The 115,343-nt window shown below is 70.2% G+C and carries 95 protein-coding genes and 3 pseudogenes (2 of these 98 cut by a window edge); 52 read left to right on the top strand and 46 right to left on the bottom strand.

The window, feature by feature from the left end; translation table 11 throughout:
• On the bottom strand, positions 1-148 hold the 5' portion of the coding sequence (locus ENC19_RS25960; protein ID WP_164449671.1) for a phosphatase PAP2 family protein. Its footprint begins 1,274 nt before the window's first position; 148 of the gene's 1,422 nt are visible here — the first part of the coding sequence; its start codon is at positions 146-148; its stop codon lies beyond the left edge, outside the window.
• Positions 149-869: 721 nt separating this feature from the next.
• Here ENC19_RS25960 and ENC19_RS25955 point away from each other — a divergent pair.
• Both ENC19_RS25955 and ENC19_RS25950 read left to right on the top strand, forming a co-directional pair.
• Positions 870-1,580, top strand: a complete 711-nt coding sequence (locus ENC19_RS25955; protein ID WP_164449670.1) for an ABC transporter ATP-binding protein — start codon at positions 870-872, stop codon at positions 1,578-1,580.
• Positions 1,581-1,633: 53 nt separating this feature from the next.
• Positions 1,634-4,111, top strand: coding sequence for an FtsX-like permease family protein (locus ENC19_RS25950; RefSeq protein ID WP_208021019.1), 2,478 nt, complete (start codon positions 1,634-1,636; stop codon positions 4,109-4,111).
• 175 nt (positions 4,112-4,286) lie between these two features.
• On the opposite strand, the gene ENC19_RS25945 is transcribed toward ENC19_RS25950, so the two are convergent.
• The 3 genes from ENC19_RS25945 to ENC19_RS25935 form a co-directional block, all read right to left on the bottom strand.
• Complete coding sequence (locus ENC19_RS25945) at positions 4,287-4,727, bottom strand: hypothetical protein (protein WP_164449668.1); 441 nt, start codon at positions 4,725-4,727, stop codon at positions 4,287-4,289.
• Between the two features lie 123 nt (positions 4,728-4,850).
• Positions 4,851-5,261 carry a MerR family transcriptional regulator gene (locus tag ENC19_RS25940; RefSeq protein WP_164449667.1) on the bottom strand — a complete coding sequence of 137 codons (411 nt, stop codon included), beginning with the start codon at positions 5,259-5,261 and terminating at the stop codon, positions 4,851-4,853.
• Positions 5,262-5,276: 15 nt separating this feature from the next.
• Positions 5,277-6,260 carry an MDR family NADP-dependent oxidoreductase gene (locus ENC19_RS25935; protein WP_208021018.1) on the bottom strand — a complete coding sequence of 328 codons (984 nt, stop codon included), beginning with the start codon at positions 6,258-6,260 and terminating at the stop codon, positions 5,277-5,279.
• 304 nt (positions 6,261-6,564) lie between these two features.
• Between ENC19_RS25935 and ENC19_RS25930 the strand changes: the two genes are divergently transcribed.
• The 7 genes from ENC19_RS25930 to ENC19_RS25900 all read left to right on the top strand — a co-directional run bounded on the left by ENC19_RS25930 (position 6,565) and on the right by ENC19_RS25900 (position 14,451).
• The gene (locus ENC19_RS25930; protein ID WP_235945116.1) at positions 6,565-7,764 is read left to right on the top strand and encodes a sensor histidine kinase; all 1,200 of its coding nucleotides are present in this window, start codon (positions 6,565-6,567) and stop codon (positions 7,762-7,764) included.
• Positions 7,752-8,414, top strand: coding sequence for a response regulator transcription factor (locus tag ENC19_RS25925; RefSeq protein ID WP_164449664.1), 663 nt, complete (start codon positions 7,752-7,754; stop codon positions 8,412-8,414). Before ENC19_RS25930 ends, ENC19_RS25925 begins: the two co-directional genes overlap by 13 nt.
• A 130-nt stretch (positions 8,415-8,544) precedes the next feature.
• Positions 8,545-9,318, top strand: a complete 774-nt coding sequence (locus ENC19_RS25920; RefSeq protein ID WP_164449663.1) for an ABC transporter ATP-binding protein — start codon at positions 8,545-8,547, stop codon at positions 9,316-9,318.
• A gap of 3 nt (positions 9,319-9,321) precedes the next feature.
• Positions 9,322-11,859, top strand: coding sequence for an ABC transporter permease (locus ENC19_RS25915; RefSeq protein WP_164449662.1), 2,538 nt, complete (start codon positions 9,322-9,324; stop codon positions 11,857-11,859).
• A 95-nt stretch (positions 11,860-11,954) separates the two neighbouring features.
• Entirely contained in the window at positions 11,955-12,602 is a 648-nt protein-coding gene (locus ENC19_RS25910) for a serine hydrolase domain-containing protein (RefSeq protein WP_164449661.1), read from the top strand.
• Positions 12,524-13,126, top strand: a complete 603-nt coding sequence (locus ENC19_RS25905; RefSeq protein ID WP_164449660.1) for a serine hydrolase domain-containing protein — start codon at positions 12,524-12,526, stop codon at positions 13,124-13,126. Before ENC19_RS25910 ends, ENC19_RS25905 begins: the two co-directional genes overlap by 79 nt.
• A 140-nt stretch (positions 13,127-13,266) precedes the next feature.
• Complete coding sequence (locus tag ENC19_RS25900) at positions 13,267-14,451, top strand: serine hydrolase domain-containing protein (protein ID WP_164449659.1); 1,185 nt, start codon at positions 13,267-13,269, stop codon at positions 14,449-14,451.
• Positions 14,452-14,504: 53 nt separating this feature from the next.
• Here ENC19_RS25900 and ENC19_RS25895 read toward each other — a convergent pair whose 3' ends face one another.
• From ENC19_RS25895 to ENC19_RS25865, 7 genes are all read right to left on the bottom strand, one after another.
• Complete coding sequence (locus tag ENC19_RS25895) at positions 14,505-15,113, bottom strand: GTP-binding protein (protein ID WP_164449658.1); 609 nt, start codon at positions 15,111-15,113, stop codon at positions 14,505-14,507.
• Positions 15,094-15,471 carry a DUF742 domain-containing protein gene (locus tag ENC19_RS25890; RefSeq protein WP_164449657.1) on the bottom strand — a complete coding sequence of 126 codons (378 nt, stop codon included), beginning with the start codon at positions 15,469-15,471 and terminating at the stop codon, positions 15,094-15,096. The genes ENC19_RS25895 and ENC19_RS25890 overlap by 20 nt, the downstream gene beginning before the upstream one ends.
• A gap of 8 nt (positions 15,472-15,479) precedes the next feature.
• Positions 15,480-15,890 (bottom strand): roadblock/LC7 domain-containing protein, encoded by a 411-nt coding sequence (locus ENC19_RS25885; protein WP_164449656.1) that lies wholly within the window; start codon positions 15,888-15,890, stop codon positions 15,480-15,482.
• 17 nt (positions 15,891-15,907) lie between these two features.
• Entirely contained in the window at positions 15,908-18,307 is a 2,400-nt protein-coding gene (locus ENC19_RS25880) for a sensor histidine kinase (protein ID WP_164449655.1), read from the bottom strand.
• A gap of 119 nt (positions 18,308-18,426) precedes the next feature.
• Positions 18,427-20,055 (bottom strand): prenyltransferase/squalene oxidase repeat-containing protein, encoded by a 1,629-nt coding sequence (locus ENC19_RS25875; RefSeq protein ID WP_166459123.1) that lies wholly within the window; start codon positions 20,053-20,055, stop codon positions 18,427-18,429.
• Positions 20,056-20,081: 26 nt separating this feature from the next.
• Entirely contained in the window at positions 20,082-20,972 is an 891-nt protein-coding gene (locus ENC19_RS25870) for a terpene synthase family protein (protein ID WP_164449654.1), read from the bottom strand.
• Between the two features lie 26 nt (positions 20,973-20,998).
• On the bottom strand, positions 20,999-22,333 hold the full coding sequence (locus ENC19_RS25865) for a cytochrome P450 (RefSeq protein WP_373688922.1): 1,335 nt from the start codon (positions 22,331-22,333) through the stop codon (positions 20,999-21,001).
• A 292-nt stretch (positions 22,334-22,625) separates the two neighbouring features.
• Between ENC19_RS25865 and ENC19_RS25860 the strand changes: the two genes are divergently transcribed.
• Positions 22,626-23,606, top strand: coding sequence for a helix-turn-helix domain-containing protein (locus ENC19_RS25860; protein ID WP_164449653.1), 981 nt, complete (start codon positions 22,626-22,628; stop codon positions 23,604-23,606).
• Between the two features lie 397 nt (positions 23,607-24,003).
• Here ENC19_RS25860 and ENC19_RS30665 read toward each other — a convergent pair.
• Positions 24,004-24,243, bottom strand: a pseudogene (locus ENC19_RS30665) (hypothetical protein); the annotation flags it as partial.
• A gap of 404 nt (positions 24,244-24,647) precedes the next feature.
• On the opposite strand from ENC19_RS30665, the gene ENC19_RS25855 reads away from it, so the two are divergent.
• The gene (locus ENC19_RS25855; RefSeq protein ID WP_164449652.1) at positions 24,648-25,067 is read left to right on the top strand and encodes a helix-turn-helix domain-containing protein; all 420 of its coding nucleotides are present in this window, start codon (positions 24,648-24,650) and stop codon (positions 25,065-25,067) included.
• A gap of 32 nt (positions 25,068-25,099) precedes the next feature.
• Here ENC19_RS25855 and ENC19_RS25850 read toward each other — a convergent pair whose 3' ends face one another.
• The gene (locus ENC19_RS25850) at positions 25,100-25,714 is read right to left on the bottom strand and encodes a phosphatase PAP2 family protein (protein ID WP_373688921.1); all 615 of its coding nucleotides are present in this window, start codon (positions 25,712-25,714) and stop codon (positions 25,100-25,102) included.
• Positions 25,715-25,941: 227 nt separating this feature from the next.
• On the opposite strand from ENC19_RS25850, the gene ENC19_RS25845 reads away from it, so the two are divergent.
• Complete coding sequence (locus tag ENC19_RS25845) at positions 25,942-26,460, top strand: hypothetical protein (protein WP_164449650.1); 519 nt, start codon at positions 25,942-25,944, stop codon at positions 26,458-26,460.
• 13 nt (positions 26,461-26,473) lie between these two features.
• Positions 26,474-27,625 (top strand): annotated as a pseudogene (locus tag ENC19_RS31600) (MAB_1171c family putative transporter); the annotation flags it as partial.
• Positions 27,626-27,712: 87 nt separating this feature from the next.
• Here ENC19_RS31600 and ENC19_RS25835 read toward each other — a convergent pair.
• The 6 genes from ENC19_RS25835 to ENC19_RS25810 form a co-directional block, all read right to left on the bottom strand.
• Positions 27,713-28,699, bottom strand: coding sequence for a S1C family serine protease (locus ENC19_RS25835; protein ID WP_164449728.1), 987 nt, complete (start codon positions 28,697-28,699; stop codon positions 27,713-27,715).
• A gap of 539 nt (positions 28,700-29,238) precedes the next feature.
• Entirely contained in the window at positions 29,239-30,657 is a 1,419-nt protein-coding gene (locus ENC19_RS25830) for a poly(ethylene terephthalate) hydrolase family protein (RefSeq protein WP_216592789.1), read from the bottom strand.
• Positions 30,658-30,756: 99 nt separating this feature from the next.
• Positions 30,757-33,222 (bottom strand): non-reducing end alpha-L-arabinofuranosidase family hydrolase, encoded by a 2,466-nt coding sequence (locus ENC19_RS25825; RefSeq protein ID WP_164449648.1) that lies wholly within the window; start codon positions 33,220-33,222, stop codon positions 30,757-30,759.
• 559 nt (positions 33,223-33,781) lie between these two features.
• A complete protein-coding gene (locus ENC19_RS25820; protein WP_164449647.1) occupies positions 33,782-34,327 on the bottom strand; it encodes a peroxiredoxin-like family protein in 546 nt (181 codons plus the stop codon).
• Between the two features lie 26 nt (positions 34,328-34,353).
• Entirely contained in the window at positions 34,354-35,388 is a 1,035-nt protein-coding gene (locus ENC19_RS25815; RefSeq protein WP_164449646.1) for an NAD-dependent epimerase/dehydratase family protein, read from the bottom strand.
• Positions 35,389-35,475: 87 nt separating this feature from the next.
• Positions 35,476-36,039 carry a TetR/AcrR family transcriptional regulator gene (locus tag ENC19_RS25810; protein WP_164449645.1) on the bottom strand — a complete coding sequence of 188 codons (564 nt, stop codon included), beginning with the start codon at positions 36,037-36,039 and terminating at the stop codon, positions 35,476-35,478.
• Between the two features lie 210 nt (positions 36,040-36,249).
• On the opposite strand from ENC19_RS25810, the gene ENC19_RS25805 reads away from it, so the two are divergent.
• The 6 genes from ENC19_RS25805 (at position 36,250) to ENC19_RS25780 (ending at position 42,790) form a co-directional block, all read left to right on the top strand.
• On the top strand, positions 36,250-36,960 hold the full coding sequence (locus ENC19_RS25805) for an alpha/beta fold hydrolase (RefSeq protein ID WP_164449644.1): 711 nt from the start codon (positions 36,250-36,252) through the stop codon (positions 36,958-36,960).
• An 81-nt stretch (positions 36,961-37,041) separates the two neighbouring features.
• A complete protein-coding gene (locus ENC19_RS25800) occupies positions 37,042-37,593 on the top strand; it encodes a hypothetical protein (protein WP_164449643.1) in 552 nt (183 codons plus the stop codon).
• A gap of 62 nt (positions 37,594-37,655) precedes the next feature.
• Positions 37,656-39,470 (top strand): glycoside hydrolase family 15 protein, encoded by a 1,815-nt coding sequence (locus tag ENC19_RS25795; protein ID WP_164449642.1) that lies wholly within the window; start codon positions 37,656-37,658, stop codon positions 39,468-39,470.
• 32 nt (positions 39,471-39,502) lie between these two features.
• A complete protein-coding gene (locus ENC19_RS25790) occupies positions 39,503-40,282 on the top strand; it encodes an SDR family oxidoreductase (RefSeq protein WP_164449641.1) in 780 nt (259 codons plus the stop codon).
• A 77-nt stretch (positions 40,283-40,359) separates the two neighbouring features.
• Entirely contained in the window at positions 40,360-41,349 is a 990-nt protein-coding gene (locus ENC19_RS25785) for a PaaX family transcriptional regulator (protein WP_164449640.1), read from the top strand.
• 202 nt (positions 41,350-41,551) lie between these two features.
• On the top strand, positions 41,552-42,790 hold the full coding sequence (locus ENC19_RS25780) for a cellulose binding domain-containing protein (RefSeq protein ID WP_164449639.1): 1,239 nt from the start codon (positions 41,552-41,554) through the stop codon (positions 42,788-42,790).
• Between the two features lie 106 nt (positions 42,791-42,896).
• Here ENC19_RS25780 and ENC19_RS25775 read toward each other — a convergent pair whose 3' ends face one another.
• The gene (locus tag ENC19_RS25775; protein WP_164449638.1) at positions 42,897-43,562 is read right to left on the bottom strand and encodes a response regulator transcription factor; all 666 of its coding nucleotides are present in this window, start codon (positions 43,560-43,562) and stop codon (positions 42,897-42,899) included.
• Positions 43,559-44,743, bottom strand: coding sequence for a sensor histidine kinase (locus tag ENC19_RS25770; RefSeq protein ID WP_164449637.1), 1,185 nt, complete (start codon positions 44,741-44,743; stop codon positions 43,559-43,561). Before ENC19_RS25770 ends, ENC19_RS25775 begins: the two co-directional genes overlap by 4 nt.
• A 201-nt stretch (positions 44,744-44,944) precedes the next feature.
• On the opposite strand from ENC19_RS25770, the gene ENC19_RS25765 reads away from it, so the two are divergent.
• The 5 genes from ENC19_RS25765 to ENC19_RS25745 all read left to right on the top strand — a co-directional run bounded on the left by ENC19_RS25765 (position 44,945) and on the right by ENC19_RS25745 (position 50,155).
• On the top strand, positions 44,945-45,955 hold the full coding sequence (locus tag ENC19_RS25765; protein WP_164449636.1) for an NAD(P)-dependent alcohol dehydrogenase: 1,011 nt from the start codon (positions 44,945-44,947) through the stop codon (positions 45,953-45,955).
• A 49-nt stretch (positions 45,956-46,004) separates the two neighbouring features.
• Positions 46,005-46,376 carry an ArsR/SmtB family transcription factor gene (locus ENC19_RS25760; protein WP_093411352.1) on the top strand — a complete coding sequence of 124 codons (372 nt, stop codon included), beginning with the start codon at positions 46,005-46,007 and terminating at the stop codon, positions 46,374-46,376.
• Positions 46,377-46,600: 224 nt separating this feature from the next.
• Positions 46,601-48,418, top strand: a complete 1,818-nt coding sequence (locus tag ENC19_RS31595) for a carbohydrate-binding domain-containing protein (RefSeq protein WP_164449635.1) — start codon at positions 46,601-46,603, stop codon at positions 48,416-48,418.
• 81 nt (positions 48,419-48,499) lie between these two features.
• A complete protein-coding gene (locus tag ENC19_RS25750; RefSeq protein WP_164449569.1) occupies positions 48,500-48,769 on the top strand; it encodes a hypothetical protein in 270 nt (89 codons plus the stop codon).
• Positions 48,770-48,877: 108 nt separating this feature from the next.
• The gene (locus tag ENC19_RS25745) at positions 48,878-50,155 is read left to right on the top strand and encodes a CehA/McbA family metallohydrolase (RefSeq protein WP_166459121.1); all 1,278 of its coding nucleotides are present in this window, start codon (positions 48,878-48,880) and stop codon (positions 50,153-50,155) included.
• Between the two features lie 86 nt (positions 50,156-50,241).
• On the opposite strand, the gene ENC19_RS25740 is transcribed toward ENC19_RS25745, so the two are convergent.
• On the bottom strand, positions 50,242-51,867 hold the full coding sequence (locus ENC19_RS25740; protein WP_164449634.1) for an alpha/beta hydrolase-fold protein: 1,626 nt from the start codon (positions 51,865-51,867) through the stop codon (positions 50,242-50,244).
• A 492-nt stretch (positions 51,868-52,359) separates the two neighbouring features.
• Here ENC19_RS25740 and ENC19_RS25735 point away from each other — a divergent pair, with 492 nt between their 5' ends.
• The 7 genes from ENC19_RS25735 to ENC19_RS25705 all read left to right on the top strand — a co-directional run bounded on the left by ENC19_RS25735 (position 52,360) and on the right by ENC19_RS25705 (position 60,676).
• Entirely contained in the window at positions 52,360-52,524 is a 165-nt protein-coding gene (locus tag ENC19_RS25735; RefSeq protein ID WP_164449568.1) for a hypothetical protein, read from the top strand.
• Positions 52,521-52,610 (top strand): K(+)-transporting ATPase subunit F, encoded by a 90-nt coding sequence (gene kdpF, locus ENC19_RS25730; protein WP_091080931.1) that lies wholly within the window; start codon positions 52,521-52,523, stop codon positions 52,608-52,610. Before ENC19_RS25735 ends, kdpF begins: the two co-directional genes overlap by 4 nt.
• A complete protein-coding gene (gene kdpA, locus ENC19_RS25725; RefSeq protein ID WP_164449633.1) occupies positions 52,610-54,265 on the top strand; it encodes a potassium-transporting ATPase subunit KdpA in 1,656 nt (551 codons plus the stop codon). Before kdpF ends, kdpA begins: the two co-directional genes overlap by 1 nt.
• Before the next feature lie 5 nt (positions 54,266-54,270).
• Positions 54,271-56,487 carry a potassium-transporting ATPase subunit KdpB gene (kdpB, locus tag ENC19_RS25720; RefSeq protein ID WP_373688923.1) on the top strand — a complete coding sequence of 739 codons (2,217 nt, stop codon included), beginning with the start codon at positions 54,271-54,273 and terminating at the stop codon, positions 56,485-56,487.
• Complete coding sequence (locus tag ENC19_RS25715; RefSeq protein WP_164449632.1) at positions 56,487-57,368, top strand: potassium-transporting ATPase subunit C; 882 nt, start codon at positions 56,487-56,489, stop codon at positions 57,366-57,368. Before kdpB ends, ENC19_RS25715 begins: the two co-directional genes overlap by 1 nt.
• 78 nt (positions 57,369-57,446) lie before the next feature.
• Positions 57,447-59,996: a DUF4118 domain-containing protein gene (locus tag ENC19_RS25710; protein WP_164449631.1), complete on the top strand. Its 2,550-nt coding sequence runs from the start codon at positions 57,447-57,449 to the stop codon at positions 59,994-59,996.
• On the top strand, positions 59,993-60,676 hold the full coding sequence (locus ENC19_RS25705) for a response regulator (protein WP_164449630.1): 684 nt from the start codon (positions 59,993-59,995) through the stop codon (positions 60,674-60,676). The genes ENC19_RS25710 and ENC19_RS25705 overlap by 4 nt, the downstream gene beginning before the upstream one ends.
• A 74-nt stretch (positions 60,677-60,750) precedes the next feature.
• Here ENC19_RS25705 and ENC19_RS25700 read toward each other — a convergent pair whose 3' ends face one another.
• Positions 60,751-62,046, bottom strand: coding sequence for a hemolysin family protein (locus ENC19_RS25700; protein ID WP_164449629.1), 1,296 nt, complete (start codon positions 62,044-62,046; stop codon positions 60,751-60,753).
• A gap of 240 nt (positions 62,047-62,286) precedes the next feature.
• Between ENC19_RS25700 and ENC19_RS25695 the strand changes: the two genes are divergently transcribed.
• Positions 62,287-62,958 (top strand): lytic polysaccharide monooxygenase auxiliary activity family 9 protein, encoded by a 672-nt coding sequence (locus ENC19_RS25695; protein ID WP_309246274.1) that lies wholly within the window; start codon positions 62,287-62,289, stop codon positions 62,956-62,958.
• A 150-nt stretch (positions 62,959-63,108) separates the two neighbouring features.
• Positions 63,109-63,441: a hypothetical protein gene (locus ENC19_RS25690; RefSeq protein WP_164449628.1), complete on the top strand. Its 333-nt coding sequence runs from the start codon at positions 63,109-63,111 to the stop codon at positions 63,439-63,441.
• A 41-nt stretch (positions 63,442-63,482) separates the two neighbouring features.
• Here ENC19_RS25690 and ENC19_RS25685 read toward each other — a convergent pair whose 3' ends face one another.
• Positions 63,483-63,998 carry a DUF421 domain-containing protein gene (locus tag ENC19_RS25685; protein ID WP_164449723.1) on the bottom strand — a complete coding sequence of 172 codons (516 nt, stop codon included), beginning with the start codon at positions 63,996-63,998 and terminating at the stop codon, positions 63,483-63,485.
• A 51-nt stretch (positions 63,999-64,049) separates the two neighbouring features.
• Positions 64,050-64,325, bottom strand: coding sequence for a BON domain-containing protein (locus ENC19_RS25680; protein ID WP_164449627.1), 276 nt, complete (start codon positions 64,323-64,325; stop codon positions 64,050-64,052).
• A 287-nt stretch (positions 64,326-64,612) separates the two neighbouring features.
• Here ENC19_RS25680 and ENC19_RS25675 point away from each other — a divergent pair, with 287 nt between their 5' ends.
• On the top strand, positions 64,613-65,284 hold the full coding sequence (locus tag ENC19_RS25675) for a hypothetical protein (protein ID WP_208021017.1): 672 nt from the start codon (positions 64,613-64,615) through the stop codon (positions 65,282-65,284).
• Positions 65,281-66,471, top strand: coding sequence for a DUF2254 domain-containing protein (locus ENC19_RS25670; protein ID WP_164449626.1), 1,191 nt, complete (start codon positions 65,281-65,283; stop codon positions 66,469-66,471). The genes ENC19_RS25675 and ENC19_RS25670 overlap by 4 nt, the downstream gene beginning before the upstream one ends.
• A 50-nt stretch (positions 66,472-66,521) precedes the next feature.
• Here ENC19_RS25670 and ENC19_RS25665 read toward each other — a convergent pair whose 3' ends face one another.
• Positions 66,522-67,352, bottom strand: coding sequence for an NAD(P)H-binding protein (locus ENC19_RS25665; RefSeq protein WP_166459120.1), 831 nt, complete (start codon positions 67,350-67,352; stop codon positions 66,522-66,524).
• Between the two features lie 123 nt (positions 67,353-67,475).
• On the opposite strand from ENC19_RS25665, the gene ENC19_RS25660 reads away from it, so the two are divergent.
• The 3 genes from ENC19_RS25660 to ENC19_RS25650 all read left to right on the top strand — a co-directional run bounded on the left by ENC19_RS25660 (position 67,476) and on the right by ENC19_RS25650 (position 71,263).
• Complete coding sequence (locus ENC19_RS25660) at positions 67,476-67,892, top strand: MarR family winged helix-turn-helix transcriptional regulator (RefSeq protein ID WP_164449624.1); 417 nt, start codon at positions 67,476-67,478, stop codon at positions 67,890-67,892.
• A 465-nt stretch (positions 67,893-68,357) separates the two neighbouring features.
• Positions 68,358-69,887, top strand: coding sequence for a non-reducing end alpha-L-arabinofuranosidase family hydrolase (locus tag ENC19_RS25655; RefSeq protein ID WP_164449623.1), 1,530 nt, complete (start codon positions 68,358-68,360; stop codon positions 69,885-69,887).
• A 230-nt stretch (positions 69,888-70,117) separates the two neighbouring features.
• On the top strand, positions 70,118-71,263 hold the full coding sequence (locus ENC19_RS25650; protein WP_164449622.1) for a carboxylate-amine ligase: 1,146 nt from the start codon (positions 70,118-70,120) through the stop codon (positions 71,261-71,263).
• Between the two features lie 17 nt (positions 71,264-71,280).
• Here the strand turns inward: ENC19_RS25650 and ENC19_RS25645 are convergent, their stop codons facing one another.
• The 4 genes from ENC19_RS25645 to ENC19_RS25630 all read right to left on the bottom strand — a co-directional run bounded on the left by ENC19_RS25645 (position 71,281) and on the right by ENC19_RS25630 (position 77,093).
• Positions 71,281-73,065, bottom strand: a complete 1,785-nt coding sequence (locus ENC19_RS25645; RefSeq protein ID WP_164449621.1) for an N-acetylglutaminylglutamine amidotransferase — start codon at positions 73,063-73,065, stop codon at positions 71,281-71,283.
• A gap of 71 nt (positions 73,066-73,136) precedes the next feature.
• Positions 73,137-74,804, bottom strand: coding sequence for a right-handed parallel beta-helix repeat-containing protein (locus tag ENC19_RS25640; RefSeq protein WP_164449620.1), 1,668 nt, complete (start codon positions 74,802-74,804; stop codon positions 73,137-73,139).
• A gap of 228 nt (positions 74,805-75,032) precedes the next feature.
• Positions 75,033-76,100: a lytic polysaccharide monooxygenase auxiliary activity family 9 protein gene (locus tag ENC19_RS25635; protein ID WP_164449619.1), complete on the bottom strand. Its 1,068-nt coding sequence runs from the start codon at positions 76,098-76,100 to the stop codon at positions 75,033-75,035.
• A gap of 210 nt (positions 76,101-76,310) precedes the next feature.
• Positions 76,311-77,093 (bottom strand): pyridoxamine 5'-phosphate oxidase family protein, encoded by a 783-nt coding sequence (locus ENC19_RS25630; protein ID WP_164449618.1) that lies wholly within the window; start codon positions 77,091-77,093, stop codon positions 76,311-76,313.
• Positions 77,094-77,204: 111 nt separating this feature from the next.
• Here ENC19_RS25630 and ENC19_RS25625 point away from each other — a divergent pair, with 111 nt between their 5' ends.
• Positions 77,205-79,025: a carbon starvation CstA family protein gene (locus ENC19_RS25625; protein WP_164449617.1), complete on the top strand. Its 1,821-nt coding sequence runs from the start codon at positions 77,205-77,207 to the stop codon at positions 79,023-79,025.
• Positions 79,025-79,477, top strand: coding sequence for a hypothetical protein (locus tag ENC19_RS25620; RefSeq protein ID WP_164449616.1), 453 nt, complete (start codon positions 79,025-79,027; stop codon positions 79,475-79,477). The genes ENC19_RS25625 and ENC19_RS25620 overlap by 1 nt, the downstream gene beginning before the upstream one ends.
• Here ENC19_RS25620 and ENC19_RS25615 read toward each other — a convergent pair.
• Complete coding sequence (locus ENC19_RS25615; protein ID WP_164449615.1) at positions 79,443-80,849, bottom strand: NAD(P)-binding domain-containing protein; 1,407 nt, start codon at positions 80,847-80,849, stop codon at positions 79,443-79,445. The two genes, ENC19_RS25620 and ENC19_RS25615, sit on opposite strands and share 35 nt — an antisense overlap.
• A 142-nt stretch (positions 80,850-80,991) precedes the next feature.
• On the opposite strand from ENC19_RS25615, the gene ENC19_RS25610 reads away from it, so the two are divergent.
• Together ENC19_RS25610 and ENC19_RS25605 are read left to right on the top strand one after the other, a co-directional pair.
• The gene (locus tag ENC19_RS25610) at positions 80,992-81,369 is read left to right on the top strand and encodes an ArsR/SmtB family transcription factor (protein WP_164449614.1); all 378 of its coding nucleotides are present in this window, start codon (positions 80,992-80,994) and stop codon (positions 81,367-81,369) included.
• 109 nt (positions 81,370-81,478) lie between these two features.
• The gene (locus ENC19_RS25605; RefSeq protein ID WP_164449613.1) at positions 81,479-81,601 is read left to right on the top strand and encodes a 50S ribosomal protein L36; all 123 of its coding nucleotides are present in this window, start codon (positions 81,479-81,481) and stop codon (positions 81,599-81,601) included.
• Here ENC19_RS25605 and ENC19_RS25600 read toward each other — a convergent pair.
• Positions 81,570-82,562, bottom strand: a complete 993-nt coding sequence (locus tag ENC19_RS25600) for a DUF817 domain-containing protein (RefSeq protein WP_164449612.1) — start codon at positions 82,560-82,562, stop codon at positions 81,570-81,572. The two genes, ENC19_RS25605 and ENC19_RS25600, sit on opposite strands and share 32 nt — an antisense overlap.
• A gap of 42 nt (positions 82,563-82,604) precedes the next feature.
• Positions 82,605-84,428 carry a hypothetical protein gene (locus tag ENC19_RS25595; protein WP_164449611.1) on the bottom strand — a complete coding sequence of 608 codons (1,824 nt, stop codon included), beginning with the start codon at positions 84,426-84,428 and terminating at the stop codon, positions 82,605-82,607.
• A 372-nt stretch (positions 84,429-84,800) separates the two neighbouring features.
• On the opposite strand from ENC19_RS25595, the gene ENC19_RS25590 reads away from it, so the two are divergent.
• The 5 genes and pseudogenes from ENC19_RS25590 (at position 84,801) to ENC19_RS25570 (ending at position 90,378) form a co-directional block, all read left to right on the top strand.
• Positions 84,801-85,136, top strand: coding sequence for a YciI family protein (locus ENC19_RS25590; protein ID WP_164449610.1), 336 nt, complete (start codon positions 84,801-84,803; stop codon positions 85,134-85,136).
• 112 nt (positions 85,137-85,248) lie between these two features.
• Positions 85,249-86,457: pseudogene (locus ENC19_RS31975) on the top strand (RNA polymerase sigma factor); the annotation flags it as partial.
• A 142-nt stretch (positions 86,458-86,599) separates the two neighbouring features.
• Positions 86,600-87,166 (top strand): hypothetical protein, encoded by a 567-nt coding sequence (locus ENC19_RS25580; protein WP_164449609.1) that lies wholly within the window; start codon positions 86,600-86,602, stop codon positions 87,164-87,166.
• A 108-nt stretch (positions 87,167-87,274) separates the two neighbouring features.
• Positions 87,275-88,933, top strand: coding sequence for an FAD-dependent oxidoreductase (locus ENC19_RS25575; protein WP_164449608.1), 1,659 nt, complete (start codon positions 87,275-87,277; stop codon positions 88,931-88,933).
• Positions 88,930-90,378 carry a sensor histidine kinase gene (locus ENC19_RS25570; protein ID WP_216592790.1) on the top strand — a complete coding sequence of 483 codons (1,449 nt, stop codon included), beginning with the start codon at positions 88,930-88,932 and terminating at the stop codon, positions 90,376-90,378. Before ENC19_RS25575 ends, ENC19_RS25570 begins: the two co-directional genes overlap by 4 nt.
• 39 nt (positions 90,379-90,417) lie before the next feature.
• Here the strand turns inward: ENC19_RS25570 and ENC19_RS25565 are convergent, their stop codons facing one another.
• The 5 genes from ENC19_RS25565 to ENC19_RS25545 all read right to left on the bottom strand — a co-directional run bounded on the left by ENC19_RS25565 (position 90,418) and on the right by ENC19_RS25545 (position 100,372).
• On the bottom strand, positions 90,418-91,818 hold the full coding sequence (locus ENC19_RS25565; RefSeq protein ID WP_164449607.1) for an MBL fold metallo-hydrolase: 1,401 nt from the start codon (positions 91,816-91,818) through the stop codon (positions 90,418-90,420).
• A 192-nt stretch (positions 91,819-92,010) separates the two neighbouring features.
• Positions 92,011-96,384, bottom strand: coding sequence for an ExeM/NucH family extracellular endonuclease (locus ENC19_RS25560; protein ID WP_235945115.1), 4,374 nt, complete (start codon positions 96,382-96,384; stop codon positions 92,011-92,013).
• Between the two features lie 109 nt (positions 96,385-96,493).
• Positions 96,494-97,186: a hypothetical protein gene (locus ENC19_RS25555; protein WP_164449606.1), complete on the bottom strand. Its 693-nt coding sequence runs from the start codon at positions 97,184-97,186 to the stop codon at positions 96,494-96,496.
• The gene (gene eccE / locus ENC19_RS25550; protein WP_164449605.1) at positions 97,183-98,661 is read right to left on the bottom strand and encodes a type VII secretion protein EccE; all 1,479 of its coding nucleotides are present in this window, start codon (positions 98,659-98,661) and stop codon (positions 97,183-97,185) included. Before eccE ends, ENC19_RS25555 begins: the two co-directional genes overlap by 4 nt.
• Positions 98,662-98,692: 31 nt before the next feature.
• Positions 98,693-100,372, bottom strand: coding sequence for a right-handed parallel beta-helix repeat-containing protein (locus tag ENC19_RS25545; RefSeq protein WP_164449604.1), 1,680 nt, complete (start codon positions 100,370-100,372; stop codon positions 98,693-98,695).
• A gap of 203 nt (positions 100,373-100,575) precedes the next feature.
• On the opposite strand from ENC19_RS25545, the gene ENC19_RS25540 reads away from it, so the two are divergent.
• Genes ENC19_RS25540 through ENC19_RS25530 form a run of 3 tightly spaced genes read left to right on the top strand, consistent with a single transcriptional unit; the run spans position 100,576 to position 102,676 of the window.
• Positions 100,576-100,944, top strand: a complete 369-nt coding sequence (locus ENC19_RS25540; RefSeq protein ID WP_208021023.1) for a YwqJ-related putative deaminase — start codon at positions 100,576-100,578, stop codon at positions 100,942-100,944.
• The gene (locus ENC19_RS25535; protein WP_164449602.1) at positions 100,941-101,426 is read left to right on the top strand and encodes an SUKH-3 domain-containing protein; all 486 of its coding nucleotides are present in this window, start codon (positions 100,941-100,943) and stop codon (positions 101,424-101,426) included. Before ENC19_RS25540 ends, ENC19_RS25535 begins: the two co-directional genes overlap by 4 nt.
• Positions 101,420-102,676 carry an SseB family protein gene (locus ENC19_RS25530; RefSeq protein WP_164449718.1) on the top strand — a complete coding sequence of 419 codons (1,257 nt, stop codon included), beginning with the start codon at positions 101,420-101,422 and terminating at the stop codon, positions 102,674-102,676. Before ENC19_RS25535 ends, ENC19_RS25530 begins: the two co-directional genes overlap by 7 nt.
• A gap of 3 nt (positions 102,677-102,679) precedes the next feature.
• On the opposite strand, the gene ENC19_RS25525 is transcribed toward ENC19_RS25530, so the two are convergent.
• The 6 genes from ENC19_RS25525 to eccCa all read right to left on the bottom strand — a co-directional run bounded on the left by ENC19_RS25525 (position 102,680) and on the right by eccCa (position 111,065).
• Complete coding sequence (locus ENC19_RS25525; RefSeq protein WP_164449601.1) at positions 102,680-103,150, bottom strand: hypothetical protein; 471 nt, start codon at positions 103,148-103,150, stop codon at positions 102,680-102,682.
• A gap of 12 nt (positions 103,151-103,162) precedes the next feature.
• Positions 103,163-104,467, bottom strand: coding sequence for a type VII secretion-associated serine protease mycosin (gene mycP, locus ENC19_RS25520; protein ID WP_164449600.1), 1,305 nt, complete (start codon positions 104,465-104,467; stop codon positions 103,163-103,165).
• A gap of 106 nt (positions 104,468-104,573) precedes the next feature.
• The gene (locus tag ENC19_RS25515) at positions 104,574-104,867 is read right to left on the bottom strand and encodes a hypothetical protein (protein WP_164449599.1); all 294 of its coding nucleotides are present in this window, start codon (positions 104,865-104,867) and stop codon (positions 104,574-104,576) included.
• 443 nt (positions 104,868-105,310) lie between these two features.
• Positions 105,311-106,318, bottom strand: a complete 1,008-nt coding sequence (locus ENC19_RS25510; RefSeq protein WP_164449598.1) for a WXG100 family type VII secretion target — start codon at positions 106,316-106,318, stop codon at positions 105,311-105,313.
• Positions 106,319-106,349: 31 nt separating this feature from the next.
• Positions 106,350-106,970 (bottom strand): hypothetical protein, encoded by a 621-nt coding sequence (locus ENC19_RS25505; protein ID WP_164449597.1) that lies wholly within the window; start codon positions 106,968-106,970, stop codon positions 106,350-106,352.
• A 132-nt stretch (positions 106,971-107,102) separates the two neighbouring features.
• A complete protein-coding gene (gene eccCa, locus ENC19_RS25500) occupies positions 107,103-111,065 on the bottom strand; it encodes a type VII secretion protein EccCa (RefSeq protein ID WP_164449596.1) in 3,963 nt (1,320 codons plus the stop codon).
• 129 nt (positions 111,066-111,194) lie between these two features.
• Here eccCa and eccD point away from each other — a divergent pair, with 129 nt between their 5' ends.
• Positions 111,195-112,583, top strand: coding sequence for a type VII secretion integral membrane protein EccD (eccD, locus tag ENC19_RS25495; RefSeq protein WP_164449595.1), 1,389 nt, complete (start codon positions 111,195-111,197; stop codon positions 112,581-112,583).
• An 8-nt stretch (positions 112,584-112,591) separates the two neighbouring features.
• On the opposite strand, the gene ENC19_RS25490 is transcribed toward eccD, so the two are convergent.
• Positions 112,592-113,338 (bottom strand): SUKH-3 domain-containing protein, encoded by a 747-nt coding sequence (locus ENC19_RS25490; RefSeq protein ID WP_164449594.1) that lies wholly within the window; start codon positions 113,336-113,338, stop codon positions 112,592-112,594.
• Between the two features lie 51 nt (positions 113,339-113,389).
• Complete coding sequence (locus ENC19_RS25485) at positions 113,390-114,136, bottom strand: SUKH-3 domain-containing protein (protein WP_164449593.1); 747 nt, start codon at positions 114,134-114,136, stop codon at positions 113,390-113,392.
• 137 nt (positions 114,137-114,273) lie between these two features.
• Here ENC19_RS25485 and eccB point away from each other — a divergent pair, with 137 nt between their 5' ends.
• On the top strand, positions 114,274-115,343 hold the 5' portion of the coding sequence (gene eccB / locus ENC19_RS25480; RefSeq protein WP_164449592.1) for a type VII secretion protein EccB. Its footprint extends 358 nt past the window's final position; the window shows 1,070 of its 1,428 coding nt (coding positions 1-1,070); its start codon is at positions 114,274-114,276; the stop codon falls past the right edge of the window.

Here is a 115,343-nt window from a genome sequence, read left to right as displayed (position 1 = left end):
CGACGATCGTCAGCGGCTCCAGGTGCAACCGGACGAGGAGCACCAACAGCCCGAACCCGATCCCGATCGCGACGACCAGCAGCGGCACCCACCGGCCGGCCAGCCGACCGGGCGGCGCTTCCCCGCACGTCGCCACGTCGACTGCCATCAATGGCCTCCAGGTACGAGTTACATCGCTTGTCCGATGCCGGCTTCGTACCGAGCGAACCTGAGACGACGATTAATGGACGTGCGGGGCGGTGAAGGTGAAGTGGCACCGTGGTACCGCCGCTCGGCCGAGGATGACGACCGCAGTACGACGAAACAGGACGGAATCGGGCCTGGCGTTCAGGCCATGACGAGGCTTGACAGCCCACTGCGGAGGTTCGGGGCGGCCACCGTTGCGCTGGCGACGGCGTTCGCTGTCGTCGCCTGCGGCCGGCGCCGACAACAGTTCGGCGCCGGCCGCGACCGGATCGTGCCGCCGGAGGGCGGCACGGACGAGTACCACTGTTAAGAACAGTGACGAACGGTGCACAAGCCGCCGACGTCGTACTCCCACACGTCCGGGTGGACCGGGGCGATCTTTCATCCGCCACCAGCGGGACTTGGTGCTCTGCCGGACAAACCTCGAAGCCACCACGCTGGTGGGTGCGCTGGGCACCTGATTCGGCCACCCGGCCTGAGCGCCGCATTAACGGTCGCCTCAGGTTCGCTGCGTATCACTAGGCCTCAGACAAGCGACGCAACCCGTAAGTAGGCGAAGCCACTTGTCGGATCCCCTTACAAACCCTGATCAACCACTCATCGGAGGTCTCGTGTCCGCACGTCCAGATTCCACGGTCGTCGATCGGCAGTCCGGGAGCGCGCCGTCAGCCGACGCTGCGGCCATGCTCGTCGGCGCCGTCAAGCGATACGGCTCCGGTCGGTCGGCCGTCGTCGCGCTCGACGACGTCACCATCACGTTCCCGGCGGGGAAGTTCACGGCTGTGATGGGACCGTCGGGTTCGGGAAAGTCGACGATGATGCACTGCGCCGCCGGGCTGGATCAACTGACGTCGGGCCGCGCGTTCGTCGGCGACACCGATCTGTCGGCGCTCAACGACCGCGAGTTGACCAGGCTTCGCCGCGAACGGATCGGGTTCGTGTTCCAGGCGTTCAATCTCGTGGCGACGCTCACGGCCGAGGAGAACATCTGCCTGCCGTTGGCGTTGTCGGGACGCCGGCCGAATGTCGCAGTGCTCGATCAGGTCGTGGCGCTGCTGCGCCTCGGTGACCGCATGCATCATCGGCCGACGGAGCTCTCGGGTGGCCAGCAACAGCGAGTCGCCGTCGCCCGGGCGCTGGTCGCCCAGCCACAGGTGGTTTTCGCCGACGAGCCCACCGGCAACCTCGACACGCGGTCTGGACAGGAGATCCTCGGATTCCTGCGATCAGCGGTCGATCTGCATCACCAGTCGATCGTGATGGTCACGCACGATCCCAACGCCGCTGCCTGGGCGGACCGTGTCGTGTTCGTCGTCGACGGCCGAGTGCACGACGTGATGGATCATCCGTCGGCCGGTTCGGTGCTTGACGTGATGAAGCGCCTGGGGCGATGAGCCAGATGATGCGGAGTGCGGCTCGAAGCGTGCTCGCGAGTCGGGGTCGGCTCGTGCTGACGGGCACGGCGATCATGCTGTCGGTGGCGTTCCTCGTCGCGACGCTGGTGCTGTCCGACTCGATGCGTGGCCGAGCGGCCGGTGACATCGCCGAAGCGTTGGCCGGGACGGACGCCGTGGTGCAGGGCGTCGTGCTCGGCGAGCCCGGGGGAGGGCCGGGAGATCCGGAAAGGTCGGTTCGGCGGTCACTGGATCCCGACATCACCGAGCGCGTGGCCACGGTCGATGGCGTCGACGGGGCCGCCTCGCAATGGGTCGGCTTCGCGAAGCTGGTCGTCGACGGATCGTCAGTCGGAACCGGCACGGCGAGCGACGTGGGTCGCAACTGGGTCGCCGACCCGGTGCTCAATCCGTTCCGGCTCGCGAGCGGGCGACCACCGACCGAGGTCGGCGAAATCGTGATCGACCGATCGCTCGCCGATGACGCAGGTTTGGCTCCGGGTGACGTCGTACAGGTGCTGACCACGACGGGGATGTACGACGCGACCATCACCGGTGTCGCGACGTTCGCGTCGGCGGATGCGGCACCGCTGCAGCGAACGGTGCTGTTGCCCGACGGAGCGGTGTCCGCCTGGCTCGACACCGCGGCGCCGACGGAGGTGCTCGTCGACATCGCGGAGGGCGCTGACCGCGCCGAGGTGCTCGGCCGATTGTCGGCGCTGACCGATGCCGAGGTCATCGACGGACCCGACCACATCCGGACGATGCAGGACGCCGCGACGTCACCGCTGCAGTTCCTGACCGTGTTCCTCCTGGCCTTCGCCGTGATCGCGGTCTTGATCGGTGTGACGATCATCTTCAACACGTTCGCGCTCACCGTCGCCCGCCGCCGACGGGAGTCGGGGCTGCTGCGTGCGATCGGTGCGGAACGACGCCAACTGCTCGGCGGAGTGGTGATCGAGGCCGCGCTCGTCGGGACGATCGCCACGCTCGTCGGCCTCGTGTGCGGGGTCGCGGGAGTGGGCGCGCTGCGTTGGCTCGTCGGACTCGCCGGGATCACATTGCTCACCGGTCCGTCGATCGTGAGCACGACCTCGATCGCGGTCGCCGCGACCGTCGGTATCGGCGCAACGATCCTCTCGGCATGGATCCCGGCTCGCCGTGCGGCGGCGACACCACCGATCGAGGCGCTGCGCGAGAGCGCGGCGGAACCCCGGGTCGTGAGCCCGGCGCGAACTGCGAGCGGGCTCGTGCTCGCCGCGGCGGCGATCGCTGGAGGAACTTTGGCTGTGGTGCGCTCGAGCGCGACGTGGGCCGTACTCGTCGTTGCCATCGTCCCGGCGCTCGTGCTGTGCGGCCCGGCGCTCGTGACCGCCGCAGCGCGTGGGAGCGCTCAGATGGCCCGCCGGGTCGCCGGTGTGTGTGGCGCGATCGCAGCGGGCAACCTGGCTGCGAGCCCCCGCCGATCGGCGTCGACGGCGCTCGCGCTCATGCTCGGCACCGCGATGGTGACGATGTTCGCGATCTTCGCGAGCTCGCTGACGAGCGCGGTCGGGACGGACGTTCGTGAAGGACTTCAGGCGGACGTGGTGGTCACGTCGGCGACCCCCGACTTCCCGACGATCGACCCCACCCTGGCCGGCCGGATCGCAGCGTTGCCCGACGTCGACGCCGTCGCTGCGCTGTCGACCGCTGAAGGGATCGTGGCAGGAAAAGCCGAGGCGATCGGCGGCATCGACCCGACAACACTGTCCACCACGTTCGACCTCGACCCGATCGCCGGCGACCTCGCCGACCTGAGCGAGGGGGGCGTGGCCGTGGTCGGCGACGACCCGACGCTGCTCGGCAGCACCCTCGCGATCGAATTCGAACGCTCGACACTCGAGGCGCCGATCGTTGCCGTGGTCGCGAGGAGCACCGGCGGCTTCGAAGCCCCTCTGTACTTCGTCGACCGTGCGACACTCCACGCCTCGGTCGGTCGTCTGCTCGACGCTCTGTTGTTCGTCGACCTGGCCGACGGCGTGGTCGCGGACGCCGAGGAAGACGTGAGGGCGCTGGTCCGAGCCACGCCCGGGTCGTTCTTCGAGACCCGGGCGGAACACGTCGCCGACAGCGGGAGCGAGATCGCCGCGTTCGGGAATTTCATCGACGGGATGCTCATCCTGGCGAGCTTGATCGCGCTGCTCGGAGTCGCCAACACCACGGCGCTCGCGATCAATGAACGCTCAGGAGAGCTCGGGCTGCTGCGAGCGGTCGGCGCGACTCGCCGAGAGCTGCGTCGAATCGTGCGGCTCGAGGTGGCTCTCCTGTCGTTCGTGGCAGCATCGATCGGTATCGCCGTCGCAGTCGGCTTCGGTTGGGCGCTGATCGACGTCACCGGTGGCGCGGAGATCCCGTCCGTCGTCGTACCGTGGTCCCGTCTCGCGGTGACGCTCGTCATCGCGGTCGCAGCCGGCATCGTCGCTGCGGCGTGGCCCGCGTTCCGCGTCTCCCGGGTGCCCGTGCTCGAGCTGGCGGGCCGGGACCGCTGACACGCAGGTCCTGCGCCTGGACCGGACGGCCCACGAACGGTCCCGGTGCAGTGACCCCCGGCGGAGTACGCGCCCGCCATCGGTCGCGACGATGATCATGCCGTGACGCACACGGATCACCGCACCGGTCGCGATCCGGCCATCGGTGGCTCGGTCACGACGATTGATGGACGCGTCAGCGTCGGTAGGCGTCCGGGAAAGCGGCGATGGCGGCCTGCAGGTCGGCCATGGGTCCGCCGTCGATCGGCGTGCGGGCTGTCAGCAATCGTTCGGTGCCGCGCCAGACTGCTGTTGCGTAGTCAGCCTCGGAGCTGTGGCAGAGCAGCCGTCCGGCGGGCGTGCTCAGCTGCAGTCCATGACGGCGGGTACGGCGCACCGCGAAACTCCAGCCGCTGGAGGCGCCGGTCAACACGTAGCTGGCGTCGCGGCCCGCCGCCAGGGTCGCAACGCCGTTGAGCATGTCCGCTGCGGCGAGATACACCATCAGCAACCCGCGGGACCCGAGCTGGCGGGAACTGTGGGATCCACCGTCCCAGCGCAGGCTGACGTGTCCCAACTCGAACCCGGTGACCTGCATTGGCGCATCAACGGGTGCGTCGAACTCCACGGCGATCACCCCGACATGGTCACATGCCCTCGTGGTCGGTTGGTTGCTCGTGCGACGGGCATCCCTCGCGAGCGTCCAGGAAGCGAATCACCTGGTAGGCGGGCTCGCTCAGATCAGCGCAGGAAGAGCGGGTCAATGGGTGTCCACCGTCGCGGGCGGCGCCTGCTCGGCCAACTGGGCGTGGCAGACGGACAGCAGTTGCCGCAGTCGGGTCAGCCGTGCGATGTGCTCGTCGATGATCTCCAACCGGCGGCGGAACATCTCACTCGCCTGAGGCAGCCGGATGCGGTCGGGAACAGTGTGTTCGGGCAGAGTGTCGCCGTCGAGCAGATGAAGATGGTCGCTGAGGGTGGCGATGTCGTCGACGGTCAGGCCGAGCGACAGCAACTCACGGATGATCTTCACTCGGGCCACGTCGGCATTGCGGTAGGTCCGTTGCCCGGTGCGGGTGCGTATCGGTGGCGGCAGCAGTCCTCGCTGTTCGTAGAAGCGCAACGCCCGCGGGGTGGTGCCCGCTGCCGCCGCGGCGTCACCGATACGCATCGTGCCTCCCGACTGTCAGAGCTCCACGAGGACGGCGCCGACGTGCCGTCCCTCGACGACATCCTGGAACGCTCGGGCGGCCCGGTCGATTCCATGGATGCGGGTATGCGGAAACCGGATGTTGCCGGTGTGCAGCCAGGCGCCGAACCGCTGCGTCCATTCGGCGAGCGCGTCGGGGTGGTCGGCGGCGTTGGACCCGCGCAAGCTGATTCGCTTGAGCACGATGGGTACGAGGTCCAGTTCCAGCGGGGCGGTCGTGCCGGTGCCCTCGGCGGCGAGTTGCGCCGACAGCGCGCCGATCAGCACGATGCGGGCGTGGGGCCGGGCGGCGTGCACCGCCGCCTGAAGTTGTTCGCCGCCGACGGTGTCGAGCGCCACGTCGATGCCGTCCGGAGCGGTGTCGGCGAGCTGAGTGGTGATCGGTCCCGCTCCGCGAACGATGACCGCGTCGTAGCCGAGTTCGGTGGTCAGGACGCGGGCCTTCGCCGGTGAGCCGGTGGTGCCGATGACTCTGGCCGCGCCGAGACGACGGGCGATCTGGCCGGCGAGGGAACCGACGGCGCCGGCGGCGCCGGTGATGAGCACCGTGTCGCCGGTACGGACGGCGGCGGTGCGGGTCAGCGCCGCGTACGCGGTCCAGCCCTGCGACAGGTGAGCCAGCGGATCCGGTAGCGAGTCTCCGAGCCGACGGCACCGGTCGACCGGGACGACCGCGTACTCGCGCCAGCCGAGGTCGTGGCCGACCAGCTCACCCGGACGCAGGCCGCTGGAGTCGGGGGCGGCGACGACCTCGCCGATCGCGGTGCCGGGCAGCGGATCGCCGGGTCGCGGGCCGGGCAGTCCCGCCGCGGCCGCGCCGATGAGGGTCCGGAGCAGGGCCGCGGAGACCAGGAAGGCACGGTTGCGGACCAGGACCTCGCCGGACGCGCGGGGCGGCACCGGGACCTCGACGACGGTGAAGTCCTCCGGGCGCGGCAGGCCGTCCGGAGTTGTGAGCAACTGAACCTGACGATGGACGGAAGGCAGTGACGGCACGTGACGCTCCTTGTTCGGTCAGTGGAGCGCGACCGTAAACCCTGACCCATGCGTCAACTGCAAGTCTCAAGGGCACCCACAGGACTGGTACAGCAGGCTGTACTTTCTGGGCCACGGCACGTCGGCGTCGACCTTGCGCGTCGCTATCGTCACTGCCGGGAGGTACGGGATGCCGCGCAGGGACGCCGCTGGCGCTACGGCCGCTGCGGGACGACTGGGCCCGCAGCTTTGGCGGGCGGCGCGGCGGTACCTGCGTCGCCGCCTACGAATGTCTGTCGACGCCATCGAACACCTTGTCGGCGGCCTCGGCACGTCGATCCTGGCGCTGGCGGCCGTACTGCTCCTGGTCCTGGTGGCGCTCGCCAGCGTGGTCGGCATCGGCCTGGCGGTGGTCCCGTCGGCGGCGAAGGCGGTCCGCCTCGCCGCCAACCGGGAGCGGGCCCGACTGTCACGATGGGACCGCGACCTGCCCCTGCCGCCGGCGGTCCCCACCGGCCTGCGCGACGTCCTGCGCGACCCGTGGTTTCGACGCGAGTGCGCGTTCGTGGCCGTCCACGGCACCGTCGGTTTCGGCCTGGGGGTGCTCGGGCTGTCGCTGCCGATCTCCGCCGTGCAGAACCTGCTGTTCCCGCTCTACTACTGGGTGCTGCCGCCGGAGGCGGGCGGCCCGGGGTTCATCGACTGGCGGATCGACGGGTTGCCCGACGCGCTGGTGGTGGGGCTGATCGGGGTCGGTTGGCTCGCCGCGACCGTGGCGCTCAACCCGCCATTGGCCGGGCTGCAGGCGCTGCCGGGGCGACGGTTGCTGGCACCCCCGCGCGACGTCGACATGTCGCTGCGGATCGCCGAGCTGACCGCCACCCGGGCGGCCGCGCTGGACGCGCACGCCGCCGAGCTGCGACGCATCGAGCGGTCCCTGCACGACGGGGCGCAGAACCGGCTGGTCGCGGTCACCGTACTGCTGGGTGCCGCGCGGCGGGCGATGCTCCGGGATCCGGCGCGGGCGGTGGAGATCCTGGACCGCGCGCACGACTCGGCCGAACAGGCCCTCGCGGAGCTGCGCAGCGTCGTACGCGGGATTCTGCCCCCGGTGCTCGACCACCGTGGACTCGCCGCGGCGCTCGACGGTCTGGCCGCCGGCTGCGGGGTACCGTGCACGGTGGAGGTCGACGTCCCGGGCCGATGCGCCGCGTCGGTCGAGGCGACGGCGTATTTCGTGGTCGCTGAGGCGCTGACCAACGTCGCCCGGCACAGTGGTGCCGCCTCGGTGGCGGTCACCGTGCGGCGCAGCGTCGACCGGCTGTACGTGTCGATCGTCGACGACGGTCGGGGCGGTGCCGACGAGGGCCACGGCTCGGGCATCGCCGGCATCCGGCGGCGGGTGCAGGGCCACGACGGCCAGTTCACTCTGACCAGCCCACCAGGTGGGCCGACGACCCTACTCGTGGAGTTGCCGTGCGGATCGTGATCGCCGAGGACGACGCCCTGCTACGGGAAGGTCTGTCGCTGCTGCTGCGGGCCGAAGGGCTCGACGTGGTCGCCACCACCGACTCACCGACGACCTTCCTGGCCGCCGTGGACGAGTTCCGGCCGGACGTCGCGATCGTCGACGTCCGGATGCCGCCCACCCACACCGACGAGGGCATCGTGGCCGCCGTCGAGGCCCGGCGTCGTCGACCCGACCTCGCGGTGCTGGTGCTGTCGGCGTACGTCGAGCAGGCGTTCGCCACCGACCTGCTCGCCGGCGGCGCGGTCCGGCTCGGCTACCTGCTGAAGGAGCGGGTCGGCCGGGTCGAGGAGTTCCTCACCGCGCTGCACCGGGTCGCCGACGGCGGTACGGCGATCGACCCGGAGGTGGTCGGCCAGCTGTTCGCCCGCAGCCGTCCCGACAGCACCCTGGCCCGGCTCAGCGGCCGGGAACGCGACGTGCTTGCCCTGATGGCTGAAGGGCTCGGCAACGGGGCGATCGCGCAGCGGCTGTTCGTCACCGACGGGGCCGTGCACAAGCACATCCGCAGCATCTTCGCCAAGCTCGGTCTCGCCCCGGACGACCGCGCCGACCGGCGGGTGACGGCGGTGCTGCGCTACCTCGAGGACGCCCAGCGCCGCAGTTGGTGATGCCGGCGCCGCGCGATTGGTACAGCCTGCTGTACCCCGGTTGGCCAGTACGCTAGATCGTCCCGCAGCCCGTCTGACCATAGCGTTTTCCATGTCATCGTCCTCTGACGACATGGAGAGGTTGGTCCAGATGTCCGTCCGCGTTGGACGCCCCGCCGACCCGGCGGTCCGCGTGATACAGCTCGCCCGTACGTATGGTTCCGGACCGCAGGCCGTCACCGCGCTCGCCGGCGTCGACGCGGAGTTCCACCGCGGCACGTTCACGGCCGTGATGGGGCCGTCCGGTTCCGGCAAGAGCACCCTGTTGCAGACCGCGGCCGGCCTGGACCGGCCCTCCTCCGGGCAGGTGTGGATCGGCGGCCAGGATCTGTCGCGGCTGTCGGAGACGAAACTGACCAAGCTCCGGCGCAGCCGGATCGGCTTCGTCTTCCAGGCCTTCAATCTGATCGGCGCGCTGACCGTCGAGGAGAACATCCACCTGCCGCTGCGGCTGTCCGGGGTACGCCCGGACGCCGCCTGGCTGCGCCAGGTGGTCGAGCGGGTCGGGCTCGGCGACCGGTTGCACCACCGCCCGGCCGAATTGTCCGGCGGGCAGCAGCAGCGGGTGGCGATCGCCCGAGCGCTGGCGATGCGCCCCGAGGTGATCTTCTGTGACGAGCCGACCGGCGCGCTGGACACCCAGACCGCCGCCGACGTGCTGGCCCTGCTGCGGTCGGTGGTCGACGACGCGCAGCAGACCGTGATCATGGTGACCCACGACCCGGTGGCGGCCTCGTACGCCGACCGGGTGATGGTCCTGGCCGACGGTCGGATCGTGCGGGACATGCCCCAGCCGGGCGCGGAGCAGATCGCCGAGCAGTTGGCGTGGCTCGGCCGCCGCCAGCTCGTCACCCAGGAGAGCTGAGCCATGCTGATGCTCGCCCTCCGGATGCTGCGCCACCGCATCGGCAGCGCGGTAGCCACCCTTCTCGCGCTCACCTGCGGCGTCATGATCCTCATGTCGATGGGTGTGATGGTCGAGTCCGGGATGCGGTTCACCCCCGCACCGCAGCGGTACGGCGCCGCCGACATCCTGGTCGCGGATCGCGACATGACCATCGAGACCACCGAGTTCGGTGAGACGTCCACGGTCACCGTGGACCTGCCCACCGGCGGAAGCGTGCCGGTCACCCTCGCCGAACGCATCGGGCAGCTGCCCGGCGTGGCGGTCGCCGCCGCCGACCGCTCGATCCAGGCGGTCGTGCCGATCGACGACTCCGCGCAGGGGGCGGTCGCGCACGGTTGGAGCAGCGCCGCGCTCACCCCGTACCGGATCGTCGACGGCAACCAGCCGGACAGCACCGACGAGGTAGCCGTTGACGTCCGGCTCGCCACGGCGGCCGGCGCTCAACTGCGGCCCGGCGACCAGATCGCGGTCCTCGCTGCCGGCTCGGTGCGCCAGTACCGGATCAGCGGCATGGTGGACCGTGCCGCCGCCGGTGACACCCCGTCCGCGCTGTTCTTCACCGACGACCACGCCGCGGCGCTCAGCGGCAGCCCGGACCGGGCCGGACTGATCGGGATCGTCCTGGCCCGTGGTGCGGACTCGGCGGCCGTGACGGCCGAGGTCGACCGGCTGGCCGCCGAATCCGGCGCGACGGTCTACACCGGCACCGACCGGGCAGGAGTCGAACAGTCCGAGGCGCTCATGGCGGCCGACATGCTGATCCAACTCGGTTCCGTACTCGGTGGCTACGTCGCCGGGCTCGTCATGTTCGTCGTCGCCGGAACGATCGGCCTGGCGGTCCGCCACCGCCGCCGCGACCTGGCCCTGTTGCGCGCCGTCGCGGCGACCCCGGGTCAGGTACGGCTGCTGGTCGTCGCCGAAGTCGCGCAGCTGGCCATCGTCGCGGTGCTGCTCGGCATCCCGGCCGGGCTGTGGGCGACCGACTGGGTGCACCGGCAGCTCATGGACCGCGGCTTCATCCCGCACGGCTTCCCGTTCGACGGCGGGGTGCTCACCGCCGTGGCGGTCAGCGTGGCGACCGTGCTGGTGGCGGTGTCGGCGGCGCTGATCGCGGCCCGTCGTACGGTGCGGATCCGGCCGACCGAGGCGCTCGGTGAGATCGCCGTGGAGCCGGCCCGCAGCAGCCTCCTCCGGCTCTTCGCCGGTCTGCTCGCACTCGGCGGCGGGGTCACGTTGACCATGTTCAGCACCGCCCTGCGTGGCCAGGCCGGACTCGGCGCGGCGCTGGGCATGCTGTTCGTCTTCGTGCTCGCCGCCGCACTGCTCGCGCCGTGGATCAACCGGTACGCCGCACACGTACTCGGCCCGGTGCTGCGCGCCGTGTGGGGTGACAGTGGATACCTGGCGGCGGCCAACCTGCGGGCGAACGCGCAGGGTATGGCGACTGTGCTGACCGCGTTGGTGCTGTCGGTCGGCTTCGGTGGCTCGATCTGGTTCCTGCAGGACAACCTGGATCGGGAGGCCGTCGCCCAGACCCGCGACGGCACGCTGGCCCAGCACTCGCTGGTGTCGGCGGTCGGGCTGCCGGCGAGCGCCGCAGCGGACGCCCGCGAGCTGCCCGGCGTCGTCGCCGCCACACCGATCCGGCGTACCTCGGTGATCCTGCCGGTGTTGGGGGGTGCCGAACCCTTCGGTGCCCAGGCGATCGACCCAGCCGGGGCCGACCGGACCATGGACCTGTCGGTCACCGAGGGCAGCCTCGCCGACCTGCGTGGCGACACCGTGGCGCTGTCCAACCTGCAGGCATCCACGCTGGGAGCGGATCTCGGCGACCAGGTCGAGATCTGGCTCGGCGATGGCACCCCGGTGACGTTGCGGCTGGTCGCCATCTACGAGCGCGGGCTCGCCTTCGGGGACGTGACCCTCAACCGGGAGACGGTCGGCGGCCACACTCCGACCAACCTCGACGACGAGGTCCTGATCCGCACCGAACCGGGCAACGCCGAGGCCGTCGCCGGGCTTGCCGACCTGGTCGAGCGGTACCCGGGCAGCGGCCTGATCGACACCGGGGCCGTCGGCGCCCAGCTCGCCACCGACCTGGCCCTCAGCGCCTGGATGAACAAGCTGGTCATCGGCGTCATGGTCGGCTATGCCGCCCTCGCTGCCGCCAACACCATGATCATGGCGGCGCTGACCCGGGGGCGTGAACTGGCCCTGCTGCGCCTGGTCGGCGTCACGGCCCGTCAGGTCAAGCGGATGGTGCACGCCGAACAGGTCGGCCTGCTCGGCACCTCACTGCTCATCGGTGGCGCCATCGCCGCCATCACGTTGGTCTCGGTGGTCCGGATGATGACCGGACAGCTGATCCCTTACGTACCGCCGCTCGGCTGGGTCTCGATCATCGGCGGTACCACGCTGCTCGCGCTGGTCACCACCATCGCTCCCATCAGCGCACTCCTGCGGACGCCACCGGTGAACAGCATCGGCGTCAAGGAGTGACCGTCACCCATTCCACCGCAGGTGCCGACGAATCGTCGTCGGCCCCGTGGATCGGCGCACCGGGCACCCGATCCGAACACTCACCAGGAGGTTCCATGTCACCGCTACGCACCGCCGGCCGTCGTACCGCCGCCGCACTGGCGCTCGTCACACTTGTCGGGATCGCCGGCATCGGTATCCAGTACGCCGACGCCGCGCAGGCCCACCGTCCGAAGAAGGACTCCATCCAGACCAGCATCGACGCGCTGGTCGAGGCCGGCGTCGCCCCCGGCGCGCTGGTCTCGGTACGGGACAGCAGGGGCCGCGTCACCAACTACACCGCCGGCGTCAACGACCCACGGACCAGGGCGAAGGTGCCCACCGACGGGTACGTGCGGATGGCGAGCAACACCAAGATGTACACCTCGGTCACCGTCCTGCAGCTCGTCAACGAGGGCAAGGTGAAGCTGGACGAGCCGATCGAGACGTACCTGCCGGGGCTGGTCCGTGGGGAGGGCTTCGACGGACGCACCATCACGGTCCGCCACCTGCTGAGCATGACCAGTGGGCTGCCGGAGTACGACCTGCCGGACGTCTCCGTGTGGGGCCAGAGGTACTACGAGCCGCGTGACATGCTCGACTCGGCGTTCGCCAAGCCGGCGCACGCTCCGTCCCTGGCGGGCAGGTGCAGTACCGCAACGCCAACTACATCGTGGCGGGTCTGCTCGTGCAGAAGGTCACCGGTCGCCCGATCAGCGAAGTGATCACCAACAAGATTCTGAAGCCGGTCGGGCTGCACGAGACGTACTGGCCGGGTGTCGGTGACAAGACCATCCGCCGGCCGCACGCCAAGGGCTACCTGCCGGACCCGGAGACGATGAAGTGGGTCGACACCACCCAGGTGGACCCCTCCATCGCCTGGGCGGCCGGCCAGATGATCTCCACCCCGAGTGACCTCAACAAGTTCCTGGTGGCGCTGCAGAACGGCAAGCTGATCAAGCCGGCGACCCTGGCCGAGATGCGCGACAGCAAGGTCTTCCTTCCCGGTGGCGAGGCCTTCCCGGACCTGGTGTGGCAATACGGCCTCGGCGCCACCGGGTACGACCTCTCCTGCGGCGGTCGAGCCTGGGGACACGGCGGTGACATCGACGGATACTCCAGCCGTTCGGCCATCACCTCCGACGGTCGCGCCGTGACCATCGTGGTGACCGCCGCCACGAGCCCGGTCCCCGACGGCATCTTCCGGGTCCTGGACGCGTTCGACGCGGCCCTGTGCGCCGGCAGGTAGCCGTCGCCGGTCAACTGACCGATCCCTTCTCCTGAACCGCCACTGGCGGGGCGACCCGCCGCCCGTGCCGGAACGCCTGGCGCACCCGGCACGGGCGGCGGCTCGGCCGCCATCCGTACCCAGTCAAGGAGCAGCCTGCCATGCCCACCCACCTCACTCGACTCCGCCGGCCCACCCGGTCGCGTCGCCGGGTCGTCGCCATGGCGACGACCGCGGTGATCGCGGCGGGCGGTCTCACGACCGCCGGCCCGGCCGGCACCGCCTGGGCCGGGAGCCGTCCCGACGCCATCGGCCAACGCGTCGAGAAGCTCGTCGGTACCGATCGGCACCCGGGGGCGCTGGCCGCAGTCCGGGACCGTCGCGGCCGGACCCAGCACCACACGGCCGGGGTCGGCGACCTGCGCACCGGCGCGAAGGTGCCGAAGAACGGCCGGGTACGCATCGGCAGCGCCAGCAAGATGTTCGCCGCCGTCGTCGTGCTGCAGCTCGTCGGGGAAGGCACAGTGGATCTCGACGAGTCGGTCGAGACGTACCTGCCGGGTCTGGTGCGCAGCCCCGGGGTGGACGCCGACGCGATCACGGTCCGTCAACTACTGCAGCACACCAGCGGGCTGCCCGACTACACCGACACGATGTTCCCGAGAATGATCGACATCCCGCCGTACCAGCATGTCTACCTCGAACCCCGGGACCTGCTCGACATGGCCAACGCCAGGGAAGGCGGGCCGGCCGGCGACTGGGCCTACAGCAACACCAACTATCTGCTGGCCGGCCTGATCGCCCAACGGGTCACCGGCCGGCCGTTCAACGAGCTGGTCACCACCCGGGTCATCGAGCGGATCGGCCTGCGCTACACCTACGCGCCCGGGGTCGGTGAGGAGGGCATCCGCGGTCGGCATCCCAAGGGTTACCAGCTCGATGAAGCCACCGGCGAACTGCTCGACTTCACCCGGATGGACCCGAGCTGGGGGTGGGCCGCCGGCCAACTGGTCTCCACTCCGGCCGATCTCAACGCGTTCCTGCGTGCCCTTCTGGGCGGCAAACTGCTCAATCCCGCGCAGCTGGCCGAGATGCGGACCACCGTCGCCGTGCATCCACAATCGGACCTGGGGTACGGGCTCGGTCTCTTCCGTACCCCGTTGAGCTGCGGCGGGGTGGCGTGGGGCCACGGCGGTGACATCCCCGGCTACTCGACCGTCAACGGCGCCACCGAAGACGGCCGCGCGGCGACCCTGGTAGTCACCTCGCTCAACGGGTCGGTCACGGACGGCTCTGTCGCCGCCGACCGGGCCGCCCTCGTCGACGCCGCGCTCTGCGCGAAGTGACCGGCATGGCCGGAGTACGGCGGTCTCGACCGTGCGTCGGGGCACCTCGCCGGTCAATGACCCACGGGCTCAGGTCTGCGGGTCAGCCCCTGCTTCTTGACATGCTCGATCAGCGCCACGAGGACCTCTTTGGACGACTGCCGTTCCCGCGCGTCACACATCATGACAGGCACGTCCGGGTCGAGGTCCAGGGCCAGTCGAACTTCGTCAAGGCTGTACTGGCGCGCGTTCTCGAAGCAGTTGACGGCAACGATGAATGGCAGCCTCGCGCGTTCGAAGTAGTCGACGGACGGGAAGCAGTCGGCAAGCCGCCTGGTGTCCGCCAGGACCACGGCGCCCAGGGCGCCGATGGTGAGTTCGTCCCAGACGAACCAGAAGCGGTCCTGGCCCGGGGTGCCGAACAGATAGAGGACGAGTTCCTCGCTGATGGTGATCCGGCCGAAGTCCATCGCCACAGTCGTGGTCGACTTCGCCTCGACACCGGAGATGTCGTCGACTCCCACGCCCTGCTCGGAGAGGACCTCTTCGGTCCGCAGGGGCTTGGTTTCGCTGACGGATCCCACGAGGGTGGTCTTGCCTACGCCGAAGCCACCCGCGATGAGGATTTTGATGGCGGTGGGAAGGGTCGCATGGCCCGTCCGCTCAGAGTTGACGTAGTCCATTGATGAGCGCCTCGAATACGCTGTCGTCGGGAAGGGTGGCGGCTTGGCGAGGGTCGTTCACCTGAACGAATCCCTGAGCGATCAGTCCGTCGAGCAGCACTCGAACGGTGCCAAGGGGCAGGCTGAGATGCGCGGCCACTTCTGCGAGTGCCAGCGGTCGTTGGCACAGGTGAATGATCCTGGCCTGCTCTGGTGCTATCCCCACCTCCGACGGCGGGGCCGATCGGGTCGCCAGGACCAGAGCGACCACATTGAAGCTGTTGGCTGGTTTGGCCCGCCCGCCGGTTACGGCGTACGGCCGGACTACCGGCCCGGCTGCGTCATCTAACCAGACCGGTTCTTCGTCGGGCATCGTCATGGCGGCCCCTAGTTGTTGGTGTACTGACTCGGCCTGGTCGGGGAGGCGAGGAACTTGCCGGCTCGCGCAACGACCATCGCCATTTCGTACGCGACAAGTCCGACGTCGGTGTCTTCGGCCGCGAGGACGGCCAGGCAGGCGTTGCTTCCGGCCGCGGTGACGAAAAGGAACGACGATTTCATCTCGATGATGGTCTGTTGAACGGGTCCGCCGCCGAACCGCTTGCTGGCGCCCTTCGCGAGGCTCTGGATCCCCGATGCCATCGCGGCCAGGTGTTCCGCGTCGTCCCGGCTGAGCTGGGCGGAGGAAGCCATGAGCAGCCCGTCAGCGGAGAGCACGATGGCATGCTCAGCCTGCTTGACACGCCCAACCAGGTCGTCGAGCAGCCAGGCCAGATCGCCCGTGGAATTCTGCTGCACTTGCCCGTTCCTCTTTCTCACCGGTCGGTTTCGGCCGCGGACGTGTTGTCGGCGGCGTTGGGTTGCTCGTCGTCGGCGGCGTCGACGAGACGTGCGGCGTCATCACGGCCGCGGCGGGTGCCGGACTGGTAGGAACTCATCATCCTGCGGATGTCGTCGGGGGATCGCCCCGCCTCGTCGTCCGGTGGCTGTGTCTGGCCTGGGGACGATTCGCGCAGTTGTCGCGCGATGTTGGCCTGGCGGACCCTCATCGGCAGGCCGTGCTCGGTGTGCTCGGTGTGTCCGGCAGCAGGTCCGGGCCGCTGTTTGACGCTGGGCGGGCTCTTGACCGGCTCCTCGGTGACCGTGGCGGCGGCGTCAGCGGCGGCACGCAGTGGACGCACCGCTGGCAGTTCCATCGTTTCGCCGTGCACGGGTGCGGGCTCGACGACGGCGAGCGAGGTCTGCCGCGCCGTGGTGACCCGCTGGGCATCGCCTGCGGCAGCCGCGTCCCTGGACACGCCCACCGTCGGTGCGGGACCGGCGCCGATCGGGTCGGCCGTCGCAACCAGGTCCTTGGGAATGAGGACGACCGCCGTCGTGCCGCCGTAGGGCGACGGCTTCAACCGGACCGCGAGGTGGTGCTTGGCGGCCAGCCGACTGACGACGAAGAGTCCCAGCTTCTTGGCGTCGGCGAGGTTGAACTCTGCGGCGACTGCGAGGTCCGCGTTCGCAGCGGCCAGATCGTCCTCGGCCATGCCGAGACCTCTGTCCTCGATCTCGATGGCGAAGCCGTTGGCCACAAGCTGCCCGCGCACCTCGACAGGGGTGCTCTTCGGCGAGAAGGTCAGGGCGTTCTCGATCAGCTCGGCGAGCAGGTGGATGATGTCGCCGGCGGCCCGGCCGGCGAGCGCGACCGACCCGAACGGCATCACCTTCACCCGGGTGTAGTCCTCCACCTCCTGCACGGCAGCGCGGGCCACATCGACCATCGGCACGTTGCGGCGCCAGCCACGGCCGGGCGTCGCACCCGACAGGACGATGAGGTTCTCGGCGTTGCGCCGCATCCGGGTGGCGAGGTGGTCGACGCGGAACAGGTCCTCGAGTTCGTCGGCGTCCTCCTGCCGGCGCTCCATCTCGTCGAGGAGGGTCACCTGGCGGTGGACGAGGGCCTGGGTGCGCCGGGCCAGGTTAAGGAACACATCGCGTACGTTGCGGCGTAGCTCCGCCTGCTCGACGGCCGTACGCACAGCGGTCTCCTGGACGGCGTTGAACGCCTGGCCGACCTGCCCGATCTCGTCCGAGCCGAAGTCGAGAGGCGGTGCCTCGACGGCGACGTCCACCTTCTCGCCGCGCTGAAGACGCTCGACCACGGCGGGCAGCCGCTCGTCGGCGAGTTGATGAGCCGCGTCACGTAGCCGCTGCAACTGCGCCACCAGAGCGCGCGCCGTCGTGATCGACAGCACGATCGACGCGGCAACGGCGATCGTGCCAAGGCCCGCCGCGAGAAGCAGCCGGATGATGACCCAAACGGCGACGCCCACGGCACCGGACACGATTCCGTTGCCACCGGCTGTGACTACTTCCTGCAGCTCGGACTGGGCGTCGTCAACCACACTGCGCCACTCGCCGGCCTCGACGGGCAGGCTCGACCGGGTGCGGCTGGTCTGCGCCACACTGTCTTCGATCGCCCGAAGACGGCGGAAGGTGTCGCCAGCAAGCAACTGCTCATATCGAGCGCGGTCGGCGGGTGACAACTGGATCGAGGTTTCCGATCCCGCGAACCGTTGGGCGCCCACGAGCTGCGCGAACTGCGCCTGCTCAGCGGCGGTGATCCGACCGCTGGCGAGGACGCCACTCAAGAGCGCGTCCTCTTGCGAGATCAGCTCCCCCATGCGGTTCAGCTGGATGAGCGCGGCGGCGTAACCCGCGATCGTCTTGTCGTCCAGGCTCGCCGTGGCGTGGTAGATGCCGAAGATCGAGTCGATCGAGTCGCCGAAGGCCCTCGCTGCGCTCGAGCGGTCGATGGTGCGTGCATCGACCAACTCCCTGACACCGCCCAGGGCGTCCAGACTGACGTAGGCGGCGTCGAGTCGTTGGGCCAACGTGTTGCTGCCCGCCAGATCCGTCTGCCAACTCCGTGCTGACGCTGTGAACGTCGCGGCGAGTTGCTCGGTCTGCCGGCGCTGGGTGTCCAAGGACGCTCGCGCTTGACTGTCGTCGGAGCCACCCAGGTAGGCCAGCGTGAGTCGGCGTTCGTTCTGCAAGGCCGTCAGCAGGGGTGCGCTCGGCTCGTACACCTTGCTGTTCAGCGTATTGACCCAGAGCAGGTTGAGACCGTCCCGGAGGGTCACCCACGCCGCGAACGCCCACAGGGCAGTGAGCGACAGCAACATCGCGACCACTTTGGTGCGGATATTGGTACTGCGAAAGCGCATCACACCGTCCCAGTCGGCCGTTGCACCTGGCTAAGTCCTCGGTGAATTTCTGACGCCTGCGCGTCCCACATCAACGGCGCGCGACAACGGGAGCACGCTAGCAGCGTCCAAGAAGGTCCTCAAGCGTCCCTGATCACCGGCTTGCTGGCTGCCTGCCGCGGTTTGGGTGCAGTTGTCGTGACGGTCGCCGCAGTTATGTCGTGCCGTTGCCGCACAAGGTGCAATGCGGCGAGCACCGCAGCGCGGACAATCGCCAGCGGGCGATAGAGCTCCTTGCCGTACCACAGGGGAGGGGCAGGCTCCCGGCCCGCCGTCTCGCAGAGGTACGCGTAGCCACGCCTCGCGGCCGCCTGGACTTCATCGGCCCTCGGGCGTGCTGCCAGGAGCACCTGCAACGCGTACGCGGTCTCCTCAGCGGTGCCGTCCCAACGCCCCCACGACCCGTCGGCCCGCTGCGTGGACAGGACCCAGTCGACCGCCCTCGCCACCGCGTCGACCGGGGTGGGCCCACGGCCGAAGTCTTGAAGAGCAAGGGCACAGCACATCGTGGCGTAGTACGGCGAGGCATGCCATCGGTCGCGCCACTGCCCGTCCGGCTGCTGGCGCTCTTGCAGCGCCACCGTCAACCGATCGATGGCGGCCATGTACCGCGGCTCCGGATCGACTCCGCTGGACACGTGCTGACCGAAAGCGTCCAGGACGTGCGCGTTGGTGGTGACCGACCACCCGTCCTCACCAGGCCAGGTGCAGAATCCATCCGCAGTTTCGTATGCCCAGAGAGGCCCGGGGTCCACAGGCTGGCCCAGATGTCCGAGCGCGCACAGCGCCACCGCCGTGGTGTCTGAGTCGGCGGGCAGCCCCGGCCCGGTCGGAGTGCCCAGCGGGTTCAGCGCGGCGCGCAGGCTTTCCACGATGCGCGGCGGCACCTCGACTCGAATGCCAGCCCGTGCCAGTCCGCTCACCACCCACGCCGCTTCGAAGACAGTGATGGGCAACGGACACGGCACCGGGCCGCCGCCAGCGACAGTCGCCAAATGAGCCAAGGCCTGGTTGCTGGAGGAGCCCGATTCGTTGTTGCCGATCCAGGCGGCGGTTGCCGCCGGTGAGGCGCCGACCGTCCCGGGCCCCGCCGGTCGAATGCCTGCGGCGCGAGCTGCGGGACCCAGGACCTCCAGGAAATGCACCAACTTGCCCGGCAGATCAACGCCGGCAGCGACCGCTTGTCGGACCCTGACGAGACGGCCGTCGTCCATCCCCGTCGGCAGGCCTAACCGCCCGCCGTACCAGGGTTCGAGGCACGGCACCGCCAGGTGTTCAAGCCGGGCGAGATGCTGGTTGATGCCCGCCACGAGGGACGGCACGATGAGATCCGCGCCTGGCGTGTCCGGCACCAGCAGGTCAGCCCGTAGCCAGGTAGTAAGCGCCTGCAGGCTGCGGGCGACGGCAGGGGCCAGGCGCGCCGCCACGTGATCCCGATGTGCCCTCGGTCCCGTGGAGCGGAGGGTCGCGAGCAGCGCATCGGTGGCGCTGAGGGTGGGAACCAGCGCATACCCCTGCGGTGGACCCCACCCTCCGTCCGCCCGCTGCGTCTGCAGCAGGAATGCGATGCGCTCGGCATGCCCACCCAGCCACGGCGACAGCGACACAAGCCGAGCGGTCTCGTAAACCGATGGGGCGACCTGACCGTGCGGCTCCGCCTCAAGCCCGGCAATTAGATCAGCTACGGCACCGTCAATGTCGCCGTTCAATGTATGGACGGAGATGGCCGGGCGGCTCACAGGCTGCCCCAGAAGTCCGACACCTGGTAGAAGCCGGCGGTGAACGAGATCTGGCGTCGCAGAAACGCGGCCTGTCGGGGACAGGTTTTCTCCAGTGGCTCGATCAGTTCGTGGCAGCTCTGGATGACCGCGTTGAGCCTGGCGGTCACTTCGGTTCTGCACACGAGCATGAGCGCGTTGAGATCTCCCCACTGGAGGTCGCGCTTACTTGTGCCCAGGTCGTTGATCAACCGGATGGCGCGCTGCACCTCGCGGCTGGCAGCCTTCAGGTCGTCAATGTGGTCCAAGCAGTCCTGGTCACCGAGGTGGGCCCAGTGCGTCACGCTGACCAGCACGACAGCGGCGTTGTCCGCGTTGGCGAGGTACTGGTCGAGAGTCAGCGCAGTACGCCGCGAGGCCGGTGGCGCCTGATGCGCGGTCTTCCATCGCCACTCCTGCGCCATCGCTGCGACCATGCGTCCGATCTCGTCCCGCCAAATCGGGCCCATGGCCGCGAACGCCGGCGCCGGCACCAACTCGTTCCGTATCTCTGCCAGTAGCAGCGCCAGCGGGTGCCCGCCGTCGACGCACGGATCGCCGTTGGCGGCTGTGACGCAGCTGGCGACGAGCGCCTGGACATCGTCGTCCGTCTGCGCGAGGTGGTCGAACTGCCAGTCCGCCGCGAACACCCACAGCACGGTCCGAGCTGTCAGCCTCAGTTGGTCGCCTGCGTACTCGGGGGCGGTGAACGCTACTGACATCGCGATGCCGCTGATGAGCGCCGCGTCGAAGGGTCGCGCCGCGAACAGGTTCTGATGGCGCGTCACGACCTCGTGCAGGTCGCGATCGAGAGTGACGGCCAGCGCGCAGACTCGTGCCTGCTCTTCTACAGTGAGCGCGTCGCCCATGGCGACCGGGACAGGCGGGCCGGGTGTCACGAGACTGAGGAGTGGTCGTGCCGCGGCAGCAGTGTGAGCGTGTTCGGCCGGGGCCGCAGTGAGGCACCGAGCCGCGCTTTGAGGTTAGCCGGCCCACCGAGCTGGAAACGGTACCGGCTCAGCAGCGTGGCGATGATGATCGGGGCCTCAAGGAGGAAGAGGTGCTGGCCGACGCACTGGTGCGGGCCGCCTCCGAAGGGAAAGTAGCTGTAGCGGTGCTCCCGCCTCGGGCGGTCAGGAGCGAACCGCTCCGGGTCGAATGCGTCAGGGCGATCCCAGAACTGTTCCATCCGCTGGGTCGCGTACGGGCTGACCAGGATGGTTGCTCCGGCTTCAATCCGGACGCAGCCAAGGACCTGCTCCTCGGCCGCTGTTCGTGGGATGTTCCAGCCGGCTGGCCAGAGGCGCAGCATCTCGTCCAGGACCATGCGGGTGTAACGCATCCGCGGGATGTGGGCCCGCTGCACCGGTCCACGCCCGACAACCTCGTCGACTTCGGCGTACAGCCGGTCGGCAACCTCGGGGTACTTCTCAAGAACCGGCCACAGCCAGGACAGGACACCGACTGTTGTCTCGGTGGCCGTACTGAACATCGCGACAAGGTCGCTGCGGACCTGCTCCTCGCTGACCTGAAGTCCGTTGGCCCTTGGGCGGCACAGCGCCGCGATGATGTCGTCGCCCTCGCCCGGGTTCGCGCGCTCCGTACGGATGATCGGCAGGACCAGCGTGTCGATGGCCGCGACCGCCTTGCGGAACGCCCTGTCACCGGGCAAGGGAACCCAGTAGGGCGCGCTGGGCACGAGTAGACGAAATACCATCGTTCGGGTGATCGTGCCCAAGTGACCGAAAATCTCCACCGCGTCGCCTACGGAAATTTTCCGCCCGAAAAGGACCCGAGTTGTGGCCTGGCACACGATCCGCGACATCAGGGTCATGGAGTCAACTGCCACACCCTGCCGAGCCGGTTCTCCCAGCGCATCAATCGCCTCGGCGATGGCGACCGCCATCCGGTCGACCATCTGCTCGACACGCTGCTTGGTGAACAGCGGTTGCAGGGTGTCCCGGCTGGACTCCCACACCTCTCCCTCGGTGACGAGGATCGCCTCCCCGACCACCCGGCGGATCGAACGCCAGAGCATGCTCTCACCGTCGCGGATGTAGTTGGTCGTGTCACGCAGGATCTGCTGTAGGTGTTCGGGGTGGGTGACCAGGTAGGGGCGCATGGTGCCCAGGTTGAGGCGCACGACCTCACCGCCGGACTCGTGTCCGAAGTGGACAAGTGCCGCGAGGGGGTCGCGGAGCATACGCGGCAATGTTTCGCGCAGGGGAATGAGCCTGGCGCGGCCGGCGGGTTGCGCCTGAGACATGAGCACCTCCACGAACTGTTGTCCTCCGAGCGTATGGCCAGGCAGGTCCCCGCAGCAGGGGCCCTGCATGATCAACTTTTGCGTCCTATCGATAACTCCGGATTTGTCTGAGGTGGACGACGGTCCGGCGGATGACCGACCTTCAGTCGAGGGTGCCAAGGCGGCACGCCCGCTGACGCGCCGCCCGCGGATGCGGCCCGGCAGGACGAGGTGATCATCGGTAACATCCCGGACTCGGCTCAGAGTATGGGTGGAGGTGAATCCGTTGCTGCCGTGCGAGGTGCTCGACACGTCCGTGCTTCCACCGAGTGACCGTTTCGAGTGCTGGTACGAGGTCATTGCTCGCGAAGCCGCTCCGACCTACGTCAAGAGCCCGCACCTCGCCGACTTCAAGGCATTGGCCAAGCGAGTATCCCTGGGAACTGTCCTGCTGGCTGAGTTGCGCTACCCAACCCTGGACACCATCCGTTCGCCACGGCTGGTCAGGCGGTCGCAGCCCGACACCTACCAACTGGTGCTGATGACCACGGGGGAAAGCGTTGCGAACCAGGAGCGCACCCAGTCCTCCGTGCCGCAGGCGTCGTTCACCCTGCTGGACAACAGCAAGCCGTTCACTGGCACCCACTACGCGTCGGGGCCGACGCTTGCCAGCTCCATCTCTCTCGTCATCCCCCATCAGGCGCTGCCTCTGCATCCAGACAAGGTGCGCACGCTCCTCGCGAGCTCAATCGGTTCTGACACAGGCATGGCGGCTCTGCTTGCTCAATTCGTCCACCGCGTGGCAGCGCGCCCCGAAGAATTCGCCCCGAGTCAGGCGGTGACGCTAGGCGCGATAGCGCTTGACCTCGCGGCTAGCACCCTGGCGCAGCGCTTGGCTGTTCAAGAGCTGCTGCCGGTCGAGGTTCGGGAACGTACGCTGCGAACCGAGATCGAATCCTTCATCGAGAAGAACCTTGGCGACACTGATCTGACCCCTCGTTCCGTCGCCGCCGCGCACCACATTTCGCTGCGTATGCTCCACCGGCTCTTCGCGTCCGAGCAGCACACCGTGGCGGAACTGATCCGGCTCCGGCGATTGGCTCGGTGTCAGCGGGATTTGACCAATCCGTTGCTAGCCGATCGACCGATCCACAGAATCGCGGCGCGTTGGGGATTTCCGGCCAAGGCGCATTTCAGTCGGCTCTTCAAGAGTACTTTCGGCATGTCGCCGCAGGAGTACCGCAACCTGCACCGTTAGTTCACGGGCGACCCCGGCTACCCGCTGCCCGGCGGAGAGTTTCGAGTCCGGTGCGTCCTTGGTGGGCGCGGCTTGTCGATTTCCACCGTGCAGGCCGCTCCGGACCCCACCGCACATGCTCCTGCCGGTGCCGGCGGCGTTGCTGATCGACCGCGCCGCGCTCCGTACAAGACTGCACAGAAGTGCAACCCTCTGGCACCAGCGGTCAACATCCCAACTATTCGTTGATCGCAAACTGGAGCAGCGAGCGGGATCCGGGCGATAGGGCGGGGCTACCAACGGGGGTGCCTCTTTCGTTCGGAACGCTGCACCGTAGGCCACACCTCGGTGTCACATGGCCACCGCTTCCCACCCCCCGGGCCCGCACCGCCCCTCCGGGGTGGGAAGCGGCGCAGGCTGATCCGCAGCCGTGTCGCGGCGTTACCTGCTCGTCCTCGATGATGTCGGCGCCGGTGCGGACCACTCGCCGGACAATGCCGTCGCGGATGCCGGTGAGGTCATGCCGCACCAGCGGCAGCGAGGGGTCGGCGGCGAGCAGCGCCCGGCCGACGGCGAAGGTCGCCGTCGACCAGAACCCGGACAACACGGTCAGTGACGGGCGGGTGTCACCACACCCCACCGCGCGCAGGTGCGCCAGGTGTGCCGGCCACGGATGGGGCCGGTGACCCCGGCGGAAGTGTCCGGGGCCACCGGCGGCCAGATCGCGGGGTCGGTGCAGCTGCGATGTGCGGCGCCGCCGGCCGGGTCGTCTCCCTCGTGCCGGTGGCATCTCGGGGCGGACACGCAGCCAACGCGGTTCGCACATCCCCCGTGCTGCGACCGCGCCGCGTCTGGCGATCGTTACCCGACCGTGATGCAGCCTGCACCTGTCGGGGACATCGAGCAGGAATAGTCCGTCACTATGGTTGTCCACTGCGGTGTTACAGCCACCACAGTGGTCAGGTATCGCTAGTGAAGCATGGTCGATCCGCACCTGCAACTATTGTGGATCGCAAATCCCGCTTCATCACGATTGTGGCGCGCTGGGATGGGAGGACGGTCATGGCGGACGGTGGCGCAGACGAGGGTGGACCGTCCTTCGCGGCGCGGCTCAGACATCTGATCGACACGCATGTCAAGCCAGGTACCGGCGAGCCGTACTCCCCGGATGATGTCGCCAAGGGAACGGGGCTGTCGACCAGCTACGTGAACTATCTGCTCAGCGGTGAGCGGGACAACCCCTCGCGCTCGGCGATCCAGCAGTTGGCGAACTTCTTCCGGGTGCAGCCCAACTACTTCTTCGATCCCGTGGTGGAGTCCGAGCCCGGCGAGCTTGACGACGCCGACCTGGCGACCATCACGGTGCTGGCGCGCGGGCTGCCACCGGGCGTCCCGCGCGCCAGCCTGCGCAAGATCGTGGAGCAGGTCGCCGCGTTGGAGGCTCGCAACAAGTCGGCGCGTCGGGGCCGGCCGACGCGGTAGCAGGACGTTCCCCAGCCCTGTCGACTCAGGGCCTAGCCGAGCAGCAGAAACGTCGGCAGCGCCACGACGAGTCCCACCGTGGTTCCGGCGACCACCTGACCGACGGTGTGCTCGCGAAGCTCCACTCGCGACCAACCCACGAGGACGACCCCGGCAGCGGCGAGAAGCAGATCCGGTCCGAAGACGATGACCAGGACAGCGGCCGAGCCGGCGGCGACCGCCGCGTGGATGCTCAACTTCCACACCAGGTTCACCAGGGTCACGGCCAGGCCCAGGGCGAACATCACGACGACCATGGCGATCACCGGCCGGGGTGCCCGGAAGCCGACCAGGAGGGTCAAGCCGACCAGCACCGAGAGGAGCCCGTACGCCAGCGGCGTGCGCCGCTGCTCGCGTACCCGGATGTGATGGTCACTGAGGCGCCCTCGGCGGACTCCCCACCAGATGAGGCTGTTGGGGATGACCGAGCAGAACAGCGCGCCCACCAGCGCCCAGCCGAGGCCCGGCCCGACGGCCGGCGCGCTGGTCTGCAGGGCGACGACGACCGGCATGACCGCGGCCAGGAGCGCTGGCGCGAACACCTCGGTCACCACCCGAGCGAATCGGGTGGAGAGGCTCCGGCTGGGGGAGTCGCGGGCATCGAGCACCTGACGCATTCTGCCGCTTGCGGCGACCGTCCGGGACGTGCTACCCGGGGGACCGCTGCCACCGACGTGCTCGGGGCCCCTGAGAGTCGGCCGGCTTGGCTATGCTGCCTGTCTGCGACCGCCACCATCGTGGCTCAGGCGAGCGCTGGACGCTGACATCGGCGGCCGGAGGGATGCAGGGGCGAAGGGCGTTTCGGGCACCGTCCGCAGGAGGGTCAGGACAGACGATGTGGCACCAGAAGCACCGGGCGCACCGGCTGCTACGTCGGCTCGATGTCGCCCTCCCGGTGCCGTTGACCGTTTCGGCGTTGGTGTCGGCGCTCGAGGAGAAACGCGGTCGCCCGATCCACCTCGTCGCGATGACCGTCGACGAGCCGACCGGACCGTGCGGACTCTGGGTCGCGACGGCCGAGGCCGACTATGTCCTCTTCGACCGCGACTCGCCGCCCGTGTTGCAGGTCCAGACGACGTTGCACGAGCTGATGCACATCGCTTTGAAGCACATCGGCACGACGGTTGTCGACGGTGCCGCACAGCCGATCGAGCGTGGTGATGCCGACCCGGTCGAGACGGTACTGGCCAGATCGTCGGCGTCCTTCGACCAGCAGCAGGAGATGGACGCCGAACTGCTGGCTACCTACCTGGGAGCTCGGTTGGACAGGGTCGAGGAGGTAGGCGCCTTCGAAGACCTGCACGAGGACACCGCCGCGGTGATGTACCGCATCGCAGCGGCGTTGACCCACTAGACGGGAGCGGCAGATGCTGGTCGCTGTCGGTCATGTGGTCGCCGCGCTCGTGGCCGTGGCGGCGCTCGTCGTCAAGCTGGGTGCCCTGCTGCGGGACCCGAAGGATCAGAAGATCTGGGCGAGCGTGGCGATCTGTCTGGGCTGTGGTCTCGCCGTCACAGTCGGCTGGGCACCCGTCCACAGCGCCGTCGACCAGTTCACCCGCGTACCGAATCTGGCCAAACTCGCCGAGCACGGCTCGGCGCTGCTGACGGCGACCGCCATCCAGTTTCTCTTCCTGCACCTCGGTGACCCGCAGCGAGCACGGCGGCAGATACGTCGGCGGTTGGTGCTGCTGGCCGTGGTGTTCACGGTGATGGCGACGATGTTCTGGGCGGCGGACTTCCCGACCTCCGAGCCCCTGCACTTCGCCGACCGGTACGGGGACCTTCCCGAAGTCGGCGTCTACATGCTGGCGTTCCTGCTGTACCTTGCCGTCTCCGTGGCCGACATCCTGCGCATGTCCCTCGGCTACGCCAGATACGCCGGCACCCGACTGAAAGTCGTCATGCGCCTGCTCAGCGCGGGAGCCGCGTTCGGCGGCGCCTACGTCGGCCACAAGGCATTCTTCATCGCTCTGAAGCTGGCCGATGGCAGCGCGCCATGGTCGGAACCTGTCGTCTCACAAACCCTCGTCACCCTGTCGGTGTCGTTCACCTGTTCGAGCTTCGTGCTGTCGACGATCTGGAAGTTCGTCGACGACCTGCGTGTCTGGCCGCGCAGGAGCGAGGCGTACCGGCAGCTGCACGCGCTTTGGTACCTGCTGTATCAGGCGGTCCCGACGATCGCGTTACAGCCGCCGCGTCGACCTGAACGCGCCCGGGGCGTCGCATGGGGCGCCGGCCAGCGGCTGTACCGGCGATGCGTGGAAATCGGTGATGGACTGCAGGCCACAGGCCAACTGGACCCGCGCCGGAAGGCGGCGGCCCGGCGACGCGCCATCGAGGCGGGCTGGGACCAGGACCGGGCGGTCGCGGCCGGCGAAGCGGCGGCCATCCTGTCCGCGGTGCACCGCCAGCGGCAGGAACCACTCGTTCGCCCTGAGACTGGTGCCGGCCTGGAGCAGCGTCCGCCGTTGATCGAGCGGATGGACGTGGACGCGGAGGCGCGACGGCTGGGCATGATCTCCGCCGCGTTGCAGGAACCCTTCGTACGAGCCGCCGCAGCCGAAGCCGTCGACTCCGGCACCGAGGTACACCAGAGCCGGGCGACCTCAGCGGGTAGCGGCGGTCGGCGTGACCCTGGTCTGCCGGGTGTCGCCGCCGCGCAGGTAGGTCATCGAGACGGGCTGGCCGGGCTCGACCGACCGCAAGGCACCGATGAACGCCTCAAGCGTGTCGATACGCTCACCGGCCACCTGCGTGACGATGTCCCCGGGCCGCAGACCGGCGGCGGCCGACGGACCGTTTTCGTCGACGTCGCGGACCAGGACACCCCGGTCGGTGCCGGCATTCAGCGACCGGGCGATCTGCGGGGTCAGGCGCGCCACCGCGACCCCGAGGTACGGCTGGGTGACCCGGCCGTCGTCGAGGAGGTCGTCGGCGATGTCCAGGGCGGTGGCGGCGGGGATCGCGAAGCCGATTGACACCGCGCCGGTCTGCGGCGGCAGGTAGGCGTCGTTGATGCCGATGACTCGGCCCGAGTAGTCGGCGAGCGCGCCGCCCGAGTTGCCGGGCGAGATCGCCGCGTCGGTCTGGATCAGGTCGACCAGGGCGTTGCCCTGACCCGCCGAACCGGGGATCTCCCGACCGACACCGGATACGATGCCGGCGGTGACGCTGTTGAGGAAGCCCAGCGGGCTGCCGAGCGCGAGGACCGGCTCACCCGGTGGCGGAAGCTCGGTGTGGAACGGCGCGGGCGGCAGGTCGGCGCGCTCGGCGCGGAGCACGGCGAGATCGGTGACGGCGTCGGCGGCGACCACCCGGGCCGGTACGCGGGTGCCGTCGGCGAGAGCGACCTCCACGTTCTCCTGGTCACCCACGACGTGCTCGTTGGTGAGGATCAGTCCACCCTCCCGGAACACGACCCCGGAGCCGAGACCCTGCCCGACCCGAACGGTGACGACCGAGGGTTGTAGTCGGGCGACGATCTGTGGCAGGTCGGCTGCGGCCGGTGCGGGCGCGGCCGACGACGCGGCGGTCGGTGCCGCAGTCGCTCCTCCGTCGTCGGCGGCCGTGCAGCCGGCGGTGGCGATCAGCATCGCTCCGCCACCCAGCAGAGCCACCCAGCGCGATCGGACCGTCACGGTGTAGTCCTCCCCGGTGGTAGTACAGCGGTCGGGTGCCCTGGCTGGCCCGCTACCCGAACCTCCCGACGGCAAACCCCGCGGCTGCGCGCGACGTCGGAACGTCACGGTGCTGGGCAGCAACCGTCATCCGTTCGTCGCACATTTCCCCCGGCTGCGGGACATGAGCCTGCCGATGACGGCACGGCCCGGGCCCTGGCCGCCACCGGTGCGATGACGGCGCCGGAACTCTCACGGTGATCCTGGCCGCGCTGCTGGTCGGTGCGGCCGTCGGCCGGTGGCGCCAACGACGACGCCAGAGTCACCCGACCCGGCGGTCCACCCCGGCGAGCGTGGCGGAGCGACCGGACCGAGCGGTCCCGCTCCGTGTCGAGATGGTGCGGGCGGGCCCGGCGTGTTGCCGGGCCCGCCCGTCTCGATCATGACCCTCAGGGTCTTCGGATGCCGCCGCACGGGTCGGTAGACCTGACCCGCCCTCGGCTCGGTTGTGGTGGTTATGCGAGGGCTGCGAGGCGGAATTGTTGGTTGGGTTGTCCGTGGCAGTCGTAGAGCTGGATCTGGGCTCCGTTGTTGCTGCTCCAGACGTCGAGGCAGCGTCCGGACTGGACGCCGGTGATGGTGCCGTTGGAGTTGACGTTCCATTGTTGGTTGGTGCCGCTGTGGCAGGTGTAGATCTGGACGGCGGCGCCGTTTCCGGAGCCTGCGGCGTCGAGGCACATGTTGTCGTAGACGCGTAGTTGTTTGTTGGTGGTGTAGGTCCAGGACTGGTTGGTCTGCTTGTTGCAGTCGTAGAGCTGGACGCGGGTGCCGTTGTTGCGGGAGGCGTTGGGTACGTCGACGCAGCGGCCGGACTGGGTGCCGATGATTTCGTTGGCCGAGCCGGACGGCGGTGGGGTGGTCGGCGTCGGCGTGGGGGTCGGCGGCGTGGTCGGCGTCGGCGTTGGGGTGCCGGTTGGCGGCGTGGTCGGATCCGTCGGTAGCAACGGGCAGGTGCTGCGGTAGGTGACCACGCCGCTGCTGTCCAGCAGCGGGCAGAGGAACTGGCTGTACCGAGAGTCGTTGTCGACGAACATCTTCAGGAACGGCAGCATGGTCCGGATCAACACCGGGTTGGACCGTCCGACCATGAACCCGTGGTCCCCGCCGGCGACCTCCAGGTAGACGCTCTCCGTCGAGGCCGGAAGGCTGTTGTACAGGTTGAGGGCGTAGGACGGGGTGACCACCGTGTCCGCCTGCCCGGAGATGACCATCGTGGGTACCCGGTCGTTGGCCAGGTTCTGCGACGGCGAGTACGGCGTGATACCGACGGCCGCCTTCAACGACGAGCGCCGGATCGCTGCGCTGAGCGCTCCACCGCCGCCCATCGAGTGACCGGAGACGGCCAACCGGTTCGGGTCGACCCGGTCGCGTACCGGGCTCTGCTGCGTCAGGTAGTCGAGCGCGGCGAGCAACTGGGTGCCTCGGGCGGTGTCGAAGTCGTTACGGCTGTTCGTCTCGATGCCGATCACGACGAAGCCGTGCGATGCCAGCCACGGACCCATCCAGGCCAGCTCGGCGGAGAACAACGCCGTGTAACCAGGTGAGATCGCGATGGCACCGAAGGTGCCCTGGCTGGTGTCGGTCGGGTAGTAGATCCTGCCGCCGTTGAAGCCGTACCCGGTCGGGACGCTTACCGACGTGTTGGCGAACGGGCCGTTGACGGCCGCGACGCTGGCCCGGGTGGGGTCCGGGCCCCGTTGGTACGGGTTGTCGGCGGCCGATGCGGACCCGGTCGCCACCGTCACGGTGAACATCCCGACGGCGGCTGCGAGCCCCGCCGTGGCGAGCTTGAGCAGCCGACGCCGAATGCCGGGGGACACTCGGCCGGCATGATCTCGTCCCGCGAGCGGGGGGTGGTGTGCGTGTCCTCGCACTGTCGATACCTCCTGGTGGTGGGGTGTGTGAGGGATGGGCGGGCCCGGATTGCGCCGAGCCCGCCCGTTCCGGCTGTGCCCGAGCCGGAGCTGCCGCCGTCAGCGCTGCAGGGTCAGTACTCCCGGGCGGTACGGCAGCAGGCCGTAGTCGCCGCCGGAGTTGGGTGAACGGCCCTGGTAGAGCAGCTGCAGGTTGCAGGGGTCGATGGTCATGGTCTGGTCGGCGTTGGTCCGGATCAGCTCACCGTGGCTGATGTCGTTGGTCCAGGTGGCGCCGCTGTTGGCCTTGCCGGCGAACGGGTTGCTCTCGCTGGTGGCCTGCGGGGTCCAGCTACCGCCGAGGCTGGTGGCGGTGAAGGACCGGAAGTAGCGGCCCTGCGAACCGATCGCCTCGACGATCATCAGGTACCGCTGCTGACCCTGGAGCTTGTACACCTGGACACCTTCGAACAGGTTGTTCGTGGTGTCGGTCATGATCGTGGTGTAGTTCGAGCCGAAGCTGCCCGGGAAGTTCCCGATCGGCATGCTGGCCCGGTAGATCCGGCCGTTGTCCCCGGCGAAGAACAGGTACATGTTCTGGTCGTCACCGATGAGCGCCTGGTCGATCGGGCCGGTGCTGGAGTTCGAGATCGACCCGGTGAACAGCGTCTGGTGCGCCGACCAACTGTTCACGTTCGTCGGGTCGGTCGAGGTGCGGTAGGAGAAGGCCGGCCCACCCCACTGGTACGCCAGGACCCAGACGTTACGCGGCGCGAAGTAGAACAGTGAGGGAGCGACCGCGGCGAAGGGCATCTGGTTCTGGCTGGCCGAACCCATCTGGTTCCAGTTCGAGAACAGGCCGAAGTTCATCGACCCCCAGGTGGTGCCCGTGTCGTGCGTGGTGCCGTACACCAGGTGCTGACCGTTGTACGGCGCGTGGGTGAAGTCCTTCAACGACACCCAACCCGATCGCGGCTGCGCCAGGGCGCCGGTCGACGACCACCGGTACGACGACGGCAGGTTGCAGGTACCGGTCGGCGGCGGGGTGGTGGTCGGCGGCGTGGTGGTCGGCGGGGTCGTGGGACCGCCGAGCGAGACGAGGCGGAACTGCTGGTTGGGCTGCCCGTGGCAGTCGTAGAGCTGGACCTGCGCTCCGTTGCTGGTGCTCCAGACGTCCAGGCACCGCCCGGACTGGACGCCGCTGATGGTGCCGTTGGAGTTTACGTTCCACTGCTGGTTGGTTCCGCTGTGGCAGCTGTAGATCTGGATCGCGGCGCCGTTTCCGGAGCCTGCGGCGTCGAGACACATGTTGTCGTAGACACGGAGCTGCTTGTCAGAGGTGTAGGTCCAGGACTGGTTGGTCTGCTTGTTGCAGTCGTAGAGCTGCACCCGGGTGCCGTTGTCACGAGAGGCGTTGGGTACGTCGATGCAGCGGCCCGACTGGCTGCCGACGATCTCGTTGGCGGAGCCGGAGGGCGGCGGTGTGGTGGGGGTGGGCCCCGGCGTGGTGGGGGTGGGGCCCGGCGTGGTGGGCGTGGGAGTCGGGCCGGGGCCGGCGCTGTTCAGCGCGTCCAGGGTGGCCGTGTACGCCTGCTTCTTGTTGCCGTTGTTGTCGAACAGCAGCGGCGTGCCGTACGAGCGCCACGAGTCGCTGTCCCGGATGCCCCACACGGTGATGCCGTTGCAGCGGGGCACCGCGAGGCAGTCGTTGACCACGTTGCGGTAGGTGTTGGCCTGGGTGGTGCCGGAGCCTTCGATGTCCAGCTCGGTGATCTGCACGTCCACCCCGAGGGCGGCGAAGCTGGACAGCGTGGTGCGGTAGTTGCTGTTGTACGCCGACTGGGCGTTGAAGTGCGACTGGAACCCGACGCAGTCGATCGGCACGCCACGCTGCTTGAAGTCCTGCACCATCCGGTAGACGGCCTGGGTCTTGGCCCAGGTCCAGTTGTCGGTGTTGTAGTCGTTGTAGCAGAGCTTGGCGCCCGGGTCGGCGGCCCGAGCGGCCCGGAACGCCGCCTCGATCCAGTCGTTGCCGGTGCGCTGCAGGTTCGAGTCCCGCCGCGCGCCGCTGTTGCCGTCCTCGAACGCCTCGTTCACCACGTCCCACGAGTCGATCTTCCCGCGGTAGTAGGTCGCGACCCGGGTGACGTGATTGAGCATCGCGTTGCGCAACGCGGTGCCCGACATGTTCTGCATCCAGCCGGGCTGCTGCGAGTGCCAGGCCAGGGTGTGGCCCCGGACCTTCCAGCCCCGGGACAGGGCGTGGTTGACGATCCGGTCCGCGTTGCCGAACGTGAAGTTGTTCTGCTGCGGCTCGGTCGCGTCGATCTTCATTTCGTTCTCGGGCGTGACGCTGTTGAACTCGCGGTTCAAGATCGTCGTGTACGCGCCGTCGTTGAGCTTGTTCGCCGCCACCGCGGCGCCGAAGTACCGGCCGGACTGGCCGGCAGCCGCAGCCAGGGTGGTTTCGGCGGCGTGGGCGAGACTGGGCAGCAACGACACGACGAGGGCCGCAACTATCGCGGCACTTCCGGATGCAGAGAGCGTTCGAAGTCGACGCCCGGAGGGACGGGTCCGGGAGATCATGCTGATCCTCCATGATGGGGTAGGACAAACGCGGTCGCTGTTCGGTGGACGATTCCGCTCGGGATCGGCGGAGTCCCACGATGTCGAGCCGCCGGTCGGTGCGGACTCGCATCTGGCGCACCCCCGGTCGGGAGTCGGCTCCGGCCACTGACCAGCAGGTGAAGGGTTGCGATGAGTGGCCAGGTCGCCCGCCGGGAGTTGGTTGCGGCGTGAGGTGGTGGTGGAGGTGGTGACCTGGGATGGTGGTGGGGTGCTTGGTGCTCGGGTGTGGCGCCTCCAGCGACTGGAAGTGATGTTAACGATCACATCGATCGATGGCTCTCAGGCTGGCAGATAAATCCATGGTTTTCAACCGGTAGTTTCGGGCGGTGACCGATAGTTTTTCGGCCGATGCTCGGTGTGGGAGCTCCCGGTACGCCCGTCGGTGCCCATGTTGGTCCGGCTCAGGCCCAGCTTGCTGGCGACGAGGCGACGGAACGAAGGCGGCGGTGCCGTCAGCCCTGACGCTTCGAATGGGCTGACGGCACCGCCGCTGGCTCAGGTGCCTTGCGGTCGGGTGCTACGACGTCCGGTGTGACCGGCGGAGGGCGAGGTGGAGAAGGTCGTCGACGCTCCATTGATCATCGGCATGACGACCGTACCTGTGGGCGAGGACGCGGCCGTCGGTGCCGATGAGGAAGTCGGCGGGCAGGCCGAGGGCACTTTCCCCTTGCGCCGGGGGTGCGGCTTTACCGGCGGCTACCCCGCGCAGGGCTGCGATCCAGGCCCGTGGGTGCAGCACGGCCCAGGGAGAGGCGTCGACGCCGAAGCGGACGTAGAGGCGACGGTCCGGATCGGCGACGGCGGCGAACGGGAGGTCGCCCTGGTACGGCTGCATGGCGGCGGCGGTGGAGTGGAAGACGGCGACCTCGCGGACGCCGGCGGCGACGATCTCGTCATGCCGTCGGGTGATGGAACGCAGGTGCAGGTTGCAGATGGGGCAGCCGGCGAAGCGGCGGAACTGCAGGTGAACCAGGCGGTCCGGATCGGGAATCTGGACCGGTTGCCCGGTTATGGTGGAGAGATCGAATCGGGCGAGGACCTGTCCGTTGTGGAGTTTTGCCATGACGACGGTGTCGTCTCCTTCGTCGCTTACGCGGGTTGGGCTAGGCGGGGCCAGGGGTAGCCGGCGGCCCCGGCTTCGGTGAGAGATGCGCGGACGGCGTCCCGCCAGTCCTCGCGCGGGGTGTAGCCGAGGGTGCGGGCGGCGTGGTCGGAGGGGCAGTCCCAGTCTTCGGAGACGTGCACCAGAGAGCGGGTCAGGAAGGGTTCGGCACCGGGCAGGACAGGGTGCAACTTCTCCATCAGCCAGGCGAAGGCGTAGCCGGCGCTGTACGGGACGCTGAACCAGGGCCGCGGGGAGCCGGTCTCGTCGGCGATGAACTCGATGACTTCGCGTGCGGAGGGCGAGGTCGGGCCGCAGATGTTGAACGACTCGTAGTCGTCGAGCCGCTCGGCGGTCGCGGCCAGCGCGAACGCCTCACCCAGGTCGCGACCGCCTACGAGTGCGAGTCGAGCGCGTCCGCTGGCCAGCCAGGGCACGAGGCGGGTGCGTAGCCGAGGTACGAGTGCCGGCACCATCCCGAGGGCGTTGCCGGCACCGACGAAGTGCCCGAGGCGCATGGTGACCATCTGGGTGCCGCGATCGCTGCGACGGCGCATGTGGTCGTCGATGTCGATGAGTCGGTCGAGGTGGGGCCAGAAGCCGGTGCGGCGGGTCGGGGCGAAGTCGTCTATCGGGCCGCCGCCGGCGGGGCGCGCGGCGATCGCGATGGTGCTGGTCTGGACGAAGCGGCGGACACCCCGGTCGATCGCCTGGTCGATGAGGTCCCGATTGGGCTCGAAGAACTGACGGCGCTCCAGTTCGGCGTGGCCCCAGAAGGCACCCCAGGTGCCGGCGTGGCAGACGACGTCCACGGCATCGACGACGGTCCTGCGGTACTCGGGGTCGCGCAGGTCGCCGACCCGGGTTTCGCCGGCGAAGGCTGACGGAAGTCGGTCGGGCGTGCGGCAGGCGGCGATGGGGGTGACGTCTTGCCGGGCGGCCAGCGCGGCGAGGATGTTGCGGCCGAGGAATCCGGTGGCACCGGTGACCAGAACTCGCGTGGTGCGCGATTGTCGGCTCATGCCGTCGCCTCGGTCGGGGTACCGGCGGCAGAGGACGGAGCGGGCAGTAGGACGATCACGGTTGCTCCTTGCTGTTGCTGGGCGGGACTACAGGGTTTGGATCCAGCCGGTAAGCCGGGCGGTCTCCCGGTCGACGTACTCGGGGTCGTCGAGGCTGTGAGCGATCAGCGACACGCCCTGGAGTGCGGACAGCAGGTGCAGGGCCAGGTCGGCGGCGTCGGTGTCGCGTCCGAGCGCGCGGAACTGCTCCTCCAGCCAGCCGAGCAACTCGGTGAAGATGGCGCCTGTCTGCTCGGCCAGTGGACCGCCGGCCTTGTGCAGCTCGGCACACAGGGTGCCGACCGGGCACCCACTGCGGGCCAGCACCGCGCGGTTGTCAGCCGTCATCTGCACGAACGCCGCCAGTCGCGAACGGGCGTCGCCGCTCTGATTCCACTGTCCACGGAGGGTGGCGTAATGCCCGGCGTGGTGAGCGACGAGCGCTTCGCCGATGGCCTCCTTGGTCTTGAAGTAGTAGTAGACGTTGCCCAGCGGCACCCCGGCCGCGCCGGCGATGTCCGCGAGCGTGGTACGGGCGAATCCCTGCTCATGCACCAGCCGAACGGCGGCGTCGACCAGTCGGCTGCGTTTGTCGGGATGACGGTTCAACACGCCCCCTCGGTACTCAGTTAGTTAGCTAACTTACTGGCTGGAGGCAACCGTGGTCAAGCAAGTCATCCGTCGCGTCAGGTTGGCGTGATCACGGTGCCCGCCGGATGGCGGCCATGGGCTGCCCGCCGGTTTCACCTTTGCCTGGCGGGTATTCAGGCGCACCGCCGAGGCCGGCGGTGACAACTGCACGCAGTGAGGGAGCGCAGCGTCATGCCCGATACGCAGCCCACCATCGTTCTCGTGCACGGTGCGTTCGCCGAGTCGGCGAGCTGGAACGGTGTGATCGAACGGCTGGCCCCCGCGTACGATGTGGTGGCCGCCGCCAACCCGTTGCGGGACCTTGCGGGTGACGCGGCGTACCTACGAGACGTGATACGCGGGATCGGCGGTCCGGTCGTCCTCGCCGGTCACTCGTACGGGGGAATGGTCATCACGCAGGCTGCGGCCGGCGATCCGTCGGTGCGGGCGCTCGTGTACGTCAACGCTCTCGCCCCGGAAACCGGTGAATCGGCGCTGTCACTGTCCGGAAAGTTCCCCGGCAGCACGCTCGCCGACACGCTGGTGCAGTATCCGCTGTCCACCGGCGGTAACGAGGTGGCGATCGGCCAGGACGCCTACCACGCGCAGTTCGCCGCCGACGTGCCGTCCGACCTTGCCGCGCTCATGGCCCGGACCCAGCGGCCGATCACCGAACGAGCCCTGGGCGACGGTCTCTCCGGAGCCCCCGCCTGGCGATCGCTGCCCAGCTGGTTCATCTTCGGGGACGCGGACCGGAACATCCCGGTCGCCGCGCACCGGTTCATGGCCGAGCGGGCCGAACCACGTGGCCAGCGGGAGATCGTCGGCGGCTCGCACGCGATGGCGGTGGCCCAGCCGAGCGAGATCGCCGAGACGATAATCGAGGCGGTCCGCGGGTCGTGAGCCGCAGTGGCGGCCGGCTGACCGGTGCCGGCGATCCCGGTGCAGGTGCGTACCGGGCGCGGCCGTGGGTACCCAGTGCCCATGGCGAGGTACACGAAGCCTGAGCTGCGCGAACAGCTCAAGGAAGAGATCAAGGCGTCCGACCGGGGTGGCCGTCCGGGACAGTGGTCGGCGCGCAAGTCGCAGCTGCTCACCAAGGAGTACCAGAAACGCGGTGGCGGCTATCAGGGCCCCAAGGACGAGCGGCAGAAGTCCTTGCAGCAGTGGGGCGACCAGAAGTGGCGGACCAGGCAGGGCGGCACCCGGGCGCGACACGACGGCGAAACCGATCGTTACCTGCCCGATCAGGCGTGGAAGCAACTCTCCGCCGAACAGCGGCAGGCGACCGACGCCAAGAAGCGGAAGGCATCGAAGTCCGGGAAGCAGTACGTCGCCAACACCGGTCCGGCCAAACGCGCACGTCGAAACGCGGTGTCGTCCGGGTCGCTCACCGATTTGCCGGTAGCCGAAGCGGCCCGTCACGTCCGTGACCTCGACACCGGCCAGCTCCGGGCGGCGCTGCGGGAGGAACGCGCAGGCAAGGGCCGCAAGACACTCATCCAGCGCCTGGAGTCGGCGCTCGGCCGCCGCTGACCGGGGGCCGGGGGCCGGACCGCGCCGGGGAGTAGGACGCGCCGGCACGGGTACGCCGGGGCGTGGCTGCGATCAGCGACTACGCGCTCCTCGGCGACTGTCAGGGGGCCGCACTGGTCTCCTCGGACGGGTCCGTGGACTGGTGGTGTCCACCCAGATTCGACGCGCCGAGCGTCTTCGCGCGGCTGCTGGGCACCACCGGGGGCTACTGGTCGATCCGGCCACGGGGGCCGTACACGACCACCCGGCGCTACCTCGACGGGACAATGGTGCTCCGTACGGAGTTCCACACCCCGGGCGGCGTACTGCGTCTGACGGATGCCCTCGCCCTAGGCTTCGGTGAACGCGGGCACGGGATCGGTTTCGCGTCCCCGCACATCCTGCTGCGGCAGGTCGACGCGGTCGCCGGCACGGTGGAGGTGGCGATCGAGGTCGTGGCCCGGCCGGAGTACGGACGGACAAGTCCCTCGATCGCCGAGACGCCGCTGGGGATCGAGATATCCGGCGGCACCGACCGGCTGGTGCTGACCAGCGACCGTGGTCTGACAGTCGACGGTCCGGTGGTGACCGGACGGTTCACGCTCGCCGAGGGTGACAGCGCGGTGCTCGCGCTGCATCATCGCCGAGCCGCGGACCAGCAGATCGTGCCGCTGGACGGGCGTGCCGTACTGCGCGAAACCATCGCCGCCTGGCAGTCGTGGGATCGCATCCACCAGGGCTATCAGGGGCCCTACCGGGAGCAGGTCCGGCGCAGCGCCCTGGTGTTGCAGGCGTTGACCTACCAACCGACCGGTGCGGTGATCGCCGCGGCCACCACCTCGCTGCCGGAAGAGGTCGGTGGCGCGGCGAACTGGGACTACCGGTTCGCCTGGCTCCGCGACGGCAGCTTCACCCTGAAGGCGCTCTGGGTTGCCGCCTGTCCGGACGAGGCACGCAGGTTCTTCGACTGGATCGCCGCGTCGATGGGATCGGTGCGGGGGGCGGACCACGTGCCGATCATGTTCGGCGCTGCCGGTGAGCGTGACCTGACCGAGCACGCTCTGGAGCACCTGGAGGGCCACCGCGGCAGCCGACCGGTCCGGATCGGAAACGACGCCTGGCAGCAGAAGCAGCTCGACGTCCTCGGCGAGGTGCTGGAGTGCGCGTGGGCGCTGCGGGACCAGATGGCGGACCTGTCGCCCGCGGCGGCGGAGCTGCTTCGATCGCTGGCCGACCGGGCCGCCGACACGTGGCGGCAGCCGGACGCCGGCATCTGGGAAGGACGCGAGGGCGAGCGGCACTACCTGACCTCGAAGCTGGCGTGCTGGGTGGCCCTGGATCGGGCCGTCAAGCTGGCGCGGGAAATCGACGCCGAGGCGGCGGTGCCACGGTGGTCGAAGGCCAGAGACGAGGTACGCGCGGCGATCCTGAACGAGGGGTGGAATCCGTCGAGCGGGGCGTTCACCGGCGCGTTCGGCTCGGACCACCTCGATGCCAGCGTGCTCGGCATGCCGATCCTCGGGTTCCTGCCCGGCGACGACGAGCGGGTCCTCGCCACGGTGCGAGCCATCGAACGGGACCTGACCCGGGACGGTCTGGTGCAGCGCTGGACGGGCGCGGGCGATGAGGGCGCCTTCATCACCTGCTCGTACTGGTTGGTCGAGGCACTGGCCTTGGCCGGGCGGATCGACGCGGCCCGGCAGATCTTCGACAGCGTGACCGCCCGAGCGAACGATCTCGGCCTGCTCTCGGAGGAGATCGACCGCAGCGACGGCAGCCAGATCGGAAACTTCCCCCAGGCGCTGTCCCACATCGGCCTCATCAACGCCGCCTGGGTCATCGACCAGGTGGAGGCCGGCGTCCGATCCCGTTCGGTTAGGACCGGGGCAGGCGGGTAATCCGCCGCCCGGCGTCGACGAGGGAGGCCCTGATGACCGGACGGCTGGCGGGCAGGACCGCTCTGATCACCGGCTCCGACTCGGGAATCGGGCAGGCCACCGCGATCGAGTTCGGTCGGGAGGGAGCCGACGTGGTGGTGCACTACCTGCACGACCACGCGGGCGCGAACCACACGAAGGCCGAGATTGAGAAGGCCGGTGGGCGGGCCGTCGTGGTCCAGGGGGACATCAGCGTCGAGCATCAGGTCGAGGCGATGTTCGACGAGGCCCTCACGGAGTTCGACCGGCTGGACATCCTGATGAACGACGCGGGCGTGGACGCCTCCGGCATCCCGGTGGCCGACATGGACACCGAGACCTGGGACCGGTCGATCCGGACCAACCTGTACGGGATGTTCTTCTGCTGTCGGCGGTTCATCCAGCACCGCCGTGACCAGGGCGGACACGGCAAGATAATCAACATCACCTCGATTCACCAGGAGGTGGCCCGGGCGGGCGGCTCCGACTACGACGCCAGCAAGGGCGGCATGCTGGAGCTGGCCAAGAGCATCGCTCTGGAGGTCGCTCCGATGCGCATGAACGTGAACAACATCGGCCCCGGCATGGTGCTCACCCCGTTCAACCAGCAGGCGATCGACGACCCGAAGTACCTGGAGGAACAGGTGCAGTCGATCCCGTGGAAGCGGGCCGCGCAGCCGGAGGAGATCGCCAAGCTCGCCGTCTTCCTGGCCAGCGACGACGCCGACTATGTCACCGGGTCGACGTACTTCATGGACGGCGGCCTGATGCAGAACCAGGGCCAGGGTGCGTAACTGTCCGGCCCGTCCTGACCGAGGAGTATCGGCCGGCCGGCGAGCTGACGCGCCGGGTGGTGATGCAGGCTGTTGAGGTGAACGCCCAGGAGCCCGCCGACGAGGTCCGCATTCCCCGGGCCCAGATCGGTTCCAGTCCGCAACACCTGCTGACGACCCTGCTCGGCGAATATCTCGACTCCTCGCAGGCCGATCTGCCCTCCACGGCGGTCATCGCGATACTGCGCGAGTTCGGGGTGAGCGAGTCCAGTGCCCGGGCGGCGTTGTCCCGACTGGTCAAGCGCGGTCTCATCGCGACGCGCGGCAACCGGCGACCACCGGTCTATCACCTGACCTCGCAGGCGATCGCCAAGCATCGCTCCCGGATGCGGCACTTCCTGAACTTCGGCGCCCAACCGCCGCGGTGGACCGGCGAATGGGTGATGGTCTCCTTCTCGATCCCCAGCTCCGGCCAGGCGGTCCGCCACGGGGTGCGCAGGTCGTTGACCGCACTACGGTTCGTGGGTCTGTACGACAGCGTGTGGATCCGACCGGGACGCGAGGCCGCGCCGGCCCGGGAGGCGCTCGACGAGCTGCTGCGACCCGTCGAGGGTGCTCGGTGGTCGATCATGCACGTGCGCTTCGACGAGGAGTCAGGACCACACGGTCCGGCCTCGGCGTACGATCTGACCGCACTCTCCGCCGCCTACTCGGCCTTCATCGAGCAGTACGCCGATCTGCGGGTAGCCGCCCGCAACGGCGAGGTGGACGCGGCCAGGGCGCTGGTCGCCCGGACCTCTGCCATGGATTCCTGGCGCAGATTCCCGGACACCGATCCGGATCTGCCCCATCATCTGCTGCCCCGGCCCTGGCCTCGCCAACGGGCCAGGGAAACCTTTCTCGACATCCACTCCGCGCTCGGTGCGCTCGCCCAGGCACGTCTGGTCCAGGTGGCGACGCCGTACTGGCCGGACGCCGCCTCGTGGATCACCCATTTCCAGGCCTCACAGGACCCAGCCCGGCCGGAGCCGACCGGCGGGAGCGCCGCGGCCACCTCGCGGGCCGACGGCGATCCGAGTCCTCGGTAGCGAGCTATACATTGACACTTTTCGTTGCGGGAGTGATAGTAACTGCACACAGCTCCCATCGGATCGCCTGTGGGGACCGCGGCCGGGCGGTCCGCCGCGTCGACCTGACCCGTGGCCAGCGTTGGCCGCCGTGGTCGGGGTGCGAATGAACCACCGCCACCGCCACCGCAGGGAGCGCCGTCCCGAGTTCGCTGGAGGGTGCATGAGCAGGAGATCGAAGATCTACGCGGCCCTGGTGGCCGCGATCGTCCCGGCCACTGCCGTGATCGTGACGCTCGGCGCGTCACCGGCCGGTGCGGCGGTGGGTGGTTCCGGTCCATATCCCGCCGACTACGAGACCTCGGCGAGCCTGGCCAATCACACCATCTTCCGGCCCCAGACGCTGCCGGCCGAGCGCCTTCCCATCCTCGTCTGGGGCAACGGCGGTTGCTCGGCCAACGGTCTGTCGCAGGGCAACTTCCTCCGCGAGATCGCCTCCCACGGGTTCCTCGCCATCGCCAACGGCGCCCCGAACGGATCCGGCTCCACCAACGCCCAGATGCTGACCCAGTCCATCGACTGGGCCGTCGCGGAGAACTCCCGGCAGGGCAGCAAGTACTACGGCAAGCTCGACACCTCCAAGATCGCGGTCGCTGGCTTCTCCTGCGGGGGCCTGGAGGCCTACGCCGTCTCGAACGACCCCCGCGTCACCACGACCGGGATCTTCAGCAGCGGCCTGTTGAACGATGCCGACGACTACCAGCTCCGGAGACTGACCAAGCCGATCGCGTACTTCATCGGCGGGCCCAGTGACATCGCGTACCCGAACGCCATCGACGACGGGGGCAAGTTGCCGTCGGGACTGCCCGCCTTCATGGGCAACCTGAACGTCGGGCACGGTGGGACCTATGACCAGCCCAACGGGGGCGAGTTCGGTCGGGTGGCGGTGCTCTACCTCAAATGGCGACTGAAGGGCGACACCACCGCCGGCACCAACTTCGTCGGCACCAACTGCGGCCTGTGCCGAAGCCAGTGGAGTGTCCAGCAGAAGAACCTGACCCTCGACGGCGACCCGCCGCCCACCACTCCGCCGCCCACGACTCCGCCGACCACCCCGCCCACCACGACTCCGCCGACCACCCCACCCAGCACTCCGCCGAGCGGGTCCCCCGCCTGTACCGCCGTCTACTCCGTGCAGGACCAGTGGAACAGTGGTTTCGTCGCCAACGTCAGCGTCACGGCTGGAAACACCGCACTCACCGGCTGGCGGGTCACCCTCAACCTGCCGAACGGAGCGTCGGTCAGCTCGATGTGGAACGGTGTGAACACCGGCACCAGTGGCACCGTCACCGTCGCGAACCAGAGTTACAACGGACGGCTGGCCCCAGGTCAGACCACCGGTTTCGGGTTCCAGAGCACCGGCAACGGCAGCGGAGCCACCGTCACCTGCATGGGCAGCTGAGCCACGCCCGACGAGACAGATCCCTGGACGGGCTGAATATCGTGTCGGCCCGTCCAGGGGCCAGCCCTCGGTGTGCGCGCGGCGCACCATCCCCCCACCGCGCCGGTCAGGGCAGCCAGCCGGGGCGGACCAGACCGGCCTCGTACGCGAACACCACCAGCTGGGCGCGGTCCCGGGCACCGAGCTTGACCATCGCCCGGGACACGTGCGTCTTGGCGGTGGCCGGGCTGACCACCAGCCGGGTGGCGATCTCGTCGTTGGACAGCCCGGTGCCGACCAGGGCCACCACCTCCCGTTCCCGCTCGGTCAGCTCGGCCAACCGCCGGGGCGCGGCCGGCGTGGCGGTGCCGGCGGCGAACCGTTCGATCACCCGCCGGGTCACGCTCGGCGACAGCAGCCCGTCGCCGGCCGCCACCACCCGCACCCCCTGGATCAGCTCGGCCGGCTGGGTGTTTTTCACCAGGAACCCGGCAGCACCCGCGCGCAACGCCTCACCGACGTACTCGTCCAACTCGAACGTGGTGAGCACGACGATCCGCACCCCGGACAGCTCGGGGTCGGCGGTGATCTGCCGGGTGGCGGCCAGCCCGTCCACACCGGGCATCCGGATGTCCATCAGGACCACGTCGGGAACGGTCTGCCGGGCCAGCCGGACCGCCTGCGCACCGTCGCCCGCCTCGCCGACGACGGTGATGTCCGACTCGCTGTCCAACAGCGCGCGGAAGCCGGCCCGGACCAGCACCTGGTCGTCGACGAGCAGTACCCGGATCACGCGGTCGCCTCCCGTGTCTCGTCGCTGCCCAGCGGCAGGGTGGCGCGGACCCGCCAGCCGCCGCTGCCGTCCGGCGCGGGGCCGGCGGTCAGTTCGCCGCCCAGCGCGGCGGCCCGCTCCCGCATCCCCGTGATGCCGTTCCCCGCCCGTGGAACAGGACCCGGCTGCGGAGGCGGCGCGCCGCCACCGTCGTCGTCGACCTCGACGACCAGCGCCTCCGGTCGGTACCCGATGGTGACGGTGGCGGCGGCACCCGGCCCGGCGTGCCGGCGGATGTTGGTGAGCGCCTCCTGCACGATCCGGTACGCGGCCCGATCCACCGCAGCCGGCAATTGTCGGCTCGTCCCGTCGATCACGGTCCGGGTCCGCAGTGCGGCGTCCTCGGTCAGCTCGGCGAGCCGGTCCAGCCCCGGTGCGGGCGCGCGCGGAGCGGCCTCACCGGCCGGGTAGAGCGTGTTCAGCACCGCCTGGACCTCGCGCAGCGCCTCCGCGCTGGACTGTGCGATCGCGTCGAGCGCCGCCCGCGCCTGCTCCGGGTCGCGGTCCATCAGGTGCAGACCGACACCCGCCCGCATGTTGATCAGCGACAGGTGGTGGCCGAGCACGTCGTGCAGTTCGGCGGCGATCAGCAGCCGTTGCTCGCTGGCCCGGCGACGTTGCCGCTCCTCGGACAGCCGGCGCTGCTCCGCTATGCCGTTGCGGACCTCGGCGGCGACCAGGATGCCGATCTCGGTGACCAGGCCGGCACCGGCGATCAGCGCCAGTGCCGCCAACGCCTGACTCAGGGTGGCACCACTGACCAGCACCCAGACGGCGTACGACCCGGCGGTCGCCGTCGCCACCAGCCACCGGTGTCCGACGGCCATGACCGCCGCCGCACCGATCATCGGCGCCAGCAACGTCACCCCGACCGGCCCGCCGAGCAGGTGGTACGTCAGGGTCGCGGCGACCACGATCAGGAAGTTCCGCCTCGGGAACCGGTGCCGGTCGGCAAGCGCCAGCCCACTGAACACCAGCAGCACGTACCCGACGAACCCGACACTGGCGTGCTGCCAACCGGCGACGATCGCGGTGCCGACCGGTTGCGCGAGCGCGGTCAGCACCGCCAGCCCCGGCCCGGGCCGCGACTTCGGCCGTTCGTCGGGGGATGCCACGTCGGCACCGGGGCTCGACCGGCTCATGCCCGCACTGTAGGCCGATCGGAGTCGCCTGCGGCAGCCCGGACGGGAGCAACCCGGCATACCTCCGGCGGAGTAGGTCGCTCCTGCCGCTGCCGCGCGGGGAGTAGCAGCGGTGCCGCCGTCGCGCCGACGCGCCGACCGGTCGCGGCCGGCAGGCTCGGTCGTACGGCAATCGACATCTTTCGACGAGGAGTTCCCGAGATGAAGGCGATCGTGCAGGACCGGTACGGCTCCCCCGACGTGCTGCGGCTGCGTGAGGTGGACGTCCCGACGCCCGGCGACGACGAGGTGCTGGTCCGGGTACGGGCAAGCTCGGTCAACGCGTACGACTGGCACGCGATGCGGGGCGACCCGTATCTGTCCCGACTGTCGTTCGGACTCCGGCGGCCCACCGCGTCGGTCCGGGGCCAGGACTTCGCCGGCCGGGTCGAGGCGGTCGGCCGGACGGTGACCCGCTTCCGGCCCGGCGACGAGGTGTACGGCGAGGCCGGCCCCGCCGGAGGTGCGTTCGCCGAGTACGTGTGCGTGGCCGAGAAGCTGGTCGAGGCGAAACCGGCGAACCTGAGCTTCGAGCAGGCGGCGGCGATCCCGCTGGCCGCCACCACCGCTCTGGTCTGCCTACAGGACGGCGCTCGACTTCAGGCTGGGCAGCACGTGCTGATCAACGGGGCGTCCGGCGGGGTGGGCACCTTCGCGGTGCAGTTGGCCAAGGCGTACGGCGCACAGGTGACCGCGGTGTGCCGGACCCGCAACGTCGACCTGGTCCGGTCGCTCGGCGCGGATCATGTCGTCGACTACACCAGGGAGGATTTCGCCCGTACCGACGCGGTCCGTGCCGGCCGCCGCTACGAGGTGCTGCTCGACCTGGTCGGCAACCGGTCGTTGACCGACTGTCGACGGGTGCTCACCCCGGACGGGACACTGCTGCTGTCCGGCGGCGGCGTGTTCACCGGCGGCAGCGTCTTCGGGCCGATGAGCCTGCTGGTCCGGGGGCCGCTGGTTGGCCGTCTCGTCCGGCACCGCATCGTCGCGCCGTTCGCGGCGGGGGGCCGGGGGCACCTCGCGACGCTGCGGGAGCTGGCCGAGTCGGGCAGGCTCACGCCGGTCATCGACCGGACCTACCGGCTGGACGAGGTGCCCGACGCGATCCGGTACGTCGAGACCGAGCATGCCCGCGCCAAGGTGGTCGTGAGCCTTCTACCCGACAACTGACGGTGATACAGCCCTCGTTTCACCACTTATCCGAGATGTTGCTGCGACGATGCAAGGCGTGGGAACTGCGAAGACTACGACGCCCGCCATCTCGCCTCTTACCGGCGAGCCGATCAAGCCTGCCGATGCCGAGCGGCTCGCGGGAGTGCTGAAGGCATTCGCCGATCCAGCCCGGTTGCGACTGCTCAGTCTGATCCAGTCGTCTCCGACGGGGGAGGCATCCGTCAGCGACCTCACCGCGCCGCTCGGACTCTCCCAGCCGACGGTGAGTCATCACCTGCGGATCCTCACCGAGGCCGGTCTGCTCGAGCGGGACAAGCGTGGCGTCTGGGCGTACTACCGTCTGGTGCCGTCCGCGATCGCCGCGATCGCCGACCTGTTGACGCCACCGCGTAAGCGAGCGGCGAAGAAGAGCCGCTGACCGGGACCGTCGACGGCCGGCACTCGTGCCGGCCGACCCGGCACCTGGCCTGCACGACGTCACCGAGCCGATGGCCGTTCTTGTGGCCATCGGTCCGTCGGCGTTCGCGGCCGACATTGGATGTGGTGGCCACATTGTGGGCGATTCACCGATAATTCATCGACGTTCATCTATAGTTGGCGAAGCGTGGATCCCGTCCCATCCATCCGAGTCAGGACAGAGCCATGAAACGCATCCCGCTGAGAGCCACTGTGCCCGTCGGGCTCGCGATCGCATTGATCGCAGGCCCGCTGGGGACACCGGCCACCGCGCAGGCGACCGTACCCATCACCCTAACCGGCGCCAGCGCCAGCAGTCCCAGCACTGACGTCACCATCGCCGGGCGGGCCGTGACGATCACCGCGCCGGGCACCTACGAGATCAGCGGCACCCTCAACGACGGCTATCTGAGCGTCGACACCGCCGCCTCGGGTGCCGTGAATCTGATTCTCAACGGCGCCACGATCAGCAATTCCAACAACGCGCCGCTGCAGGTCGCCGACGCCGACGAGGTCGTGATCACACTCGCCGCCGGCACCACCAACCAGCTCTCCGACGCGACCCGTTACGTCTACCCGGACCCGAGCACGGACGAGCCGAACGCCGCCCTGTTCAGCACCGCCGACCTGCGGATCAACGGGACCGGAGCGCTGACCGTGCGGGGCAACGCGTACGACGGCATCACCAGCAAGGACGGCCTGGTCATCGAGTCCGGCACGATCACGGTGAACGCGGTCGACGACGGCATCCGGGGTAAGGACTTCCTCGACGTCACCGGAGGCAACCTCGACGTCACCGCGGGCGGCGACGGCATCAAGTCCGACGACACCGAGGCGGACCGCGGCCGACTCGCCATCACGAACGGCACCGTGCGGGTGAACGCCGGTGACGACGCCATCAAGGGCGAGAACACCGTCGCCATCTCCGGCGGTACCGTGACCGTCACCAACTCCTACGAGGCGATCGAGAGTCGGCAGGTCACCATCAGCGGCGGCAGCGTCAACGTGACCGCCCGCGACGACGCGATAAACGCGGTCGAGGACGGGTACGGCGACTTCGACGTGGCGCCGAACGCGTTCGTCCGGTTCACCGGCGGGACCACCGTGGTCAACTCCAGCATCGACGGCATCGACTCCAACGGCTCGGTGACCTTCGCGGCCGGCACCGTCGTGGTCAGCGGACCGAGCACCGGCAGCGCCGGTGAGGGTGCGATCGACTCGAACGGCCCCGTGTACTTCACCGGCGGCACGGTTCTCGGGGCCGGGTCGACCTCGATGGCGGTGCTGAGCCTGCCGCCGACCTCCGGTCAGGGCTGGGTTGCCCCCCAACTGTCCAGCAGCCAGCCGGCCGGCACCCTGCTCCACCTGGTCTCCGGTGGCCAGGTGCTCGCCTCCTACCGGGCTCCCAAGAACTTCCGCGAGGTGGTCTTCTCCTCCAACCGGATCCAGCACGGGCAGACCTACGAGGTCTACCGGGGCGGTAGCCTCTCCGGCGCGACGATCGGCGGCATGGCCACCAGCGGCGGCAGCATCGCGGGAGCCACCAGGCTGATGACCGTCACCGCCGGCCAGTACCGCGGCGGCCTGGTCGGCTGGCCGCCCGGCGGTCCGGGCTGGCCCCCGCCGACCACTCCGCCGCCCACCACCCCGCCGCCGAACCCGACCACTCCGCCGCCGAACCCGACGACCCCGCCGCCGAGCGCTGGCGGCTGTACGGCGACCTACAGCGTCGCCGGCCAGTGGCAGGGCGGCTTCCAGGGCGAGGTGCGGGTCACCGCCGGCTCCTCCGCGATCAACGGTTGGCGGGTGACCTGGACCTTTGCCAACGGCCAGACGATCAGCCAGGTGTGGAACGCGACGATCAGCGCCAGCGGCTCGGCGGTGACGGCGACAAACGTCTCCTTCAACGGATCGCTCGGCGCCGGGGCCAGCGCCACCTTCGGGTTCCTCGGCAGCTGGAACGGCAGCAACTCGGTACCGACCCTGAGCTGCACCGCATCCTGATCGGTATCCACCGCCCGAGCAGGGGAGCCCGGCACCGCTTGGTGCCGGGCTCCCCTGGCCACGGGCTGCCAGACTGCTCGCATGCTGCCCCCGCGCTGTCACGTCTGCCATCTCGAACCAGCTCGGCCACCGCTCGGCGACACGCGCAACGATTTCGTTCCGGTGTACTTCGCCGACGCCGTCAACCCCCCACCCGGCTGGGTTGGGCACCCACCAGGTGCGGTGTGGTTCTGCGGGGAGCACGCGCCACTGGGTTCGGAGCGGGAACATCTGGGCAGCGATAGCGCACTGCGCGACATCGACACCGCACTCGGCCGGCTGCCCAGGCGGCTGCCGAAGGCCGACCGTTAGCGGACCCCGGCGTCGGTCAGGGCCCGGAAGCTCCGTACGGCAGGTGTTCGCCTGAACGACGACCCAGCTTGGTGGCATCGTCAAGTAGAGACATGTTCATGTTTGCTCATGAGTGGACATCATTCCCACCACTGCCACCACGACCACCGATCCACCGACGAGGTGCCGTACGGTCAGGTCAACGTCGCTCCGGCACTCGGCCGGCGGTCGCTGCTGGCCGGTGCCGGCGGCGCGCTGATGCTGGCCGCGCTGCCGACCGCGGCCCGGGCGGCCAGCACGACGACGGCCAGCGCGCCGACCACCACCGCTGCGGCCGGTGCCGCCCGGACCTCCCTGGTCACCCAGGGCACGATGCTGGTCCACGCGGACCTGCACAACCACACCGTCGCGTCGGACGGCGACGGCAGCCCTGAAGCCGCGTTCGCCTCGATGCGTGAGGCTGGTCTCGACGTCGCCGCGCTGACCGACCACGCCACGCTCTTCGCCATCGACGGGCTCAGTTCGTCCGAGTGGCGGACCACCGGTGACCTCGCCAACGCCGCCAACGACCCGGGCCAGTTCACCGCGATCCGCGGGTTCGAGTGGTCCCATCCGTTGCAGGGGCACATCAACGTGTGGAACACCTCCGACTTCGCCGACCTGTGGCGGGCCGGCAGCACCGGCAGCCTCTACCGCTGGCTGATCGGCCGGCCGGGCGGGCTGGCCAGCTTCAACCATCCCGGACGTGAGCCGGGCCGGTTCGACAACTTCTCGTTCAACGCCTCGGCCCGCAACCAACTGGTGGGGTTGGAGATGTTCAACCGCACCGACGACTACCTGTTCGAGGGTTGGTCGTCCGGGATGACGTCGCCGCTGGTGGCCTGCCTCAACGCCGGTTGGCGGCCGGGCCTCACCGGTGTCACCGACGAGCACGGCACCACCTGGGGCTTCCACGAGGGCAAGGGCCGCAGCGGCCTGTGGGTCACCGAGAACACCCGGGCCGCGGTGTTCGAGGCGATGGCGGCCCGCCGTTCCTTCGCCACCCGCGTCTCCGGCCTGCGGGTGGACGCCACGGCCAACGGCGTACGCATGGGTGGCGTGCTGAACGTGACGTCCGGCGACGTACGGTTCCTGCTCGACCTCGACCGCGGCCCGGCCTGGGACGGTAAGCCGCTGCGGATCCAGGTCCTGCGCCCCGGTACGTCCGCGCCGACCGTCGTCGACGTCATCGACACGGTCAACGGTCGGGTCACCGACTTCACGGTGCCGCTCGACGCCGCCGACGGTGACTGGGTGGTGCTCCGGATCTCCGATCCGTCCCTGGCCAACGGCACGCCCGGGCCGGCCGGCCACCCGTGCAACGACTTCGGAGTGGCGTACACCAGCCCCTGGTGGTTGCGCCCCTGAGCGCGACCGACCCGTCCCGACGGAGCCCGGGACCGACCATCCGTGGTGGGCCGACGACGCAGGTCGCCGGCCCACCACGTTGCGCGTTACCGGACCCGTAGCTGCTGGTGGACCCCGGCTGCGGGCGCGTAATTCCGGTCACCGGAGTAGGCGACGTGGACCGGGTACACCCCTACCGACAGCCCGGTGGTCGGCAGCTTCACCACGGCCTTGCCGCCGCTCAGTGGCACCACCTGGGTGGTGCCGCCGAAGGTGACGGTGATCTCGCTGGTCACCTCCGGCGCCTTCCTGTGCCGGGTCTGTGCCCGCACGTCGACGTGCAGCTTGAAGGTGCCACCACTGGCGATCGACGCTGGCGTGGCCTTCGCCTTGACCACGGTCCGCGCCGTGCCCACGGTGTCGACTTCCGACCACAGCTGGTCGCGGGCGAAGATCGTGAACAGTTGGCTCGCCGTCATTCCGTCGTGCGCGCCGGGGACCTGGGTCGTCCGGGCGGCGTATCCCCGAGCCCGGAAGTTGTCCGCGATGGCGTTCTGCGCGTTGAGGTTGCCTTCGAAGACACCGTTGCCGAGAAACACGAAGAGGTCGTCCTCGCCGACTGCGGCGGCGACGTTGTCGTAGTCCTGAGCGGACAGGGACGGGTTACCGGAGAAGTGACCGTAGTAGGCGAACGTGGTCGGGTAGCCCCTGATGACATGGGCACCCGTCATGCCGCCGTAGGAGAACCCGGCGTAGGCGCGGCCCTCCCGCTCGGTCGAGACGTTGTACTTCTCCTCGATGAGCGGAAGGATCGTCTGGACCAGATTGTTGGCGGCGTTGGTCTGGTTGTAGGAGCCGAAGCCGAGACTGGTGCCGGTGAAGTGGTTGCCCATGGTGACCACCACAGTGGGCTCGATCTCGCCCTTGGCCGTCATGTTGTCCAGGATGTTGGGGACGTTCGCCGGGACCATGAAGTCGGTCTCGTCACCGAAGATGCCGTGGGCGAGGTACGCCACCTTGTACGGCTCGGCGCGGTTGGCGTCGTAGCCGGCCGGCAGGTACACGCCGAGGTAGTGGCCGCTGTCGCCCAGGATCGTGGTGTAGGGGATGTACGAGACGGTGCCCCGCTTCTTACGGTTCGCGATCGGGAGTTCGTACTCGGCGCGCCCCTTCAGCACCGGGTCGTTCTGCTTCCTGGCGTACGGCACGTACACGGCGTCGAGGACGTCGTTGTTCCTGACCCGGAACGAGGACTCACCCGGAGGCCGAGGGTTCGTCGAGGCGGGGTCCCAGATGCGCTTGTTCTCCCAGCCCTGGGTCGGGTCCCAGACCCGGTACCAGTAGCTGATCCCGCCGGCGTGCAGGGGCAGCGAGACCGACCAGTAACCCTTCGAATCCCTGGTCATGTCCCTGAGGAACTCGGTGCCGCCGGAGTGGTACCGCCCCGGCTGCCACTCCTCCGGCTGGTAGCGGGTGTTGCCGGTGTCGACGTCGAGCAGAGTCAGATCCCCGGCCAGGCGGACCTGCGTCGCGCTGGGATTGTGGTAGACGAACGTGACGGTGTATCCGGTCGGTGAGCCGCGATCCGGCTTGACGGTCGCACCCTCCACCACCGTGCGCTTTCCTCCGGCGGCGGCTGGTGCGGAGATGGTGGCGCTGGCACCGACACCGAGCGTCATGATCGTGAGTAACGAGATCGCACGGCTGAGCCGGCGTCCGATGGGTTTCCTCATCTGGGGCTACTCCTCAATGGTCTAGCGCGGCCTCATTGGGATCTACGGCTTCTTCCGGACATCGACCACCGAGGGGGACGTTCCGCCTCACCTCCAACCGAGGTCCTGCGGGGCGCGGTCAGCCCCCACAGGCAGCCCGTGCGTGCCAATGTCGGCCCGATGGTCTGCTAAATCGAATTAGCTTCGATAGTGTGGCCGGGCTCACCTTCGGGTGTCAAGGATGTTGCGGCGGTGTTGCGTGAGCTGTCGCTCCTGCGCACAGCGCGCACCGGGTCGTGGGCGAGCGCGGCGAGCGCCGTCGCCGCGCTCGATCCGGCTGACCGTCGATCGCCCTGAGCCGCGATCGATCTCCGTGACAGCCAGCGGGTCGGCGCGGCCTCCGTGGCGGCCAGCGGTGCCCGCAGTGTCCGGGATCACCCGCTCGGGCGGCGACGTGAAAAGGGCGTTAAGAAACGCCGGTTCCCCGTGATGGTCGCGTTATAGCCCCTGTCGTTGCGGGGCGAGCGGCGTTGTGATTGCGCGGCGCGGCCGGATGGGGTCGCGCGGGACCTGTTCCGGAATGAGGAGTCAGACGTGTCTGACGTGGTGTTCGTGCTGTTGACGGTGGCGCTGTTCGCGGCGCTCGCCTTGGTGGTGAGGGGCGTGGAGAAGCTGTGAGCGCCGTCAACGCCATCGGTCTGGTGCTTGCGATCGGCCTGGCCGTGTTCCTGGTGGTCGCCCTGCTGTTTCCGGAGCGCTTCTGATGACCATGACGACAGCCGGCGTGCTGTTCATCCTCTCGCTCGGGGTGGCGCTGGTCGCCGTGCACAAGCCGTTCGGCGATTACCTGTACCGGGTGGTCTCCGGCACCCGGCATTCCCGCGTCGAGCAAGGGGTCTACCGCCTGGTCGGGGTCAACCCGGCCGCCGAGCAGGCCTGGGGCGTGTACGCCCGCAGCGTGCTGGCCTTCTCGGCCGTGTCGATCCTGTTCCTGTACGGGTTCATGCGGATGCAGAACCACCTGTGGCTCTCACTCGGCTTCGACCCGGTGGTCTCCCACGGCGCCTGGAACACGGCGGTGTCGTTCGTGACCAACACGAACTGGCAGTGGTACTCGGGCGAGTCGACCATGGGTCACCTGGTGCAGATGGCCGGTCTGGCGGTGCAGAACTTCGTCTCCGCCGCCGTGGGCATCGCGGTCGCCGTCGCGCTGGTCCGGGGCTTCGCCCGTAGCCGCACCGGCGAGTTGGGCAACTTCTGGGTCGACCTGACCCGGATCACGTTGCGGATCCTGCTGCCGATCTCGGTCCTCGGCGCCCTCGCCCTGATGATCGGCGGCGCGGTGCAGAACCTGTCAGCCGGCACCGAGGTGACCACGCTGACCGGCGGTACCCAGACGATCACCGGGGGGCCGGTGGCCAGCCAGGAGGTCATCAAGGAACTGGGTACGAACGGTGGCGGTTTCTACAACGCCAACAGCTCCCACCCGTTCGAGAACCCGACCACCTGGACGAACTGGCTGGAGATCTTCCTGATCCTGCTGATCCCGTTCAGCCTGCCCCGGGTCTTCGGCCGGATGGTGGGCCAGGTGCGGCAGGGCTACGCGATCGTCGCGGTGATGGCCGTCCTGGCGATCGCGAGCATCACCCTGACCAACGTCTTCGAGCTGGCCGGCAACGGCACGGTGCCGCAGGCGGTCGGCGCGGCCCTCGAAGGCAAGGAGGTCCGGTTCGACGTGTCGAACTCGGCGACCTTCGCCGCCTCGACCACGCTCACCTCCACCGGTGCGGTGAACTCGTTTCACGACTCGTACACCGCGCTGGGCGGCATGATGCCGCTGGTCAACATGATGCTTGGCGAGGTCGCCCCCGGTGGTGTCGGCGCCGGCCTGTACGGCCTGCTGATCCTGGCGTTGATCACCGTGTTCGTCGCCGGCCTGATGGTCGGCCGGACGCCGGAGTACGTCGGGAAGAAGATCGGTTCGCGGGAGATCAAGCTCGCGTCGCTGTACTTTCTGATCACCCCTGCTCTGGTGCTGATCGGCTCGGCGGCGGCGTTCGCCACCGGCAACAACTCGACGGCGCTCAACGTCGGGCCGCACGGACTGTCCGAGGTGCTCTACGCGTTCACCTCGGCGAGCAACAACAACGGCTCCGCGTTCGCCGGCATCACCGTGAGCACGCCGTGGTGGAACACCGCGCTGGGGTTGTGCATGCTGCTCGGCCGGTTCCTACCGATCATCCTGGTGCTCGCCCTGGCCGGCTCCCTCGCGCGCCAGCAACCCACCCCCGCCTCCGAGGGCACCCTGCCCACCCACCGCCCGCTCTTCGTCGGGATGGTCGTCGGCGTCACGGTGATCCTCGTCGCGCTGACCTTCCTGCCCGCCCTCGCGCTCGGCCCCCTGGCTGAGGGCCTGTGACCATCATGAGAGAGAAGGACATGACCACCTCCACGCCGGCACCGCACGGCACCGCCGACGCGGCGACCGCCGGCACACCGGCCGTCCACGGCAACCGGGTCGGCGGCGGCCTGCTCGACCCGAAGCAACTGCTCACGTCGTTGCCGGACGCGCTGCGCAAGCTCGACCCGCGAACCCTGTGGCGCAACCCGGTGATGCTGATCGTCGAGATCGGGGCCGTCTTCACCACAGTTCTTGCGGTGACCGACCCCTCGGTCTTCGCCTGGGCGATCACTGTCTGGCTGTGGCTGACCGTACTCTTCGCCAACCTGGCCGAGGCCGTGGCCGAGGGCCGGGGCAAGGCGCAGGCCGCCGCCCTGCGCAAGGCGAAGACGGACACCGTCGCCACCCGCGCCTTGGGTTGGACCTCGGGCGCCGCCCCCGGTACCTACCGCACCGAGAGCGTCCCCGCGCCGCAACTGCGCCAGGGCGACGTCGTCGTGGTCGAGGCCGGGGAGATCATCCCCGGTGACGGGGACGTTGTCGAGGGCATCGCCAGCGTCGACGAGTCGGCGATCACCGGCGAGTCGGCTCCGGTGATCCGGGAGTCCGGTGGTGACCGCAGCGCGGTCACCGGCGGCACGAAGGTGCTCTCCGACCGGATCGTCGTGATGATCACGCAGAAGCCGGGCGAGAGCTTCATCGACCGGATGATCAGCCTGGTCGAGGGGGCGAACCGGCAGAAGACCCCGAACGAGATCGCGTTGAACATCCTGCTCGCCGCGCTGACGATCATCTTCCTGCTGGCCGTGGTCACTCTCCAGCCGCTCGCGATCTTCTCGAAGAACTACCAGGGCGCAGCCCCGGACACCCAGGCGATCACCGACGCCGGCGTCAGCGGGATCGTGCTGGTGTCACTGCTCGTCTGCCTGATCCCGACCACCATCGGGGCGCTGCTGTCCGCGATCGGCATCGCCGGCATGGACCGCCTGGTGCAGCGCAACGTCCTGGCGATGAGCGGCCGGGCTGTCGAGGCCGCCGGTGACGTGAACACGCTGCTGCTGGACAAGACCGGCACCATCACCCTGGGCAACCGGCAGGCCGCCGAGTTCGTTGCGGTGGACGGGGTCGACGTGGCAAGGGTGGCCGACGCGGCGCAGTTGTCCAGCCTGGCCGACGAGACCCCCGAGGGCCGGTCGATCGTGGTGCTCGCCAAGAACGAGTTCAGGTTGCGCGAGCGCGAGCCCGGCCTGATCCCGCACGCGACCTTCGTGCCGTTCACCGCGCAGACCCGAATGAGCGGCGTCGACCTGACCCCGGACGTCACCGGCGGTGCCGGGCCGGCCCGCCGGATCCGCAAGGGTGCGGCCACCGCAGTGATGAAGTGGGTACGGGAGAACGGCGGTCACCCGACCGAGCAGGTCGGGCAGCTCGTGGACGAGATCAGCGGCCTCGGCGGCACCCCGCTTGTCGTCGCCGAGCACGCCGGCGGCGAGCCGGCCCGCGCGCTGGGTGTCATACACCTCAAGGACGTCGTCAAGGCCGGCATGCGGGAGCGGTTCGACGAGATGCGCGCGATGGGCATCCGGACCGTGATGATCACCGGTGACAACCCGCGCACCGCCAAGGTCATCGCCGACGAGGCAGGGGTCGACGACTTCCTCGCCGAGGCCACCCCGGAGGACAAGCTCGCCCTGATCCGCAAGGAGCAGGAGGGCGGCCGCCTCGTCGCGATGACCGGTGACGGCACCAACGACGCCCCGGCGCTCGCCCAGGCCGACGTCGGTGTCGCCATGAACACCGGCACGTCGGCCGCCAAGGAGGCCGGCAACATGGTCGACCTCGACTCCGACCCGACCAAGCTGATCGAGATCGTGGAGATCGGCAAACAGTTGCTGATCACCCGGGGTGCGCTGACCACGTTCAGCATCTCCAACGACATCGCGAAGTACTTCGCGATCATCCCGGCAATGTTCGCCGGCATCTACCCCAGTCTGGACGCCCTCAACATCATGCGACTCGCCAGTCCGGAGTCGGCGATCCTCGCGGCGGTCATCTTCAACGCGATCATCATCGTCGCGTTGATCCCACTCGCGCTGCGGGGGGTGCGTTACCGACCCGCCGCCGCGTCGAAGCTGCTAGGCCGCAACCTGCTGGTCTACGGCCTCGGCGGCATCGTGGTGCCGTTCGTCGGCATCAAACTCATCGACCTGCTTCTCCAGTTCATCCCAGGGATCTCGTGATGCGCCTACCCAACTGGTTCGCCCAGCACCTCGCGGCGCTACGCGCGCTGCTCGTCTTCACCGTGCTGCTCGGCCTCGCCTACCCACTCGCGCTGGTAGCCGCGGGTCGGATCCCCGGCCTGGCGGACAAGGCGGACGGATCACTGCTGACCGTCGACGGGCGGACCGTCGGCAGTTCGCTGATCGGCCAGTCCTTCACCGACGCGGACGGCAACCCGGTCCCGCGTTACTTCCAGTCCCGCCCCTCCGCCTCCGGGGACGGCTACGACCCGACCGCCACCGCCGCCAGCAACCTGGGCCCGGAGAGCGTCGTCGACACCCTCGCCGCTGACCCGGAGGAGTCGACGCCGAGCCTGCTCACCCAGGTCTGCGCGCGTAGCAAGGCGGTCGGTGAACTCGACGGCGTGGACGGCCGCCGACCGTACTGCACCGTGGACGGCGTCGGCGCGGTGCTCGCGGTGTTCCGCGCCGACGGCCTGACCGGGGCGGTGACCCGGGTGGTGAGCGTCAACCAGGTCGCACCGGCCACGCCGTTCATCACCAGCTACGAGGGCGTACCGGTGGAACTGGCCCGGCCCGGCGAGGACTACCTCGCCGCCGGCGGCCTGGTCACGCCGATCCGGGGAAACGCACCGGCCGACCCCGCGGTACCCGCCGACGCCGTCACCGCCAGCGGCAGTGGCCTCGACCCGCACATCTCCCCGGCGTACGCCGAGCTACAGGTGAACCGGGTCGCACGGGAACGCGACGCGGACCCCATGGCGGTGCGTCGTCTGGTCGAGGAGCACACCAGCGGTCGGTCGCTCGGCTTCATGGGTGAGCCCGGGGTCGACGTGCTGGAACTCAACCTGGCGCTCGACCGGGAGTTTCCCGCCGGCTGAGCGGTTCGAAAGGGCCCCTTGCGGTACACATGGCGATGACAAGGGGCCCTTTCCGTCGTCGAGAGGGGGAGGGGTGCGATGGCCCGCGGGGAACTGCGAATCTATCTCGGCGCCGCACCCGGTGTCGGGAAGACGTACGCGATGCTGGAGGAGGCGCACCGACGCGCCGAGCGCGGCACCGACGTGGTGATCGGGTTCGTCGAGACCCACGGTCGTACGCACACCGCCGAGATGATCGGTGACCTGGAGCAACTGCCTCGCCGCACGATGACCTACCGGGGCGTCGAGTTCACCGAGATGGATCTCGACGCGGTGCTCGCCCGGCGGCCGGAGGTGGTCGTGGTCGACGAACTGGCCCACACCAACGTGCCCGGCTCCCGCAACGACAAGCGCTGGCAGGACATCCAGGAGCTGCTGGACGCCGGGATCACCGTGCTGTCCACGGTCAACGTCCAGCACCTGGAGTCACTCAACGACGTCGTCGCCCAGATCACCGGCACCACCCAGCGGGAAACCGTGCCCGACGCCGTCGTCCGCGCCGCCGAACAGGTCGAACTCGTCGACATGACTCCCGAGGCGCTGCGCCGACGGATGGCCCACGGCAACATCTACCGCCCCGACAAGATCGACGCCGCGCTCGGCAACTACTTCCGGGTCGGCAACCTCACCGCCCTGCGCGAACTGGCGCTGCTCTGGCTCGCCGACAAGGTCGACGAGCAACTCGACGCGTACCGCGCCCAGCAGGGCATCTCCGCCACCTGGGAGACCCGCGAACGGGTTGTCGTCGCACTGACCGGCGGGCCGGAGGGGGAGACGCTGATCCGCCGCGCGGCCCGCGTCGCCGCCCGCAGCAAGGGCGCCGACCTGCTCGCCGTGCACATCGCCCGCAGTGATGGGCTCGCCGGCGCCGACCCCGCACAACTGGCCCGGCAACGAGTGCTGGTGGAAAACCTCGGCGGCACGTACCACCAGGTCCTCGGCACCGACATCCCCACCGCGCTGCTGGACTTCGCCCAGGGCGTCAACGCCACCCAACTGGTGCTCGGTGCCAGTCGACGGGGGCGCTTCGCGCAACTGTTCTCCCGGGGCGTCGGAGTCACCACCACGGCGCTCTCCGGTCCCATCGACGTACACCTGGTCACCCACGCCGAGGCCGGTCGCGGTCGGCGCGGTCCGGCGGTGCCCGCCGCGTTGTCCCGGCGGCGCCGGCTGTACGGGTTCGCGCTCACCGTCGTGGGTGTGCCCGCCCTGACCGCACTGCTCAAGGCGCTGCCCGACCTCACCCTGACCAACGACATTCTGATCTTCCTCGCCGCCGTCGTCGGCGTCGCGCTCGTCGGCGGGCTCTGGCCGGCGCTGCTCGCGGCCCTCGGCGGATCTCTGCTGCTGAACTGGTTTTTCACCCCGCCCTTCTACACGCTGACCATTGCCGAGGCGGACAACCTCCTCGCCCTGGGCGTTTTCGTTGGCGTCGCCGTGGCGGTGAGCTGGGTGGTCGACGTGGCGGCTCGGCGGACTCGGGAGGCCGCTCGGGCCTCCGCCGACGCGCAGACCCTGGCCACCGTCGCCGGCAGCGTCCTGCGCGGGCAGCGGCCTCTGCCGGCGTTGCTGGAACGGCTCCGGGAGACCTTCGCACTGCGCGCGGTCAGCGTGCTGGAACAGACCGGCGAGGCGACCGGCCGGCCCGATCGGGACCGGGAGGTGCAGGCCTGGCGGGTCGTGGCCAGCGTCGGCGAGTCGCCGGCCGGTACCCCGAGTACCGGTGAGACGGCCGTACCCGTCGATGACCGGCTGACCGTCGTGCTGTGCGGCCGGCGGCTGGAGGCAGCCGACCGGCGCATCGTCGAGGCGTTCGCCGCGCAGGCCGCCGTCGCGCTCCGGCAGGAGCGTCTCGCCGAGGAGGCCGCCACGGCCCGGCCGCTGGCCGAGGCCGACCGGATGCGCACCGCGCTGCTCGCCGCCGTCAGCCACGACCTGCGTACTCCGCTGGCCTCGGCGAAGGCCGCCGTGTCCAGCCTGCGCAGCCCGGACGTGGAGTTCGACCCCGAGGACCGGGACGAACTGCTGGTGACTGCGGACGAGTCCCTCGACCGGCTCGGCCGGCTGGTGGCCAACCTGCTCGACATGAGCCGCCTACAGGCCGGAGCACTCGGCATCACCGTCGCATCGATCGGTCTGGAGGACGTCGTGCCTCGCGCCCTGGACGAACTCGGCCCACCCGCCGCCGATGTCAGCACCGACATTCCGACCGATCTGCCGGCGGTCACCGCCGACCCGGGTCTGCTGGAGCGGGTGCTGGTCAACCTCGTCGCGAACGCCCTGCGGCACAGCCCACCCGGACAACCGCCCACCATCACCGCAAGCGCCCACTCGGACCGGGTCGAACTCCGCGTCATCGACACCGGCCCCGGCATCCCCGAGGACCAGTGGGACCACGTGTTCCTGCCGTTCCAGCGCCTCGGCGACCGGGACACCAGCACGGGCGTCGGCCTCGGTCTGGCCCTGTCCCGCGGGCTCGCCGAGGCGATGGGCGGCAGCATCAACCCTGAGACCACCCCCGGAGGAGGACTCACCATGGTGTTGCGACTACCCGCCGCGACCGGGGCTACGGAGGGTGCGCCGGAATGACCCGGATCCTCGTCGTCGACGACGAACCCCAGATCCTGCGCGCCCTGCGCATCAACCTGCGCGCACGGGGCTACGACGTCGACGTCGCCGGCACCGGAACCGCCGCGCTGAAGGCCGCCGGTAGCCACCCACCCGATCTCGTCGTGCTCGATCTCGGCCTACCCGACCTCGACGGCGTCGACGTCATCCGTGGACTGCGTGGCTGGACCGCCGTCCCGATCATCGTGCTGTCCGGCCGTGCCGGCAGCGACGACAAGGTCACCGCTCTCGACGCGGGTGCCGACGACTACGTCACCAAGCCCTTCGGCGTCGACGAACTCCTGGCCCGCATCCGCGCGGCCACCCGCCGGCACACCACCGGAGCGGACGCGGCCAGCCGCACCGCCCGGCTCGGCCGGCACACCGTCGACCTCGCCAACCGGACCGTCGTCCGCGATGACGGCCCCGAGGTCAAACTGACCCCCATCCAGTGGGCGGTGCTCGAAACGCTGCTCCGCCACCCGGGCAAGTTGATCAGTCAGCGCCAGCTGCTCCATGAGGTGTGGGGACCGGGATACGAGACCGAGACCGGCTACCTGCGGCAGTACCTGGCCCAGCTACGCCGCAAGCTCGAACCCGACCCCGCCCGACCCCGGCACCTCATCACCGAACCCGGCATGGGCTACCGCTACCAGCCATGAACCGAACGGCGACCGCCGCCACCGCCGCCCGGGACCGCGGGTGGCGGCGGCCGGACGTCGGGGGCGCCCGCCGATCAGGGGATGCCGTACTCGCTGTCCTCTTTCGTCACGATCCGTAGGCGTACCGAGGTGATGGCCCGGTCGGTAACTCCGGCGATCTCCGCGGTCAGCCCGGGCAGCTCGACCACCTCGCCCGGCTTCGTCGGGATGTGACCGAGATGGGCCAGCAGCAGTCCCGCCACGGTGGTGTAGCCGCCGGTGTCGAGCACCTCGGGAAGGTCGACGCCCACGTCCGGCAGGTCGTGCAGCGGAAAGCCGCCGGGTAGCAGCAGGGCGCCGTCAGGCTCCCGAACGGCCGACTGGACGTCCCGGTCGGTCTCGTCGTAAATGTCGCCGACGATCTCCTCGACCAGGTCCTCCATGGTGACGATCCCGTCGATGGCACCGCGCTCGTCGACCACGAGGGCGAACTGCTGCCGCTGCTGGCGCATCTCCCGGATCGCCTCGGTGACCTTCAACGTCTCGGGCAGGTACAACGGCTCGCTGACGTACGCGGCGACCGGTCCGTCCTGGTCGAGCAGGTCCCGCAGGTGCACCACGCCGACCGTGTCGTCCAGGCCACCCCGTCCCACGACGGGGGCGCGGGTCTGCCCCGACCTTCCCAACTCCCGCAGCGCCTGCGGCGCCGACAGCGACTCGCTGAGCGTGACGACGTCCCGGCGGGGCACCAGGATCTCTCGAAGCACCCGCTCGGCGACCTCGAACGCTCCCGAGATGATCATCCGATGTTCCGGGGTGAGGTTGCGCTGGGCGGCCACCATGTCCCGCAACTCCTCGGTGGTGACCTCCTCCCGTCGCGCCCGGGGATCACCGCCGGTCATCCGGACGACCGCGTCGCTGGCAGCGCCCAACAGCCACACGACCGGACGAGAGACCGTCGACAGCGCGTCCAACGGACGGGCGACCAGTAGCGCCCACCCTTCGGCACGTTGCATCGCGATGCGCTTGGGTGCCAACTCACCCAGGACCAGGGTGACGAACGTCAGCAGGACGGTCACCAGGACGACGGACGCGGGCTCCGCGGCGCCGCCGAGGAATCCCAGGGGGTCCACGAGCGGCTGCGCCAGGGACACCGCCGCAGCCGCCGACGCCAGGAAGCCCGCCAGGGTGATACCGATCTGAATCGTGGCCAGGAACCGGTTCGGGTCGCGGGCCAACCTGGCCAGCACCCGTCCCCCTCGGGAGCTGCGCTCAAGACGCTCCAGCTGGCTCTCCCGCAGCGACACCAGGGCCATCTCGCTGCCGGCGAACACCGCGTTCACCGCAACCAACACCAACACCAGCGCGACCTGCACGCCATAGCCGCCCACGGCCCGTTCGACGCCTCCCTACCCGGACCATCCGGAACATCAACCGTAGCGACGGTCGGCAGGCGGTGCCGCGCCACCCGGCAGTCCGGCGTACGCATCGGTGAGTGCTGCTACGAGCGACGAAATCCGAACAACGGATATCAATAGACGATCATTGATATCTTGTCCGTTTGGTGTGATACTCGCTGGAAGCGCTCCCAAACCCGTCCCGGTGAGCGTTTCAGAAATGGAGGATGCACCGTGAGTTCACACCATCCCCACCGATCCGGCCGGCGATCCCGGCCCGCCGTCCGGGCCATGGTCCTGGCCCTCGCCGTGGTGGCCGCCCTGCTGCCCTGGACGGGTGCCGCCCAGGCCCACGGCACCGTGATCAACCCGGCGACCCGCGCCTACCAGTGTTGGCAGAACTGGGGCCACCGGCACATGGATCCGGCGATGCAGACGCAGGACCCGATGTGCTACCGGGCGTTCCAGGCCAACCCCGACACCATGTGGAACTGGATGAGCCAGCTGCGGGACGGCCTCGGCGGGCAGTACCAGGCCCGTACACCCGACGGGCAGCTCTGCAGCAACGCCCTGTCCCGGAACGACACCGTGAACCAGCCGGGGGCCTGGAAGGCGACGAACGTCAGCCGCAACTTCACGCTCCGGTTCTACGATCAGGCCAGCCACGGCGCTGACTTCTTCCGGGTCTACGTCACCCGGCAGGGCTTCAATCCGAACTCGCAGCGCGTCGGTTGGGGAAACATCGACCAGATCCTGCAGACCGGGCGTTACGCGCCGACGCAGAACATCTCGTTCAACGTCTCGATCCCGTCCGGGCGTAGCGGCCAGCACGTTCTCTTCGTGATCTGGAAGGCGTCACACATGGACCAGACCTACATGTGGTGCAGCGACATCAACATCGTCTGATCCAACCGACCGTCAGCACAACTCGGCTCCGGCCCGGGACGAACGGGTCGGAGCCGAGGCGTCTCGGCGGTGGTGATCGGGTGCGTCCGGTTTCCCGGTGGCCTGCTCGTACGCCGCAGCATCGGCAGGCGGCGAGGTAACCTCGGGCGAGTGCGGATCATCGCGTTCCTGGCCGTCTCCGTGGTCGTGCTGACCGCCGTCCTGCTGGTTTCCGCGGTCCTGACCGGCGGTGCCCGCCGCCGGCGGCACGCCGCGCAGGCGTCCGCCCGCTGGGCGGTGCGTCACTACGCCATACCCGGGCGTGGGCACACCGTCGTCGGGGTCACCCTGACCGACGCGGACGGGCGGGTGCACGGTGAGCACGTGGTGGCGCGGATTCCGGACGACGCCAAGGACTGGCAGCGCGACTTCGTCGCGGCCCGTCAGGAGGCGGAGGAGCGCGCCTTCCATCTCAACATCGACCGTCCGCCGATCGAGGGCTGACGGGGACGAGGCGGCGAACGCGGCGTTCGTCGGCAGGGCGGCTACCGTCCCTCGTCGCGCACATCGACGAGCGTGCTGCCATCGCCGAGCTGCTCGCGGGTGATGATGCTCAGGCTGCCGTCCGTCTCCAGCACCACGGCGGCGAGGTTGTGCAGGTCGCCCGCGCCCTGGCTGCGGGCGGCCTGCCGGATCTCGCTCTCCGCCACCCGGGTCGACCGCAACGTCTCGGTTCGTAGCCGCCCGTCTCGCAGCAGCATGGTGGGCCGGGCCTTGAGCACCTTCTGCGACGGCGGCCAGCGGACGGCGAGCAGTGCGACCGCGTACTGCAACGCCACCAGCAGGATCAGGGCGAGGATGCCCTCCACCAGCGACACGTCCCGCGACAGCAGGATCGTCGCCAGCGTCGAGCCCAGCGCGACCGTGACCACGAAGTCGAAGGCGTTCAGCTTGGACAGCGTCCGCTTGCCGGAAACCCGCAGGATCACCACAAGCGCCGGGTAGACGACCGCCGCGATCACGAGCAGGCGTACCAGGTCGGCAGGATTGTTCAGCACCATCGTTTTCACGTACCCGAACCCTGGATCCGCAAAAAGGCCGCGTCGATCGGGTCACCCTTCCAGGTGGCGGAGGCGATTGCTGACATCGTGCACTCCCGGGGTGCGCCAGGCGAGAGCATGCGCCTCGGCGCTCAGCCCGGCCGTGCTGACCGTGCCCTCGAGCACCACCACCCGGTTCTGCACCTCGATGCAGATGCGCTCGTGACGCAGTCGCGAATCCTGCTGCATCCGAGTGAGCAACCGACAGGCCAGTCGGGTGTCGGCGGTGGTGGGCTCGGCGTAGAACAGCGGGGGCATGTCGTGGGGAAAGAACCACGGGTGGGTCATGGCTGACTCCTTGAGGGGACTGGTCTGCTAGGACTGCCCTACCCGGCGGCCACGGCGGACAACACGACGAACCGATGACGGTCTCTGCCCGTGACTGTGACGGTCGGTGGATTTCGGCGCTCGACGTTTGCGGACGGCGATGTCGGGTAGCGGACTGCCAGCGCGGCCGACCACGGCTCTGCCGCACGACCGCCAGGAGGACATCACCGTGACCCGCCTATCGTTCCGGGAGGACACCAGGAGCGAGCGCGGGTGGACGGGGTACCGGTGAACCGGCCGGCGCGGCGATGAGCCAGCCCGCCGACGGTGAGCAGACACCGGAGGACGCGGTACTGCACGGCGTCGCCCGGCGGCTCGACAAGCCGATGGGCGCCCTCGGTGTGCTCTTCGTCCTGGTCGTCCTCGGGCAGGCGCTCGCCGGACATCCCACGCTGTCCACCGCCCTGACCGTGCTGGGCTGGGTGCTGTGGGCGGTCTTCGTGGCCGAATTCGCCCTGCGCGCCTGGCTGGCCCGCCGTGACGCCCGCCGGTTCTGGCGACGCAACTGGTGGCAGATCATCTTCCTCGCCGTGCCGTTTCTCCGTTTCGCCCGGGCCGCCTCCGCCCTGCGCGCCGCCCGAGCCGGCGGTGTCATCACCGCGGCCGTCCGCGGCTCGCGCTCCGCCGGCCGGTTGTTGACCGACCGGATAGCGTGGCTGGCGATCATCACGACGACGGTCGTCCTCAGCGTCGGCCAGCTGCTCGTCGTCACCGGTTCCTACCGGTCGTACGGACCAGCGCTGCACGATGTCGCCATGACCACCATCACGGGTGAACCGCTCGGCGTGGACGATCCGCTCGCCCAGGTCGTCGAACTGGTGCTCGCGATCTACTCGGTGGTCGTGTTCGGAACCCTTGCCGGTGCGTTCGGCGCCTTCTTCCTCAGCGCCGAGCGGCAGCGAAAGGCTACGGCGACGTGAGCCGGCCCCGTACGGGCGCCGCCCGGCTCGCCGAGATACGGCAGAGTTTCTGGCTCATCCCGGCACTCTTCGCGGCGAGTGCGGTCGTGCTGGCCATCGGCCTGTCGGTGCTGGAACTGCGGCTGCGGTTGCCGGTCGAGAGCATCCTGCCCAGCGGCCCTCCCGGTGCCCGGTCCCTGCTGTCGTCGATCATCACGGCGATGATCTCGTTCACCGCGCTGGTCTTCTCCATCACGGTCGTCGCGCTGCAACTGGCCAGCAGCCAGTACTCCCCACGGGTACTGCGCACGTTCCTGCAGGACCGGGTCATCCAGTCCACGCTCGGGACGTTCGTGGCGACGTTTCTCTTCGCGATGGTGGTGCTCGCCGCGCTGCCGGCCCGCGACAGCGATCGGCTGCCCGAACTCTCCCTCGCCGTGTCGATGTCGCTCGTGCTGGCCAGCACCGGGATGTTCATCTACTACCTGCACCACATCACCACCGTGATGCGGGTGTCGCACATCATCGTCGCCATCGGCGCGCAGACCCGTCGGACGATCGATCGGCACGTGCCGGAGCACGAGGAGCCGGTCGAGGTCGTCGGCGAGGTGGTGCAGGTCTTGCCGGCCGCGGCGCCGGGACTTGTCACCAGCGTCGACCTCGCCCTGCTCGCCCGACTGGCGCGGGAACACGACTGCGCGATCACCGTCGTGCCGGCGCCGGGAGACTTCGTGGTCGCCGGTGCGCCGTTGCTGCACTGCCACCGGCTGCCCGGCGTCGAGCCACGTCCACTGCCCGACGAACGCGTCGCCCACTCGGTCACCATCGACGTCGAGCGCACACCGGGCCAGGACGTGGGGTTCGGCCTCCGCCAGTTGGGGGACATCGCCGCGCGTGCGCTGTCCCCCGCCTCCAACGACGTCACCACCGCCGTACGCGCCGTCCAGGAGGCACACGACCTGCTCCGTCGGCTCGCGACCCGGCCCGATCCGGTCGGGATCGTACGCGACGACGACGGCACGGTGCGGGTCCTGGCGAACCAACCCACCTACGACACCTACCTGGCGATGATCGTCGACGAGCTGCGCAACACCGCCGACGGAGAACCACGGATCAGCCGGCTGCTCGACGCCGTCGTCGCCGACCTGGACTCCGTCGCGCTCCCTGTCCACCGGCCGGCGATCCGACGGCGGCTGCCGGCGAGCTGACGATCGGCCCGAGGTTTACGCAGGTCTGCTGCTCGTCGCAGCGGCAGTGGTCAGGTCGCCCGCCCGAAGGGCGGCCCCGCCTCGGCCAGGAATGCCGGCAAGGTTCGCGCGGGCCGTCCGGTCACCCGCTCGACGGAGTCGGTGACCTCCGCGAAGCTGCCCGCCCGTACGCGCTCGAAGGTCAGCGCGAAGAGTTCCCGTTCGAATCCGGTGGTCCCGTCCACGGCCTCGTCGATGGTCATCTCGTGCAGGACAACGGGACGTCCCGCTGCGGCGGAGAGCAGCTCCGCGGTGCGCGGCAGTGTGAGTGACTCCGGGCCGGTGAGTTCGTACACCTGGCCGGCATGCTTCTCGTCCAGCAGCGCCTGCTCGGCCACGGCGGCGATGTCCCGGGCATCGATCCAGGCCAGGCTGGCACCGCCGCTGGAGAACGGCAGCGCCCCGTCGGCGATCTGATCGCGGTAGAACCGCGGGTCGGTGAAGACCTGCATGAACCAGCTGGGCCGCAGGATCGTCCAGGCGTGCCCACTGTCGCGCACCGCCCGCTCCGCGCGCGGTGCCCATCCGTCGGCGCCCATGTAGTCGGCGTCCTGCTCGGACAGCAGGACGATCCGGGCCCGGGCGGGCGTCTCGTCGAGCAGCGCGCCGATGAGGTCCGGCGCGTCCGCCCGATCCGGTCGGACGATGTACACGGCGTCGACGTCCTCGGTCGCCGCTCTCCACCCGGAGGGGACGTCCCAGGAGAAGGCGGTCGGTCGAACGCCATCCAGGTCAACCGATTCGGGGTTGCTGCTGCCGCCGAGCACGTCGACGTCCTTGTGCTCGACAAGCAGCCTGGCCAGCGGTAACCCGGTCTTGCCACGCACTCCGGTGATCAGCAAGCGGGGCGCATCGGCCCCCACTGAACGCGGACTCGTCACGTCGAACCCCCATTTGGTTGAGTCACTAAAGTTCCTCGCTCAACCTAAACGGCGTTACCTGAGGGAGTCAACTAATCTGAGGCCGTGACCGAGTTGGCCGACACCCTTGCCCGGCAGGTGTGGGATTTCGTCTTCGCGTACGACGCGGCCTACGACCGCGCGGCGCAGGTCGCGGGGCTCAGTGCCGCACAGGCATGTCTGCTCGAACACCTTTCCGAGGAGAGCCGCCCGATGGGAGAGCTCGCGCTGGAGTTGCGGTGCGACGCCTCGAACGTCACCCAGCTCGTCTCTCGACTGGAGGCCCGCGGCCTGGTGGCCCGGGTGCCCGATCCGGACGACCGGCGGATCAAGCGGGTGTTGATCACTTCGGCGGGAGCTGACGTGCGCCGCGCCGTCCGAGTGGCGTTCGAGTTCCCGTCCGAGCGGCTGGGGTCGCTCACCGACCAGGAGCGGCGCCAGCTCTCCGGTCTGTTGGCGAAGGTGTTGGGTCCGGCTTCGTAGGACTGTGCCGGCGGAGCGTTCCCGAGCCGCAGCCCGACCGGAAGGAACCCCGTCCGTACGGCCGGCAGTTATGGGCAACCATCGATGTTAGCGTCACCATGACTCGATCGTCGGCCTGTGCCGTGAGTTCTGAGCGCCACCGCCCGGTGCGCGATGCCTGAGTTTGGCCGAAGGAAGGTGGCCCGGGGTCACCTGGGCCGGATGTCCGATAGTTCCGCAAAGTCGCAGCTCGTGATTCCGGGAACATTACGGCTTGACGAACGGCATGTTATCGCCCACAGTCGATGGGCAAGGACGGCGATGCCTACGGCTTACCGGGCAAGCCTGCTTCGTCGGGCCGGTGGACCAGGCGTGTGCGGGGGACATGCGGACATCCATGTTAGCGCTAACAGAAGCGCCGCAGGTGCTGGGTGGTATGCCCGTCCTCGGGTGAACCGGCCGGCTCTCGGTCATTGAAGGAGGAACATGTCTGCCTTTGGTAGGTCTCCATCTCTCTCGCCGCCCTCGCGGCAACGTAGGTGGTTGTTGCGGGTCGCCGCGGCGGGCGTCACGGCGGTCGTCGCCGGTAGTGCCGCCGCCGTGGCGGTGTCGACACCGGCCGCCGCTGCGACGGTCGACACGACCGCGTGGTACGTGTTGGTCAACCGCAACAGCGGCAAGGCCCTCGACGTGTACAACCTGGCCACGAACGACGGCGCCCGGATCACCCAGTGGTCACGGAACAACGGCAACCAGCAGCAGTGGCAGTTCGTGGACTCGGGCGGTGGCTACTACCGGCTGAAGTCGCGGCTGTCCAACAAGGTGCTGGACGTCTACAACTGGTCGACCGCCAATGGCGCCGCCATCGTGCAGTGGTCCGACCACAACGGGGCGAACCAGCAGTTCCGGTTGGCCGACTCCGACGGCGGCTACGTCCGGTTGATCAACCGGAACAGCAACAAGGTGATGGAGGTCCAGGGCGCCTCGACCGCCGACGGCGGAAACATCGTCCAGTACGACGACTGGAACGGCGCCAACCAGCAGTGGCAGCTCGTCCGAGTCGACGGGGGCGGAAACCCGACGCCGACGACTCCGCCGCCGTCGGGTACGTGCAATCTGCCGTCGTCGTACCGGTGGTCGTCGACCGGCGCCCTGGCGCAGCCGCGGTCTGGTTGGGTGTCGTTGAAGGACTTCACCCACGCGCCGTACAACGGTCAGCACCTGGTGTACGGGACCACGCACGACAACGGCACGTCGTGGGGGTCGATGAACTTCGGGCTGTTCTCGAACTGGAACCAGATGGGTTCGGCGAGTCAGAACGCGATGCCGTTCTCGGCGGTCGCGCCGTCGTTGTTCTACTTCGCGCCGCGTAACGTGTGGGTGCTGGCGTACCAGTGGGGTGGGCCGGCGTTCTCGTACCGGACGTCGACGAATCCGACGAACGTGAACAGTTGGTCGGCGCACCAGACGCTGTTCACCGGGTCGATCTCGAACTCCAGCACCGGTCCGATTGACCAGGCGTTGATCGGTGACGACCAGAACATGTACCTGTTCTTCGCCGGGGACAACGGCCGGATCTACCGGGCCAGCATGCCGATCGGGAACTTCCCGGGCAGCTTCGGCTCGAACTACACCACGATCATGACCGACACCACGAACAACCTGTTCGAAGGTGTCCAGGTGTACAAGCTCCAGGGTCAGCAGCGGTACCTGATGATCGTCGAGGCGATCGGTTCGCAGGGCCGCTACTTCCGCTCGTTCACCGCGACGAGTCTGGGCGGTAGCTGGACCCCGCAGGCCACCAGCGAGAGCAACCCGTTCGCCGGCAAGGCCAACAGCGGCGCCACCTGGACCAACGACATCAGCCACGGTGAGCTGATCCGGACCAACGCCGACCAGACCATGACCATCGACCCCTGCAACCTGCAACTGCTCTACCAGGGCCGTGACCCCAGCTCCGGTGGCGACTACGGTCGCCTGCCGTACCGGCCCGGCCTGCTCACCCTGCAACGCTGACGACACCACACAGATTCGGCTCCGGGATGCCTGACGTCTCCGAAGGAGGGCACTCGCCGTATCGGATGAGCGGAGGCACACTCCGCGTCCGAATCGGGTAGAGCTGGACCGGGCGGGCTCGGCACATGCCGAGCCCGCCCGGTCGTCGGTGCCCGTTTGCCGGATCCGTGGCGGGGAAGTCCCGCGAGTGCGGCGGCGCTGACCGTCGCCGGCAGGAGGGGATGCCGACGATGACGAACCACCCGTCCACCGCATCGCCCCTGAGTGCCGTGGACGTGCCAGCGCGCCTGACGATCGGGGTCGAGGAGGAATTCCTGCTGCTGGACCCGGCGACGGGGGAGAGCCTGCCGGTCGCCGACCAGGTGCTGACGGCCCTGCTCGGAACGGCTCGGAAGCAGAGCCGGCAGGAGTTCCGGCACAGCATGGTGGAGATGGTCACCCCGGTCTGTGCCGATCTGGCCGACCTCCGGACACACCTGATCACCCTGCGGCGCGCCGCGGCGGAAGCCGCACGGTCCGCGGGAGCGCGGTTGGTCGCGGTGGGTGCCACTCCGGTGCACGAGCCGTACCGGACAGTTCCGGACGAACCCCGCTACCACGCCATGTCCCGCCGTTTCGGCCCGGTCGCGCACGATCCGGCCGTGTGCGGCTGCCACGTGCACGTTGGTCTGCCGGACCGGGAACTGGCGGTGCAGGTCTGCAACCATCTGCGCCCGTGGCTGCCGGTGGTGCAGGCGATCACCGCCAACTCGCCGCTGCACGACGGCGCGGACACCGGCCACGCGAGCTGGCGTTCCATGCAGCTGGAGCGCTGGCCGAGCATCGGTCCCACCCCGTACTTCGCCTCGGTCGCCGACTACGACGCCACGGTGGCGGAACTGGTCGATGCGGGAATCATGCTCGACGCGGCGATGGTCTACTGGTACGCCCGACCATCGGCCAGCTATCCCACGGTGGAGATCCGGGTGGGCGACGTCTGCCCGGGGGTGGACGACACGGTGCTGGTCGCGGCCCTGGTGCGAGCGCTGGTCGCCACCATGGTCGACCAGGTGCGAGCCGGCGTTCGGGCACCCCACCTGCGTAGCAGTCTGCTCGCGGCGGCCCACTGGCGAGCGGCGCATGACGGGTTGGACGGGCAACTTGTCGACCTGCGTGGTGGCGGTGCCCGCCCGGCGTGGGATCTCGTGGAGGAGTTGTTCAGCACGGTGACGCCCGCTCTGGTCCGGCACGGCGACCTGGCCTACGTGCTGGAACAGTTGGCCCGGCTGCGCCGCGACGGCACCGGCGCGGCCCGGCAGCGGCGGGTCATCGCGCGTACCGGTGGCGATGTGCGGGCGGTCCTCGACCACCTCGCCGCCGAGACCACCGCCGGGTGAGCCCGCAGCCGGCACGCTCAGCGGACGTGGTGGGTCTGGAGCCAGAGTTCGAGCAGGCCCAGTTGCCACAGTTTGTTGCTGCCGGCGGCGGCCTGCGCCTGGTCGGGGTCGGTGAGCAGCGCGTCGACGTACGCCTGCCGGAACAGCCCACGCTCGCGCGCTGCCGGCGCCCGCAGCGCCGCCACCACGAGGTCGCGGACCGGGCCGTCGACGTTGCGTAGCGCGGGCACCGGAAAGTAGCCCTTCGGCCGGTCGATCACCTCCGCGGGCAGCACCTCGCGGGCGACCTCCTTGAGCACGCCCTTGCCGCCTTGGGCAACCTTGTGCTGCGGTGGGCAGGCTGCCGCGAGGGCGACCAGATCCTGATCGAGGAACGGGGTGCGCACCTCCAGTCCCCACGCCATGCTCATGCTGTCCACCCGTTTGACCGGATCGTCGGGAAGCATCAGGTGGGTGTCCAGGCGCAGCACCGCGTCCAGGGCGGTCTCCGCGCCCGGGGCGTCCAGCTCCGCGAACACCAGGTCCCGGCTGGCATCGACATCCACGGCGTGCGCCGCACCGACCACGCGGATCAGCTCGGCGTGGTCCCGGTCGAAGAAGGCGGCGGTGAAGGTCCGCGCCGCCTCGGCACGAGGCACCCCGGTCAGCGGCTGGTGATAGCCGTATCCGGCGAACACCTCGTCGGCGCCCTGCCCGGACTGCGCCACCTTCACGTGTGCGGCGACCTGCTCGGAGAGCAGATGGAAGGCGACCACGTCGTGGCTGCCCATCGGCTCGGTCATGGCCTCCACCGTCCGGTGGACGGCCGGCACCAGGTCGTCGTTGGCGAGTTGGATGCGGACGTGGTCGGTGCCGTACGCGCGGGCGACCAGATCGGAGTAGTGGAACTCGTCGCCGGCCTCGCCGTGCCGGCTGTCGAAGCCGATGCTGAAGGTGCGCAGGTGTTGCTGCCCGGCCTCGGCGAGCAGAGCCACGATGAGACTCGAGTCGAGACCGCCGGAGAGCAGCACGCCCACCGGCACGTCGGCGACGAGCCGTCGTCGTACGGCGGTGCGTAGCGCGTCACCGATCGCGGCCCGCCAGTCCCGGTCGTCCCAGCCGGCGTGGGCGGGATCCCGGACGTAGTCGGGTTGCCAGTAGCGGCGATCGCGGCTGCGCCCGTCGGCCTCGACGACCCGCACGGTCGCCGGGGGCAGTTTCCGGACACCGCGCAGGATGGTGCGGGGCGCGGGCACGATCGAGTGCCACGACAGGTAGTGGTGCAGCGCCACCGGGTCCACGTCGGTGTCCACGTCGCCCGCCTTGAGCAGCGCCGGCAGCGTCGAGGCGAACCGCAGTCGACCCGGCGTCTCGGCGAGGTAGAGGGGCTTGACGCCGAGTCGGTCCCGGGTCAGGACGAGCCGACGGCGGACGCGGTCGACCAGGCCCACGGCGAACATGCCGACCAGATGGTCGACGAAATCCTCACCCCACTGGGCGTACGCCACCAGGATCACCTCGGTGTCACTAGTGGAGTGGAAGGTGTGGCCGGCGGTCCGTAGCTCCTCGCGTAGTTCCGGGTAGTTGTAGATGCACCCGTTGAAGACCAGGGCGAGACCGAGATCCTCGCGGACCATGGGCTGGCCGCCAGCGTCGGACAGGTCGATGACGGTCAGCCGCCGGTGCCCGAGGGTCACCCAGCCGTCGCTCCACAGGCCCTCGCCGTCCGGGCCCCGGGAGCGCATCGCCTCGGTCATCCGGGTCACCGCGGCGGCGTCGGGCGTGCTGCCGTCGAACCTCGCCTCACCGCTGATGCCGCACATCACGTTCCGCTGTCATGCCCTCTTCCTCACGTCTGTCCGGGTACCGGAGGGTGGCACCCGAGGCGAACCTCCTACGACCGGTGGTCCTGGTTACCGGTCCAGCGACCACCCGTGGTGGCGCCGTCGGTCCGGATCACGCTGTGGTTGCCGTCGAGGTCGTTGTCCACGACCCGGCAGTTGACGCAGTCGGCCCGGTCGGTGACCCAGATGCCGTGGGTCTGGGTGGCCGAGCCGCTGTCCCGGATCAGGTTGCCGCGGATTGTGACCGAGTCGGCGATGGCGTTGACGGTGATGCCGGCCCGGGTGATGGGCGCGGGGGGCAGCTCGTACGGCGTACCGGGCGCTGGGGTGTCGGCGCTCCAGCTGCTGGCGTCGTCGGGACGGATCGGGGCGAGGGTGAGGGTGGTGGCGTCGTTGGCGGCGACCACGGCGTACCGGTGGCCGACGCGGAGTACCTTGCCGCGGTGACCGTCGGCCGGCCAGTCCGCGCGCTGGTCGACGAGGGCGTTGCGGGTGTAACGGACGGACTCGCCGCCCCCGGAGACGGCGGGGGCGCACTGGCGGCCGTTGTTGCGGATCCGGTTGTTGATGATGACGGCGTCGCGCAGTGGCCGGTCGAAGCGGATACCGTCGCGACTGTTGCCCCAGATGTCGTTGCTCTCGATGACGATCTCCTCGGCGGCGGCCCGGTCTCCGTCACCGAGATCCTGGTGGTGATAGCCGTACCGGCCGTTCCCGGTGATCCGGTTACCCCGCACCGTGTAGGGGCCGGAAGTGTTGCCGATGTTCACCCCGTCGCGCAGGTTGCCGTCGATGACGCAGTTGGTGAGCAGGCCGCCCTTGCCGGGGACGCCGGTGGTGCCCTTCGCCGAGACCTGGAAGCCGGCCTCCAGGTTTCCCACCATCATGCATTCGGTGACGATGAGCCCGTCGGCACCCCAGTCGGAGATGCCGAACCGGTTGCTCTCCGCGTGGCAGCCGCTGATCCGGATGCCGCGCGGCTGAGGTCGGTCGGGATACTGCATCTCCAGGAAGATGCCGTTCGTCGCGTTGCCGACCGCGACGCAGTTGGTGATGGCCAGCCGTTCGATCGGTCCCCAGCCGCCGATGCCGATGCCGATTCCTGCCCCGCCCATCTCCAGTCCGTTGTCCATCCGGCCGCATTTCAGCACTCGGACCGCTTCCACCAGGGTGTCCTGGAGGAAGTCGCAGCCGAAGCCGGTGGCGGCCGTGTGGTGGATGAAGAGGTTCCGGAACAGAGCGCCGCTGACGTACTGCAACCCCAGCCCTTTCGCCAGCGGGTTGTACTGCGCCGACGCCACGCCCTTACCGTCGATCTCGAAGTCGGCGAACGTGCAGTAGGCCAAGGGGCGGTCCGGACCGGCACCGTGCAGTTGAGCGGTGTAGAAGGCGAGCGGCACCGGCTGGGACCGGTTGCCCTCGTTGCTCAGGACGAAGCGGGTGGCACCCGGCCCGGCGCCCTTCAGGGACACCCCACTGCGCCAGACGGTGCCGGCGTCCCGGATCGCGTACACCCCGGGTGGGCAGTAGATCACGCGTGCCCGCCCGTCGGCGGCGAATGCGTCACCGAGCAGGTCGACGAGCGCGGCCAGCGCCGGCTGGTCGTTGGTGGTGCCGTCGCCGGACAACCCGTGTTCCCGGGCGTTGCAGAGCAACGGTGCTCCCGCCACGGCGTACGGCCGCACGCCGGACCGAGCGGCTGTCACCTGACCTGACACAGGACATCACCCTCCCCGTGACGGCAGGTCGACCGGAAGCCGGCCGCCGTCAGACCCTCGGGGCTGTGCGGCGGCGGGCCTGCCTCGACGGTACGTGGGTGACGTCCTCGGCGAGGACGGATCCCGGAAGAGGGCGAAGTTCACCGCCACCGCGTGCGTCCGGGCGACGGCTACGCAGGTGCGCGTGAGGGGTGGCGCTGGTCCGCGCCACCCCTCACGCCGCTGCTGTCAGCGGGCGGTACAGGACAGGGTGGGTGTGCCGTTGGTGCCGTTCCAGGAGCCGTTGAATCCGAAGGTGGCGCTGCTGTTGGCGCTCAACGACCCGTTGTGGCCGACGTTCGAGGCGGTGACCGACGAGCCGCTCGAGGTGATCGACGCGTTCCAGGAGTTGGTGATGCTCTGGCCGTTGGGCCAGGTCCAGTTGACGGTCCAGCCGGAGATGGCGGCGTTGCCGGCACGGACGGTGACCTCGCCACCGAAGCCACCGGGCCACTCGTTGGTCTTGCGGTAGGTGGCGGTGCAGGCGCCGTTACCGGTCGGCGGCGGAGTGGTGGGCGGCGGGTTCGAGGGCGGCGGGGTGGTCGGCGGCGGGTTCGAGGGCGGCGGCGTGGTCGGCGGCGGGTTGCTGCCCCCACCGAAGGTCACGTCGCTGCAGATGTAGTACGGCTGGTCGAGGTGGGACGCCTGCCAGATCGTGTACACGACGTGCCGGCCGGTACGGTTGCCCGCGTTGACCTGCGCCTCGTAGAGCCCGGTGGTGGGGTACGAGCCGGTGCGGAGCACCAGTTCCAGGCTGTTCCAGGTGAGGGGCTGCGTGGTCGGATCGAAGCCCTGCTTGGTGATGTAGATGAGCATGTAGTCGGCACCGTGCCGGGCGCCGTCGGTGAGGGTCAGGGTGAAGTTGTTGGGCATCGGCTTGGCGGTCCAGGCACCGACCGTGTCGAGCGAGGCGTACAGCCCGCCCTGGGTACGGCCGCCGCTGCACAACTGGCCGTCCGGGATGACGGCCTGGTGGTTGCCGCCGACGTTCTCGCGGAACAGGCCGTTCCAGTTCCACATCGTGTTCGGGTTGGCCTGGAAGGCCTGCCAGCACATCGGGTCGCTCTGGGCCATGGCCGGGTTGAGGTGGTCGTCACCCCAGCGCTCCCAGCATCCGTAGTTGCGGGACGGCGGGTTCGTGACCGACCCGTGCGCCGAGGCCGGGCCGGGCTGGTTGACCACGACCATGGTGAACGCGGCGACGAGGACGGAGGCCGCGCCGAGTCCTAGTCGACGTGCTGTTCGTGCGAGTTTCATTGATGCTCCAGTTGATCCGCCGACGCCGGTGTCACCCGCCGGGGTGCCCAAACCCCGGGAGGAATGCGTCGATCGACATGACGATCTCAAGGGGCAGGCGTGTGAAACGCGCTGCCTGCGACGGCCTGGTGGCTCCCAACCGCGATAGTACCCATCATATCCACTCGCGTGAATCTTTTCCGGATGGGGTCGGCCCCCCCGCACCCCGTCCTAACCGTCGAGGGCGTCCTGGCAGGCCCGGGCGAGCCGGCGCTGGCGGGTCAACCGTCGCCACAGGCCGAGCGGCGGCGCGAGGGTGGTACGCGCCGGTGCCGCCGTCACGGCCAGGACGCCGTCGGCCAGCTCGCCCCGGGTCGTCCACGGGGTCCACCGTTCGAGGTCGGGGGCGGAGAAGTCGTGCCCCAGCAGCACCGCCGGGCCGTCGGCGGGTAGCCGACCGGCGAGGCTCCGTACGCGGACCGGCTCGCCCACCTGGCCGTCGGCCCGCGTCACCGAGTCCACGTACAGCCGGTCATCACGGGCGACCGCCAGCACCTCGCCGGTGCCGTCGGGCCGGGCACCGATCGTGGTGGCGGTGTCGACGTCCAGCACCACGATCAGCCGGGGCAGGTACCACCAGTGCTCCCGGCGCAGCAGCGGTGAGTCGATCAGGGCCCTTGCCGGCGGATACTTGCGTAACTCCTGGTCGAGCAACCGGTCCGTGAACAGCGTGCCGTCGCGATCCTCGGTGAGCCGGGGCCGGCCGGCCACCGCGACCGGCCGCCAGCCGCGCCCGGTGAGCCGGTCGTCGGAGACGACAAGTGCCGCGACCTGCGCGGCGGCCAGCCGGCGGGCCAGGGTGACCTCTGCGTACGGCAAGGCGACGGCGGGCCGGTCGCCGAGCAGCAGCGGCGTGACCGGGCGGGCCTGTGGTACGCCGTCCGGGTCGATCCAGGCCAGCTCGCCGACCGTGGCGGCCTGGATCGCGCGGGGAACATGTGCACCGTCGTCCATGTGATCCGAGCCGTTCGGTTGACCTTGGAATGTGATCCCCGTTACATTACCGGCAGGTTTCGGGATCTGCACACGAGCGCCCGCCCCCACGGGCCGCAAGGAGGCAGCCGTATGCCCGCCATCGTCGTCGTCATCGCGGTCATGGCGATGTTCGCCCTCGGCTACCGGTACTACTCGCGTTACCTCGCCGACCGGGTCTACGGGTTGGATCCGACCTACGTCACCCCGGCGCACCGGTTCGCCGACGGAGTCGACTTCGTCCCCACGAACAAACATGTCCTCTTCGGCCACCACTTCACCTCGATCGCCGGAGCCGCCCCGATCGTCGGCCCGGCGATCGCGGTGTTCTGGGGGTGGGGTCCGGCGTTGGCCTGGGTCGTGTTCGGCACCATCTTCGCGGCTGGCGTACACGACTTCGGGGCGCTCGCGGTCTCGGTGCGGCACCGGGCGCGCAACATCGGCACCCTCGCCGCGGACGTGATCAGCAAGCGGGCCCGTACGCTCTTCCTGCTGATCATCTTCTTCCTGCTCACGCTGGTGAACGCGGTCTTCGCGGTGGTGATCGGCAACCTGCTCGTGGCGTACCCGGGCGCGGTCATCCCGATCTTCGTGGAGATTCCGCTGGCCATCGCGATCGGCCAGTACATCTACCGCACCCGCAGCGCGGCGCTGGTGCCGTCGCTCATCGGCGTGGCCGCGCTCTACTTCCTGATCTGGGTGGGCAACCTCTATCCCGTCGAGATCACCGGGCTGGCCGACGCGCTGGGCTTCGAGCGGACGCGCGACCTGTGGGTGGTCATCCTCTTCGTCTACGCGTTCATCGCCTCCCGGCTGCCCGTGTGGTTGCTGTTGCAGCCGCGCGACTACATCAACTCCCACCAGCTGTTCATCGCCATCGCGGTGATCTTCGCCGGGGTGCTGGTCGGGATGGACCGGATCGTGGCGCCGATGTTCAACGACGTGCCGGCCGGCTCACCGAGCATCTTCCCGTTCCTGTTCATCACCGTGGCCTGCGGTGCGATATCCGGGTTCCACTCGCTGGTGGCCTCCGGGACCACCTCCAAACAGCTCGACAAGGAGACCGACGCCAGGTACGTGGGCTATGCCGGGGCGATCGGCGAGGGCAGCCTCGCCCTCGGGTCGATCATCGCGGTCACGGCCGGGGTCGCCGCCACGCGCGCCGAGTGGGAGGGGTTGTACGCCAGCTACGCCGAAGCCTCCGGCGGCGCCACCCGCAACTTCGTGAACGGCATCGCCAGCTTCGCCACCAACCTCGGCATCGAGTTCCAGCTCGCGACCGTCTTCGCGGCGGTGGTGGTGATCTCGTTCGCGGCCACCACCATGGACACCGGCGTCCGGTTGCAGCGCTACATCGTGCAGGAGATCGCCGAGCTGGTCGGATGGCGGCGGCTGTCCCGCCATCTGACCCTGGCCGGGCTGGTGGCGGTCGCCGCACCACTGACCCTCGCCCTGCTGCCGGGTGGCGGGGACGCCGGCTACACCTTCGGAGTGCTGTGGCGACTCTTCGGCACCACCAACCAGCTCACCGCCGGGCTCGCCCTGGCCGTCATCGCGGTCTGGGTGCTGCGCCGTCGGCGCAACCCGGTCGCGGTAATCGTGCCGCTGGTCTTCCTGCTGGTGATGACGACCTGGGCACTTGTCGTGCAGTTGCGGGAGTTCGTGGTGGCCGACGAGTGGGTGCTGGCACCGCTGGACGCCGTCATCTTCGTCCTCGCGCTCTGGCTGATCGTGGAGGCGGTGCTCGCCCTGCGTCGCGCCAGTGGTCAGCCTGTCGAGCCGGAGACGGACTCCGGGCCCGGCCCGGACAGCGGCGGTGCGGGTGCCGCCGACTCCGAGTCGGCCGACGAGTCGCAGCGAGCGGTCGGTGCCGAGTCGGCAGCCGGTACCGGTGCCACCGACGATCGCCGCTGATGGCCCGGCACCGGGTTCTGCTGATCCGACCGTGGGATGCCCCCGGGGCCGGCTCCGGCTGCTGCACCGGCGCGGCCGGAGTCTGCGTCGAGGGCCGGCACGAGGATCCCGCGTCGGCGCGGCAACGGGCCGACCAGCGGCCGTTGGGCGAGGTCTACCGGACGGTACGCGCCGGTCTGCCGGCCGAGATCGCGGTGGAGATCGTCGACCCGCGGAACACGCTGTTCCTGTTGCCGGCGATCGTGCGCGATGGTCGCCGGCACCGACGGCCCTGGCGGACCCTGCTGCGGGACCTGGTCCGAGCTACCGGATACGCGGCGATCATCGTGGACGGCCGGGTGGTCAGCGAGTCCGGCCTACCCCCGGCGGAGCAGGCCCTGCGCATCGTCCGCCAGGCGCTCGACCCGTCGGCTGTCCTCAGCCACCGCAGCAGCCGCCGGCCCGGTCGGTAGCCGGCTCGTCGGCGCCGACCAGGTTGAGCGGCGCGGCGAGCAGACCGCCGCTGACCCCGGTGGCCAGGCCCTTGCCGGACGGTTGGGTGGTCGGGCCGCAGCAGTTGTCGCCGTCGACCGATTCGGCGGGGTTGCTGTTGCAGACGCCGGTCTCGGGCAGTTCGAGTCGTACGTCGCGGGCGGCCTGCCAGTCGCCGGCGAGGGCGGCGACCACGGATCGGGTCTGTTCGTAACCGGTGGCCATGAGGAAAGTGGGTGCACGGCCGTAGCTCTTCATGCCGACGGCGTAGTAGCCGGGCTCCGGGTGGGCGAGTTCGTCGACGCCGTGCGGCGGCACGGTGCCGCAGGAGTGCTCGTTGGGGTCGATGAGCGGAGCCAGGGCGCGGGTCGCTCCCATGATCGGATCGAGGTCCAGGCGCAGCTCGGCGGCGATCGTGTGGTCGGGCCGGAAGCCGGTGGCGGCGACGATCCGGTCCACCGTGACCTGCTCCTGGGCATCGCCGCGTCGGACGATCACCGCGACCCGACCGGCGGTGGGAGTGATCGCGTGGACGGAGAAGCCGGTCAGCAGGCGGATCCGACCGGCGTCGACGTGCGACCGCAGCCGGGAGCCGAGCGCGCCGCGAGCGGGGAGCGCGTCGGCGTCACCGCCGCCGTAGGTCCGCGTCGGTGACGGTGATCGGATGGCCCACGTCACCTCGGTGCCGGGGGCGGTTGCGGCGAGCTCGGCGAGCGAGAGCAAAGTGTTGGCGGCGGAGTGGCCGGCGCCGACGACAAGCGTGTGCCGACCGGCGAAGCGGGCCCGGTCGGTGCCGAGGACGTCCGGCAGGGCGTGCTCCAGGTGGGCGGCGGCTCCGGTCTCGCCCAGGGCGGGCAGCCCGGACGCGCCCAGCACGTTCGGGGTGCCCCAGGTGCCGGAGGCGTCGATGACGGCCCGCGCGAGGATCTCCCGGCCGTCGGTGAGCCGGATCAGGAAGGGAGCGGACTCCCGGCCGGTGGTACGCAGTCGGTCGTAGCCGAGTCGGCTGATCGCGGCCACCCGCGCGCCGTAGCGCAGATGTGGCTTGAGCTGCGGCAGGTTCGCGAGCGGCTGAAGATAGTTCTCGACCAGGTCGGCGCCGGTCGGTAGGGCGTCCGGATCGGGTGTCACCCAGCCGGCCTCGTCCAGCAGGCGGCGGGCGGCCGAATCGATGTTGTACCGCCAGGGCGAGAAGACGCGGACGTGGGCCCATTGCCGCACAGCGGCGCCGGCGCCGTCGCCCGCCTCCAGAACGGTGTACGGCAGCGCGCGCTCGTGCAGGTGGGCGGCGGCGGCGAGGCCGACCGGCCCGGCCCCGATGACGGCGACGGGCAGTTGATCCAGGTCGCTCATCAGCTACTCCTCATGTTCGATGGTTGTCGAAACAGGCGGGTGGTCCGGCCCCTCGTGTCACACGGGCGGCCTCGACCTGCTGTCTCGATGTTCTTCGAAACAGAGATTTGCACGCTGCTTAGACAGATGTCAACCTAGGGGTATGTCGAAGCAGGCGGCGCCACTTTCCCTCGATCTCACCGCCGCCCCGTGCTGCCCGCCGCTGGCGCAGCAGCGGGTGTCAGATGAGACCGCCGTGGTGCTGGCACCCGCGTTCAAGGCCCTCGGCGATCCGGTGCGGTTGCGGTTGATGTCGATGATCGCCTCGGCCGAGGGCGGAGAGGTGTGTGTCTGCGACCTGACCCCGGCCTTCGACCTGACCGGCCCGACGATCTCGCATCATCTGCGGACGCTGCGAGAGGCGGGTCTGGTCGACTCCGAACGACGGGGCACCTGGGTCTACTACCGGGCCCGGCCCCAGGTGCTGCGGCAGTTGGCCGCCCTGCTGGCAGTCGAACCGTCGCCTCCGTCCGACCGGTAGGTCGGGTGACCGGCCCCCGATCGACCGCCACCGGCCGGGGAATCCCACCGTCGTGGTCGGCGTTCCCACCGGCGTACGGCGTGAGACCCGAGCCGAGGAGAAAACGGACATGAAGGTACGGACATCCCTCCGGTCGCTGAAACGGAAGCCGGGTTCGACGGTGGTGCGCCGACGTGGCCGGGTGGTCGTGGTGAACCGGCTCAACCCGCAGTGGAAGGGCCGCCAGGGCTGAGCTGGTCGCGAGACGATCGGAGCCGCTCCCGCCGGCCGACCGGCACCGCTGCCGACGCCGTTTCGTCGGTGCCTCGGTGCGGTGGCCGGTCGTCGTCGGGCGGCTGCGGCGGTGCGATCCAGGTGACCAGCACCACCGAAATGATCATCAAGAGGAACCACGACGTCAGCTTCGTCAGTGACACCGGATGCCAACCGTCCGCCTGGCTCTGGTAGAGCCAGGCGTTCGACCAGGTGGCGATGTTCTCGGCCAGCCAGATGAAGAAGGCGACGAGGACGAAGGCCAGCAGCAGCGGCATGCGCAACCGGGCCCGGAAAATCCGGAAGTGCATGACGCAGGGACCGAACACCAGCGCCACGGCCGCGACGAGCAGCCACCGCACGTCCGGCAGGTAGTGGTTGGTGAAGAAGTTGACGTAGATCGCGGTCCCCACCAGGGCCGTCAACCAGCGTCTCGGATAGCGCGTGAAGCGCAGGTCGAACAGCCGGTTCACCCGGACCAGGTAGGAGCCGACCGCGGCGTACATGAAGCCGCTGAACAGGGGCACCCCACCGAGCCGGAGCACCCCCTCGGGTTCGTACGTCCACGAGCCGACATGGGTCTTGAACAGCTCCATCACCGTGCCGACGAGATGGAACAGGACGATCACCCGCAGTTCGCGCAGGCTCTCCAGCCGCCCCGCGACCATGGCGACCTGGATGGCGACCGCGGCGACGGTGAGGGCGTCGTTGCGGGCGAACGCGGCGTCGTCCGGATACCAGAGGTGCGCAGCACAGATGATTGCCAGCATGGCGGCACCGAACACGCACGCCCAGGCCTGCTTGAGCCCGAAGACCACGAACTCGGTGAACCACCCCGCCGGCCCCTGACGCGGTAGCCGGGCCAGCGCCGCGCGGAAGCGGGCATCGATCGCGCGCTCGGCCGTGGTCAGCGCGGCCCGGCCGTCGGGGGTGTGCTGCATCGCTCCGAGGCTAGTGCTTCCAGGTGGGCAGGCAGGCGGTGGTCAGGACCGTCTGGTGAGCACGATCGTCGGCTTGCTGCCGTCCGGTGCGGCGAAGGAGTACGTCAGGGTGTCGCCGTCGATCCCGTAGTCGGCCGTGTTTCCCAGCGCCGTTCGGAACCCGTCAACGCCGGGCAGCGGCATGGTACGACCGTTGAGCGTCATCGAGCCGTCCCCCACGACGTCCGACAGGGTGAACGTGCGTCCGGTGTCGGTGTAGTTCCCGGTGAACCGGGCGGTCGCCCGCCCCGTCACGTCGGCGATCCGGCAGGAGGCCTCGTACCCGGCGGTGAATCGGCCGTCCGCCGTAAAGGTCGCCACCCAAGGCCCGCGGCACGAGGGCATGGTGCCGTACTCCGCCGACAACACCCGCATCACGTTGGCGACGTCGGTCACCCACTCGCCGACGAGCCCGCTCGACTCGCACATCTCCTCGACGGTGAGCAGTTCGGCCACCAAGGCGACCTCACCGGCGGTGGTCGCCCCCACGGCCGCGGCACCTTCTCCCGCTCCGGCCTGGGGTGTTCCCGGCCGTGCCCCGGGACAGGCGCAGCCCTCCTCGGTCAGGCAGAACATCGCGTGGCCGCCGGGAGCCAGCTCGACCGTGCCGGCGAGCGGCATGGCGACGGCGCCGGCCGCGCCACCCTCGACGGTTACGCGAAGCACCTCACCACCGGACGCGTTGATCCGTATCGGCAGTGCGCCGAAGGCGGGTACCCGCATCCGGGCCTCGACGGGTTCGGCCGCGACGGTCAACACCGGGGCGACCCGGGAGCCGGTGATCCCAGGGCCCCGCGACTCCCACACCTCACCGAGTTCGGGCGACCGGACGAGCGACGTCGCGACGCGGCGGACCGCCTCGGTGGCGGACCGGTCGAACAGCGTCTCGACCGCCCGAGCGCCCCGGCGGCCCAGCATGGGCAGCATCGTCCGCCACGGGTCGGCGCCGGTCGCGGCGGCGACCGCGTACAGGCCGATGGCGTCGTAGCTGCGCGTCGTCAATGCCCTCGCCGGTTGCAACAGCCAGGTGTCCCATCGCGCTGCGCTCGACGGGGAGCCACCCACATAGGCTTCCCCGGCCCATTCCGCCTGCCCCTCGATGATCCACAACGGAGCTCCGTCGAGGTTGCGCAGCGGTGCCGCGTCGTACTGGAAGCAGTGCCAGACCTCGTGCGCGATCGTGCTGGTGATCGAGGAAGCGTCGGCACCGAACAACGTGCGCGGCAGGGCGATGCGGCAGGCGCGGGTCGTACCGCCGCCACCGGCCACCGGGGTCGTCAGGGCGTCGCCGCCGGTGCGGGCATCCGCGACCGTCCGTACCCGTACCGTCAGCCGCAGCCGGTGGCCGGTCCGCTCCTCGATGTCCGCCACGATGCCGGCCACGACGCCGGTCAGTTCCTCGTTCGGCGGGACGGTGTCCGGCGCGACAGTGGTCGAGCCGCGGCGCGCGAGGCCCTGTCCCGGACGGACGACGAGTTCCTCCTCGTCGGCGGAGGGCTCGACGATCGCCCTGATCCGGTCGGCGACCGGTGCGTCCAGGGTGGGCAGTGCCTGCGCGGCCGTACGCAGCGCCAACCCCGCCATCGGTGGCGCCGTCGTGTCCGCCGGCGTCCACGGTTCGACGCCCGGCAGCGGCTCGACGAGCCCGGCGACCATCCGCAGCGCCTGTTCGACCGGTAGCGCGCCGCGTGCGTCCAGCAGTTCGCCGAGCGCCAGCAACCCCGGATCGGGCCGGGCTTCGACCGGGTCACCGCCGGACCGGGTGGGCTTCGTCCCGGCCCCGGTGCAGCCGGAGGCCGCCGCGAGCAGGACGGCGAGCAGGAGCACGAGGAGAGCGCCTCGGCTACCGCGTCGTGACAAGGGGACCTCCGGAGCGTCGGCCGGCGGCTGGGCGCATCGCCGTCAGTGCTGTCCTGGTGCCGGGCCGTCCAGCCTCGTCACCGAGTGTCCGGGCCGCGCCGAGTGCGACGGTACGGCGAGATCGACCGACGGTACATCCGTTACGAGCGCCGCAGTGTGGCGCCGGTCGACACGTGCGGTGACCGATCGGACGGTGTACGGGAGCCGGGTGGCGGTACGGGGACTGACAGGACGGCCGACCGGGGATACGGTCGGGCGGGCAGGGGCTGTCCGATCGCTGGCCTGCCGTTCGTCATGCCGATGTACCACCCGGCAGGACGACTTGATGGGAGATCCGACGTGAAGTACATGATGCTGGTCTGCACCGATCCGGAGCCGGACCCGGAGCCGAGCAACCACCCGGACGTCGAGGTGTGGGTGGCCGAGAACGACGCGGCCGGTCGACGCCTCCAGGGCGCCCAGCTGGCGCCAGCCTCGGCCGCCACCACGGTACGGGTCCGCGATGGCCAACTGTTGGTCTCGGACGGGCCGTTCGCCGAGGTCAAGGAGATGATCGTCGGCTTCGACCTGCTGGAGTGCGCCGATCTGGACGAGGCGATCGAGGTGGCCCGGGCGCATCCGATGGCCTGGGCCGGGCGGATCGAACTCCGCCCGTTCGCCGACTTCGAGCAGTGACGGAGCCGGCCGCCGAGAACGCGGCGCCGCGGGCGTCGACCGACGACGACGGCGCGGCGGCGCGGCGGCGTGCCGGTAACGGGGCACGGCGGCCGACCGGGCCGCGGCGGCGCAAGCCGTCGCGGCCACCGCCGTCGAGGCGTACCCGCGGATCGTGGCGGCCCTGATCCGGATCACCGGAGACTGGACGCTGGCCGAGGACTGTACGCAGGAGGCCCTGGCCCGGGCACTGGATCGTTGGCCGGTGGACGGGGTACCGGCCAACCCGGCGGGCTGGCTGATGGCCGTTGCCCGGAACCGGCTGCTCGACGTGCTGCGGCGGGCCTCGGTCGAACGGCGCAAGCTGCGCGAGGTGGCGGTGCTGGCGCTGACGGCCGCCACCGCGGAACCGGTACCGGACGAGGAGGTGGTGGACGACCGGCTGCGGCTCATCTTCACCTGCTGCCATCCGGCACTCGCGCCGCAGGCGCGGGTCGCGCTGACCCTCCGGACGATCTGCGCGGTACCGACCGCCGACATCGCCCGGGCCTTCCTGGTCAGCGAGTCCACCATGACGCGGCGGCTCACCCGGGCCAAGACGAGGATCGCCGAGGCGGGTATCCCGTACCGGGTGCCGCGTGGCCATGCCCTGACCGAACGCCTGCCCGGCGTGCTGGGCGTGCTCTACCTGCTGTTCACCCAGGGCTACGACGCGGACGGCGAACCGGCCTTCGCCGAGGAGGCGATCCGGTTGGCCCGGTTGCTGGTCCGGCTCATGCCGGAACAGCAGGAGGTGACGGCGTTGCTGGCGCTGTTCCTGTTGCAGCACTCCCGCCGGACCGCCCGGCGGGACAGCGACGGCAACCTGATTCCGCTCGATCGACAGGACCGGTCCCGGTGGGACCACGCGGCGATCGCCGAGGCCGACCGCCTGCTCGTCCGGCTGACCGGGTCCGGCCCGTACGCGTGGCAGGCCCGGATCGCGGCGTGCCACGCCACCGCGCCCAGCGCAGAGGCCACCGACTGGCGACGGATCGCCGACTGCTACGAACAGCTCGTCCAGGCGCAGCCGACCCCGGTGGTGGCGTTGAACCGAGCCGTCGCGCACGGGTACGCGTACGGGCCGGAGGTCGGGCTGGCCCTGCTCACCGAGGCGCGTGCCGGCGGCGGGCTCGACGGCTATCCGTTGACCCTGGCGGTGGAGGCGGACCTCGTCGCCCGGCAGGGTGACCGGGAGCGGGCAGCGGCGCTGTTCCGCGCGGCGGCGGACCGGGTGCACGGCGAGGCTGAGCGGCGGGCCCTGCTCGATCGGGCACGTTGTGCTTCGAAGCCCGAGTCGTAGCGGCCGCAGCATCAGGGCACCGGCCGACAACCGAAGCGGGGACCGGCGGTGCCGAAGGCGGGCGTCGCGAGTTCGACGGCGTACCGGGGCTGTGCGGATGACGCAACGGGTCGATACTGCGGAGATGATGCGATGGCCGTGGGTGAGCGCCGCCGTTCTGCTAGCGCTGAGCATGGCGGCCTGTGACGCCGCACCGCCGGATGCCGCGCCGGGGTCGCCGACGCCGACGGCCTCGTCCACCGGATGGACGGCTCCGCCACTCCAACTGCCCACCGTCGGGCCCGGCGACCCCTGCCCGGTCACCGAGCCCCGGCCCTGGTCCGACAGCGACCTGGCGTCCCGGGTGCTCGGCCCCGGCCCGCTGTACCCGGTCGCCGACTACTTCGTCGACGGTGCCCTGCAACTGCGCGACGAGGACCGGCAACCGGACGGCACGTACCCGAAGAAGGTCCGGTGGATCGGCTCCGGCTACACCGGTCCGGTGCTGGTCCGGGCAGCGCGCATCGACGCGCCGGGCAGCGCGACGGCGGTGTTCTCCTACACCGGCGAGCCCCGCGACGACGGGCACCATGCCGTGTTGACCACGCCGGAGAGCGACCTGCCGGGCGTCACCACCGTGGCCGGACCGGGCTGCTACGCCTACCAGGTGGACGGGACCACGTTCAGCGTGACGATCGTGTTCCGTGCCGTCCCGGCGGCTCGCTCCTGAGCAGCCGGCACACCAGCTCGCCACCGGACTGTGGTGTGGCACACCGCCCTGCGGTCGGGTCCGTCGTCGGCATCGGTGACCGAAACACGGGCGTGGTTTCATGGGCCCATGGCGAACCCGGTGATCCTCTCCGTCGACGACGACCCGGCGGTCTCCCGGGCGGTCGCGCGGGACATCCGGCGCCGCTACGGCGACCGGTACCGGGTGGTCCGTGCCACGTCCGGGCCGGAGGCACTGGAGGCGCTGCGCGAGGTCAAGCTACGTGGCGACCAGGTGGCGCTGCTGCTGGCCGACTACCGGATGCCGGAGATGAACGGCATCGAGTTCCTGGAAGCCGCGATGGACCTGTTCCCCGCCGCGCGCCGGGTGCTGCTGACCGCTTACGCCGACACCGGCGCGGCGATCGACGCGATCAACCTGGTCGACCTCGACCACTACCTGCTCAAACCGTGGCACCCGCCGGAGGAGAAGCTCTACCCGGTGGTCGACTCCCTGCTGGAGGCGTGGGCGGCCAGCCCGGCCGCCGGGGAGAGCGAGATCCGGGTGGTCGGGCACCGCTGGTCCGCCGAGTCGTTCACGGTGCGGGACTTCCTCGCCCGCAACCTGGTCCCGTACCGATGGTTGCTGACCGACGACCCCGAGGGCGGCCGGCTGCTCGCGGCGGCCGGGGCCACTCCGGCCGACGTCCCGCTGGTGGTCACCACCGACGGCAAGGCGCTGGTGGCACCCTCGGAGGCGGAACTGGCCGGGCTGGTGGGACTGGACGTCACCCCCACGGCGGACTTCTACGACCTGGTGGTGGTTGGCGGCGGGCCGGCCGGCCTGGGTGCCGCCGTGTACGGGGCCTCGGAAGGCTTGCGCACCGTCCTGGTGGAGCGGCTGGCCACCGGTGGACAGGCCGGGCAGAGCAGCCGGATCGAGAACTACCTCGGCTTTCCCGACGGGGTCTCCGGGGCGCAGCTCACCGAGCGGGCCCGCCGGCAGGCGTTGAAGTTCGGCGCGGAACTGCTCAGCACCCGTGAGGTGGTGGGCCTGGCCGAAGCCGGGTCGGCGCGGCTGCTGCGGTTCAGTGACGGACAGACACTCGCCGCTCACTCGGTGGTGCTGGCCACCGGCGTGTCGTACCGGATGCTCGGCGCGCCCGGCCTGGCCGACTTCACCGGCCGGGGCGTCTTCTACGGCTCGGCGGCCAGCGAGGCACCGAGCTGCGTGGGCGAGGACGTCTACATCGTCGGCGGCGCCAACTCGGCGGGGCAGGCGGCGGTCTACTTCTCCCGCTACGCGAAGCGGGTACACCTGCTGATCCGGGGCGCGGACCTGAGCACGTCGATGTCCCGGTACCTCATCGACCAACTGGGCCGCATCGACCAGGTGACCGTGCACCCGTACACCGAGGTGGCGGGCGCCGCCGGTGACGAACACCTGCAACGGCTGACCCTGCGGGACACCCGGACCGGCGAGCAGCGGGAGGTGGTGACGTCCTGGCTGTTCGTCTTCATCGGTGCCGAGCCCCGGACCGGATGGTTGGACGGCACGCTGGTCCGCGACGAACGGGGATTCGTGGTCACCGGACCGGACCTGGTCGCCGGGGGACGTCGACCGGCAGGCTGGTCGCTGCCACGCGAGCCGTACCACCTCGAATCGAGCGTGCCCGGCGTGTTCGCCGCCGGTGACGTCCGCGCGGCCTCGGTGAAGCGGGTGGCCTCCGCCGTCGGTGAGGGCGCGATGGCCGTGTCGCTCGTGCACCGGTACCTGGAGGCACAGTGACCAGCGGGGACCCTGGCACCGGCCCGGGGCGGCTGACCGCCGACGACCTGCGGACGCTGTTCCTCTTCGAATCGCTCGACGACGCCCAGTTGAGCTGGTTGGCCGACCAGGGCCGGGTCGAGCGGCGCAACGAAGGCGACCTGGTCTACGGCGAGGGTGATTCGGCGGAGTGCTTCTTCGTCCTGCTCGACGGCACGGTGCGGCTCTGCCGCACGGTGCACGGCGACCAGGTGGAGATCAGCCGCACCGCGCAGCGCGGGGTGTACGGCGGTGCCACCCAGGCGTACCTGGGTGACGACCGGCAGTACCGCAACAGCATGTGGGCGCTCACCGACGCCGAGTTCTTCGTGCTGCCGGCGGAGCAGTTCGCCCACGCGGTGCGTACCTGGTTCCCGATGGCGATGCACCTGCTGGAGGGCATGTTCATCGGGATGCGGGACACCCAGACGCTGATCGGCGAACGGGAGCGGCTGCTGGCCCTGGGTTCCCTGTCGGCCGGCCTGACCCACGAGTTGAACAATCCGGCGAGCGCGGCGGTGCGGGCCACCACCAGCCTGCGGGAACGGATCGCCGGAATGCGGCACAAGCTCGCCATGATCGCCGACGGCCGGCTCGACGGTCGCCGGCTGCACTCCCTGGTGGGCCTCCAGGAGGAGGCGGTCGAGCGGGTGGCCAAGGCACCGACGCTCTCACCGCTGGCGACAAGTGACGCCGAGGACGAGTTGACCGACTGGCTGGACGACCGGGGCCTGACCGCCGGCTGGGAGCTGGCGTCGACGCTCGTCGGCGGCGGGCTGGACGTCGACTGGCTGGAACGGGTCCGCGCGTCGGTCGGCGAGGAGGACCTGGAAGCGGCGGTGCGTTGGCTGAGCTACACGGTCGAGACCGAACTGCTCATGCGGGAGATCGCCGACGCCGCCACCCGGATCTCCACCCTGGTCGGTGCCGCCAAGCAGTACTCCCAGCTCGACCGGGCGCCGTACCAGGTGGTGGACGTGCACGAACTGCTCGACGCCACGCTCGTGATGTTCAAGGGCAAGATAACCGCCGGGGTCCGGCTGGTCCGGGAGTACGACCGGAGCCTGCCATCGATCCCGGCGTACGCCGCCGAGCTGAACCAGGTGTGGAGCAATCTGATCGACAACGCGCTCGGCGCGATGGGTGGTGACGGGGTGTTGACCGTCCGGACTCTCCGGCAGGACGACTGGTTGATCGTCGAGGTCGCCGACACCGGCCCGGGCATCCCCGACGAGATCCGCCCCCGGATCTTCGAGCCGTTCTTCACCACGAAGCCGGTCGGCGAGGGTACCGGCCTCGGTCTGGACATCTCCTACCGGATCGTGGTCAACAAGCACCACGGTGACATCCGGGTGACCAGCACGCCCGGCAGCACCCTGTTCCGCGTCCTGCTGCCGATCAGTCCGCCGGAACCGCCGGCCGGCTGACCCGACGGACGGCGGCACTCGGGCCAGCCCGGCCGGCGGTCAGGCGCTGCAGTCCAGTCGTACGCCGGCCGCCTCGGCGTGGTCGAAGAGGTCGTTGATCAGCACCACGTCGCGGCCGGCGTTGGCCAGCAGGGAGGCGGCGAGGGCGGCCCGGTAGCCGGACCCGCAGTGCACCCAGACGGTGCCGGCCGGAATGTCGGCCAGCCGGCGGGGCAGCTCGGGCAGCGGCACGTGCACGGCATCCTCGACGTGGCCGTCCCGCCACTCGTTGCCCAGCCGCACGTCGAGGACGACCTGCGGGGCGGGCAGCCCGGCCGGTGGATTCCCGGCCTGCGCGGCGGCCAGCGCCGGGAAATCCGCGACGAGCAGTTCCCGCAGGTCGGCGGGCTCGTCGACCCACTGCCGGGGGGTGCCGGTCGCCTGGGCGGCGGGCCGGTCGATGCCGATCCGGACCAGCTCGCGCTGGGCGTCGGCGACCTGCTCCGGTGTCTCGGCCAGCAGCGTGACCGGGGTGCCCCAGTCGATCAGCCAGCCGAGCCAGGTCGACATGGGGCCGTCGAGGCCGAGGCTCACCGTGCCGGCCAGGTGCGAGACCGCGTACGCCTTGCGGTGTCGCAGGTCGACCACCCACTCCCCGGCGGCGATGCGCTCCCGCAACTGCGTGGCGTCGGCTCGCGCCACCGGGGTGAGGTCCACGGGGGCCGGGCCGGCGGTGTTGGCCACCCCCATGTGCGCGTAGTACGCCGGGTAGGCGTCCAGACCGGCCAGGGTCTCGGTGACGAACTCGGTCGCGGCCAGCCGGAACACCGGGTTGACCTGCTTCTCCCGGCCGATCGTCGAGTCGGGGGCGTCGGCCTGGCTGGCCGAGCAGAAGCTGCCGAAGCCGTGGGTGGGCCACACCTGTGCCCCGTCCGGCAGCAGGTCGGCGAGCCGCTGCGCCGAGGTGTGCTGGCGCTTGGCCAACTCGTGCGCGTGCTCGGCGCCGAGCAGGTCGGTGCGGCCGGTGGTGCCGAACAGCAGAGATCCGCCGGTGAAGACCCCGGTCGCGGTCCAGCCCCCCTCGGTGGCCTCGTCGAGCACGTACGACAGGTGGTGGAAGGTGTGACCAGGGGTGGCCACGGCGCGCAGCCGCAGCGTCTCCGACACCTCGACGACGTCGCCGTCGCCGACCGGTACCCGGTCGAAACCGACCTCGTCCGCGGCGGCGACCAGGTACCGCGCCCCGGTCAGCCGGGCCAGGTCCAGCCCACCGGAGACGTAGTCGTTGTGCAGGTGCGTCTCGACCACGTGGGTGATCCGCACGCCGGCCGCACCGGCGAGGTACAGCACCCGGTCGATGTCCCGCTGCGGGTCCACCACGACCGCGACCCGGCCGTCGGTGGCCAGGTAGCTGCGGTCGCCGAGGGACGACGTCGTGATGACCGACACCTGCACCGTCATGCCAACTCCTCGGTTGCTCGTCTCCAGCGAGTGCTTACCCGGCGGGGATGCGGAGATGCCGCCCCGATCGGGTAACCGATCCGAATATACCCCGGGGGGTATACATCGGCCACTCGGGCGGGCCGGAACGAACCGGGAGCCGGTCCGCGGTCGAAGCAACTCCGACCGCGGACCGGCGTTGTCACCTACCGGTCACAGGCGTGCGCACTGACCCCAGGCCGGGCCCCGCACCGTGTTCGCCCGACCCTCGTTCACCGGGGCCGGGGTGTTGCCCGAGCAGGCCAGCGGGCCGCTGACGGTGTTCGCGGCGACGACCACCGGCTGGCTGCCGGAGTTGCCGGTCACGCTCACCGGGCCGCTGACGGTGACTCCGTCGACCCGTACTCCACCGAGGTTTGCCACCAGCGCCAACGGTCCGTTGATCCGAGCCTTGCTGATCTTCAGGTCACCGGTGGCACCGGCCACCATGACCGGACCGGAGATCTTCGTCCCCGACAGCTCGAACAGCACCGGCCGGGTGGCCGACACCGGGCCGTTGATGGTGCCGCCGGTCACCCGCAGGGAGGCCCCTGCGGCGATCGACACCGGACCGGCGATCGTGGCGTTCTCCACGCAGGTCAGGCCGGTGGTCACGAGCAGCGGCTTGGCGTGCCTGCCGGTGATCGTGGTGGTGCACTTCGGGCCGCCCTGGCCGACCGACGACCGTGGTTCGGTGTCCGCGGTCACCGGCGAGTTGGCGGAGAAGTAATTCACCAGCATGGTGAGGTCGTTGTCGCCGGTGGTCACCGGGTCGGTGCCGCCGGCGAGCGTGGTGAAGTTGTCCCCGCCGGCGGCGAGGAACGAGTTCACCGTGACCCGGTAGCTGCCCGCCGGGTCGATCGGCGTGCCGTTCAACGTCATCGACGTGATCCGCGAGCCCTGAGCGGCCTGCGGGTCGTAGGTGTAGCTGAAGCCCTCCGACACGCCGAGCCACAACACCGGGCGGGACGCGCCCGCCGGCTGCCACTGCTGCTCCAACACCTGCTTGATCTCGGCACCGGTGTAGGTCTTGGTGACCACGTCGTTGGCGAACGGCTGGACGGCGAAGGCCTCGGCGTACGTGATCGTGCCGTCCTGGCCGTACAGCAGGTCGGCCCGCAGGCCGCCCGGGTTCATGAACGCGATCTGCGCCCCGCCCCGGCCGGCGTCGCGGGTGCCGGCGAGCTGCACGTCGGCGATGAAGTTGCCAAGCGCCGACTCCTTGCCCCGGTCCTCGTTGCCGTCGGTGTAGGCCCGCCGGATGTCGGCGGTGATCTCACCGAGCTTGCGCTGGCCCAGCTCCTGCGCCCGGACCTTCGCGGCGGCCACGATCTCCGCCACCGCCGGGTCCTGCGGTGCGCCGACGACGTCCACCAGCGACGCGTCGGCGGCGGTGATGGCGCCCGCCTCCGGGTCGAAGGTCAGCGTCACCTTGCCCAGCCGCTTGCCGTAGTCCTCGGCCTGCACGATCGGCCGCAGCTTGTCGGTGCCGGGAACCGGCACCTCGAAGGCGTACGGCTGGTGGGTGTGCCCGCTGAAGATGACGTCGACGGTGGCGTCGGCGCGGGTGAACTCGCCGAAGACCGGGTCGTTGGCCAACGCCTCGGGGGAGTCGATGTTCGCCGTCGCGGCGCCCTCGTGCGCGAGCAGCACCACCACGTCGGCCTCGCCGTTGTCCGGGTTGCCGTCCTTGAGCTGGCCGGCGACCAGGTTGGCCTCGGTCACCGGGTCGCGGAAGGTGATGCCGGCGATGCCGTCCGGGCTGACCAGCGAGGCGGTCTGCTCGGTGACCACGCCGATGAAGCCGACCCGGACGCCGCCGATCGTGTCGACCGAGTACGCCGGCAACGCCCGGGTGTCACCCCGGTACACGTTGGCACCCAGGTACGGGAAGTCGGCCCGGTCGGTGACCCGGCCGGTCAGGTCCGCCATGCCCTTGTCGAACTCGTGGTTGCCCACCGCCGAGACGAGCAGGCCGGCCTGGTTCAACGCGTCGATCGTCGGGTTGTCGTCGTCGATCGCCGAGATGAAGGTGGAGGCACCGATGTTGTCACCGGCGGAGACGAACGCGGTGTTCGGGTTCTCCGCCCGCAACTGGTTCACCAGCCCGGCGAGCTGGGCAGCACCGCCGACCGGCTGACCACCCACGGTGGCCGGCGACTCCAGTCGGCCGTGGAAGTCGTTGATGCTCAACAGCTGGAGGTCCACCGGGCCCGGGTCCGCTCCGGTGTCGATGCCCACGACCAGCGGGTTGTGGTCGCTGGCCCGGTACGGGTCCGGTGCGTAGAACGCGGCCAGGCCGTCGTACTGGAAGGCGTACGACTCGACCGCGTTGATCTGCCAGACGTCGACGCCGGTGACCCGCGACGCCAGCGACGGCGAGGCGAGCGCGTGGTCGAGCGAGCCGGACTCACCGTTGAAGACGTAGCTGGTCTTCCCGGTGTCGTTGAGGTTGCGGTAGTCCTCGTCGTAGAGTACCTGCATCGGATCCTCCTGGGTGTACGCGTTGAAGTCACCCAGCAGCAGCACGTCGTCGGTCCCGCTGTCCGCCTTGACCTGATCCACGAAGGCGGCCAGCGCGCCGGCCTGCCGGACCCGGTCACCGTTCCAACCGCCCTGACCGTCCCCGGCATCGGCGTTGTCACCGGTGCCGGCACCGCTCTTGGACTTGAAGTGGTTGGCCACCACGACGAAGTCCACCGAGCCGGCGGTGAAGGTCTGCGCGATCGGCTCGCGGGCGTTGGACCACACCGTCTCGTCGTTGACCGACCGCGACGGGCCCTTCGGCTGCGCCTCGGCCGGCTTGAAGATGATCGCCGTGGTGATGACGTCCTGCTCGGCCGCGCTCGGCAGTTCCGCCGGAGTGCGCACATAGTCCCAGGTGCCCGCGCCGTCCTCGCTGTTCAGGGCGGCGACCAGGCGCTTGAGCGCCTGCTGCGGGTCCTCGGCGTCGAACCGGACCGAGTTCTCGATCTCCTCCAGCGCCACCACGTCGGCGTCCAGCGCGGAGATCGCCGAGACGATCTTCGCCTCCTGCTTGGCCAGCGCCGCCTCGTCGGCGGCACCCCGGGCGTCGCCACCGAAGTGGACGAAGTAGTTCAGCACGTTGAAGCTCGCCACCCGCAGGTCGCCGCCGACGTCGACGGGTCCGGCGGTACGCGGGTTGGTGGCCTTGAACGTGGTCCGGGCGGCCGGCGCGGTGTCCGCGTCGACCGGTCGGGTCGGCTGCAGGCGCCACTCGTTGAAGCCGTACGACAGCACCGACGGGCCGAACGCTTCCACCTGGTCACCGACCCGCAACGGGCTGGCCGGCGAGACGTACGGCGGCAGCAGCCCGGCGGTGGCCAGGTTGGTCGTCCGGCCGTCGTCGACCAGCAGGCGACGCCGCTTGTTCTCGGCGGCCAGGGCCTGCGCGGTGTCCGAACCGGGGCGGGCCACGTCGGTAGGCGTCCGGGCCGGCTGGTCACCGGCGGTGAGCGCCACCTCGCCGTACCGGTTGGTGTTGTACACCTCCGACACGGCGTACGCGCCGACCGGCGCCACCAGCATCGACTCGACCGACTCGCGAGCGGCCTCGTCCAGCGGCAGCTCGACCGGGACCGGTGCCGGCAGCGGCGCACCCTGCGCGCACACCTGCACGTCGGTCCGGGCCGCGATGGTGAGCTGGGTGAGGCCGTTGAACTCGCCCGCCGTGCCGCTGACCCGGACGCGGTCGCCGATCGCGACCGACGGGTGGTTCGCGGTGTTGCTGGTGAGGTACACGAAGATGCCGTCCGAGGCGGTACCGGCGGCGACCGGGCGCTCGGCACCGCTGCCCGCCGTCTGCACGTACACCCCGTTGTAGCCACCGCTGCGGTGGTCGGCGGTGACGATGCCCTCCACGGTCACCCGGCTGCCGGCCAGCGGCGTGGCCGTACCGGTGCCCTGCACCTCGGCGATGGTGTGGTCGACCGTGACGGTGCAGCCGGTCGGGTCCGGATCGGGATCCGGGTCCGGCGCGGCGTTGCGGACCCCGAAGGTGTTCGCCGCCGGTGCCTGCCAGGTTCCGTCGATCTTCTGGAGCGAGTGGCCCGCCGGGGTCGACGCGGTCTCCTGCACCCCGATGTCCACCCCGGTCCGGCCGCTCGCCGGTCCGCCGACCGCGGCGAAGGTGCCCTCGTAGGTCAGGAACTCGGCGACGTCACCGCCGGGCGCGACGAGCGCGACGCCGTCGGGGGAGCCGTTCTGGATGCCGTCCGCCGGGTACGACTCGACGACCACACCCGAGGCCGGCACCGCGCCGCCCAACGTCCTGGTTCCGTACGCCGTGCCGTTGGCACCGTTGTAGAGGACGATCTGCCAGCCGGTCAGGTCGAAGCCGGCCGGCCCCTCGATCTCGATCGCCTCGCCGGTGTCCGCGCCGACGTTGTCGTAGTGGATCTCACTGATGAACGGCACGGTGGCCGCCGGGTCTGCGGCGGCGGCGGTGCCACTGGAGAGGATGAGCGTGGTGGCGGTGACCAGTACGCCCGGGATTGTGAGTAGTCGGGTACTTCTTGTGCGCTGCATGTAAGCGGCCTCCGAAGGGAGTAGACCGTCGGAGGATAAGCGGCACCGGTGTCCATGCGGGAGCCGCCGGGTGTACCAATGCGGCAAAGACCGTGACGCCGGTCCTCGTTCAGCCCGCCCGAGCGACGGGGCCGATCAGCTGACGCTCGGTGCCGGTCATGCTGAGCATCACCCACTGCACCTTGCCCTTGGTGATCAGGCCGACCATCTCCGGATGCAACTGGGTGAACCAGCTCTGCACGCTGGCCAGACCGAGGGCGCTCGCGGCGGTGGCCGCCTCGGCCTCGGTCAGCCGCTGAAGCACCACGATGTCGCTGCGTACCAGAACCTCGACGTCCCAGCCGGCCAGGTCGTCGCGGACCACCAGGGTGGCCCGCCAGGGCGCGCTGAGATTGGTGTCCGGCCCGGTCACCGGACCGGTGTCGATCACCACGAGCTGCGGTTCGGTGGGTGTGGCCGGGACCGGAGGAGCAACACCGGGCGGCAGGAACGAGGCGATCTCCCGGCCGATGACGCAGCGCCGCAGCAGGGCGTCCCACTCCTGCTCCCGCGCGGTCTGGATGAACAGCCGGGCGCCGAGCGCCAGGGACCGGAAGGCGAGCAGCTCGGCCGCGCGTACCCCGCCGGTGAGCATCAGCCGGGTCGGCTCGGCCCGGAACACCCGCAGCCCCACCGGCTCCTGCTGACGGTTACGGCCGACGACCAGTCCACCGCCACCGGCCACCAGCCGTAGCCCGGCGACGGCGGCACCGTCCGCCACGTGCAGCCCCATCCGACTGCCGGGAAAGGCGACGCCGTTCATCGCAGGAAGCCTCCCAACGGCAGGGTGGCGGCCACGCCGTGGGCGTGCTCACCGTCGAGTCTCTGCAGGCGACCACCGTGATCGCGGATTGCCCGGTCGAGGGCCTGATCGGCGGCGGCCAACGCGGCCGGGTCCGCGCCGATGAGCCGGAACGCCACCTCCACCAGAGCGTCGTCGTCGCCGGGGCGGTCGTTCTCCCGAGCCACCGAGACCGACACCACGCCGGCCGCGGCGGGCAGCCCACGCAGCAGCGGGTCCAGCTCCCACGCCCGGCCGGGCCAGGCGAGCAGTCGATGACAGCTCTGCGGGACACCCTGCACCGACCAGTTTCGCCAGCCTTCCCGGGCCAACGGTCGGTCCGTACCCACCGCCCCGCCGGTGAGATGGGTCAGTTGGGCTACCGCGGCGAGCACCTCGTCCCGGTTCAGCAGCCGGGCCGTCGCCCGCTCCTGCCGCAGCTGCCGGCGGGTCCGCCGGATCGCCGCGGTGAGCGCCGGTCGCAGGTCGCGGTCGGCATGAAAGTCGGGGGTCCGCGGAGCGTGCAGCACCACCCACGCCTGCCGGCTGGCCGGGACGCCACCGTTGGTCAGCTCGCGGTACGCCCGGTCGACCGCCGCCGCCCGGGCACGGGGTGCCGGGGTCACCTGGATCAGCACCTGGACCGTCACCACCGGTGTCGCCGGGTCGGCGGCGGGCAGCAAGGCCACCGGCGACGGCAGGGCCTGTGGCGCGCCCATGAGCAGTGCACCCTCGGTCGGATCGACCTCCAGCACCGCGCTGAGCCCGCCCCGGTGGGTCAGCAGCACGGCCGGCTGATCGTCGATCTCGACCTGATCCAGCTCGACGGTGCTCTCCAGGTGACGCAGCACCTGCCAGGGGCCGTCGGACCCGGCGTCGACCAGCTGTCGGCTGCGCCCCCGGTACGCCCACCACACGGCCAGCCACTGGTGGAGCCATCGGCCCCGGCGGCGCACCATCGTCGGAGCGAGCACCAGTACGGCCACGGCGGCCACGGCGACGGTCAGCGGCAGGCCGTGCGGCGTGGCCGCCAGCACCGCCGCCGCACCGGCTTGCCAGGCCACGAGCTGAGCCACGTGGATCCCGCCGACGCGTGGCTGCCGTCGGTGTGGGCGTACCACCGGGACCGGTGCGGCGTCCTCGGCAGCGACCTCCGCGACGGGCTGTCCCGCCGGGGCGGCCATGGCCTGTGGTGCGACCCGGCTCTCCGGTGCCCGGGCGGCGGGCGCGGCGGTGGCCGGCGCCGCAGCGGCGGCCCGACTGGTGTACGCGGTGCCGACGGTGGCCCGTCCCTGCCCGCGCTGGGCCGCCCAGTTGTGTCCGGGCCCGGTGCCGCCGAGCGTCGGTGCCGGCACAGCGCCCTGCTGGGGCGGGCGTTGCTGCGGCGGCGGTGCCGCCGCCCGCGGGTGATGCTGCCAACCCGGCTCGCCCGGCTGTGCCGCACCCGGATGCGTCACCGCGCGTCCCTCCCTGCCCGGTGCCGCATCGTCAGCGCCCGATCGCGACGCGCACGTCGGCCACGGTCACGGTCCGCAACTCGTCGAGGCTCGGTCGTTGGCCGGACTGCCGCAACCGCTGGGCCTGCGCTTTCCGCACACCCTCGAAGAGCTTGCGTGCCTCCCGGGCGTTGCCGAAGTTCTGGTCCCGCTCGATGGTGCCGAAGTGCTCGCGGAGCACCTCGGAGACGCCGTCGGCGAGCAGATACTCGTCGCCGCCGGCCATTCGCTCCACGATGACGACAAGCTGCTCCGGCGAGTAGTTGCCGAACTCCACAGTCTTGGCGAAGCGGGAGGCCAGACCGGGGTTGGCATCGAGGAACTGCAGCATCTCACCGGTGTAGCCGGCCGCGATCACCGCGATCTCGTCGCGGTGGTCCTCCATCAGCTTGACGAGCGTGTCGATGGCTTCCTGCCCGAAGTCGCCGCCGGTGCCGGACGACCGGGACAGGGTGTACGCCTCATCGATGAAGAGCACGCCGCCGCGCGCCAGTTCGAACGCGGCGGCGGTCTTCTCGGCGGTGTGGCCGATGTACTGGCCGACCAGGTCACGTCGGGAGACCTCCCGGAAGGCGCCGCCCGGTAGTGCGCCCAACGCCGCCAGCAGGTCACCGTAGATGCGCGCCACGGTGGTCTTACCGGTGCCAGGGGCACCGGCGAAGATCAGGTGATGGCTGACCGCACCGACGGGCAGCCCGGCGCTGCGCCGCCACTCGTTGACCTGGATCTCGTCGATGAGGGCGCGTACCTCCTCCTTCACCGACTCCAGGCCGACCATGGCCGCCAGTTCGCCCAGCAACTTCTCCACCCGTGCGGCGTCCTGACCGGTGGTCGCGCGGGCGGCGTCGGCGCCGAAGGCGGCCTTCCGGTTGACGGTGCCCTCGACGACGGTCGGCTCGGCTCCCTCGGCGATCTCGATCGCCGGCTGGCCGGTGTTCTCCGTGGTGCACTCCTCGACGCTGCCGCGGCAGCCACGGGCGAAGGAGACCGCCGGCCCGCGGGTGTCGCGGATCCGGCAGCGACGCAGCACCGGGGCGCTCTGATGGACCACCGCCACACCGGCCTGTCCGGTCTGCGAGATGTCGCAGGTCTCGATGGTGGGTCGGCCGTACTGGTAGATGTAGATGCCCCGGTTGCCGCAGCGGGTCACCGTGCTGGTGCGGATGGTCGGGGCCGCGCCGATCCGCACGATGATGCCGTCCTCGCTGAGATCGGTGAACTCGCAGCCCTCTACGCTGCCGTCGGAGTCCTCCACCACCAGGCCGTACCGTCCGCCGGTCACCCGGCAACGGCCGAGGGTGAACTCGGACCGGCCGGCCACCTGGATCGCCGCGCCGAAGCCGGCGCTCAGCTCGCACCCGGTCATGGTGAGCCTCGCCCGGTCGGCCACCACGACCGGCGCGTCACCCGCCTTCAGGACCAGGTCGCGCAGCTCCAACCGACCCGAGTTGCAGGACACCGTCGGGTACGCACCGGCGGACGCGTCGATGGTGACCGTGCCGGGGCCCTGCGCGGCGACCACGCTGACGCCACGGTCGTTGACGAACAGGGCCTCGTGGTAGGTGCCGGGGCTGACCGAGACGACCGCGTCGTCGGTGGCCACCGCCAGTGCCTCCCCGATGGACGGGTAGGCACCGGGCTGATCCGGGGAGACGAGAAGGGTGCGCGTCATGGCTCCGGCTCTGGACGGCGAGGAGGGGGCTGGACCGACGATATCCCAGGCGGTCGACGCGGTGTGAGCCCCTCGATGCCAGCGGTGCCCGGACACCACCCCCGTCGGGCGGCCGGTGACGGTTAGGCTCGCTGGCGGGCCGGGCGAAACCTCGCCGGGAATCCCCTGTCGACGACCGGGAGGACGGGATGGCGCAGCCACGGATGCTGCCGCTGGCGGCCGGCGCACTGCTGGCCGGCGGCACCGTCCACACGCACACCTCGGTACGCGGCGATCTGGCCCCCGACCTGCATCCGGTGGTTCGCCGTTTCCTGCACGGGCTGCCCGTCGAGCAACGCGAGCGCTATGCCGGCTGGTGCGCCGAGGCGGTGCTGATCTCCGACCGGCTCTACGCGGCCGAGGCCGGCGGTCCACCGCTCGACGCGGCCCGAGCCCGCGCGCTGCTGTGGGGCGCGAAGATCCGGGTGACCCGGGTACGGGAGGAGGGTGACCCGCGCCACGGCCAGGTGCAGCCGCCCTGCCGTTCCTGCGCGGCCCTGCTGGACTGGTTCGGTGTGGAGGCGCTGACATGACCGAACGCTTTCCGCCCCTGGTGGCACAGACCCTCGCCGCCGCCGGCTGGTCGCCCGACCGGTCCGACCAGAACCGGGGCCGCGAGTGGGGGCTGCGGATCGCCGCCCACGCCACCCCCGGTGGTCGTCAGCACACCGTTACGGCTCGGGCGATCGAGGCCTATGCCGAGTTCGGTGGCCTGCGGGTACGCCCGCAGGGTGAAGGTGAACAGGTCGCACCGAGCGGCGTCCACCTCGACCCGTTCCTGGTGCGGCACTCGGTGGAGACCCTCGCCGAGCTTGCCGAGGCGATCGGCGCGCCATTGAGCCCACTGGGTGAGGAGGGCGACGGCAGCGGGATCCTGGCTCTCGACGAGCACGGCCGGGTGTTCGTGCTGGACCACACCGGGGACTGGTTCCTCGGCGCGGATCTCGACGAGGCGCTCACCACGCTCGTGCTCGGTCACCGCCCCCAGCGGGTACGCGCGGACGGCACCTGGTGACCGGCTGGCAGCCGACCACCGCCGCCGAGCGCGCGCTGTTGGCCGCCGCCGAGGCCGACGACCGGGAAGGCTTCCTCACCGAACTGGTCGCCGGTCCGCTGCTGCTGCCCGTGTCGCCCGGCGCGGCGGCCGGCCGGGAAGCGGTGGCCTGGGCGACCGGCCAGCACGACGGCGTCACGCACGTGCTCGCGTACACCTCACCGGCGGCAATCGCCGCCGGGCTGCCCGGCCAGTCGGTGAGCTACCGGGTGTCGGGCCTGATCGACCTAGCCGTCGACTGGCCCGACGACGAATGGATGTTGGCGATCGACGCCGGGTTGCCGATCGGCATCCGGCTGACCGCTGACGAACTCAGGGCCCTGACCGAGCCGGTGATGGAGGCCGAGCGACCGCTGCGCGAGGCGGTCCGGCGGCAGGACCCGAACGCCCTGATGGCCGCACTGCTCCGCGCCGAACTGGTGCTGCCGGTGGACCCGGACGGACCGGCGACACGTGACCTGTCCGATCCCGAGTTTCCCTGGTGGACCGTGCCCGACGAGCAGGGTCAGGTCAGCCTGCCCGTGTTCAGCTCGGAAGCCCGGCTGCGACAGGCACTCGGCGAGCGTGACCTGGTGGTGGTCAGCAGCCTCCAGCTCACCGACCACTGGCCGGACATCTCCTGGCAGTTGCTGCTGAACCCGGAGACGCCGCTGGCCGCGGCGCTACCCGGCGAGGCGCTGCTGACGTTGCGCGACTGGCTCGGCGAGCTGCGACAGGTCATCGACGAGGCAGCCAAGCAGGAGCAGGCGCGCCGCGACACGGCCAGGTACGCCGACCCGTCGGCGGTGGGCGTACCGGTGCCCCGTCCGGCACCCGAGACCGATGATGACGGTCCCGATCCCGGCGCACCGCTGCTGCTGCAACTTGTCATCCCGCACCGTTACCTGACGTCCTACCTGGATGATGGATACGACCGGGCGGCTGGACTGGTGCACGCCTGGCACGGACCGGGACGGGACACGCCGACCCGGCTGTACCGACGGCTCGGGCTGCTCGGTGAGGGCTCTCCGTTCGAGGAGTCCGACGAGTGGGTGGCGGTGCTGCGCTGGCCGCCCGGCGAGACCACGCCCGACGAGTGGGGTCAGGGCCAACCCCGGATGGAGTCGCTTGTCGTACCGGACGGCACCGAGCTGCGCTGCCTGCACGCGGACGGCCGGGACGAACTGCTGGCCCGCTTCGACGCCCCCGCCCGTCGCTGGTCCCCGGCCTAGCTGCTAGCCACCGCGGCTGGCGAACCAGGCCCGCGCCGGTGGAGTCTTGATCAGGATGAGCGACACGCCGGCAAGCCCGCCCACCACCAGCGGCGTGACCATCGTCGGGTGATAGCTGAGCTTGCCCTGCGCCAGCAGCGTCACGATGACCACGACGAAAAGTCCGAAGGTGAACCCGGCCGGCACGGCCAGCCCGGCGGCATTGTCGCCGGTCCAGGCCATGAAGATCCCCATGGCCGCGAGCAGCACCACAAGCAACGCGATCGCGAGTACGCCGGCACCGATGCCCACCACCAGGACCTTGCCCAGTCCGTCGCCCTCGGCGCGCAGCATCGCGCGGAAGAAAGCGAACCCGGCGATCAGCCAGAGGACGATCGAGGGCACCATCAGCAGGACGGCGACGGTGACGACGACCGGCCGCCGACGTGGCGTCGGCACGGACGCGGAGCCGGACTCCGCTGACGTGTTCAGCACCTGTCCGTCCTGCTACTCATCGGACGGGCGGCGCCAGGCGGCGTCACCGGCCCGAGCGGGATCAGACAAGGTCTGATCGGTCGAGCCGACCGCCCCGCCCGGCGTCGACGGCGCGGCAGGCCCACCGCCGGCGAGCACGGGCTCTGCGGCCAGGCTGGCGTCTCGGCGGCGGCGCGAGCGGCGACGGAGCTTGACGATGGCCACCACTCCGCCGACGAGCATGGCCAGGAAGACCACCCAGACCAGCACGACGATCACGATTTCCGCGTAGTCGGGACCGTCGCTTCCGGCTGCCCGCGCGGCAGCGAGTGCCTCGTCGATCTCCGGCTCGCCGGTTGCCGCAGCGCGGCTGCCCCGCCCGTCGGGTTCGCCGGTCAACGCCTCCCGCAGGTCGAGTACGCCCCAGCCGTAGTACTCGTCGCGGCCCGGCTCACCGGCGTCCCTGGTGGTCTCAAGCAGCCGCTCGAACGTCTGGTACGCGTTCAGGTCCGGGTACTCGGCCTTGATCAGGGCCACCGCACCGGAGACGATCGCGGTGGCGCTGCTGCTGCCGGTCGCGGTGACGTACCGGCCACCTGGGCGAGCCAACGTCATGTCCTGACCGGGGGCGGCGATGCTGATCGGTAGGTCCAAGGTTCCCGGTACCGACCCCTTCTTGCTGATGACGCCCTTGCGGTCGACAGCGTTGACGGCGATGCTGCCGGGATGCGAGGCCGGCGCGCCGACGAGGATCTGGTCGTCGTTGCCGGCCGCGGCGACCACGATCACGTTGTTCTGGTAGGCGCGCTCGACCGCCCGGTTCAGCTCCTCGTTGAAGCTGCTGGACAGGGAAACGTTGATCACGTCGGCACCGGCGTCGATCGCCCAGTTGATGCCGGCGGCGAGGGCCGTCGGTGCGATCAACGGGGCGCCGTCCTTCTTGATCGTCACTGGAAGGATCTTGGCCTCGGGTGCCACGCCGAGCACGCCGTCACGGCCGCCAGGGCCGTGCCCGCGACCGGCGATAAGTGAGGCCATGCCGGTGCCGTGTCCCTGACGGTCGAGGCGGCCCTTGGTGCCGTCGTCGTAGAGGTCGATGCCGGGCAGGACGCCGCCGCGAAGATCCGGGTGTGTCGCGTCCACCCCGGTGTCGACCACCGCCACGGTGACGCCCTCGCCCTTGGTGATGTCGTGGAGCTCGGTCAGCTCCATGCTCTTGACGTGCCAGGATCTGTCGCGGACCGAGTCGGCGTGGGCGGGTGCGGCGGGCAGGGCGACGGCTGCCAGGACGCTCGCGGTGGTGAGCGCGGCGGCTGCCGATCGGGTGAGGACACGCATGCCCGTCAGCCTTCCTCTGTGCGCCGCCACGGGGACGGCTGCGAATAGACGGTCACCGCATGGTACGGGCCGGTCACCCAGGGTTGGGTGACCGGCCCGACGGCGTTCAGCTCTGGCCGAGGGTCCTGCCCTGCTCCCGGGGGCGGTGTTCGGCAGGGGCCTCCACCACACCAGCGGCGGAGGACTCGGTGACCCACAACTCGTCGTCACCGTCGCCGTACTCCCAGGTCTCCTGCTCTGCGTCGCGGGGTGCGGCCTTGCGTGGAGACGGCGTCGTCGGCCCGCCGCGTCGACCGCCCAGCGACGGAGCCGGCCCCGTCGCCGGCGCAGGTCGCCCGGTGCCCGCACCGGCGCGTCCGCTCAGATCGGGTCGGGCACCGGCAGGGCCTCCGCCGGTCACCGGCTTACCGGTGGCCGGTTTGCCGCTCAGCGGAGCGCTCGCCTTGGGCGGCCCGCCCGGCGCGGCACCCCGTTGACCGCCGAGGCTCGGCGGAGGTGCGGCAGGCCGTCCGGGGGCGGCGCCGCGCTGACTCGGGCGGGCGGTGGAGCCGGGCAGCCGCGGACTCGACGGCGGCGGAGTGGCCGAAGCGCCCGGCCGATTGCCCAGACCCGGCCGACCCCGGCCACCGCCGGGAGCGCCAGCGCCGGTGTTGCCGGGCAGGGTCGGGCGGCTCGGTGCGGGACTTTTCCGGCCACCCGGCGCGCCGGATCCGCTAGCCGGGCCACCTGCACCAGGAAGGGTGGGCCGGTTGGGCCCCGGCCCACGGCCACCGGGCGCGCCGGGACCACCCGCACCCGGCAGGGTGGCCCTCGGTGCGTTCGGTCGCGCTGAGTTCGGTGCGTTCATCCGGGGTTGCCCGGTCGCGGCCCAGGCGGGGCCACCGGCGGCACCACCGGACCGGGAGTCACGGGTGCCGTGGGTGCGGTGGTCACCGGCGGTGCGGTCGGCGGTGGGGCGACCGGCGCGGCGGCGCCACCTGCCAGACCGACGCCCTCCGGAAGATTTGGTGGCGGCGGTGGCGCGGCACCGGTCGGCGCGTCGGCCCCACCGGGTCGGGTCGGCAGATCCGGCCGGCTGGGCATGGCCGGGCGGTTCGGGGCGGCCCCGTTCATGGGTGCGCCGGGCGGGGGCGCCCCCGGACCGCCAGGGCGGGGCACGTTCGACGGATTGGTGATCACCGCATCCGTCGGGCCCTTGAACTTCCCGCCCCGGGAGATATTGGAGATGTAGACGTCGATGTAGAGGTCCGCCAGCGGCTTGGTGATGTTCTTGGCGCGCTGGTGGTACTCGTTCTGCACGTCCTCGTACGACTTGGCGTCGTTGCCTGTGACACCGGGGACCCATTCGACGAGGTCGACAGCCTGGACGCCCTCGTCGTTGGTCCGGCGCTCCCCCTGTCGGATCTGCTCGGCCCGGTACTCCTCCCAGAGCGTCTTCATCTCCCGCTGGGCAGTCCCGATCTTGCTGGCGAGCTGGTCGAGGCCGGTGGCGTTGTTGCTGGCCACCTCCTTCCACTCGTCGAGCGAGTGCAGCGTGGCACCCACGCGGGACATGAAGACCCGTGCCGCGGGCGACTGCCAGCGGGCGTCCAGGGAGTCGGCATGGCGCTTGAGATTGTCCCGAGTGGTCTGCAGCAGGCTCGCCGCTCGCCGCCACATGTCGGCGAGTGCCGTCGTCCGCTCGTCACTCTCCTTGCGGACGTACTCCCACATCTGCTCGATGTTCACCGAGTCCCAGGCCGTGGGCTCGTACGGCGTGGCCCCGGCGGCCCGCTCGGCGGCGTAGTCGTCCGACACGCCGGAGTACATCGGATAGCTGACCGGCTGCCAGCCGTAGTAGTCGTCGCTCATCCCCGCTCCTCGGGCCTCGCCCCTGACACCGTCACCGGAGATCCGACTGGGTTAGCCGGAGATCGTCGTCATGCATGCGCTCGCCGTCACCGTGGATCAGATACGTGCCCGAGCCCTCACCGACGACCTCCGCCCGCGCCCACTCCGGGGTCTCCTCGCTCTGCTCCCCGGTGGGGCAGGCGTCGAGGCCGTGGTAGGGATTCATCGGCTCCGGGTTCAGCGCCGCCTCCGGCACCGCGCCGGCCGGGTTCTCCGCGCCTTCCTGCCATCGGCCGCTGAGCGTGTCCTGACCGTCGACGGCGGAGAACGCGTTGTAGACGTCGTCGTTGGTGGCCTGGGCCAGCGCGTCCCCGGTCAGATACTCCGCCGAGATGGACATCGCGGCCGTGCTGAGCGCGGCCAGGCCCTTCATCACGTCGCCCATCAGGTGGGAGATGGCCATCCGGCTCTCGTCGTGCCGGCCCCGGAAGAACGCGGCTTCCTTCATCCCGCCACCACCGAACGGCGCCTGCACCGTGAGCATGGGGCGTAGGCCGTTGTCGAAGCTGGGCTGGAAGTTGGTCTCCATCTCCCGCTGGATGGCCAGCGCGAAGTCCTTCAGCTGCTGGATGTCGACGTCGATCTGTTCGTCGACGAGCCATTCGTCGCCCATGTCCCCTCCCCCGTTCACTCACACGATGCCGGCGCGGCTGCTTCCTTCTCCGACTGGTCGGGGGTCAGGCAGCCGCGCTCAGTGAGTCCACTCTGGCCGAGAGTAGCCCGATCGGGCAACCCCGTACCGGGCTCAGGAGCGCGGCGGAAGGTGCACCAGCTGCACCAACCGGGTACCGCCGCGCCGGGACACCAGCCAACCCCGACCCGGTGGCAGCGGTCCCGGCCGGACGGTGCCGAGCAGCACCCCCTCGTCCCGGTTGCCGGACATCACGATGCCGGGCGTGCTGATCTCCCGGAGCCGCATCAGCACCGGTTCGTACAGCGCCCGGCTGGCACCGCCGGTACGCCGGGCGATGACCACGTGCAGACCGATGTCGCGAGCCTGCGGCAGGAACTCCAGCAGCGGGGTCAACGGGTTGCTCCCGGCGCCGGCCACCAGGTCGTAGTCGTCGACGAGCACGTACAGGTCGGGACCCTTCCACCAGTCGCGGGCCCGCAGCCGCTCGGCGTTGATGTCCGGCGGCGGTAGCCGGTCGCGCATCACCGTGGCCACCTCGGTGACGATGCTCTCGGTGACCTGGGCGGTCGAGCCGTACCCGATCAGGTGCGGCGTGTCGATGTCGCCGAGCAGGCTACGCCGGTAGTCGACGATGACCAGCCGAGCCTCGGTCAACTCGTTGCGGTCGACGATGGTCTGCGCCAGCGCCCGCAGGAAGGTGCTCTTACCCGACTCACCGTCACCGAACAGAATGAAGTGCGGGTCGGCGGCGAAGTCCACGTGCACCGGCTGAAGGTCCACCTCGGCGATACCGATCGGGATCCCCGGGCGGCCGGTGTTGGGCAGGCTGCCGTACGGCACCACGGGCGGCAGCAACCGGATCGGCGGCGCTCCCGGCCCCTGCCAGGCGGCGGCCAGGTCGGTGACCAGCTTCCGCGCGCCCTCGGACAGGCTCTCCGCCTCCTGCGCGCTGTCCGCTCGGGGCAACGCCGCCAGGAACTGCTGCCCGTCCGGCGTGATGCCCCGGCCCGGTGACTTCTCCGGCACGTTCATCGCCGCCCGTCGGTCCAGGTTGGAGTCGCTGGCATCGGCCAGCCGCAACTCCAGCCGGGTGCCGAAGACGTCCCGGACTGCCGGTCGCAGGTCCATCCACCGACTCGCGGTCACGATCAGATGGATGCCGAAGGAGAGACCCCGGTTGGCGATGTCGTTGATCGTCGGTTCCAGGTCCTCGAATTCCGTGCGCAGCGTGGCCCAGCCGTCGATGACGAGGAAGACGTCGCCGAACGGGTCGTCGTCGTGCTGGCCGTGCCGCCGGGCCCGCCGGTACTCGGCCATCGAGTCCACCCCGCGCTCGGCGAACCGCCGCTCCCGCTCACCCATCAGCAGTTGCAGTTCCGCGACGGTACGCCGGACCAGGCCGGCGTCGAGGCGGGTCGCCACCGAGCCGACGTGCGGCAGGTCGCGCAGCGACGACAGTGCGCTGCTGCCCAGGTCGAGGCAGTAGACCTGGGCCTCCCGCGGCGTGTGGGTCAGTGCCAGGGAGGTGACGACCGTCCGCAGCAGGGTGCTCTTGCCGCTCTGCGGACCGCCGACGATCACCGCATGGCCGGCCGAGCCCGCCAGGTCGAACCAGAGCACGTCGCGGCGCTGCTCGAACGGCTTGTCGACGATGCCGACCGCGACCTGCAACTCGCCGAGCAGGCCGGCGTGCGCGACGGTGATGCCACGAGCGGGATCGGCGGTCATCGGAGGCAGCAACTGGTCCAGCGTCGGCGGCTCGGCCAGCGGGGGAAGCCACACCTGGTGTGCGGGCTTGCCCCGACCGGTGAGTCGACCGACCAGGATGTCCAGCACACTCTCGCCCACCCCGTCGGCCGGCTCCGGCGCCACCTCCTCCCGGGGGGCGCGGGTCACCGGCGGTGCCACGTAGCCGGTGGTGTACTCGCGTACCCGGTCCTCGCCGTCGCCGGCCGCGACCGCCGCCGCCGTCTTGCTGCGGTAGGTGCCGGAGACGTACGCGGCCTTGAACCGGACCAGCGGCTCGGTGCCGAATCGTAGGTATCCGTGCCCCGGAGAGCGGGGCAGCTCGTACGCGTCGGTGGCCCCCAGCACCACCCGCGACTCCATCGCCGAGAAGGTCCGCAGACCGATCCGGTACGACAGGTGCGTGTCGAGTCCCCGCAGCCGGCCCTCCTCCAGGCGTTGGCTCGCCAGCAGCAGGTGCACCCCGAGGGACCGACCGACCCGACCGATCTGCACGAACATGTCGATGAAGTCCGGCTTCGCGGTCAGCAGTTCGGAGAACTCGTCACAGATGATGAGCAGGCTCGGCAGTGGCGACAGCGGTGCGCCCGCCGCCCGGGCCTTCTCGTAGTCACGCTGTGAGGCGTAGTTGCCGGCCGCGCGGAGCAGCTCCTGCCGACGGACCAGCTCGCCGTTGATGGAGTCGGTCATCCGATCCACCAACGGCAACTCGTCGGCCAGGTTGGTGATCACCGCGCTGGTGTGGGGTAGGCCGTCCAGCCGGGTGAAGGTGGCACCACCCTTGAAGTCGACGAGCACGAAGTTGAGGCTCTCCGAGGAGTGGGTCGCCGCAAGCGCCAGCACCAGGGTCCGTAACAGCTCCGACTTACCGGAACCGGTCGCGCCGATCAGCAACCCGTGCGGGCCCATGCCGTCCTGCGCCGACTCCTTGAGGTCCAGCTCCACCGGTCCGCCATCGGCACCCACCCCGATAGGCACCCGCAGCTTGTCGCGGTTGGGGCGCGGCTGCCACGCCCGGTCGACCTCGAACTCGTACGGATCCCCGATGTCGAGTAGCTCGGCCAGGCCCAGCTCGGAGGTGAGCGGAGTGTCGCCCCCGCCCCGCGAGGCGGCGGAGAGGCGCAGCGGAGCCAGTTGCATGGCCAACGCCTCAAGCTCGGCCACCCGGCACTCGTCGGCCCGGCCGATCTCGGCCGGACCGTCCACGGTGATGCTGTGCAAACCGCGGTCCGCCGCCACCTCCAGCACCAGCCGCGCCCGATCGAGTAGCCGAGGTGCCGGCGTGGACAGGTCGAGCAGGGTGACGCCCTCCACCCCGCCCTCGGTCATCAGATGATCCGAACCGGCGGTGTCGCCACCGTCGATGACCACCAGCACGTGCGGCCCGGCGACCTGGGGCGTACCGCCACTGGCGTTGAACCGGGGCCGACTGGCCAGCACGTCGTCGAGCATCGCCTCCAGGCCGGTGACCGACGGTGCCACCAGGCGCAACTGGCCGAGTGCGTCGGTGCGGGACGGGTGCAGGGCGTGCGGCAGCCACTTCGTCCATTCCCAGTCCGCCCGCCGGTCCGGCGCCACACAGATCGCGACGAGCATGTCGTCGGGCGCGTGGAACGCGGTGGCCTGGGCGAGCACCGCCCGGACCATGCTCCGGGCGGCGTCGGTGTCGCCGCGCAGGTGCACCCGGGCGAATCCGTTGAGTGCCATGGTCACCGGTAGGTCCGGCACCTCGCCGTAGGTGGTGAGGAACCGGCGCAGCGCGAGGGCGCACATCGGCTCCAGCTTCTCCAGCGACGTGGCCGGCGGCGGCACCAGCGGAGTCGCCAACTCCTGTGGCCCCAGACCGATGCGTACGGTGGCGAAGTCCACGTCGCCACGACGACGCTCCCACAGCCGGGGGCCCAGTGGCAGTGACCAGAGGATGTCCGGGTCGGGGTGCCGGTAGAACGCCGCCTCCCGCTGCTTGCGGATGGTCTTGAGCACCCGGCGCCGCTGACGGGACAGATGTGTCATGTACTCGCGGCGCTTCTGCAGCATCTCCTGCTTGCCCGGTCCGCCGGAGTTGTTCGCCAGCTGCGACCCGAGCATCCCGATGGCGGAGAGTCCGAACAGGCCACCGGTGACGTACCCGAGGGTCGACCCGCCCCGGCCGGCGAACATCAGGGCCATCGCGAACGAGCCGGCGAGCATCGGCAGCAGCATCAGCATCTGCCCCCACGCCTTGCCGCTCGGCGCGGGCACCTCGGGCGGCGCGTCCAGCAGCACCTCGCCGGAGGGGTACTCCGGTTCCGGCTGGCGGGCAGGTCGCTTGACGACCACCGTGCTCACGTGACAGACCTCCGTCGCCTCGGTGCGCCGCGGTGAACCGCCCCCGCGTCACCGGCACATGGTAGGTAGCCTTTGCCCGTCAGGACAGCCGCGGGCCGCCGGCCCGCTCCTCGTACCGAGGGGTCGATAGTGGTCACCCAGGCCGGAACCGGACTCGCGCGCATCGCCGTCGTCGCCCCCAACCGCCGGTTGGATCTCGCCCTGCCCGAGCACCTGCCGCTCGTCGGATTGCTGCCCGCGGTGCTCCGACAGGCCGACGAGGAGCCGTCGGACGGCACCAGCCACGGAGGCTGGATGCTGCGCCGCGGTGACGGCAGTCCGGTCGACCTGGCCCGTACGCTCGCCGCGCAGAACGTCCGTGACGGCGAGACGCTGCACCTGGTGCCGCGCCGCACCGAGTGGCCCGAGCTGGCGTACGACGACCTGATGGAAGCCGTCGCCGACGGCGCCCGACGGCGCGGGGTGGCCTGGAGTCCCTTCGCGACCCGGCTGACCGGCCTGATCGTGGCCGGCGTGCTGCTCCTGCTCGGCCTCGTCGTGATCGTGACGTCCGAGGAGCCCGGCTGGCTCGGCGGTGCGGTGGCGCTCGGCGCGGCCGGCCTGCTGCTGGTCTGCGGGATCGTGCTGTCCCGGGCGATGGCCGACTCGCTCGCCGGTGCGGTCGTCGCCGCCGCCGGGCTGCCCTACGCCTTCGTCGGCGGCGTGCTGGTGATCGGCACCGGCGAGTCGGTCTGGGCACTGGGCGCCCCGCACGTACTGCTCGGCTCCGCCGTGCTGCTGCTCTCCGGGCTGCTCGGGCTGCTCGGCGTGGGTGACGCGACGAGGGTCTTCGTGGCCGCGGTCTTCGTCGGCTTCTGGGGCATGGTCGGCGGGTTGATCGCGCTCGGCTCGATGGACGCCGCACAGGGCAGTGCGATCGTGGTCGGTGCGGTGGTGTTGCTGCTGCCGGCCATGCCGCTGCTCTCCGTACGGCTCGGCAAGATGCCGATGCCGGCGTTGCCGCGCACCGCCGCGGACCTGCTGCGCGACGAGCCGCAGCCGAAGCGGGAAGTGATCTACCAGGCCACCGCACGAGCCGACGAGGTCTTCACCGGCATGATCTTCGGCGCCTTCGTCGTCACCATCGCCGGTCTGATCGTCCTCACCGCGACCGGCACGCTCTCCGCCCTGCTGCTCGCCGGCATCATCTCGCTCGGCTACCTGCTGCGTGCCCGACTGGTCTCGACGGTCCGGCACCGGGTGCCGATGCTGGCCGTCGGTCTGGTGGGCCTCGGCCTGCTGCCCCTGATCGGTGCGGCCGACGCGTCGACCGGGGCCCGGGTGCTGGCCGTGCTGCCGGTGGCCCTGGTCGCGGCCGGACTGTCGGCCGCCGCCGGACTCGCCTACAGCCGACGTGCCCCGTCACCCCGGCTGGCCCGGCTCGGCGACGTGTTCGACATCCTGCTCCAGTTGGCGGTGGTTCCGGTCGCGTGCAGCGTGCTGGGCCTGTACGCGTTCATGCGGGCCATCAACGGCTGACGTCTCCGTCACCAGTCCCGGTCGCTGGCCTCGGACATCTCGGTACCTCGGATCAGGTTGACGATGGCGGTGTCGATGTCGGGGCCGACGAAGAAGTCGTCGGCCCAGTGCAGCATGAAGACCCGCCCCTGCGCGTCGGCGACCAGTTCGGACGGCCCGTCCTCGTTGTTGCCGATCGGATAGACCGGGTTGTCGAACTCTACGGCGAAAGCCCGCGCCTTGTCCGTGACGATTTCGCCCAAGGTTGGAAAGAGATAGCTGGTGAAGCCACCTTCCGGTTCGCCGGGTCTGTCGAGCTGCGGCAGCTCCAGGCCGCCGAACTCGATCAATGCTGCCCGGACGGTCGGCGGGCATTCCAATCCAGCCAGTTCGTCAGCGAAGCTGACCATCCAGTGGTTCACTCCGGCGCTGAAGTCACGACCGGGAAACCAGCCGGCCCGGTCCAGCACCCGTCGCACGTCGGGGGGAAACCGTCCTTCGGCTGCCCGGTACAGTGCGTACTCTTCGGCCACCATTGGTGCGGAGAGCGACGCCCATTGGGAGACCTCACCGGTTTCGCGGTCAACGACCGCTCGCGGATGCCCCGTCGACGGGGGCGGTATGGGCACGCCGTCAACGACGCCCGTTTCCGGGAGAACGCGCCAGACGACATAGCCCAGGTCGAACTCGTAAAGGTCCACTTCGGGTGCGGGACCCGGTCTGCCCGCACGGGCCCATTCGCGGGCGATGGCCAGGGCCTCGTCGCGGCTGATCATCGAAGGACTCCTCGGGCTGCCCTATCCCTCGACGACGGCCAAGGGTCGGGCTTACCAGTCCCGGTCGCTGGCCTCGGACATCTCGGTACCTCGGATCAGGTTGACGATGGCGGTGTCGATGTCGGGGCCGACGAAGAAGTCGTCGGCCCAGTGCAGCATGAACACGCGCCCCTGCGCGTCGGCGACCAGTTCGGACGGCCCGTCCTCGTTGTTGCCGAGCGGAAAAACCGGATTCTCGAAATCCTCGGAGAACGCATGCGCCTTGTCGGTCACCACACCACCGACTGTGGGATGGATGAAACTCATGTAACCGCCGCCGGGCTCGCCGTGACCGCCGAACTGCGGCAACTGGAGACCACCGAACTCGACGAGCGCGGCTCGGGCGACGGGTGAGCACTCAAGCCCGGCCAGTTCGTCGGCAAAGCGGACCATCCAGTGGTTCACCGCCGAGGTCACGTCTCGGCCGGGATACCAGCCTGCTTTGTCCAACACGTGCCGCACGTCGGGCGGAAAACGTCCCTCGGCGGCCCGGTGCTGCGTGTACTCCTCGGCAACCAGCGACGGCGGCAGTGAACGCCATTTGGACACTTCGCCGGTCTGCCGATCGACGACTACTAGGGGATACCCGGTGGCAGAGGGCGGCGCGGGTGGCCCTTCAGTCGGTGGCGCGGCCGGGAGAACGCGCCAGACGACATAGCCCAGGTCGAACTCGTAAAGGTCCACTTCGGGTGCGGGACCCGGTCTGCCCGCACGGGCCCATTCGCGGGCGATAGCCAGGGCCTCGTCGCGGCTGATCATCGGACTCCTCGGGCTGCCGTCGTCGGTTCCGCCGGCCGACACCGGATGCGGGCACCGGGCGGCTCGACGCCGTGCCTATGGTAGGCACCGCGGTCCGGCGCTCGTGACCGTGCGGGCGTACGCCAGGGGAGGCTGCCATGCCGTCGCGGCGGGACCAGGTCCAGTCGTACCAGTTCTTCGTTCAGCGGATGACCTCCGCGCTGGTGGCGCGCGAGCCCGATCCGGAGGCGGCACCGTTCCGGCGACTGGGTGGTGCCGGCTTCGCCAGCGTCATGGTGGCCGTGCTCTGTCTGGCCGCGGTGGGGGTGTACGGCCTGTTGCGGCCGGGCGGCGCGACCAAGTGGAAGGAGGGCGGCGCGGTCATCCTGGAGAAGGAGACCGGCACCCGCTACCTGTACCGGGAGGGCCGGCTGCATCCGGTGCTCAACTACGCCTCCGCGCTGCTGGCGATGGAGACCGCGGCACCGACCGTCTCGGTCTCCCGGAATTCGCTCGTCGGCACCCCGCGTGGCCCGCGCATCGGCATCCCGTTCGCCCCGGACGCGTTGCCCCCGGCCAGCCGCATTCTGGACGGGCCCTGGACTCTCTGCACCCAGCCGGCGCGTAACGCGGCCGGTGGTGTCGTCGCGACCACCGTGCTCACCGTCGGGCGGGCACCCGGCGGTGGACGGGATCCGGGTGACAGCGCACTGCTGGTACGCGACCGCAAGACGGACCGGCTGCACCTGGTCTGGCACGACCACCGGTACGAGATCCGCAGCGAGAAGATCGTGTTGGAGGGTCTCACCCTGAGCGCTGAGCCGGTGGTGGAGGTGGGTGGTGCGTGGCTGAACGCCTTGCCGGCCGGTGAGCCGATCGCGCCTCGACGGGTGGCCGACCGGGGAGCATCCTCGACCGCGTTGCCGGACGCCCGGGTTGGTCAGGTCTTCGTGGTGGAGAGTCAGGGCGGCAGCCGCCAGTACTATCTCGCCGAGCGGACGCGCCTGGTGCCGATCACCCCGCTCCAGGCGGATGTGGTGATGGCCGACACGGAGACGCAGCTGGCCTACCCGGGAGGGGCGAGGCCCTACCCGATCGAACTGGCTGCCGGTACCGCCGCTGCGGCGCCCAAGGCGGGTGCGCCGGCCCAGGGCCGGCATCGAGCGCCGGAGCAGCGGCCGGAGATCGCCCGGTTGGCTGGAGACCAGCCGGCCATCTGCGCGGCCTA

It is taken from the genome of Verrucosispora sioxanthis (genome assembly GCF_010560025.1).
Classification (GTDB): domain Bacteria; phylum Actinomycetota; class Actinomycetes; order Mycobacteriales; family Micromonosporaceae; genus Micromonospora; species Micromonospora palythoicola.
The sequence above is the reverse complement of the archived record's forward strand: the minus strand, read 5'-3'. Positions and strand labels throughout refer to the sequence as shown.

What these genes read in the sequence shown, in the direction of transcription:
- ENC19_RS25955 (WP_164449670.1), top strand. Translation starts at nt 870, where the DNA reads ATGCTCGTCGGCGCCGTCAAGCGATACGGCTCCGGTCGGTCGGCCGTC.
- ENC19_RS25940 (WP_164449667.1), bottom strand. Translation starts at nt 5,261, where the DNA reads ATGCGTATCGGTGACGCCGCGGCGGCAGCGGGCACCACCCCGCGGGCG.
- ENC19_RS25930 (WP_235945116.1), top strand. Translation starts at nt 6,565, where the DNA reads ATGTCTGTCGACGCCATCGAACACCTTGTCGGCGGCCTCGGCACGTCG.
- ENC19_RS25920 (WP_164449663.1), top strand. Translation starts at nt 8,545, where the DNA reads ATGTCCGTCCGCGTTGGACGCCCCGCCGACCCGGCGGTCCGCGTGATA.
- ENC19_RS25915 (WP_164449662.1), top strand. Translation starts at nt 9,322, where the DNA reads ATGCTGATGCTCGCCCTCCGGATGCTGCGCCACCGCATCGGCAGCGCG.
- ENC19_RS25910 (WP_164449661.1), top strand. Translation starts at nt 11,955, where the DNA reads ATGTCACCGCTACGCACCGCCGGCCGTCGTACCGCCGCCGCACTGGCG.
- ENC19_RS25900 (WP_164449659.1), top strand. Translation starts at nt 13,267, where the DNA reads ATGCCCACCCACCTCACTCGACTCCGCCGGCCCACCCGGTCGCGTCGC.
- ENC19_RS25895 (WP_164449658.1), bottom strand. Translation starts at nt 15,113, where the DNA reads ATGGACTACGTCAACTCTGAGCGGACGGGCCATGCGACCCTTCCCACC.
- ENC19_RS25890 (WP_164449657.1), bottom strand. Translation starts at nt 15,471, where the DNA reads ATGACGATGCCCGACGAAGAACCGGTCTGGTTAGATGACGCAGCCGGG.
- ENC19_RS25880 (WP_164449655.1), bottom strand. Translation starts at nt 18,307, where the DNA reads ATGCGCTTTCGCAGTACCAATATCCGCACCAAAGTGGTCGCGATGTTG.
- ENC19_RS25870 (WP_164449654.1), bottom strand. Translation starts at nt 20,972, where the DNA reads ATGGGCGACGCGCTCACTGTAGAAGAGCAGGCACGAGTCTGCGCGCTG.
- ENC19_RS25855 (WP_164449652.1), top strand. Translation starts at nt 24,648, where the DNA reads ATGGCGGACGGTGGCGCAGACGAGGGTGGACCGTCCTTCGCGGCGCGG.
- ENC19_RS25845 (WP_164449650.1), top strand. Translation starts at nt 25,942, where the DNA reads ATGTGGCACCAGAAGCACCGGGCGCACCGGCTGCTACGTCGGCTCGAT.
- ENC19_RS25835 (WP_164449728.1), bottom strand. Translation starts at nt 28,699, where the DNA reads ATGCTGATCGCCACCGCCGGCTGCACGGCCGCCGACGACGGAGGAGCG.
- ENC19_RS25825 (WP_164449648.1), bottom strand. Translation starts at nt 33,222, where the DNA reads ATGATCTCCCGGACCCGTCCCTCCGGGCGTCGACTTCGAACGCTCTCT.
- ENC19_RS25820 (WP_164449647.1), bottom strand. Translation starts at nt 34,327, where the DNA reads ATGGCAAAACTCCACAACGGACAGGTCCTCGCCCGATTCGATCTCTCC.
- ENC19_RS25815 (WP_164449646.1), bottom strand. Translation starts at nt 35,388, where the DNA reads ATGAGCCGACAATCGCGCACCACGCGAGTTCTGGTCACCGGTGCCACC.
- ENC19_RS25805 (WP_164449644.1), top strand. Translation starts at nt 36,250, where the DNA reads ATGCCCGATACGCAGCCCACCATCGTTCTCGTGCACGGTGCGTTCGCC.
- ENC19_RS25800 (WP_164449643.1), top strand. Translation starts at nt 37,042, where the DNA reads ATGGCGAGGTACACGAAGCCTGAGCTGCGCGAACAGCTCAAGGAAGAG.
- ENC19_RS25790 (WP_164449641.1), top strand. Translation starts at nt 39,503, where the DNA reads ATGACCGGACGGCTGGCGGGCAGGACCGCTCTGATCACCGGCTCCGAC.
- ENC19_RS25780 (WP_164449639.1), top strand. Translation starts at nt 41,552, where the DNA reads ATGAGCAGGAGATCGAAGATCTACGCGGCCCTGGTGGCCGCGATCGTC.
- ENC19_RS25770 (WP_164449637.1), bottom strand. Translation starts at nt 44,743, where the DNA reads ATGAGCCGGTCGAGCCCCGGTGCCGACGTGGCATCCCCCGACGAACGG.
- ENC19_RS25765 (WP_164449636.1), top strand. Translation starts at nt 44,945, where the DNA reads ATGAAGGCGATCGTGCAGGACCGGTACGGCTCCCCCGACGTGCTGCGG.
- ENC19_RS25760 (WP_093411352.1), top strand. Translation starts at nt 46,005, where the DNA reads ATGCAAGGCGTGGGAACTGCGAAGACTACGACGCCCGCCATCTCGCCT.
- ENC19_RS31595 (WP_164449635.1), top strand. Translation starts at nt 46,601, where the DNA reads ATGAAACGCATCCCGCTGAGAGCCACTGTGCCCGTCGGGCTCGCGATC.
- ENC19_RS25750 (WP_164449569.1), top strand. Translation starts at nt 48,500, where the DNA reads ATGCTGCCCCCGCGCTGTCACGTCTGCCATCTCGAACCAGCTCGGCCA.
- ENC19_RS25745 (WP_166459121.1), top strand. Translation starts at nt 48,878, where the DNA reads ATGAGTGGACATCATTCCCACCACTGCCACCACGACCACCGATCCACC.
- ENC19_RS25740 (WP_164449634.1), bottom strand. Translation starts at nt 51,867, where the DNA reads ATGAGGAAACCCATCGGACGCCGGCTCAGCCGTGCGATCTCGTTACTC.
- kdpA (WP_164449633.1), top strand. Translation starts at nt 52,610, where the DNA reads ATGACCATGACGACAGCCGGCGTGCTGTTCATCCTCTCGCTCGGGGTG.
- kdpB (WP_373688923.1), top strand. Translation starts at nt 54,271, where the DNA reads ATGAGAGAGAAGGACATGACCACCTCCACGCCGGCACCGCACGGCACC.
- ENC19_RS25715 (WP_164449632.1), top strand. Translation starts at nt 56,487, where the DNA reads ATGCGCCTACCCAACTGGTTCGCCCAGCACCTCGCGGCGCTACGCGCG.
- ENC19_RS25710 (WP_164449631.1), top strand. Translation starts at nt 57,447, where the DNA reads ATGGCCCGCGGGGAACTGCGAATCTATCTCGGCGCCGCACCCGGTGTC.
- ENC19_RS25705 (WP_164449630.1), top strand. Translation starts at nt 59,993, where the DNA reads ATGACCCGGATCCTCGTCGTCGACGACGAACCCCAGATCCTGCGCGCC.
- ENC19_RS25685 (WP_164449723.1), bottom strand. Translation starts at nt 63,998, where the DNA reads ATGGTGCTGAACAATCCTGCCGACCTGGTACGCCTGCTCGTGATCGCG.
- ENC19_RS25680 (WP_164449627.1), bottom strand. Translation starts at nt 64,325, where the DNA reads ATGACCCACCCGTGGTTCTTTCCCCACGACATGCCCCCGCTGTTCTAC.
- ENC19_RS25675 (WP_208021017.1), top strand. Translation starts at nt 64,613, where the DNA reads ATGAGCCAGCCCGCCGACGGTGAGCAGACACCGGAGGACGCGGTACTG.
- ENC19_RS25655 (WP_164449623.1), top strand. Translation starts at nt 68,358, where the DNA reads ATGTCTGCCTTTGGTAGGTCTCCATCTCTCTCGCCGCCCTCGCGGCAA.
- ENC19_RS25650 (WP_164449622.1), top strand. Translation starts at nt 70,118, where the DNA reads ATGACGAACCACCCGTCCACCGCATCGCCCCTGAGTGCCGTGGACGTG.
- ENC19_RS25645 (WP_164449621.1), bottom strand. Translation starts at nt 73,065, where the DNA reads ATGTGCGGCATCAGCGGTGAGGCGAGGTTCGACGGCAGCACGCCCGAC.
- ENC19_RS25635 (WP_164449619.1), bottom strand. Translation starts at nt 76,100, where the DNA reads ATGAAACTCGCACGAACAGCACGTCGACTAGGACTCGGCGCGGCCTCC.
- ENC19_RS25630 (WP_164449618.1), bottom strand. Translation starts at nt 77,093, where the DNA reads ATGGACGACGGTGCACATGTTCCCCGCGCGATCCAGGCCGCCACGGTC.
- ENC19_RS25625 (WP_164449617.1), top strand. Translation starts at nt 77,205, where the DNA reads ATGCCCGCCATCGTCGTCGTCATCGCGGTCATGGCGATGTTCGCCCTC.
- ENC19_RS25620 (WP_164449616.1), top strand. Translation starts at nt 79,025, where the DNA reads ATGGCCCGGCACCGGGTTCTGCTGATCCGACCGTGGGATGCCCCCGGG.
- ENC19_RS25615 (WP_164449615.1), bottom strand. Translation starts at nt 80,849, where the DNA reads ATGAGCGACCTGGATCAACTGCCCGTCGCCGTCATCGGGGCCGGGCCG.
- ENC19_RS25610 (WP_164449614.1), top strand. Translation starts at nt 80,992, where the DNA reads ATGTCGAAGCAGGCGGCGCCACTTTCCCTCGATCTCACCGCCGCCCCG.
- ENC19_RS25605 (WP_164449613.1), top strand. Translation starts at nt 81,479, where the DNA reads ATGAAGGTACGGACATCCCTCCGGTCGCTGAAACGGAAGCCGGGTTCG.
- ENC19_RS25600 (WP_164449612.1), bottom strand. Translation starts at nt 82,562, where the DNA reads ATGCAGCACACCCCCGACGGCCGGGCCGCGCTGACCACGGCCGAGCGC.
- ENC19_RS25575 (WP_164449608.1), top strand. Translation starts at nt 87,275, where the DNA reads ATGGCGAACCCGGTGATCCTCTCCGTCGACGACGACCCGGCGGTCTCC.
- ENC19_RS25565 (WP_164449607.1), bottom strand. Translation starts at nt 91,818, where the DNA reads ATGACGGTGCAGGTGTCGGTCATCACGACGTCGTCCCTCGGCGACCGC.
- ENC19_RS25560 (WP_235945115.1), bottom strand. Translation starts at nt 96,384, where the DNA reads ATGCAGCGCACAAGAAGTACCCGACTACTCACAATCCCGGGCGTACTG.
- ENC19_RS25555 (WP_164449606.1), bottom strand. Translation starts at nt 97,186, where the DNA reads ATGAACGGCGTCGCCTTTCCCGGCAGTCGGATGGGGCTGCACGTGGCG.
- ENC19_RS25545 (WP_164449604.1), bottom strand. Translation starts at nt 100,372, where the DNA reads ATGACGCGCACCCTTCTCGTCTCCCCGGATCAGCCCGGTGCCTACCCG.
- ENC19_RS25540 (WP_208021023.1), top strand. Translation starts at nt 100,576, where the DNA reads ATGCTGCCGCTGGCGGCCGGCGCACTGCTGGCCGGCGGCACCGTCCAC.
- ENC19_RS25535 (WP_164449602.1), top strand. Translation starts at nt 100,941, where the DNA reads ATGACCGAACGCTTTCCGCCCCTGGTGGCACAGACCCTCGCCGCCGCC.
- mycP (WP_164449600.1), bottom strand. Translation starts at nt 104,467, where the DNA reads ATGCGTGTCCTCACCCGATCGGCAGCCGCCGCGCTCACCACCGCGAGC.
- ENC19_RS25510 (WP_164449598.1), bottom strand. Translation starts at nt 106,318, where the DNA reads ATGAGCGACGACTACTACGGCTGGCAGCCGGTCAGCTATCCGATGTAC.
- ENC19_RS25505 (WP_164449597.1), bottom strand. Translation starts at nt 106,970, where the DNA reads ATGGGCGACGAATGGCTCGTCGACGAACAGATCGACGTCGACATCCAG.
- ENC19_RS25490 (WP_164449594.1), bottom strand. Translation starts at nt 113,338, where the DNA reads ATGATCAGCCGCGACGAGGCCCTGGCCATCGCCCGCGAATGGGCCCGT.
- ENC19_RS25485 (WP_164449593.1), bottom strand. Translation starts at nt 114,136, where the DNA reads ATGATCAGCCGCGACGAGGCCCTGGCTATCGCCCGCGAATGGGCCCGT.